This window comes from Aeromicrobium sp. REDSEA-S38_B2 (assembly GCF_001628525.1).
GTDB classification, from domain to species: Bacteria; Actinomycetota; Actinomycetes; order Propionibacteriales; family Nocardioidaceae; genus Aeromicrobium; species Aeromicrobium erythreum.
This window is the reverse complement of sequence record NZ_LUNH01000023.1, coordinates 1-110919: the sequence shown is the minus strand read 5'-3', so window position 1 is coordinate 110919 and position 110919 is coordinate 1. Positions and strand designations below refer to the sequence as shown.

At 72.2% G+C, this 110919-nt stretch carries 123 protein-coding genes and 1 tRNA gene (1 of these 124 only partly in view); 94 read left to right on the top strand and 30 right to left on the bottom strand.

Annotation, left to right across the window (positions count from 1 at the left end; translation table 11 throughout):
* The 3 genes in view from A6Q81_RS06320 to A6Q81_RS06310 are tightly spaced (at most 54 nt apart) and all read right to left on the bottom strand, a layout consistent with a single transcriptional unit that may run on beyond the window.
* Window positions 1–145: the 5' end (the start) of an FkbM family methyltransferase gene (locus tag A6Q81_RS06320; protein ID WP_083516463.1), read on the bottom strand. 647 nt of this gene lie to the left of the window's left edge; the window shows 145 of its 792 coding nt (coding positions 1–145); it begins with the start codon at window positions 143–145; its stop codon lies off the left edge, out of view.
* Between the two features lie 54 nt (window positions 146–199).
* Complete coding sequence (locus A6Q81_RS06315) at window positions 200–1327, bottom strand: sensor histidine kinase (RefSeq protein WP_286689875.1); 1128 nt, start codon at window positions 1325–1327, stop codon at window positions 200–202.
* A complete protein-coding gene (locus A6Q81_RS06310; protein ID WP_286689874.1) occupies window positions 1324–2046 on the bottom strand; it encodes a hypothetical protein in 723 nt (240 codons plus the stop codon). The genes A6Q81_RS06315 and A6Q81_RS06310 overlap by 4 nt, the downstream gene beginning before the upstream one ends.
* 48 nt (window positions 2047–2094) lie before the next feature.
* Between A6Q81_RS06310 and A6Q81_RS06305 the strand changes: the two genes are divergently transcribed.
* The gene (locus A6Q81_RS06305; RefSeq protein WP_067859987.1) at window positions 2095–2859 is read left to right on the top strand and encodes an oxidoreductase; all 765 of its coding nucleotides are present in this window, start codon (window positions 2095–2097) and stop codon (window positions 2857–2859) included.
* 626 nt (window positions 2860–3485) lie between these two features.
* Here the strand turns inward: A6Q81_RS06305 and A6Q81_RS06300 are convergent.
* Entirely contained in the window at window positions 3486–4451 is a 966-nt protein-coding gene (locus tag A6Q81_RS06300; RefSeq protein WP_067859985.1) for an NAD-dependent epimerase/dehydratase family protein, read from the bottom strand.
* Between the two features lie 271 nt (window positions 4452–4722).
* On the opposite strand from A6Q81_RS06300, the gene A6Q81_RS06295 reads away from it, so the two are divergent.
* The 4 genes from A6Q81_RS06295 to A6Q81_RS06280 are packed head-to-tail and all read left to right on the top strand — an operon-like array spanning window position 4723 to window position 8225.
* Window positions 4723–6171, top strand: a complete 1449-nt coding sequence (locus tag A6Q81_RS06295; protein ID WP_067859982.1) for a tyrosine-protein kinase domain-containing protein — start codon at window positions 4723–4725, stop codon at window positions 6169–6171.
* A gap of 19 nt (window positions 6172–6190) precedes the next feature.
* A complete protein-coding gene (locus A6Q81_RS06290) occupies window positions 6191–7558 on the top strand; it encodes an O-antigen ligase family protein (RefSeq protein ID WP_067859979.1) in 1368 nt (455 codons plus the stop codon).
* Complete coding sequence (locus A6Q81_RS06285; RefSeq protein ID WP_286689873.1) at window positions 7555–7902, top strand: hypothetical protein; 348 nt, start codon at window positions 7555–7557, stop codon at window positions 7900–7902. The genes A6Q81_RS06290 and A6Q81_RS06285 overlap by 4 nt, the downstream gene beginning before the upstream one ends.
* A complete protein-coding gene (locus tag A6Q81_RS06280) occupies window positions 7866–8225 on the top strand; it encodes an FkbM family methyltransferase (RefSeq protein ID WP_286689872.1) in 360 nt (119 codons plus the stop codon). Before A6Q81_RS06285 ends, A6Q81_RS06280 begins: the two co-directional genes overlap by 37 nt.
* Window positions 8226–8509: 284 nt before the next feature.
* On the opposite strand, the gene A6Q81_RS06275 is transcribed toward A6Q81_RS06280, so the two are convergent.
* Window positions 8510–9334, bottom strand: a complete 825-nt coding sequence (locus tag A6Q81_RS06275; RefSeq protein ID WP_286689871.1) for an HAD family hydrolase — start codon at window positions 9332–9334, stop codon at window positions 8510–8512.
* Between the two features lie 134 nt (window positions 9335–9468).
* On the opposite strand from A6Q81_RS06275, the gene ssd reads away from it, so the two are divergent.
* The 8 genes from ssd (at window position 9469) to A6Q81_RS06235 (ending at window position 14701) form a co-directional block, all read left to right on the top strand.
* On the top strand, window positions 9469–10515 hold the full coding sequence (ssd, locus tag A6Q81_RS06270; RefSeq protein WP_286689870.1) for a septum site-determining protein Ssd: 1047 nt from the start codon (window positions 9469–9471) through the stop codon (window positions 10513–10515).
* Window positions 10512–11672: a TadA family conjugal transfer-associated ATPase gene (locus A6Q81_RS06265; RefSeq protein ID WP_286689869.1), complete on the top strand. Its 1161-nt coding sequence runs from the start codon at window positions 10512–10514 to the stop codon at window positions 11670–11672. Before ssd ends, A6Q81_RS06265 begins: the two co-directional genes overlap by 4 nt.
* Window positions 11669–12526, top strand: coding sequence for a type II secretion system F family protein (locus tag A6Q81_RS06260; protein ID WP_286689868.1), 858 nt, complete (start codon window positions 11669–11671; stop codon window positions 12524–12526). The genes A6Q81_RS06265 and A6Q81_RS06260 overlap by 4 nt, the downstream gene beginning before the upstream one ends.
* Window positions 12523–13236, top strand: coding sequence for a type II secretion system F family protein (locus tag A6Q81_RS06255; RefSeq protein WP_286689867.1), 714 nt, complete (start codon window positions 12523–12525; stop codon window positions 13234–13236). The genes A6Q81_RS06260 and A6Q81_RS06255 overlap by 4 nt, the downstream gene beginning before the upstream one ends.
* A 137-nt stretch (window positions 13237–13373) precedes the next feature.
* Window positions 13374–13649 (top strand): DUF4244 domain-containing protein, encoded by a 276-nt coding sequence (locus tag A6Q81_RS06250; RefSeq protein WP_286689866.1) that lies wholly within the window; start codon window positions 13374–13376, stop codon window positions 13647–13649.
* 73 nt (window positions 13650–13722) lie between these two features.
* Window positions 13723–13989: a DUF4244 domain-containing protein gene (locus A6Q81_RS06245; protein WP_067859961.1), complete on the top strand. Its 267-nt coding sequence runs from the start codon at window positions 13723–13725 to the stop codon at window positions 13987–13989.
* Window positions 13986–14345, top strand: coding sequence for a TadE family type IV pilus minor pilin (locus tag A6Q81_RS06240; protein WP_286689865.1), 360 nt, complete (start codon window positions 13986–13988; stop codon window positions 14343–14345). Before A6Q81_RS06245 ends, A6Q81_RS06240 begins: the two co-directional genes overlap by 4 nt.
* Complete coding sequence (locus A6Q81_RS06235; RefSeq protein ID WP_067859956.1) at window positions 14342–14701, top strand: Rv3654c family TadE-like protein; 360 nt, start codon at window positions 14342–14344, stop codon at window positions 14699–14701. The genes A6Q81_RS06240 and A6Q81_RS06235 overlap by 4 nt, the downstream gene beginning before the upstream one ends.
* 8 nt (window positions 14702–14709) lie before the next feature.
* Here the strand turns inward: A6Q81_RS06235 and A6Q81_RS06230 are convergent, their stop codons facing one another.
* Window positions 14710–17013 carry a DEAD/DEAH box helicase gene (locus A6Q81_RS06230; RefSeq protein WP_067859953.1) on the bottom strand — a complete coding sequence of 768 codons (2304 nt, stop codon included), beginning with the start codon at window positions 17011–17013 and terminating at the stop codon, window positions 14710–14712.
* Between the two features lie 97 nt (window positions 17014–17110).
* Between A6Q81_RS06230 and A6Q81_RS06225 the strand changes: the two genes are divergently transcribed.
* The 6 genes from A6Q81_RS06225 (at window position 17111) to A6Q81_RS06200 (ending at window position 25824) form a co-directional block, all read left to right on the top strand.
* The gene (locus A6Q81_RS06225; RefSeq protein WP_286689864.1) at window positions 17111–17467 is read left to right on the top strand and encodes an STAS domain-containing protein; all 357 of its coding nucleotides are present in this window, start codon (window positions 17111–17113) and stop codon (window positions 17465–17467) included.
* A gap of 34 nt (window positions 17468–17501) precedes the next feature.
* A complete protein-coding gene (locus A6Q81_RS06220) occupies window positions 17502–18968 on the top strand; it encodes a DUF7059 domain-containing protein (RefSeq protein ID WP_286689863.1) in 1467 nt (488 codons plus the stop codon).
* A gap of 133 nt (window positions 18969–19101) precedes the next feature.
* A complete protein-coding gene (gene topA, locus A6Q81_RS06215; RefSeq protein WP_286689862.1) occupies window positions 19102–21852 on the top strand; it encodes a type I DNA topoisomerase in 2751 nt (916 codons plus the stop codon).
* Window positions 21853–22493: 641 nt separating this feature from the next.
* Window positions 22494–23132, top strand: coding sequence for a dTMP kinase (gene tmk / locus A6Q81_RS06210; RefSeq protein ID WP_286689861.1), 639 nt, complete (start codon window positions 22494–22496; stop codon window positions 23130–23132).
* Window positions 23129–24277, top strand: coding sequence for a DNA polymerase III subunit delta' (locus A6Q81_RS06205; protein ID WP_286689860.1), 1149 nt, complete (start codon window positions 23129–23131; stop codon window positions 24275–24277). The genes tmk and A6Q81_RS06205 overlap by 4 nt, the downstream gene beginning before the upstream one ends.
* Entirely contained in the window at window positions 24274–25824 is a 1551-nt protein-coding gene (locus tag A6Q81_RS06200; protein WP_067859937.1) for an alpha/beta hydrolase, read from the top strand. The genes A6Q81_RS06205 and A6Q81_RS06200 overlap by 4 nt, the downstream gene beginning before the upstream one ends.
* 56 nt (window positions 25825–25880) lie before the next feature.
* On the opposite strand, the gene A6Q81_RS06195 is transcribed toward A6Q81_RS06200, so the two are convergent.
* Entirely contained in the window at window positions 25881–26177 is a 297-nt protein-coding gene (locus tag A6Q81_RS06195) for a chorismate mutase (RefSeq protein ID WP_083516457.1), read from the bottom strand.
* Window positions 26178–26266: 89 nt separating this feature from the next.
* Here A6Q81_RS06195 and A6Q81_RS06190 point away from each other — a divergent pair.
* Window positions 26267–26342: transfer RNA gene (locus A6Q81_RS06190), tRNA-Thr, on the top strand.
* Window positions 26343–26428: 86 nt separating this feature from the next.
* Here the strand turns inward: A6Q81_RS06190 and A6Q81_RS06185 are convergent.
* Window positions 26429–27823: an LCP family protein gene (locus A6Q81_RS06185; RefSeq protein ID WP_158509213.1), complete on the bottom strand. Its 1395-nt coding sequence runs from the start codon at window positions 27821–27823 to the stop codon at window positions 26429–26431.
* A gap of 3 nt (window positions 27824–27826) precedes the next feature.
* Window positions 27827–28009, bottom strand: a complete 183-nt coding sequence (gene tatA, locus A6Q81_RS06180) for a twin-arginine translocase TatA/TatE family subunit (RefSeq protein ID WP_286689859.1) — start codon at window positions 28007–28009, stop codon at window positions 27827–27829.
* A 168-nt stretch (window positions 28010–28177) separates the two neighbouring features.
* Here tatA and A6Q81_RS06175 point away from each other — a divergent pair, with 168 nt between their 5' ends.
* Genes A6Q81_RS06175 through A6Q81_RS06165 form a run of 3 tightly spaced genes read left to right on the top strand, consistent with a single transcriptional unit; the run spans window position 28178 to window position 30585 of the window.
* A complete protein-coding gene (locus A6Q81_RS06175) occupies window positions 28178–28810 on the top strand; it encodes a TetR/AcrR family transcriptional regulator (RefSeq protein ID WP_067859931.1) in 633 nt (210 codons plus the stop codon).
* Window positions 28811–28856: 46 nt separating this feature from the next.
* A complete protein-coding gene (locus A6Q81_RS06170) occupies window positions 28857–30176 on the top strand; it encodes a glycosyltransferase (RefSeq protein WP_286689858.1) in 1320 nt (439 codons plus the stop codon).
* A 1-nt stretch (window position 30177) separates the two neighbouring features.
* Window positions 30178–30585, top strand: a complete 408-nt coding sequence (locus A6Q81_RS06165; protein ID WP_286689857.1) for an ester cyclase — start codon at window positions 30178–30180, stop codon at window positions 30583–30585.
* 53 nt (window positions 30586–30638) lie between these two features.
* Here the strand turns inward: A6Q81_RS06165 and A6Q81_RS06160 are convergent, their stop codons facing one another.
* The gene (locus A6Q81_RS06160) at window positions 30639–31589 is read right to left on the bottom strand and encodes a hypothetical protein (RefSeq protein WP_286689856.1); all 951 of its coding nucleotides are present in this window, start codon (window positions 31587–31589) and stop codon (window positions 30639–30641) included.
* Between the two features lie 55 nt (window positions 31590–31644).
* Between A6Q81_RS06160 and A6Q81_RS06155 the strand changes: the two genes are divergently transcribed.
* Window positions 31645–32817, top strand: coding sequence for a DUF5005 domain-containing protein (locus tag A6Q81_RS06155; RefSeq protein ID WP_286689855.1), 1173 nt, complete (start codon window positions 31645–31647; stop codon window positions 32815–32817).
* 11 nt (window positions 32818–32828) lie between these two features.
* Here A6Q81_RS06155 and A6Q81_RS06150 read toward each other — a convergent pair whose 3' ends face one another.
* Together A6Q81_RS06150 and A6Q81_RS06145 are read right to left on the bottom strand one after the other, a co-directional pair.
* Window positions 32829–34316, bottom strand: coding sequence for an MFS transporter (locus A6Q81_RS06150; RefSeq protein WP_286689854.1), 1488 nt, complete (start codon window positions 34314–34316; stop codon window positions 32829–32831).
* Window positions 34317–34395: 79 nt separating this feature from the next.
* Window positions 34396–34962 (bottom strand): TetR/AcrR family transcriptional regulator, encoded by a 567-nt coding sequence (locus tag A6Q81_RS06145; protein WP_067859913.1) that lies wholly within the window; start codon window positions 34960–34962, stop codon window positions 34396–34398.
* A gap of 175 nt (window positions 34963–35137) precedes the next feature.
* Here A6Q81_RS06145 and A6Q81_RS06140 point away from each other — a divergent pair, with 175 nt between their 5' ends.
* Window positions 35138–35740: a flavodoxin family protein gene (locus A6Q81_RS06140; RefSeq protein WP_067859910.1), complete on the top strand. Its 603-nt coding sequence runs from the start codon at window positions 35138–35140 to the stop codon at window positions 35738–35740.
* A gap of 13 nt (window positions 35741–35753) precedes the next feature.
* On the opposite strand, the gene A6Q81_RS06135 is transcribed toward A6Q81_RS06140, so the two are convergent.
* The 3 genes from A6Q81_RS06135 to A6Q81_RS06125 are packed head-to-tail and all read right to left on the bottom strand — an operon-like array spanning window position 35754 to window position 37218.
* Window positions 35754–36137: an SRPBCC family protein gene (locus tag A6Q81_RS06135; protein WP_286689853.1), complete on the bottom strand. Its 384-nt coding sequence runs from the start codon at window positions 36135–36137 to the stop codon at window positions 35754–35756.
* Window positions 36134–36652 (bottom strand): hypothetical protein, encoded by a 519-nt coding sequence (locus tag A6Q81_RS06130; protein WP_286689852.1) that lies wholly within the window; start codon window positions 36650–36652, stop codon window positions 36134–36136. The genes A6Q81_RS06135 and A6Q81_RS06130 overlap by 4 nt, the downstream gene beginning before the upstream one ends.
* Window positions 36649–37218 (bottom strand): RNA polymerase sigma factor, encoded by a 570-nt coding sequence (locus A6Q81_RS06125; RefSeq protein ID WP_286689851.1) that lies wholly within the window; start codon window positions 37216–37218, stop codon window positions 36649–36651. The genes A6Q81_RS06130 and A6Q81_RS06125 overlap by 4 nt, the downstream gene beginning before the upstream one ends.
* Window positions 37219–37368: 150 nt before the next feature.
* Between A6Q81_RS06125 and A6Q81_RS06120 the strand changes: the two genes are divergently transcribed.
* Genes A6Q81_RS06120 through A6Q81_RS06090 form a run of 7 tightly spaced genes read left to right on the top strand, consistent with a single transcriptional unit; the run spans window position 37369 to window position 40252 of the window.
* A complete protein-coding gene (locus A6Q81_RS06120; protein ID WP_067859900.1) occupies window positions 37369–37809 on the top strand; it encodes an Asp23/Gls24 family envelope stress response protein in 441 nt (146 codons plus the stop codon).
* On the top strand, window positions 37806–38129 hold the full coding sequence (locus A6Q81_RS06115; RefSeq protein WP_067859897.1) for an Asp23/Gls24 family envelope stress response protein: 324 nt from the start codon (window positions 37806–37808) through the stop codon (window positions 38127–38129). Before A6Q81_RS06120 ends, A6Q81_RS06115 begins: the two co-directional genes overlap by 4 nt.
* Entirely contained in the window at window positions 38126–38446 is a 321-nt protein-coding gene (locus A6Q81_RS06110) for a hypothetical protein (protein WP_286689850.1), read from the top strand. The genes A6Q81_RS06115 and A6Q81_RS06110 overlap by 4 nt, the downstream gene beginning before the upstream one ends.
* A gap of 41 nt (window positions 38447–38487) precedes the next feature.
* A complete protein-coding gene (locus A6Q81_RS06105) occupies window positions 38488–38667 on the top strand; it encodes a DUF2273 domain-containing protein (RefSeq protein WP_067859894.1) in 180 nt (59 codons plus the stop codon).
* Window positions 38660–39058 carry an Asp23/Gls24 family envelope stress response protein gene (locus A6Q81_RS06100; protein WP_286689849.1) on the top strand — a complete coding sequence of 133 codons (399 nt, stop codon included), beginning with the start codon at window positions 38660–38662 and terminating at the stop codon, window positions 39056–39058. The genes A6Q81_RS06105 and A6Q81_RS06100 overlap by 8 nt, the downstream gene beginning before the upstream one ends.
* 28 nt (window positions 39059–39086) lie before the next feature.
* The gene (locus A6Q81_RS06095; protein WP_286689848.1) at window positions 39087–39665 is read left to right on the top strand and encodes a DUF6286 domain-containing protein; all 579 of its coding nucleotides are present in this window, start codon (window positions 39087–39089) and stop codon (window positions 39663–39665) included.
* Between the two features lie 5 nt (window positions 39666–39670).
* On the top strand, window positions 39671–40252 hold the full coding sequence (locus A6Q81_RS06090; protein ID WP_286689847.1) for a hypothetical protein: 582 nt from the start codon (window positions 39671–39673) through the stop codon (window positions 40250–40252).
* A gap of 81 nt (window positions 40253–40333) precedes the next feature.
* On the opposite strand, the gene A6Q81_RS06085 is transcribed toward A6Q81_RS06090, so the two are convergent.
* The 3 genes from A6Q81_RS06085 to hppD are packed head-to-tail and all read right to left on the bottom strand — an operon-like array spanning window position 40334 to window position 43991.
* Window positions 40334–41503, bottom strand: coding sequence for a fumarylacetoacetate hydrolase family protein (locus A6Q81_RS06085; RefSeq protein WP_286689846.1), 1170 nt, complete (start codon window positions 41501–41503; stop codon window positions 40334–40336).
* The gene (locus A6Q81_RS06080; protein ID WP_286689845.1) at window positions 41500–42720 is read right to left on the bottom strand and encodes a homogentisate 1,2-dioxygenase; all 1221 of its coding nucleotides are present in this window, start codon (window positions 42718–42720) and stop codon (window positions 41500–41502) included. Before A6Q81_RS06080 ends, A6Q81_RS06085 begins: the two co-directional genes overlap by 4 nt.
* Window positions 42720–43991 (bottom strand): 4-hydroxyphenylpyruvate dioxygenase, encoded by a 1272-nt coding sequence (gene hppD, locus A6Q81_RS06075; RefSeq protein WP_286689844.1) that lies wholly within the window; start codon window positions 43989–43991, stop codon window positions 42720–42722. Before hppD ends, A6Q81_RS06080 begins: the two co-directional genes overlap by 1 nt.
* 118 nt (window positions 43992–44109) lie before the next feature.
* Here hppD and A6Q81_RS06070 point away from each other — a divergent pair, with 118 nt between their 5' ends.
* The gene (locus A6Q81_RS06070) at window positions 44110–44595 is read left to right on the top strand and encodes an Lrp/AsnC family transcriptional regulator (RefSeq protein WP_236749745.1); all 486 of its coding nucleotides are present in this window, start codon (window positions 44110–44112) and stop codon (window positions 44593–44595) included.
* Between the two features lie 100 nt (window positions 44596–44695).
* Here A6Q81_RS06070 and A6Q81_RS06065 read toward each other — a convergent pair whose 3' ends face one another.
* Window positions 44696–45865: a pyridoxal phosphate-dependent aminotransferase gene (locus A6Q81_RS06065; protein ID WP_067859863.1), complete on the bottom strand. Its 1170-nt coding sequence runs from the start codon at window positions 45863–45865 to the stop codon at window positions 44696–44698.
* A gap of 92 nt (window positions 45866–45957) precedes the next feature.
* Here A6Q81_RS06065 and A6Q81_RS06060 point away from each other — a divergent pair, with 92 nt between their 5' ends.
* The 12 genes from A6Q81_RS06060 to tuf all read left to right on the top strand — a co-directional run bounded on the left by A6Q81_RS06060 (window position 45958) and on the right by tuf (window position 58834).
* A complete protein-coding gene (locus A6Q81_RS06060; RefSeq protein ID WP_286689843.1) occupies window positions 45958–47427 on the top strand; it encodes a DUF1800 domain-containing protein in 1470 nt (489 codons plus the stop codon).
* Window positions 47424–48677, top strand: coding sequence for a DUF1501 domain-containing protein (locus tag A6Q81_RS06055; RefSeq protein WP_286689842.1), 1254 nt, complete (start codon window positions 47424–47426; stop codon window positions 48675–48677). The genes A6Q81_RS06060 and A6Q81_RS06055 overlap by 4 nt, the downstream gene beginning before the upstream one ends.
* A 176-nt stretch (window positions 48678–48853) precedes the next feature.
* Window positions 48854–49558, top strand: coding sequence for a class E sortase (locus tag A6Q81_RS06050; protein WP_067859855.1), 705 nt, complete (start codon window positions 48854–48856; stop codon window positions 49556–49558).
* Window positions 49559–49572: 14 nt separating this feature from the next.
* The gene (gene pyrE, locus A6Q81_RS06045; RefSeq protein ID WP_286689841.1) at window positions 49573–50214 is read left to right on the top strand and encodes an orotate phosphoribosyltransferase; all 642 of its coding nucleotides are present in this window, start codon (window positions 49573–49575) and stop codon (window positions 50212–50214) included.
* Window positions 50211–50840 carry a TrmH family RNA methyltransferase gene (locus A6Q81_RS06040; protein ID WP_286689840.1) on the top strand — a complete coding sequence of 210 codons (630 nt, stop codon included), beginning with the start codon at window positions 50211–50213 and terminating at the stop codon, window positions 50838–50840. The genes pyrE and A6Q81_RS06040 overlap by 4 nt, the downstream gene beginning before the upstream one ends.
* Complete coding sequence (locus A6Q81_RS06035) at window positions 50837–51349, top strand: GNAT family N-acetyltransferase (RefSeq protein WP_286689839.1); 513 nt, start codon at window positions 50837–50839, stop codon at window positions 51347–51349. Before A6Q81_RS06040 ends, A6Q81_RS06035 begins: the two co-directional genes overlap by 4 nt.
* Window positions 51350–51358: 9 nt before the next feature.
* Window positions 51359–52735: an FAD-dependent oxidoreductase gene (locus tag A6Q81_RS06030; RefSeq protein WP_286689838.1), complete on the top strand. Its 1377-nt coding sequence runs from the start codon at window positions 51359–51361 to the stop codon at window positions 52733–52735.
* 41 nt (window positions 52736–52776) lie between these two features.
* On the top strand, window positions 52777–53745 hold the full coding sequence (fbaA, locus tag A6Q81_RS06025; RefSeq protein ID WP_286689837.1) for a class II fructose-bisphosphate aldolase: 969 nt from the start codon (window positions 52777–52779) through the stop codon (window positions 53743–53745).
* 786 nt (window positions 53746–54531) lie between these two features.
* Window positions 54532–54906, top strand: a complete 375-nt coding sequence (gene rpsL, locus A6Q81_RS06020) for a 30S ribosomal protein S12 (protein ID WP_067859838.1) — start codon at window positions 54532–54534, stop codon at window positions 54904–54906.
* A complete protein-coding gene (gene rpsG, locus A6Q81_RS06015; RefSeq protein ID WP_067859836.1) occupies window positions 54906–55376 on the top strand; it encodes a 30S ribosomal protein S7 in 471 nt (156 codons plus the stop codon). The genes rpsL and rpsG overlap by 1 nt, the downstream gene beginning before the upstream one ends.
* 44 nt (window positions 55377–55420) lie before the next feature.
* A complete protein-coding gene (gene fusA / locus A6Q81_RS06010) occupies window positions 55421–57532 on the top strand; it encodes an elongation factor G (RefSeq protein WP_067859834.1) in 2112 nt (703 codons plus the stop codon).
* Between the two features lie 108 nt (window positions 57533–57640).
* Entirely contained in the window at window positions 57641–58834 is a 1194-nt protein-coding gene (tuf, locus tag A6Q81_RS06005; protein WP_067859832.1) for an elongation factor Tu, read from the top strand.
* Window positions 58835–58952: 118 nt separating this feature from the next.
* On the opposite strand, the gene A6Q81_RS06000 is transcribed toward tuf, so the two are convergent.
* Window positions 58953–59450, bottom strand: coding sequence for a MarR family winged helix-turn-helix transcriptional regulator (locus tag A6Q81_RS06000; RefSeq protein ID WP_067859830.1), 498 nt, complete (start codon window positions 59448–59450; stop codon window positions 58953–58955).
* Window positions 59451–59534: 84 nt separating this feature from the next.
* On the opposite strand from A6Q81_RS06000, the gene A6Q81_RS05995 reads away from it, so the two are divergent.
* The 29 genes from A6Q81_RS05995 (at window position 59535) to map (ending at window position 80048) form a co-directional block, all read left to right on the top strand.
* Entirely contained in the window at window positions 59535–60518 is a 984-nt protein-coding gene (locus A6Q81_RS05995) for a pseudouridine-5'-phosphate glycosidase (protein WP_286689836.1), read from the top strand.
* On the top strand, window positions 60515–61225 hold the full coding sequence (locus A6Q81_RS05990; protein ID WP_286689835.1) for an HAD family hydrolase: 711 nt from the start codon (window positions 60515–60517) through the stop codon (window positions 61223–61225). The genes A6Q81_RS05995 and A6Q81_RS05990 overlap by 4 nt, the downstream gene beginning before the upstream one ends.
* A 1-nt stretch (window position 61226) precedes the next feature.
* Window positions 61227–61976 carry a uracil phosphoribosyltransferase gene (upp, locus tag A6Q81_RS05985; protein ID WP_067859826.1) on the top strand — a complete coding sequence of 250 codons (750 nt, stop codon included), beginning with the start codon at window positions 61227–61229 and terminating at the stop codon, window positions 61974–61976.
* Window positions 61973–62899 carry an EamA family transporter gene (locus A6Q81_RS05980; RefSeq protein WP_286689834.1) on the top strand — a complete coding sequence of 309 codons (927 nt, stop codon included), beginning with the start codon at window positions 61973–61975 and terminating at the stop codon, window positions 62897–62899. The genes upp and A6Q81_RS05980 overlap by 4 nt, the downstream gene beginning before the upstream one ends.
* Before the next feature lie 49 nt (window positions 62900–62948).
* Window positions 62949–66839 carry a non-ribosomal peptide synthetase gene (locus A6Q81_RS05975; protein ID WP_286689833.1) on the top strand — a complete coding sequence of 1297 codons (3891 nt, stop codon included), beginning with the start codon at window positions 62949–62951 and terminating at the stop codon, window positions 66837–66839.
* Between the two features lie 500 nt (window positions 66840–67339).
* Window positions 67340–67648 (top strand): 30S ribosomal protein S10, encoded by a 309-nt coding sequence (gene rpsJ / locus A6Q81_RS05970; protein WP_067859819.1) that lies wholly within the window; start codon window positions 67340–67342, stop codon window positions 67646–67648.
* A gap of 17 nt (window positions 67649–67665) precedes the next feature.
* Window positions 67666–68346 carry a 50S ribosomal protein L3 gene (rplC, locus tag A6Q81_RS05965; protein WP_067859816.1) on the top strand — a complete coding sequence of 227 codons (681 nt, stop codon included), beginning with the start codon at window positions 67666–67668 and terminating at the stop codon, window positions 68344–68346.
* A gap of 3 nt (window positions 68347–68349) precedes the next feature.
* Window positions 68350–69321, top strand: a complete 972-nt coding sequence (gene rplD / locus A6Q81_RS05960; protein ID WP_067859813.1) for a 50S ribosomal protein L4, sunset domain variant — start codon at window positions 68350–68352, stop codon at window positions 69319–69321.
* Window positions 69322–69325: 4 nt separating this feature from the next.
* Window positions 69326–69628 carry a 50S ribosomal protein L23 gene (gene rplW / locus A6Q81_RS05955; protein ID WP_067859810.1) on the top strand — a complete coding sequence of 101 codons (303 nt, stop codon included), beginning with the start codon at window positions 69326–69328 and terminating at the stop codon, window positions 69626–69628.
* A 13-nt stretch (window positions 69629–69641) separates the two neighbouring features.
* Window positions 69642–70334: a 50S ribosomal protein L2 gene (gene rplB, locus A6Q81_RS05950; protein WP_286689832.1), complete on the top strand. Its 693-nt coding sequence runs from the start codon at window positions 69642–69644 to the stop codon at window positions 70332–70334.
* A 33-nt stretch (window positions 70335–70367) separates the two neighbouring features.
* On the top strand, window positions 70368–70649 hold the full coding sequence (rpsS, locus tag A6Q81_RS05945) for a 30S ribosomal protein S19 (RefSeq protein WP_067859804.1): 282 nt from the start codon (window positions 70368–70370) through the stop codon (window positions 70647–70649).
* Window positions 70646–71083, top strand: a complete 438-nt coding sequence (rplV, locus tag A6Q81_RS05940) for a 50S ribosomal protein L22 (RefSeq protein ID WP_083516451.1) — start codon at window positions 70646–70648, stop codon at window positions 71081–71083. The genes rpsS and rplV overlap by 4 nt, the downstream gene beginning before the upstream one ends.
* A gap of 2 nt (window positions 71084–71085) precedes the next feature.
* Window positions 71086–71904, top strand: coding sequence for a 30S ribosomal protein S3 (gene rpsC, locus A6Q81_RS05935; RefSeq protein ID WP_067859801.1), 819 nt, complete (start codon window positions 71086–71088; stop codon window positions 71902–71904).
* Window positions 71904–72326 (top strand): 50S ribosomal protein L16, encoded by a 423-nt coding sequence (rplP, locus tag A6Q81_RS05930; RefSeq protein WP_067859795.1) that lies wholly within the window; start codon window positions 71904–71906, stop codon window positions 72324–72326. Before rpsC ends, rplP begins: the two co-directional genes overlap by 1 nt.
* A gap of 2 nt (window positions 72327–72328) precedes the next feature.
* Entirely contained in the window at window positions 72329–72553 is a 225-nt protein-coding gene (rpmC, locus tag A6Q81_RS05925) for a 50S ribosomal protein L29 (RefSeq protein WP_067859792.1), read from the top strand.
* Window positions 72550–72846, top strand: a complete 297-nt coding sequence (gene rpsQ, locus A6Q81_RS05920) for a 30S ribosomal protein S17 (protein WP_286689831.1) — start codon at window positions 72550–72552, stop codon at window positions 72844–72846. The genes rpmC and rpsQ overlap by 4 nt, the downstream gene beginning before the upstream one ends.
* A 7-nt stretch (window positions 72847–72853) precedes the next feature.
* Complete coding sequence (gene rplN / locus A6Q81_RS05915) at window positions 72854–73222, top strand: 50S ribosomal protein L14 (RefSeq protein ID WP_056209423.1); 369 nt, start codon at window positions 72854–72856, stop codon at window positions 73220–73222.
* Window positions 73223–73224: 2 nt separating this feature from the next.
* A complete protein-coding gene (rplX, locus tag A6Q81_RS05910; protein ID WP_286689830.1) occupies window positions 73225–73596 on the top strand; it encodes a 50S ribosomal protein L24 in 372 nt (123 codons plus the stop codon).
* A 2-nt stretch (window positions 73597–73598) separates the two neighbouring features.
* The gene (rplE, locus tag A6Q81_RS05905; protein WP_286689829.1) at window positions 73599–74159 is read left to right on the top strand and encodes a 50S ribosomal protein L5; all 561 of its coding nucleotides are present in this window, start codon (window positions 73599–73601) and stop codon (window positions 74157–74159) included.
* A gap of 1 nt (window position 74160) precedes the next feature.
* The gene (locus A6Q81_RS05900; RefSeq protein WP_067859778.1) at window positions 74161–74346 is read left to right on the top strand and encodes a type Z 30S ribosomal protein S14; all 186 of its coding nucleotides are present in this window, start codon (window positions 74161–74163) and stop codon (window positions 74344–74346) included.
* A gap of 126 nt (window positions 74347–74472) precedes the next feature.
* On the top strand, window positions 74473–74880 hold the full coding sequence (gene rpsH, locus A6Q81_RS05895; protein WP_067859776.1) for a 30S ribosomal protein S8: 408 nt from the start codon (window positions 74473–74475) through the stop codon (window positions 74878–74880).
* Between the two features lie 15 nt (window positions 74881–74895).
* On the top strand, window positions 74896–75438 hold the full coding sequence (rplF, locus tag A6Q81_RS05890) for a 50S ribosomal protein L6 (RefSeq protein WP_067859773.1): 543 nt from the start codon (window positions 74896–74898) through the stop codon (window positions 75436–75438).
* Complete coding sequence (gene rplR, locus A6Q81_RS05885; RefSeq protein WP_067859771.1) at window positions 75438–75821, top strand: 50S ribosomal protein L18; 384 nt, start codon at window positions 75438–75440, stop codon at window positions 75819–75821. Before rplF ends, rplR begins: the two co-directional genes overlap by 1 nt.
* Window positions 75822–75861: 40 nt before the next feature.
* A complete protein-coding gene (gene rpsE, locus A6Q81_RS05880; RefSeq protein WP_067859769.1) occupies window positions 75862–76485 on the top strand; it encodes a 30S ribosomal protein S5 in 624 nt (207 codons plus the stop codon).
* The gene (rpmD, locus tag A6Q81_RS05875; RefSeq protein ID WP_067859767.1) at window positions 76485–76667 is read left to right on the top strand and encodes a 50S ribosomal protein L30; all 183 of its coding nucleotides are present in this window, start codon (window positions 76485–76487) and stop codon (window positions 76665–76667) included. Before rpsE ends, rpmD begins: the two co-directional genes overlap by 1 nt.
* Window position 76668: 1 nt before the next feature.
* The gene (rplO, locus tag A6Q81_RS05870) at window positions 76669–77109 is read left to right on the top strand and encodes a 50S ribosomal protein L15 (protein ID WP_067859765.1); all 441 of its coding nucleotides are present in this window, start codon (window positions 76669–76671) and stop codon (window positions 77107–77109) included.
* 212 nt (window positions 77110–77321) lie between these two features.
* Complete coding sequence (gene secY, locus A6Q81_RS05865) at window positions 77322–78626, top strand: preprotein translocase subunit SecY (RefSeq protein ID WP_067859763.1); 1305 nt, start codon at window positions 77322–77324, stop codon at window positions 78624–78626.
* Window positions 78623–79189 (top strand): adenylate kinase, encoded by a 567-nt coding sequence (locus A6Q81_RS05860; RefSeq protein ID WP_286689828.1) that lies wholly within the window; start codon window positions 78623–78625, stop codon window positions 79187–79189. The genes secY and A6Q81_RS05860 overlap by 4 nt, the downstream gene beginning before the upstream one ends.
* 19 nt (window positions 79190–79208) lie before the next feature.
* Entirely contained in the window at window positions 79209–80048 is an 840-nt protein-coding gene (gene map / locus A6Q81_RS05855) for a type I methionyl aminopeptidase (RefSeq protein ID WP_286689827.1), read from the top strand.
* 10 nt (window positions 80049–80058) lie between these two features.
* On the opposite strand, the gene A6Q81_RS05850 is transcribed toward map, so the two are convergent.
* Entirely contained in the window at window positions 80059–81963 is a 1905-nt protein-coding gene (locus A6Q81_RS05850) for a CHAP domain-containing protein (protein WP_286689826.1), read from the bottom strand.
* Between the two features lie 203 nt (window positions 81964–82166).
* Here A6Q81_RS05850 and A6Q81_RS05845 point away from each other — a divergent pair, with 203 nt between their 5' ends.
* Window positions 82167–82814 (top strand): biliverdin-producing heme oxygenase, encoded by a 648-nt coding sequence (locus A6Q81_RS05845; protein WP_286689825.1) that lies wholly within the window; start codon window positions 82167–82169, stop codon window positions 82812–82814.
* 36 nt (window positions 82815–82850) lie between these two features.
* Here the strand turns inward: A6Q81_RS05845 and ddaH are convergent, their stop codons facing one another.
* Window positions 82851–83738, bottom strand: a complete 888-nt coding sequence (ddaH, locus tag A6Q81_RS05840; protein ID WP_286689824.1) for a dimethylargininase — start codon at window positions 83736–83738, stop codon at window positions 82851–82853.
* A gap of 153 nt (window positions 83739–83891) precedes the next feature.
* Here ddaH and A6Q81_RS05835 point away from each other — a divergent pair, with 153 nt between their 5' ends.
* The 9 genes from A6Q81_RS05835 (at window position 83892) to A6Q81_RS05795 (ending at window position 90650) form a co-directional block, all read left to right on the top strand.
* A complete protein-coding gene (locus A6Q81_RS05835; protein ID WP_067859753.1) occupies window positions 83892–84332 on the top strand; it encodes an Lrp/AsnC family transcriptional regulator in 441 nt (146 codons plus the stop codon).
* A gap of 277 nt (window positions 84333–84609) precedes the next feature.
* Entirely contained in the window at window positions 84610–84831 is a 222-nt protein-coding gene (gene infA, locus A6Q81_RS05830) for a translation initiation factor IF-1 (protein WP_007078610.1), read from the top strand.
* 82 nt (window positions 84832–84913) lie between these two features.
* Window positions 84914–85027 (top strand): 50S ribosomal protein L36, encoded by a 114-nt coding sequence (gene rpmJ / locus A6Q81_RS05825; protein WP_008361054.1) that lies wholly within the window; start codon window positions 84914–84916, stop codon window positions 85025–85027.
* 189 nt (window positions 85028–85216) lie between these two features.
* Window positions 85217–85585, top strand: coding sequence for a 30S ribosomal protein S13 (rpsM, locus tag A6Q81_RS05820; protein ID WP_067859750.1), 369 nt, complete (start codon window positions 85217–85219; stop codon window positions 85583–85585).
* Window positions 85586–85590: 5 nt separating this feature from the next.
* The gene (rpsK, locus tag A6Q81_RS05815; RefSeq protein WP_067859747.1) at window positions 85591–85989 is read left to right on the top strand and encodes a 30S ribosomal protein S11; all 399 of its coding nucleotides are present in this window, start codon (window positions 85591–85593) and stop codon (window positions 85987–85989) included.
* Window positions 85990–86018: 29 nt separating this feature from the next.
* On the top strand, window positions 86019–86627 hold the full coding sequence (gene rpsD, locus A6Q81_RS05810; RefSeq protein WP_253022618.1) for a 30S ribosomal protein S4: 609 nt from the start codon (window positions 86019–86021) through the stop codon (window positions 86625–86627).
* Between the two features lie 58 nt (window positions 86628–86685).
* Window positions 86686–87696 carry a DNA-directed RNA polymerase subunit alpha gene (locus A6Q81_RS05805; protein WP_067859737.1) on the top strand — a complete coding sequence of 337 codons (1011 nt, stop codon included), beginning with the start codon at window positions 86686–86688 and terminating at the stop codon, window positions 87694–87696.
* 43 nt (window positions 87697–87739) lie between these two features.
* Window positions 87740–88333 carry a 50S ribosomal protein L17 gene (gene rplQ, locus A6Q81_RS05800; protein WP_286689823.1) on the top strand — a complete coding sequence of 198 codons (594 nt, stop codon included), beginning with the start codon at window positions 87740–87742 and terminating at the stop codon, window positions 88331–88333.
* 172 nt (window positions 88334–88505) lie between these two features.
* Window positions 88506–90650 carry a S8 family serine peptidase gene (locus tag A6Q81_RS05795; RefSeq protein ID WP_286689822.1) on the top strand — a complete coding sequence of 715 codons (2145 nt, stop codon included), beginning with the start codon at window positions 88506–88508 and terminating at the stop codon, window positions 90648–90650.
* A 9-nt stretch (window positions 90651–90659) separates the two neighbouring features.
* Here the strand turns inward: A6Q81_RS05795 and A6Q81_RS05790 are convergent, their stop codons facing one another.
* Genes A6Q81_RS05790 through truA form a run of 3 tightly spaced genes read right to left on the bottom strand, consistent with a single transcriptional unit; the run spans window position 90660 to window position 92949 of the window.
* A complete protein-coding gene (locus A6Q81_RS05790) occupies window positions 90660–91268 on the bottom strand; it encodes a class I SAM-dependent methyltransferase (protein WP_144433790.1) in 609 nt (202 codons plus the stop codon).
* 25 nt (window positions 91269–91293) lie between these two features.
* Entirely contained in the window at window positions 91294–92118 is an 825-nt protein-coding gene (locus A6Q81_RS05785) for an endo alpha-1,4 polygalactosaminidase (RefSeq protein WP_286689821.1), read from the bottom strand.
* 9 nt (window positions 92119–92127) lie between these two features.
* Window positions 92128–92949, bottom strand: a complete 822-nt coding sequence (gene truA / locus A6Q81_RS05780) for a tRNA pseudouridine(38-40) synthase TruA (protein WP_286689820.1) — start codon at window positions 92947–92949, stop codon at window positions 92128–92130.
* Window positions 92950–92979: 30 nt separating this feature from the next.
* Here truA and A6Q81_RS05775 point away from each other — a divergent pair, with 30 nt between their 5' ends.
* Window positions 92980–94263, top strand: coding sequence for a purple acid phosphatase family protein (locus A6Q81_RS05775; RefSeq protein ID WP_286689819.1), 1284 nt, complete (start codon window positions 92980–92982; stop codon window positions 94261–94263).
* Between the two features lie 7 nt (window positions 94264–94270).
* On the opposite strand, the gene A6Q81_RS05770 is transcribed toward A6Q81_RS05775, so the two are convergent.
* From A6Q81_RS05770 to A6Q81_RS05760, 3 genes are all read right to left on the bottom strand, one after another.
* A complete protein-coding gene (locus A6Q81_RS05770; RefSeq protein WP_286689818.1) occupies window positions 94271–95848 on the bottom strand; it encodes a pilus assembly protein TadG-related protein in 1578 nt (525 codons plus the stop codon).
* Window positions 95845–96342, bottom strand: coding sequence for a TadE/TadG family type IV pilus assembly protein (locus A6Q81_RS05765; protein ID WP_067859715.1), 498 nt, complete (start codon window positions 96340–96342; stop codon window positions 95845–95847). Before A6Q81_RS05765 ends, A6Q81_RS05770 begins: the two co-directional genes overlap by 4 nt.
* A gap of 170 nt (window positions 96343–96512) precedes the next feature.
* On the bottom strand, window positions 96513–97748 hold the full coding sequence (locus tag A6Q81_RS05760; RefSeq protein ID WP_286689817.1) for a citrate synthase: 1236 nt from the start codon (window positions 97746–97748) through the stop codon (window positions 96513–96515).
* Between the two features lie 319 nt (window positions 97749–98067).
* Between A6Q81_RS05760 and rplM the strand changes: the two genes are divergently transcribed.
* The 3 genes from rplM to glmM are packed head-to-tail and all read left to right on the top strand — an operon-like array spanning window position 98068 to window position 100375.
* Window positions 98068–98511 carry a 50S ribosomal protein L13 gene (rplM, locus tag A6Q81_RS05755; protein ID WP_067859709.1) on the top strand — a complete coding sequence of 148 codons (444 nt, stop codon included), beginning with the start codon at window positions 98068–98070 and terminating at the stop codon, window positions 98509–98511.
* Window positions 98508–99026 (top strand): 30S ribosomal protein S9, encoded by a 519-nt coding sequence (rpsI, locus tag A6Q81_RS05750; protein WP_067859705.1) that lies wholly within the window; start codon window positions 98508–98510, stop codon window positions 99024–99026. Before rplM ends, rpsI begins: the two co-directional genes overlap by 4 nt.
* Before the next feature lie 5 nt (window positions 99027–99031).
* The gene (gene glmM / locus A6Q81_RS05745) at window positions 99032–100375 is read left to right on the top strand and encodes a phosphoglucosamine mutase (protein ID WP_286689816.1); all 1344 of its coding nucleotides are present in this window, start codon (window positions 99032–99034) and stop codon (window positions 100373–100375) included.
* Window positions 100376–100381: 6 nt separating this feature from the next.
* Here glmM and A6Q81_RS05740 read toward each other — a convergent pair whose 3' ends face one another.
* Window positions 100382–102232 carry a carboxypeptidase-like regulatory domain-containing protein gene (locus tag A6Q81_RS05740; protein WP_286689815.1) on the bottom strand — a complete coding sequence of 617 codons (1851 nt, stop codon included), beginning with the start codon at window positions 102230–102232 and terminating at the stop codon, window positions 100382–100384.
* Here A6Q81_RS05740 and A6Q81_RS05735 point away from each other — a divergent pair.
* Window positions 102221–103306 (top strand): GNAT family N-acetyltransferase, encoded by a 1086-nt coding sequence (locus A6Q81_RS05735; protein ID WP_286689814.1) that lies wholly within the window; start codon window positions 102221–102223, stop codon window positions 103304–103306. The genes A6Q81_RS05740 and A6Q81_RS05735 overlap by 12 nt on opposite strands.
* A 665-nt stretch (window positions 103307–103971) precedes the next feature.
* Here the strand turns inward: A6Q81_RS05735 and coaA are convergent.
* On the bottom strand, window positions 103972–104913 hold the full coding sequence (gene coaA, locus A6Q81_RS05730; RefSeq protein ID WP_067859692.1) for a type I pantothenate kinase: 942 nt from the start codon (window positions 104911–104913) through the stop codon (window positions 103972–103974).
* 55 nt (window positions 104914–104968) lie between these two features.
* Here coaA and glmS point away from each other — a divergent pair, with 55 nt between their 5' ends.
* From glmS to A6Q81_RS05705, 5 genes are all read left to right on the top strand, one after another.
* Window positions 104969–106819, top strand: a complete 1851-nt coding sequence (gene glmS / locus A6Q81_RS05725; protein WP_286689813.1) for a glutamine--fructose-6-phosphate transaminase (isomerizing) — start codon at window positions 104969–104971, stop codon at window positions 106817–106819.
* Between the two features lie 124 nt (window positions 106820–106943).
* Window positions 106944–108362 (top strand): NAD(P)H-hydrate epimerase, encoded by a 1419-nt coding sequence (locus A6Q81_RS05720; RefSeq protein WP_286689812.1) that lies wholly within the window; start codon window positions 106944–106946, stop codon window positions 108360–108362.
* Complete coding sequence (gene alr / locus A6Q81_RS05715; RefSeq protein WP_286689811.1) at window positions 108356–109471, top strand: alanine racemase; 1116 nt, start codon at window positions 108356–108358, stop codon at window positions 109469–109471. Before A6Q81_RS05720 ends, alr begins: the two co-directional genes overlap by 7 nt.
* Before the next feature lie 32 nt (window positions 109472–109503).
* Entirely contained in the window at window positions 109504–110532 is a 1029-nt protein-coding gene (locus A6Q81_RS05710; RefSeq protein WP_286689810.1) for an alpha/beta fold hydrolase, read from the top strand.
* On the top strand, window positions 110532–110919 hold a 388-nt coding region (locus tag A6Q81_RS05705; RefSeq protein WP_286689809.1), incomplete at its 3' end, for a GNAT family N-acetyltransferase. The genes A6Q81_RS05710 and A6Q81_RS05705, both read left to right, overlap by 1 nt.

The window sequence follows — 110919 nt, the reverse complement described above, 5'->3', positions numbered from 1 at the left end:
GCGTGTGGATCGTGAGGCCCGAGCGGGTCCGGAACGTCACCTCGCCGCCCCGGGCCATCGCCAGCAGCAGCTGGGGCCCGTTGCGGAAGTGCGTGAACGACTGACGCACCCGCCTGACCGCGTACCCCGCACCGCGCACTGCCATGTTGCTCCTCCCACGTGGACCTTCGCCCCCATCAACCGTCGTGGACGCCGAAGGTCACGGGGGTGCGAACTTGGGGATCCGCAACGTGACCTTCGTGCCCAGCCCCGGGGCGGTCTCGACCACGATGCCCCGGTCGTTGCCGTAGACCGTGCGCAGCCGCTCGTCGACGTTCGCCAGGCCCACGGACGCCGACGACGTGTCGCCCGACAGCACGGCCCGGACCGTCTCGGGGTCGCTGCCCACGCCGTCGTCCTCGATGGAGATGACGCAGTCGGCGCCCTCGTCGAGGGCCACGAGGGTGACGGTGCCGGCCCCCTGCTGCCCCTCCAGGCCGTGCCGCACGGCGTTCTCGACCAGCGGCTGGACGGCCAGGAACGGGAGCCGGACGTTGAGCACCTCCGGCGCCACCCGGGTGACCACGCGCAGACGGTCGCCGAAGCGTGCCTTCTCGAGCACCAGGTAGCGCTCGATCGAGCGCAGCTCCTCGGCCAGGGTCGTGAAGTCGCCGTGCTGGCGGAAGGAGTAGCGCGTGAAGTCGGCGAACTCGAGCAGGAGCTCGCGCGCCCGCTCGGGGTCGGTGCGCACGAACGACGCGATCGCACCGAGGGAGTTGTAGACGAAGTGCGGCGAGATCTGCGCGCGCAGCGCCCGCAGCTCGGCCGCCATGAGCGCGGTGCGGGACTTGTCGAGCTCGGCCAGCTCGAGCTGGCCCGACATCCACGCGGCGACCTCGGCGGTCGCCCGCAGCAGCCCGGCCGACGGCTGCTCGGCCACCACGACGAGTGCGCCGATGACCCGTTCGTCGACCACGAGGGGAGCGGCGACGGCCGGCCCGGCGGCCTGGGTGCGGCCGGTGCGCAACGTCGCCGCGACGACGTCGGCCAGACCCGGGTCGGTCGGGTCGTCGGGTCCGTCCCAGGCAAGGTGCGTGGTGGTGTCGGTCAGACCCACCGTCGGCGTGCCGAGCAGGGCGCGCACGTGGGGCAGGGTCTCGAGGGCGCTGGAGCGGTCGAGCCCCTGCCGCAGGGCCGGTGCCGCCAGGGCGGTGCGGTGCAGCGCCTCGTAGGTGGCGCGCTCCTCGGGCGACCCGAGCGGGGTGCCGCGCAGGCGGCGCCGACGCAGCACGGCGTGGCCGAGCCCGCCCAGCAGGACGCCGAGCAGGGCCGCGAGGAGGGGGCTCACCGCAGCTCGAGCAGCAGCGTGTCCGGCGGCTGGGGTCCCTGCGAGCGCGGCTCCTTGCGCACGCGGGCCCGCGTGCCGCGCAGCAGGTGACGCAGCCGCAGGCTGCCGCTCTGCGCGGTGTTCTGGTCGAACAGCTCCCGCACGCGCGACAGCGTCGCGTCCTCGACGGGCTGGCGTCCGGTCTCGCGGGCGTACTGCAGCAGCGCGGGGAGGTCGAGCTCCTCCCACGTGGCGTGCTCGGTCGTCTCGAGGGGGTGGAAGAGCCCGGAGGCCTCGACCGTGCCGGTGGCCGGGGCGGGCGGCGCCGGCCGACGTCCCGCCACCTCGCGCAGGCGCCGGACCCACGGCAGCGTCTCGTCGTGGTCGCGCGCGAGGCTCGAGAGCCCCCCGCCGGCGCGCAGCACGCGGGCCTGCTCGGCCAGCACGGTCTGGTCGTCGTGCAGCTGTGGCGTGACCACCGCGTCGAACGCGTCGGCCACGAACGGCAGGCGGGGACCGACGGTGCGCACGTAGAGCACGTCGGGCGAGCGGACGGTGCGCACGTCCTCGCCCGCGACCACGACCTCGTGCCCCTGCTCGGCGAGCCGGAAGGCGAGCGAGGAGTCCTCGAGCAGCAGCACGCACGCGAGGCGGTCGCCCACCAGCCACTTGACGAGGCGGTCGTGCGCCTCGTCGGTGCCGGGGGCGGACCGTGCCGCCTGGTCGAACAGCTCGCTCACACCCGCAGGCTACCGGTCCGCGGACGTCCGCTCGGTACGCTTCGGGGCGTGTCAGAGCCCGTCGACCCGTTCCTGCCCGCGGCGTCCCTCGAGGGGGTGCCCTCGGCGTTCGCGGCGACGCGCGACGGCATCGACGCCCTGCTGCGCGACCGTGGCCTGCGGCGCACGACGCCGGAGGACACGGCCCGCTCGCTCCTGCTCGGTGCGGTCGCCACGGCGCGGCTGGAGGGCAGCGAGCTGCCGCCGGTCACCGACGACGGCGAGGACCCCGCGGTGGAGCTGCTCGCCGGCGGGGGAGGCGACGTCGTGGCGCGCTCGGCGGTGCGGCTGAACGTCGAGCTGCTGGGTCTTGTTCCGGTCTGGGGCCGGTCGCCGCTGCAGGCGCTCGCCCGCCTGCACGCGCTGGCCGCGTCGGGCAGCGTGCCGGACGACGAGCTCGGCCGCCCCGCCGACGCCGGCGGCGCGGCGCGGCTGGCGGAGCTGGCGCGGCTCGCTGCCCGCCCCACGGAGGCCCCGGGGCTCGTCGTCGCCGCCCTCGTGCACGCCGAGGTGGCCACGTCGGGCGCGTTCGCCGCGCACGGCGGCATGGTCGCCCGCGCGGCCGAGCGTCTCGTGCTCGTCGTGAAGGGCGTCGACCCCGCCTCCGTCGTCGTCCCCGAGGCCGGCCACGCCGCCGAGCCCGCCGGCTACGCCGCCGCCCTCACCGCTTACGCCCGCGGCGACGCCACCGGCATCCAGCAGTGGCTCCAGTACGCCTCCCAGGCCCAGGCGCGCGGCGCCGAGGCGTCCCCGGTCGCGCAGGGTCGGCGCTGAGGCTCTGCCTGCTGCTGTCCTTGTCCTGGGGCTGCGTCGGCGCGGCTTCTTGGTGACCTGCGGCTGCGCCGGCGCGGCTTCTTGGTGTCCTGCGGCTGCGTCGGCGCGGCTCTCTGCACGGGTGGGGCTGCGCTGGCGCGGCTTCGACTCGTCCTGCGCTCCGCAAGGGCCTCGACCGGGCGGCTGGGTGGCGCACTGGTCCGGGATCTCGGGCTGCGGGTTGGTGTTGAGGGTCGAGCGGTGCCCACCCCACCCTCAAGGGCACCCACGATTCGCCATTCACGCGCCCGGGATCGAACGCTTCTGCGTTGGCGACGGGATCCCGTAGGAAACGCAGCAGCCTTGGAGTCCTACGCACGAACGCAGATCCTTGCGTCCGACGCGAGCCACAGCCCGAGACCCCAGACCAGCGCGCCCGCCAGCCGCCCGGTCGAGGCCCTTCGGAGACCACACCCACACTGAGCCGCGCGGACGCAGCCCCACCCGAGCGCGAAGCCGCGCCGACGCAGCCCCACCCGAGCAGCAAGCCGCGCCGACGCAGCCCCACCCGAACGAGAACCGCGCCAGCGCAGCCGCAGGTCGACGAGGACCCCCGCCAGCGCACCCGCAGGTCGACGAGAAGCCCGTCAGACCCGCGGAGCCAGCTGGTCGTAGATCCAGGCGTACGTCTTCTCCAGGCCGTCGCGCAGGGAGATCGACGGCTCCCAGCCGTACAGCTCGTGGAACATCGTGTTGTCGCTGTTGCGACCGCGGACGCCCTGCGGGGCGCTCAGGTCGTGCTGCTTCTGCACGGTGATGCCGGCGATGTCCTCGAGGATGCCGATCATCTGGTTGATGGTGACGAGCTCGGAGGAGCCCAGGTTGACCGGCTCCACGTTGTCGCCCTTCAGGATCTCCTGGGTGCCGCGGACGCAGTCGTCGATGTACATGAAGCTGCGGCTCTGCTCGCCGTCGCCCCACACGTCGATCGTGTGCTCGCCGGTGAGCTTGGCCCACGCGATCTTGCGCGACAGTGCCGCGGGGGCCTTCTCGCGGCCGCCCTCGAACGTGCCCTCGGGGCCGTAGACGTTGTGGTAGCGGGCGACGCGGGTGTGCAGGCCGAAGTCCTCGCGGAAGTGGCGCGCCATGCGCTCGCTGAACAGCTTCTCCCAGCCGTAGCCGTCCTCCGGGTCCGCCGGGTAGGCGTCGGACTCCTTGAGGGCGGTGACGTCGGGGTCGGTCTGCTTGGTGCCGTTGTAGACGCAGGCCGAGCTGCTGTAGAAGAACTGCTCCGTGCCGGCGTCGCGCGCGGCGACGAGCATGTTGGTGCTGGTCAGCACCGACAGCATGCACTCGGCCTTGTTGTTCTCGATGAAGCCCATGCCGCCCATGTCGGCGGCGAGGTTGTAGATCGCCTGCGTGCCCACGGCCATCTTGTGCGCGTCGCCCATGTCGGAGCAGTCGGCGACGACGTTCTCGGCGTCGGCGTGGACCTGGTACCACTCCTCGACCGGCTTCTTGTCGACCGCGCGGACCTGCAGGCCCTGTGCCAGCAGGTCGGCGGCGAGATGTCCGCCGATGAAGCCGCCCGCACCCGTCACCAGAACCGTCATGCCTCGTCCGCCCTCCGTGGGAAGTCGCCCGCGACGTCGGCCGCGGCGTGTGTCCGTACGCCTGTACAACGACCGGGCGCGAGGACGTTACGGGTGGGTGCGTGACGAACGCCGCAGACACGTACCCCGACCTGTACGTCACCCGGGCCGCCACCTGTGCCGTGACCCGGACGCCGCCGCGTCGTTGGAACGCGAGAAGGGCCGAGGGAGAGATGGTCGCTGGCCTAGACTTCGCATCGACCCGCCGAGGGCGGGAGCAGGAGGGAGAGCCGTGGACCTGCGGCAGTTCGTCGGCGCCCTGCGCGCGCGCTGGATCTTCAGCACCGTCACGTTCGTGGTGGGGGCGATCATCACGGTCGCCGTGGTGCTGCTGTCCTCGCCGCAGTACGGCTCGTCCGTGAAGGTCTTCATCTCGACGCCGTCGGGCGGCTCGGCGGAGTACGCGGCCTCGTTCATCGTCACCCAGCGCGTCGCGTCGTACGCCGAGCTCGCGACCGACCCGTCGCTGCTGCAGCGCGTCGTCGACGACCTGAACCTCGACGAGTCGGTCGAGGACCTCGAGAAGCACGTGTCGGCGACGGTCATCACCAACACCCAGACCATCGACCTGCAGGTCACGGCCGACACGCCCGAGGGTGCGCAGCGCATCGCCGGTGCCACGGCCGACCAGCTCGTCGACCTCGTCGAGCAGCTGGAGCGTCCGTCGATCCGCGACGAGGCGCCCGCCATCGCCGCCCGCATCGCCGCCGAGCCGAGCATCAGCGACGTCCCCGTGTCGCCGAACATCCCGCTCAACATCGGCATCGGCCTGCTCGTGAGCCTGTTCCTGGCGATCGTTGGGGCCCTGCTGCGCGACCTCTTCGACCGCACGGTCAAGTCGCGGCAGGACGTCGAGCGGATCAGCGAGCAGGCCGTCCTCGCGACGCTGCCCTTCGACCCGCTCGTCAAGCGCACGCCGCTCATGACGGAGACCGGCGGCAGCCTGGCCGAGGCGTTCCGCGTGCTGCGCACGAACCTGCAGTTCTCCGACATCGACGGCGAGAGCCACGCGATCCTCGTCTCCAGCGCGCTGCCGAACGAGGGCAAGACGCTGGTCGCCACGAACCTGGCGCTGTCGATGGCGCAGTCGGGCCGCTCGGTGCTGCTCATCGACGCCGACATGCGCAACCCCAACGTCGCCGAGCTGCTGGGGCTCGAGAACTCCGTCGGCGTCGTCACGGTCCTCGTCGGCCGCACGTCGCTGGAGGAGGCGACGCAGCCGCACGTCAGCGGCATCAGCTTCATGGGCACCGGCCCCGCCCCGCCGAACCCGGCGGAGGTGCTCGACACGCAGGCCATGCGCGACCTCCTCACGCGGGTCCGTGAGCAGTACGACGCGGTCATCATCGACGCGCCGCCGATGCTGCCGGTCGCCGACGCCTCGATCCTGCTGCCCGAGGTCGACGGTGTGCTGCTGCTGGTCCGCCACGGCTCCACGACCCGCGAGCAGCTGCGCCTCGCCGTCGGCCGCATCCAGACGATCGGTGGTCGTCTCTTCGGCACGGTCCTGAACCGCACCCCGCGCCGTTCGGGCGACGCGGACGGCTACGGCTACGGGTACGGCCACGGCTACGGGTACGGCTACTCCCCGCAGGCGGAGCCCGAGCCGGAGCCGCGCGCCGCCGTGGTCGAGGAGAAGCTCCGCGGCCTCACGACGCGCGGACGACGCGTCCGGCGGTGAGCAGGGTGGGCACCCAGGCATGAGCGGCGTGACGCGGCAGCGGTCGAACGGGACGCTGCGCCCCGAGTGGGTGGAGCAGGTCCGCTCGGCGGTGCCCGCCATCGTCACGGGCCTCGCCGTCGTGCTGCTCGTGCCGCGGGCGGCGTCGTCCGTGGTGGTCGGCGTCGTGCTCCTGCTCGTCCTCACCGGCGTGGCGGTGCTCGCCGTCGTGGGCTTCGAGGGCGCCGCCATCGGCTTCCTGGTGCTCGGCACGGCGCTGTCGCCGCTCGACAACCTGCGCCCCGTCGCGGCCCTGGCGTTCGCGTCGACGTCCGACATCATCCTGCTGCTCGGCGTGTTCGCGCTCGTGCCGGTGCTCATCGGTCGGCGGCTGGTCATCGACCCGCTCTTCCTCGGGGCCGGGGCGGCCTTCGTCGTGGTGAGCCTGTTCACGTCGGCCCTGGCGGCCGACCCGGGGACCAGCCTGAACAACCTGCTGCGCCTGGTGGTCGGGGCGCTGCTGCTCCCCATCTTCTACATGGCATGGCGGCCGCCGCGCGCCGTGGTCGTCTCGCTCGCGCTGGCCTACGTCGCCGGGAACGTCGCGAACGTCGTGGCCGCCTACACGGTCGGCGGCGTCGGCGACGGTGGTCGTCGCATCGGGTACTCGACGCACCCGAACGTCATGGGCCTGTGCGCGATGCTCGCGATCGCCCTGCTGCCGTTCCTGCTGGCCGCTGTGCCACGCGGATGGCGACCGGCGGTCGTGGCCGCGACGGCGGTCTGCGCATGGGGCGTGTGGATCAGCGGGAGCCGTGCGGCACTCGTGGCGGCGGGAGCGGTGCTCGTGCTCTGGGTGCTGGTCAGCCGCTCGGTCACCGTCGCGCTGACCCTCTTCGGGCTGGGCCTGGTGCCGCTGTACTACGTCGGCGTGAACATCTCGAACCTGGCCGCCAGCGACAACGCCCTGGGGCGTCTGCTCGGCGGCGGGTCCTCGCAGGGCTCCAACGCCGAGCGCGAGGTGATCGCCCGCGAGGCGTGGGAGGTCTTCCTCAGCCACCCGATCCTCGGCAACGGCCTGTCCGACGTGCTCAAGGCGCACAACATCTACCTGCAGGTCGCGGCCGCCGTCGGCATCGTCGGCTTCGCGTTCTTCGTGGTCATGCTGGGCTCGACGGTGGTCCGCTCGCTCAGCCTCGACCGCGTCGGCGGGCTCCTCGTCCTGCCCTGCCTGGGCTACCTGATGATCGGCTTCATGACGACGATCCTCTGGGACCGCTACGTCTGGGCGGTCCTCGCCCTCCCGTTCCTCGCGTCGGCGGCGTTCGCCGTCGACCGGGCCAGCGCCGACGCGGACGTCGCGTCGGACGACCCCCTCCCCATCCCGACATCACCGGAGGCCCCATGACCGTCCTCGACCGCGCCACCTGGGTGGCCCGCCGCACCCGTCAGACGGTCTCGGTGTTCGACAACGGCTGGACGGTGCTGCGCCACATGGCGACCGGCGCCGACGAGCTGGCCTTCGAGGTCGACGGCCTGACCATCCACTGCCCCAACGCCCCCGGCGCCCGGGTGCCCGTCTACGAGGTGTTCGCCGAGGACGAGTACTCGCTCGACTGGTTCGCGCAGGGTCTGCCCGACGACGTGCACGTGGTCGACATCGGCGCGCACATCGGCTGCTTCTCCACGTTCCGCGCATCTGCTTCGTCAACAAGATGGACAAGATCGGCGCCGACTTCTTCAACTGCGTGAAGATGATCAAGGACCGCACCGGGGCGACCCCGGTTCCGATCGCTCTGCCGATCGGCGCCGAGGACAACCTCGAGGGCATCGTCGACCTGATCAAGATGGACGCCGAGGGCGCCGAGTACGGCATCGTGCTCGAGTCCGACCCGGCGCTCTGGTCCGGGGTGCGGCGCGTCGTCATGGAGTACCACCACTCCGACGACCACGACTTCGGCGAGCTGCGGACCTTCCTCGAGGCCGCCGGGCTCTCCCTCGTGCGTCACGAGACCGGCGGACCGGGATTCGGACTCGCGTGGTTCTCGCGCGACCCGCTGCCCGCCGCCGGCTGAGCCGACGTCCGCGCTGACTCAGGAGGACGGCGCCACCGGGGTAGGTGGCGCCGTCCAGGGGGTCCAGCATCGCATCAGCTACCAGGCGTGCAGTTCCGTATCGTCGGCCCGGGTCCGCCGGCGGTGACGGGTGTCCCGGAGGCTCGACAACCCAGTGGGACGGGTGATCGCCGCGTGGGTACTGGGTGCTGGGCCGTCTGTGGAGTTGTCCTGCTGCGTCCTTTTCTACGCCTGCCGACGGGACGACGGAACCCCTACGCGGACGTAACCTCACGTGCCCGGTTTCACGAGCGCACGAGCGGCCACCGGCCGGGCGCGCGGCGGGTGCGCAGCCCTCGCTGCACCAGCAGCGCGGTGCCCACGGCGGCGCCGGCCCCGACCAGGGCCCAGAACGCGCGGCCCGTCGTGCTGTGCAGTCCCAGGCGGCTGCGCAGCGCGACCGGACGGTCGAACACCAGCACCGGCCACTCGCGCTCGACGGCGATCCGGCGCAGCGCCTTGTCGGGGTTGACGGCGAACGGGTGGCCGACGGCCTCGAGCATCGGCACGTCGGTCTCGGAGTCGGAGTAGGCGAAGCAGGCGTCGAGGTCGTAGCCGCGCTCCTCGGCGAGCCGGCGCATGGCCGTCGCCTTGTGCGGGCCGTAGGCGTAGAAGTCGACCTCGCCGGTGTAGCGACCGTCGCGCTCGACCAACCGGGTGGCGATGACGTCGTGCACGCCCAGCAGCTCGCCGACCGGACCGACGACCTCCGAGCCCGACGCGGAGACGATGACGACGTCGCGCCCGGCCCGCTGGTGGTGCTGGACGAGGTCGACGGCCTCGGCGTACACGATGGGGTCGATGACGTCGCGGAGCGTGCGGCGCACGGCGTCGCGCACGACCTCCACGTCCCACCCGGCGATGAGCGACGTCATCTGCTGGCGCATCTTCTCCAGCTGGTCGTGGTCGGCGCCGTTGAGACCGAACATGAAGTTCGCGTAGGCGCTGCGGAGCACGGCGCGCCGGGTCAGCAGCCCGCCCTCGAAGAACGGCTTGCTGAAGGCCAGGGCGCTGGACCGGGCGATGATCGTCTTGTCCAGGTCGAAGAACGCGGCCGAACGGGGGCTCACCCGGCCAGGATAGGCCCGCTCGCGCAAGCGTCGTCCACAGGTGCGCACGCCGGTGCGTCGTGCGGCGTCCGTCCGTCCACAGGCAGGGCGGGGCAGGCTTCCGCCGGCCGGCGCCCGCTGGTTGCGTGGACGTCATGGACACCGCGCCCCTGCTCGTGGCCACGGCCGACCCCGACGCGCTGGACGACGCGCTGCGCTGGTGCGCGGCCGTGGGCGTCACCCCCGAGGTCGCGTCGGACGCCGTGGCGGCGCGGAGGTCCTGGTCGGCGGCCCGGGCGGTGCTCGTGGCCGCCGACCTCGCCGGCCCGCTCGCCGGCACGGCGCCCCCGCGTCGTGACGGCGTGCTGCTGGTGGATCCGGGGACGGCCGAGGGGTCGGTGTGGCGCCACGCGGTGGCGCTCGGCGCGGAGGCCGTCCTCGACGCGCGCGACGAGCCGGTCGTGCTCGACCGGCTCGGTGCGCTGCTCGACGGCGACGGCGAGGCAGCCAGCCTCGCCGTCGTCGGAGCGGTGGGCGGAGCGGGTGCGTCGACGCTGGCCACCGCAGTCGCGCTCGAGGCGGCACGTCGTGGTCATCGGCCGGTGCTGGTCGACGCCGACACCAGGGGAGCCGGCGTCGACCTCGTCCTCGGCGCCGAACGGGTCGAGGGCGTGCGCTGGTCCGCCCTGGGTGGCGCCGACGGGCACGTCGGCGCCACCCGCCTCTCTCGGCTGCTGCCCGAGCACCGCGGGGTTGCGGTGCTGGCCTGCCCGCGCGACGGTGCCGCGGTGCCCGCCGACGTCGCGCCCGACGTGCTCGCCGCCGCGGCCCGTGCCTACGACGTCGTCGTCGCTGACGTGCCCCGACACCTCGACGGGCTCGGCACCGCGGCGCTGCAGCGTTGCGAGGGCGCGGTGCTGGTGGTGCCCGAGGACGTGCGCTGCGTGGCTGCCGGTCGCATCGCGCTGACCCGGGTCCGGGCGCACGTGCCGCGGGTCCTGCTCGTGACCGTCCGCCGGCCCGGCGGGCTCGGCTCCGGCCCGGTGGCGGAGGCGCTGCGGCTCCCGGTGGTCGCGCGGCTCGGCCACGACCGGCGGCTGCGCGGCGACGTCGACCACGGGCGAGGCCCGGGCCGTTCCCGGACCCTGCGTCGCGCGTCGGGCCAGGTGCTCGACTTGCTCGGGCTGGGAACGGTGGCATGACCGACGTCGACGCCGCTCTCGTCGCACGGGTGCGCGCGCGGCTGGCCGTCGAGGTCCGCGAACCCACGCCGCAGGCCGTGGCGGAGGCGCTGGGCCTCGAGGCGGGGCTGCGGGGCAGCACCACCGTGCTCGGTGTCGTCGACGCCTTGCAGCGCGAGCGTCGCGGGGCCGGTGAGCTCCAGCCGCTGCTCGACGACCCGCAGGTCACCGACGTCGTCGTCAACGGGCCGCACGCGGTGCACGTCGAGCGCGGCCACGGTCTCGAGCGCGTCGACCTCGACTTCGCCGACGACGTCGCGGTCCAGCGGCTGGCCCGACGTCTCGCGACCCAGGCCGGCCGGCGGCTCGACGACGCCAGTCCCTGGGTCGACGCCCGGCTGCCCGACGGCACCCGGCTGCACGCCGTGCTCGCTCCTCTGGTGCGGCCGGGGACGAGCATCAGCCTGCGCGTCCCGGCCCGCCGCTCCTTCACGCTCGAGGCGCTCGTGGCTGCGGGCGGGGTGCATCCCGAGGCGGCGGAGGTCCTGCGCCGCCTCGTCGCGGCACGGGCGGCCTTCGTCGTCAGCGGCGGCACCGGGACCGGCAAGACGACGCTGCTGTCGACGCTCCTCGGCCTGGTCCCGCGGCAGGAGCGGCTCGTGCTCGTCGAGGACGCGGCCGAGCTGGTGCCGGAGCACCCGCACGTCGTGGCGCTCGAGGCGCGTCCGGCCAACGTCGAGGGTGCGGGTCGCGTGACGTTGCGCGACCTCGTGCGCCAGGCGCTGCGGATGCGGCCGGACCGCCTGGTGGTGGGCGAGGTGCGCGGCGGTGAGGTCGTCGACCTGCTGGCCGCGCTGAACACCGGCCACGAGGGCGGCTGCGGTACGCTGCACGCCAACTCCGCGGCCGACGTGCCGGCCCGGTTCGAGGCCTTGGGTGTCGCCGGCGGGCTGGCCCGCGACGCGGTGCACAGCCAGCTGGCGGCCGGGGTGCAGGCCGTCGTGCACCTGAGGCGAGGGCGCGACGGCGTGCGTCGGGTCCACGAGGTCGGCGTCCTCCTCGCGGACGGTGCGTCCGGGCGGGTGGGCTGCGTGCGCGCGGCCGGCCTCGTCGACGGACGCTGGGTCGCGGGCCCCGCGCACGAGCGCTGGGTCGGCCTCGTCGAGGGCGGGGCGTGACCCTGACGACCGGCCTGCCGTTGCTGAGCGCCGGGTGCGCCGCCGGAGCGGTGCTGCTCTGGTGGCCGCCCGCGCGATGGCTGCTGGCCGCACGCCTCGGACCGGATGCGGTCGTCGACGGCGACACGGTGCGCCGGCTCGCCGCGGGGGCCGGGCGTCGGCTGCGCTCGGGCTGGGGCGGCTGGCTCCCCGTCGTGCTCGCCGGCGCGGTGGCGCCCTGGGTCGCGACGTCGCCCGTGCCCGCCGTCCTCCTCGCGACCGCGGCCGGCTGCGCCCTCGCCGGGTGGCGGCTCGTCGCGCAGGCCCGCGGACGTCGCGTCGCGGCCGAGCTGGGCACGCGCGTGGCGGCGACGCTCGAGCTGCTCGCCGCCGAGCTCCGCGCCGGCGTCCTGCCCGTCGAGGCCTTGCGGAACGCCGGCGACGACCTGCCCGAGCTCCGGCGCGTCGCCGACGCTGCACGGCGCGGTGGCGACGTGGCGGCCGCGCTCGACATCGTCGCGCGGCGTCCCGGGGCTGACGACCTCGTGCAGGTCGCGGCGGCCTGGCGCGTGGCGGAGCGGTCCGGTGCGCCCGTCGCCGACGTCCTCGACCGCGTGGTCGACGCGGTGCGCTCCGAGCGCGACCTCGGCCGCGAGGTGCGGGCCGAGGTCGCCTCGTCGCGGGCGACCGCCCGTCTGCTCGCGGTGCTCCCCGTGCTCGGACTGGGGCTGGGGTCGGGGCTCGGCGGCGACCCGGTGCACGTGCTCACGGCGACCTTGCCCGGCGCGACCTGTCTTGCCGCCGGCTGCGCCCTGGCGCTTCTCGGGCTCGCCTGGGTCGAGCGGATCGTCGCCACCGCCGAGGCCCGGACGTGAACCTTGCCGCGTGCCTGTGCGCCGCAGCGGCCGTGTGGCTGGCGCTGCCCGCACCTGCGCTGGACCGGCACCGCGCGCTGATCGGTGCTCCGCCGTCGCGACGACGACCGTCGCCTCGGCTGGCGGTCACGGTCCTCGTGCCCGTGGCCAGCCTCCTCGTGCTCGGTCCCGCGCCGGGCGCGGTCGTCGCGCTCGTGGCGACCCCGGTCGCGCGCGCCGCGGTCGCCACCCGGGTGTCCGCAGCCGAGCGTCGTCGTCGCGAGCTGGCGGCGTTGCAGCTGCCCGCTGCGCTCGACCTCCTCGTGGCGGTGCTGGCGTCGGGCCGGCCGGTCGTGGTCGCGCTCGACGTGGTGGCCGGTGCCGTCCCCCCGCCGTTGCAGCAGGAGCTCCAGGAGGTGGTGGGTCGGCTGCGCTCCGGCGCCGACGCCTCCGCCGTGTGGGACGTGCTGCTCGGCCACGCCACGCTCGGCGTGCTGGCCCGGGCGTTCCGTCGCGCCGAGCAGTCGGGCGCTCCCGTGGCTGCCGTCCTGGCTGCCACGGCGGCCGACGTGCGTCGTGACGCGGCGGCGAGGTCGCGCGAGCGGGCCCGCGCGGTGGCAGTCCGGACCGCCGCCCCGCTCGGCCTCTGCTTCCTGCCCGCGTTCCTCCTGGTCGGCATCGTGCCCTCGCTGCTGGGCGTGGCGTCGGGTCTCGACCTCCTCGCGGGCTGAGGCCCCGCCGCCGTCCACAAGCAGCCCTGCTGCCCGGTCGGGCGAGTCCCTGCGTCCACATCGCGCGGGCAGGTGGGCGTCCGGCCCGCCGCCGACGCCATCTCCTCGGTGTCAGCCCGTTCCACGAAAGGACAACCATGCACCTCTCCACCTCCCGTCCCGCCTCGTCTCGTCGCTCCTCCTCCCGGACGGACCCCTCCACGACCCGCCCGCGGGGCGCCTCGCTCGTCGCCCGCGCGTCCCGCCGCGGCCGGCGGCAGGACGGCATGACCACGGCGGAGTACGCCGTCGGCACGCTCGGGGCCTGCACCGTCGGCGGCGTGCTCGTGAAGATCGGCCAGTCGGAGTGGTTCGGCGACCTGGTCAAGGACGTCATCGACAACATCCCGAACGTCCTGCCGAACCTGTTCTGACCACGAGCTGGCTCGCGGGCGGACGCTCGGTCCCGCCCGCGAGCCGGCCTCCGACCCGACCGAGGAGGTCACCGTGCCGCGCCCGTCCCGTCCTGACGTCCCCACCGCCGCTCCGCCGGCCTGCCGGCGGCGTGTCCGTCCCCCTGACGACCACGGCGCCACGACCGCGGAGTACGCCGTCGGCACGCTCGGTGCCGTCACGTGCGCCGTCGTGCTCCTGCGGCTCGGCACCGACAGCTGGTTCCTCGACCACGTCGCCGCGCTGCTGCGCCAGGCGCTGGAGCCCCGCTCGCTCCTGGAGCTCCTGTGGCACGGCCACCCGTTCGCGCCCCTGCGATGAGACGACGCGGCGAGCGGGGTCTGGCCACCGCCGAGCTGGCCGTCCTCGCACCGTTCGCGCTCGTGCTGGTCGTGCTGCTCCTCTGGGTCGCGTCGCTCGGCCTGACGCAGGTGCGGCTCGTCGACGCGGCGCGGGAGGGGGCTCGCCTGGTCGCCCGCGGCGAGCCAGAGGCCGACGCGGTCGAGGCCGTGCGGCGACTGGCACCGGCCGGATCCACGGTCGACGTCGCCGAGGGCGCCGACGGGACCGTCGCGGTCACGGTGCGGGTGCGTGCGCGGGCGCCACTCGGCTTCGCGTCCACCGTGGGCTCCGTCGGGCTCGACGCGAGTGCGGTGGCGGCCGTGGAGGCACCGTGAGCAGGCCACCGGACGAGCGCGGCTCGGTCACGGTGCACGCCCTCTGGGTGGGCGCCGCCCTCGTGACCGTCGTCGCCCTCGGGCTCCAGGTGACCGCGCTCGTCGCCCTGCGCCACCGCGTGTCGGCCGCGGCCGACCTGGCTGCCCTGGCCGGCAGCCGCGCGGCCACGGAGGGTGGCGACCCGTGCACCGCCGCTCGGCAGGTCGCGCGCCGCAACGACGCCGCGCTCGAGCGGTGCCGTGCCGACCTCGACGTCGTCACGGTCACGGCCACCGCGGCCACCAGGCCGTGGTGGGGCGGCACCTGGAGGGCTCGCGTGCAGGCGCGTGCCGCGCCGGCCTGGTACGAGCGGTGAGTGGCGGCTCAGGCGTCGGGCGCGCCGTCGAGCAGTGCGTCGAGCAGCCGCACCGCGCCGGCCTTGTCGAGCGGCTCGTTGAAGTTCCCGCACTTCGGCGAGACCACGCACGAGGGGCACCCGTCGCGGCACTCGCAGTCGTCGATCGTGGCGCGGGTGACCCGCAGCCACCGCTCGACCACCTCGTAGCCGCGCTCGGCGAAGCCGGCCCCGCCCGGGTGCCCGTCGTGCACGAAGATCGTCAGCGTCCCCGTGTCGGCGTGGACGGCGGTGGAGAGCCCGCCGAGGTCCCAGCGGTCGCACGTGGCGAGCAGCGGCAGCAGGCCGATCGCGGCGTGCTCCGCCGCGTGCGCCGCTCCGGGCACGTCGGTGCGCTCCAGCACCCGCTCCACCACGTCCGGCGGGAGGGTCCACCAGGTCGCGACGGTGCGCAGCGTGCGCGACGGCAGGTCGAGCGGCTCTTCGCCGACGAGACTTCCGTCGTGGCGTCGACGCGAGAACGAGACCACCTGGCTCGTCACGTCGACCTCGCCGAGATGGACGGTCGTGGCACCCCAGCGTCGTGTCCGCCGCGTCGAGACGATCGAGACCTCCGTGGTCGAGCGCGCCGACGTGGACCAGCCGGGGTCCTCGGCGTGCACCACCGCCACGCCCTCCTCCACGTCGTACTCGTCGACCACGTGCACCTGACCTTGGTGCACGTACACCGCGCCCTCGTGCACCTCGCCGTCGGCGGACCCGGCATCGACGGTGCCCACCAGCCGGCCGGTCGGACCGTCGACGATCTGCACGGGCGCGCCACCGCTGCCGCGCAGGTCGGCGAGCGCGGCAGCGCGGTCGCGGCGGGTCCAGAACCAGCCCGCGGTCCTGCGACGCAGCCAGCCCGCCGCCTCCAGCGCGTCGACCCCCTCGCGGGCGCGCGGCCCGAACAGCGCCAGGTCGGCCTCGGTCAGCGGAAGCTCCTGCGCCGCGGCGGCCAGGTGCGGACCCAGCACGTACGGGTTGTCCGGGTCGAAGACGGTCGCCTCGACCGGCGCGCCGAGCCAGGCGTCGGGGTGGTGCACGAGGAAGGTGTCGATCGGCTCGTCGCGAGCCACGAGCACGCCGAGCGACGGCTGCCCGTCGCGACCGGCTCGTCCCACCTGCTGCCAGAACGCCGCCCGCGTGCCGGGGAAGCCCACGCTGACGACGGCGTCGAGCCCGCTGACGTCGACGCCCAGCTCGAGCGCGTTGGTGGCGGCCAGGCCGAGCAGGTCGCCCGAGCGGAGCCGGTCCTCCAGGGCCCGCCGTTCCTCGGGCAGGTACCCGCCGCGGTAGGTGGCCACCCGGGCGGGCAGCTCGGGGGCGACCTCGCCGAGGCGCTCCTGCGCGCCTCGGGCGATGGACTCTGCCCCTCGCCTGGACCGCGAGAAGACGAGGGTGCGGGTGCGGTCCAGCACCAGGTCGGTGAGCACGTCGGCCGCCTCGCGGCCCGCGGACCGCCGGCTCGGCGGCTGCGACGGGTGCGCGGCGCCGACCAGGGGCGGCTCCCAGAGCGCGATCGTGCGCGGGCCGTGCGGCGAGGCGTCGTCGGTCACGGCCACCACGTCGAGCCCGGTGAGCCGCCGCGCCGACGCCTCCGGCTCGCTCACCGTGGCCGACGAGAGCACCACGACGGGCTGCGACCCGTGGTGCGCGCACACGCGCAGCAGCCGGCGCAGCACGTGCGCGACGTGCGCACCGAACACGCCCCGGTAGTGGTGGCACTCGTCCACGACGACGATCCGCAGTCCTGCGAACAGCCGTGCCCAGCGCTCGTGGCCGGGCAGGAGCGTGTGGTGCACCGTGTCCGGGTTGGTGAGCACGAGCTGCGCGTGGTCGCGCGCCCACGACCTCTCGTCGAGCGAGCTGTCGCCGTCGACGGTGGTCGCCCGGACGAGCGGTGCGCCGTCCTCGTCGCGGGGCAGACGGCGCAGCTGGTCGGCGGCGAGCGCCTTCGTGGGCGCCAGGTAGAGCGCGGTGGGGGCGCGGTGCCCACGGATCGCGTCGCCCGCCCGACCCCGGACGAGCGCGTCGAGCGCAGGGACCTGGTAGGTCAGCGACTTCCCCGAGGCCGTGCCCGTGGACACGACGACGTGTCGACCCGCGTGCACGTGCGCGAGCGCCTCGGCCTGGTGCGCCCAGAGGTGGGTGACGCCCTGCGCCGCGAAGGCCGTGCGCACGCGCGGGTCCACCCACTCCGGCCAGGGCTCCACGACGGCGTCGCGGGCGGGGACCTCGTGCAGGTGCAGGATCCGGTCGGCGTAGCGCGTCAGCACTCGGTCCGGTTCCACGGTGCCATCATCCCAGGGCCCCCGTCGGGGGCGCGGACGACGGGGCGTCGAGGCGTCCGGCGTGGTTGACTTGGCGTACCTCCGAGGAAGGATGTTGATGGAGCTCCTGCTGACCACCCGCACCGACGAGCCCTTCGAGATCATCGAGGTCGGCGGCGAGATCGACGTGTACACCGCCCCGCGGCTGCGGGAGGCGATCGTGGAGGCGATCGACGCCGGTCACCTGCGCCTCGTCGTCGACGTGCAGCGCGTCGACTTCCTCGACTCGACCGGTCTGGGCGTCCTCGTCGGCGCCCTCAAGAAGGTCCGGGCGGGCGGGGGCTCGCTCGACATCGTCTGCACGCACCCGCGGCTGCTCAAGATCTTGGAGATCACGGGCCTCGACAAGGTCTTCGGCCTGCACGACTCCGTCGAGGCGGCGCGCGCCGCGCACGACACCGCCGGCCTCGCCTGACGCCGGCCCGACGTCGGCGTGACACGCTGACGCCATGGAACGACTACGCGCCCGCCTGACCGACGTCGGCTTCACCGTCGAGCGGGTGCAGGCCCTGCTGGGGCCCGAGGCCCAGGGCGCGCTGCTGCGCAACGAGACGACCCCGGCGGAGCGCGCGACCCGCGACGGCTCGCCCCTCTCGACCCTGGTGCGGCTCTTCTCCCTGCAGCGACCCGAGCCCGCGGCGGCGGTCGAGGCCGCGCTGCCGGGGCAGGTGGACGACCTCGTGGGCCGGGGTGTGCTCGCCCGGGACGGTGACGCGGTGCGAGCCGTGGTCGACGTCCGCCCGTACGGCGACGAGACGCACGACTGGTGGGTGGTCTGCGACCTGACGCCCGGGCTCGACACGCGCCCGATCGAGGTCGGGCCCGAGCACGTCCTCGGCATCAGCGAGGCGTCCTCCTCGCTCGCCCAGCTCACCGTCCCCTCCTCACGCCTCCTGCCCGGCGGCGAGTCGACGCGCGCGCTCGACCTCGGGACGGGGTGCGGCGTGCAGGCCCTGCACCTCGCGCAGGGGCACGACCGCGTCGTCGCGACCGACGTCAACCCCCGTGCCCTCTGGGCGGCACGGCTCACGGCGGAGCTCAACGGCGTCGACGTCGACGTGCGCGACGGCTCCTTCTGGGACCCGGTCGCGGGCGAGCGCTTCGACACCATCGCCACGAACCCGCCGTTCGTCGTCTCCCCGCCCACCGGCGACCGGCTCGTCTACCGCGAGGGGTCCCTCGAGACCGACGGCGTCGTCCGCACCGTCGTGGCCGGCGCGGCCGACCACCTCGTGCCCGGCGGGTGGTGCCAGGTGCTCGGCAGCTGGGTGCACACCGACGAGCCGTGGCAGGACCGCCTGGGCGGGTGGGTCGGCGCCACCGGGCTCGACGCGTGGGTGGTCCAGCGCGAGGTCGTCGACCTGTCGGCGTACGTCGAGATGTGGCTCGCCGACGCGGGAGTCCGGCACCGGCCCGACTACACGGCCCGCTACGACGCCTGGCTCGACTGGTTCGACGACCAGGGCGTCCAGGCCATGGCGTTCGGCTGGATCAGCCTGCGTGCGGCGCACCGCGACGTGCCCGTGCTGCGGCTGGAGGAGTGGCGCCACGAGGTCGTGCCGCCCGTCGGCGCGGCGGTCCTGTCCTGGGGCGAGCGCGTCGACGCCCTGGCCGCGGCCGACGACGTGCTCGACGTCCGCTGGCGCCAGGCGCCCACGCTGACGCAGGAGACGTTCGGCCGGGCCGGCGAGGAGGACCCGGAGGCCATCGTGCTGCGCCTGGGGGAGGGTCTGCGCCGGGCCGCCCAGGTCGACACCGTCCAGGCGGGGCTGGTCGGTGCGCTCGACGGCGACCTGACGGCCGGGGAGGTGCTCGACGCGCTCGCGCAGCTCCTCGAGCGCGATCCCGAGGTCCTGCGCGAGCAGTACCGTCCGGTCGTCCACGAGCTCGTCGCCGACGGCCTGCTCGTTCCCTGACCGCCTCGCGCGGGCCCTGTGGCGCGCGCCACCTGCGGCCCCGGGGCACGATGTTCCTTGACAAGGCGCGTTAGCGTATGCCGCGTCCGGCCCGCTGTCCGTGCGCCCGGACCGTCCACGAGGGAGTAACACCGTGACCACGCTCGTCATCGTCGAGTCGCCGAACAAGGTGCGCAGCATCCAGTCGTACCTGGGTGACGGCTACGTCGTCGACTCCAGCGTGGGCCACATCCGCGACCTCCCGAAGGGTGCCGACCAGGTGCCCGCCAAGTACAAGGGCCTGCCCTGGGCGCGCCTCGGCGTCGACATCGAGAACGGCTTCGACCCCGTCTACGTCGTCGCCGCCGAGAAGAAGCCGCAGATCACCAAGCTCAAGAAGCTCCTCAAGGAGGCCGACGAGCTCGTGCTCGCGACCGATGAGGACCGCGAGGGCGAGGCCATCGCCTGGCACCTCTTCGACGAGCTGAAGCCGAAGGTCCCGGTCAAGCGGATCGTCTTCAACGAGATCACCAAGGAAGCGATCACGCGGGCCGTCGAGAACCCGCGCGACATCGACATGGACCTCGTCGACGCGCAGGAGACCCGCCGCATCCTCGACCGTCTGTACGGCTACGAGGTCAGCCCCGTGCTGTGGAAGAAGGTCATGTCCGGCCTGTCCGCGGGTCGCGTGCAGTCGGTCGCGACCCGCCTCGTGGTCGAGCGCGAGCGGGAGCGCATGGCGTTCCGCTCCGCCTCCTACTGGGACCTCGACGCCACCTTCGACGCCGGCGAGCAGCACGAGGACGCGCGCTTGTTCCCGGCCCGTCTGGTGACGGTCGGCGGCAAGCGCGTGGCGAACGGTTCGGCCTTCGCCGACGACGGCACCCTCAAGAACGCCGACGTCGCGCACCTCGACGAGGCACGCGTGACCGCCCTCGCGGCGGGTCTGCGCGACGAGACGTTCACGGTCGCCGGTGTCGACGCGAAGCCCTACACCCGCAAGCCGTACGCCCCGTTCCGCACCACGACCATGCAGCAGGAGGCGTCGCGCAAGTTCGGCTTCGGCGCCGCCCGCACGATGCAGGTCGCGCAGCGGCTGTACGAGGGCGGGCACATCACCTACATGCGCACCGACTCGATCACGCTGTCGCAGACCGCGCTCAACGCCTCGCGCGCCCAGGTCAAGGAGCTGTACGGCGCGGAGTACCTGCCCGACAAGCCCCGCACCTACGCCGGCAAGGTGAAGAACGCCCAGGAGGCGCACGAGGCGATCCGGCCCGCGGGGGAGCGGTTCAAGACCCCGCAGGCCACGGGGCTGCGCGGTGACGAGCTCCGGCTGTACGAGCTGATCTGGAAGCGCACGCTCGCGTCGCAGATGAAGGACGCCCGCGGCGAGCAGGTCTCGATCCGCCTGACCGCGACCGCCTCCGACGCTGCGGGCGCCGACGCGGGAGCGCCGGTCGAGCTGACCGCGTCGGGCCGCACCATCACGTTCCACGGCTTCCTGAAGGCGTACGTGGAGTCCCGCGAGGACAACGGCCAGGGCGACGACCAGCAGACGAAGCTCCCGGCGCTCGCCCAGGGTGACACGGTGACCGCGCACGAGCTGACGCCCGCCGGCCACGAGACGAAGCCGCCCGCCCGCTACACCGAGGCCTCGCTCATCAAGGAGCTGGAGGACCGGGAGATCGGTCGCCCGTCGACGTACGCGTCGATCATCGGCACCATCCAGAACCGTGGGTACGTGTTCAAGAAGGGCACCGCGCTCGTCCCGGCATGGATCGCGTTCAGCGTCGTCCGGCTGATGGAGCAGCACTTCCCCCGCCTCGTCGACTACTCCTTCACGGCCGAGCTCGAGGACGTCCTCGACCAGGTGTCGCACGGACGCGAGGAGCGTCAGCGCGTGCTCGAGGGGTTCTGGGCCGGCAGCGGCGAGAAGGACACCGGACTCAAGCGGCTCATCGAGAACCTCCCCGACATCGACGCCCGCGGTCTGGCCACGTTCGAGCTCGGCGACGGCGTCGCGGTGCGCGTCGGGCGCTACGGGCCGTACGTCGAGGGCCCGCCGATGGTCCCCGGCAAGGACGGTGTCGACGTGCCCACGCGCGGCAACGTGCCCGAGGACCTGCCACCGGACGAGCTGACGCTCGAGAAGGCCAAGGAGCTGCTGGCGAACCCGGCCGGTGCCGAGAAGATGCTCGGCACCCACCCGGAGACGGGGCTCGACCTCGTCGTGAAGAACGGTCGCTTCGGTCCCTACGTGCAGGAGCTGCTGCCCGAGGACGCCCCGAAGGGCGAGAAGCCGCGCACCGCGAGCCTGTTCCGCACGATGAGCATGGACGCGATCGGCATCGACGACGCCGTCCGGCTCCTCACCCTCCCGCGCGTCGTCGGCACCGACGTCGACGGCACCGAGATCACCGCGCAGAACGGTCGCTACGGGCCGTACCTCAAGAAGGGCACCGACTCGCGCTCGCTCGAGTCGGAGGACCAGCTGTTCACGCTCACCGAGGAGCAGGCGCGCGCCATCTACGCGCAGCCGAAGACCTACGGCCGCCGCGGCACCGCCAAGCCCCCGCTGAAGGAGCTCGGCGTCGACCCGGTCAGCGAGAGGCCGATCGTCGCGAAGGACGGCCGGTTCGGCGTCTACGTGACCGACGGCGAGACCAACGCCTCGCTGCGCAAGGACGACGACCTCGAGACCCTCACCGAGGAGCGCGCCCAGGAGCTCCTCGCTGAGCGCCGCGCCCGCGGTCCGGTCAAGAAGACGGCGAAGAAGAGCGCCAAGAAGGCCACGACCAAGAAGACCGCTGCGAAGAAGACGACGGCCAAGAAGACGACGACGGCGAAGAAGACGACGACGGCCAAGGCGGCGACGAAGTCGTCGGCAGCGAAGAAGAGCTGAATCCTCTCGGCTTCCTGGTCGTGACCTTGCTGGTGCGCTGCCGTAGGGAGTCTGTGCTTGCCGGTGCGCTGCCTCGGCTCGCGGTGGGGGTGGTCTCCGAAAGGGCCTCGACCGGGCGGTTGGCGGCGGCGCTGGTCTGGGGTCTCGGGCTGTGGGTTGGTGCTGAGGGTGGGCTCAAGATTCTGCGTTGGTGCACTGGCGGCCAACGCTTCTGCGTTTGCGACGGGATCCCGTCGTGAACGCAGAATCCTTCCGCCGCTCAGCCCTCCATCGGTGGATCGGCAACCGCAGGAGCGCTCCTGCGGTTGCTGATCCACCGATAGGCCGCGCGAACGCAGAACCTTGGCCCGAGAACGCTGAAACGACGAATCGTGCGTCACCCACAGGCCGAAGCCAGACCCCGAGACCCAGACCACCCTCAGGCCCGCTGCCGGTCGAGGCCCTTTCGGAGACCAGACACAGCGCCGGCCGAGGCAGCGCACCAGCAAGGTCAGACTCCCCGCGGCAGCGCAGCGGCAAGAAGAAGCCCCTGCGCCTGCGCAGCGGCAACCACACGACGACCGCAGCCAGCGCAGCAGCAAGGTCACGACGACCGCAACCAGCACCCCACCCCGTCGTACCCGCCCCCTAGGATCGGCCCCATGCAGCCGCGCTACACCGACTCGGGCGTCTTCGTCGCGCTGGAGGGCGGTGAGGGGGGCGGGAAGTCGACGCAGGCGCGGCTCCTCGCCGACTGGCTCGGCGCCGCCGGTCACGAGGTGCTGCTCACGCGCGAGCCGGGTGGCACGGAGGTGGGGGCGCGGTTGCGGGGCATCGTGCTCGATCCCGCCACGGGGCACCTGTCGCCGCGCACGGAGGCGCTGGTCTACGCCGCCGACAAGGCCGAGCACGTCGACGCCGTCGTGCTCCCGGCGCTGGCGCGGGGCGAGGTGGTCGTCACCGACCGCTACGTCGACTCGACGCTGGCGTACCAGGGTGCCGGACGTGCCCTCGACGCCGCCGAGCTGGAGCACGTGGCGCGGTGGGCGACGGCCGGCCTTCGTCCGCACCTGACCGTCGTGCTCGACCTCGACCCCGTCGTCGGGCTCGCGCGGGCGGGGGAGCCCGACCGCATCGAGGCCGAGCCGCTCGATTTCCACCAGCGGGTCCGCAGCCACTTCCTGGAGCTGGCCGCCGCCGACCCAGCCCACTACCTCGTCGTCGACGCCGACCAGTCGCCCGACGTCGTCCACGCCGCCGTGCGCGCCGCGGTCGAGCCGTGGCTGGTGCAGGCGCGGTGACCAGCGTCTGGGACGAGCTGGTCGGGCAGTCCCCGGTCGTCGACACGCTGTCGGCCGCGGTCCGCTCGGCCGGTGGCGACGGTCGCTCGATGACCCACGCCTGGCTGTTCACGGGCCCGCCCGGATCAGGACGCTCGAACGCGGCGAAGGCGTTCGCTGCGGCGCTGCAGTGCGAGCGCGGCGGCTGCGGCGAGTGCCGCTCCTGCACCACGGCGGCGGCGGGCAGCCACCCCGACATCACGCTCATCCGTACCGACGGTCTCTCGATCGGCACCGACGTCGCCCGCGAGTACGTCCGCAAGTCCGCGCTCAGCCCGGCCCTCGGGCGCTGGCAGGTGCTGGTCGTCGAGGACGCCGACCGGCTCACCGAGCAGGCCGCCAACGCCCTCCTCAAGGCGGTGGAGGAGCCGTCGCCGTTCACCGTGTGGATGCTCTGCGCGCCCGCCACGGAGGACGTGATCGTCACGATCCGCTCGCGCTGCCGGCCGGTGCTGCTGCGCACGCCGCCGGTCGACGCCATCGCCCGCCTGCTCGTCGAGCGCGACGGGGTCGAGCCGCAGCTGGCGCACGAGGTGGCGGCCGCCTCCCAGGGCCACATCGGCCGGGCTCGCGGCCTCGCGCGCGACCCCCAGGCGCGGGAGCGGCGCCGGGAGATCCTGTCGCTGCCGACGTCGCTGCGCTCCCTCGGCGACTGCCTGGTGGCGGCGCAGCGCATCAACGACGAGGCCACCGCCCGTGCCGCCGCGATCGCCGACGTCGCCGACGAGCGCGAGAGCGCCGACCTCAAGCAGTCGTGGGGCGTGGAGGACCGCGGCCGTCGCCCCGCCGGCTACGCCGGGGCGGTCTCCTCGCTCGAGAAGGACCAGAAGCGACGTCGTACCCGGCTGGCGCGCGACTCCATCGACGGGGTGCTGCTCGACCTGCTGTCGTTCTGCCGCGACGTCGTCGCCGTGCAGACCGCCCCCGGCGCACCGCTCGTGAACGCCGACGTCGCCGACGCGGTGCGCGAGGCGGCCCGTCTGTGGACGCCCGAGTCGACGCTGAGCCGGATCGGTGCGATCGTCGAGGCGCGCGAGGCGCTCACCGCGAACGCAGCACCGCTGCTCACCCTCGAACGCATGATGATGGGATTCCGGAGCCGATGAAACGACCGCTGATCGTCCTGATCGCCCTCGCCGCGGTGGCTGCGGTCGTCGCGGGCGTCCTGCTCGTGGTCCGCGACGGCGACGGCGCGTCCGACGACTCGCCCGCCGCCCAGGCGATCCAGCCCACCGGCGAGCAGGCTCCCGACGGCCTGCAGCGCTTCTACGACCAGAAGCTGACCTGGAAGGGCTGCGGCGGTGACTCCGAGTGCGCCACGATCACCGTCCCCATCGACTACGACGAGCCCGACGGCGCGACCACGACGCTCAAGGCCGCGCGCTACCTCAGCACCGGCGACGGCACGCGCGTGCTGTTCGTCAACCCCGGCGGACCCGGCGGGTCGGCGATCGACTTCGCCGCGAGCCTGGCGGGCAGCATGGCGCCGACGGTGCGCGACGCCTTCACGATCGTCGGCATCGACCCCCGCGGCGTCGGCGAGAGCTCGCCCCTGGAGTGCCTGCCCGACGCCCAGTTCGACGCCTACGCGGCCAGCGACCCCGACCCGAGCACGTCGGCCGAGGTGCGCGAGCTGCGCGCCGGCGTCCGCAAGCTGGGCGAGGCGTGCGCCAAGAACTCCGGCGAGCTCGCCGGACACGTCTCCACCGAGGAGGCCGCCCGCGACATGGACGTCGCGCGCGCCGCGATGGGGCAGCAGAAGCTCGACTGGTTCGGCGCGTCGTACGGGACGCAGCTCGGCGCCACCTACGCGACGCTGTTCCCGCAGAAGGTCGGCGCCATGGTGCTCGACGGCGCCGTCGACCCCGCCCAGGACGTGTTCGGGTCCGCCTTCGGGCAGGCCACCGGGTTCCAGCGCGCGCTCGACGCCTATCTCGACGCGTGCGCGAAGCTCGAGTCGTGCCCGCTCGGCCAGGACCCCAACGCCGCCAACCGGGCGCTGGCCACCTTCATGTCCCGGCTGGAGGACCAGCCGCTGCCCACTGGGACCGACCGCGAGCTGACGAAGGGCCGGGCGTTCTACGGCGTGGCCGTCACCCTCTACGACAAGGCGGCGTGGCCCGTCCTGTCGCAGGCGCTCACGGCAGCGCTGCGGGGCGACGGGTCGCTGCTGCTGCGCCTCAACGACCTCTACTTCTCCCGGCAGAGCGACGGCAGCTACGACGGCAACATCGGGTGGGCCAACATCGCGGTCAACTGCCTCGACAACCGCGAGCGGCCGAGCGTCGCCGAGGTGGAGGCCGAGCTGCCCCGCTTCGAGAAGGTCTCGCCGGTCTTCGGTGCCGCTCTCGGCTGGGGCACCCTCGGCTGCACCGACTGGCCCGAGCCCGCCGAGCGCCCGCAGGTGGAGATCGACGCCGAGGGCTCGTCGCCGATCGTCGTCATCGGCACCACCCGCGACCCTGCGACGCCGTACGAGAACGCCAAGGCGCTGGCCGACCAGCTGGGCGACCGCGAGGGCGTGCTGCTCACCCGTGAGGGCGACGGCCACACGGCCTACAGCTCCGGCAACCGCTGCATCGTCAAGGCTGTCGACGCCTACCTCGTCGACGGCACCGTCCCGCGCGACGGCACGACCTGCCCCGACGAGTAGTCCGGCCGCAGTCCGGCCTCGCACCGCTCGGCGGTGCCGCGGCGACGGGGGCGGGCTCAGGCCGAGCGGATGGCCTCGTGGTGGCGGATGACCTCGTCGATGATGAAGGTCAGGAACTTCTCGGCGAACGCGGGGTCGAGGTCGGACTCGACGGCGAGCGAGCGGAGCCGCTCGATCTGGCGTGCCTCGCGGTCGGGATCGGAGGCAGGCAGGTCGTGCGTGGCCTTCAGCCGGCCCACCCGCTGGGTGCACTTGAACCGCTCCGCCAGCAGGTGCACGAGGGCGGCGTCGATGTTGTCGATGCTGGAGCGCATGTCGTCCAGCTCGGCCCGCACGTCCTCTGTCCCGGTCACGGGGTCGAGTGTAGGGGGGCCCGTGTGTCCCGCTGGAGGGGCAGGGGTAGGCTGTACGAGGTTCTGCGGGCGATCCTCGCGGGACCTTCGCCGCCTTAGCTCAGTCGGTAGAGCGTTTCACTCGTAATGAAAAGGTCGTCGGTTCGATTCCGACAGGCGGCTCCACCAGGCCCGGTCACGCAGCAGCGGACCGGGCCTTCGTCGTGCTCGCAGCTGTCGCACTCGATGGGCATGTCCACCCGGCTTCTCGCTCAGCTGCAGAGGTCCTCGTCGGCGTGTCGCGAGGTGGTCTCGACGGCGGGGGTGTCGCGGACCTGCAGGCCCGTGGCGTCGGAGGCGCCCAGGACGAGGCGCACTCCCGCGACGTCGGGGTCGACCTGCGGCTCCACGTCGAGCCCGAAGGAGCGGGCGACGGCGGCTGCGGTGCGCTTCGCGCGGTCCGAGCCGTCGACGACGAGGATCGTCCGCTCGGCCGGCTCCTGCGCGTCGCCCACGGCGACGACGGTGTGACCGAGCGACTCGAGCTGGCCGGCGGCCGACGCGGCGAGGCCAGGGACCCGCGCCCCGTTGAGCACCTCGATCGGTGCGTGCTTCGGCGAGGGAGCCGGTCGGTCCGACGCGAGGCGCACCGGCTCGTCGGCGTCGATGGCGGAGAAGACGGTGCGGGCGTCGTCGGTGGCGACCACGCGGTTGGGGTCCTGTGGGGCAGCCGCCGTGGGCATCGCCATGAAGGTGATGCGAGCAGGGTCCACCGATCGCACCCGCTGTGCGAGGCGGCCGAGGGCTCTGGTGCTGGCGAGGTCGTCGTCGACGGTCATCGACTGCGTGGCTGCGTCGAGGAACCTCACGAGCCGGTCGGGGCGGGTCAGCACCTCGGCCGAGCGCACCTCGTGGATGATCGCCGACATCACCACCTGCTGGTGGCCGATGCGGCTGAGGTCGCTGCCGTCGCCGATCGCGTGACGGGTGCGGGCCAGCGCCAGCGCGTCGGTGCCGTCGACGCGCTGCTTCCCGGCCGGCAGGTCGAGGTGCGCGTCGTCGTCGCGCAGCGCCTCGGGCAGGCACACGTCGACTCCACCGAGCGCGTCGACCATGTCGGCGAAGCCGTCGAAGTCGAGCTCGACGAAGTGGTGCACGTGCACGTCGCTGAGTGCCTCGACGGCACGCACGCTGCAGGCGGGACCGTGCTGCAGCGCCGCGTTGATCATGCCTGGACCCCCGGCGTGCGACGTCCCGTCGGCGTCGTCGCACGAGGGCAGGTCGAGGAGCGTGTCGCGCGGGATCTGCACGGCGTCGATGCGGCTGTTGTCGGCGGCGACGTGAGCCAGCACGAGGGCGTCGCTGCGTCGGCTGCCGTCGCCGTTGCCGTGCTTCGAGGTCCGGAGGTCGCGCGAGTCCGAGCCGATGAACAGGACGTTGAGGGCACCGGTGTCGGTGTCGTCCTCGACGAGGTGGTCGCCCACGGTCGCCGTGCTGAGGTTCGCGGACAGACGCCACTGCAGCACGCCGAGCGCCACGCCGGCCACCAGCGCGAGGCTGACGACACCGACGAGCACGACGCGCACGGTGCGGCGTCGCCGCTGGAGCATGCGTCGTCGGGCCCGCGTGGGAGGGGCGGTCGCGGTGGGGGTGCGCTCCTGCTCCACGAGCTACTCCGCCGTCCGGGCCGGTTCCTCCTCCGAGCTCGGGGGTTCCTCGCGCATCTCCTGCCTGAAGATGCGCAGCGCCTGGCCCGAGCCGCGGGCCAGCTCGGGGAGCTTGCGGCCGCCGAACAGGAGCACGGCGACCCCCACCACCATCAACAGCTCCGTCGCACCGATCTGCCTCAGCATGCTTCTCCCTCGTGTTGCCCGTTGCTCGCCGTCTGGTTGCGCGCCGCGACGACCCGTCGACGCTAACAACTCTCGCCTGAGAGACGCCTGAACCGCGTCACGGCCCTTCGGGCTCGAGGCGGGCTCGACCCCAGGTGGTGCGGTTCGTGCTCCGATACGGTTCGCTGCATGCCGCGTGCGTACCGCTCCCCGACCCGCGACGCCGTCGCCGCGGCCACGCGCCGCAGGATCGTCGAGGCGGCGGGGACGCTCTTCGTGCGCGACGGCTACGCGGCGACGTCGATGCAGGCGATCGCGGCCGAGGCGGGCACGTCGGTGCAGACCGTGCACGCGCACGGCCCCAAGCACGCACTGCTCGTCGCGGCGCACGAGCTGACGCTGGCCGGTGACGAAGGTCGACATCCGCTCGCCGAGCGTCCGGAGCTGGTCGACATCATGGCCGAGCCCGACACGGGCGTGGCGATCGAGCGGTACGTCGACTTCCTCGTCGAGGCGAACCTGCGGTCCGCGGCGCTCCTGCACGCCATGGTGTCCGCCGCGGACGTCGACGCGAGAGTCCGCTCGGCGGTGCAGGACCTGGAGGAGCGCCGGCACCGCGACATGACCATCGCCGCCGGGTGGTTCGTCGCGCGCGGACGGCTCCGCGCCGACCAGGCGTCCGAGGCGGCCGACCTGCTCGGGCTGGTCGTCGGCCCCGAGCCGTGGATCCACCTCGTCCGCGAGAGAGGGTGGACGCCGACGCGCTACGGCGTGTGGCTGCGCCGGCAGCTGGACGAGCTGGGGGCGGCGCTCGACGGGTGACCCATATTGGGGTTAGTCTCACTCTAGTCAATTGAGGGAGACGCCCATGAGCCGCAGCGCGGTGCTGTGCAGCATGCCGGCGACCGGACACGTCGGACCGCTGTCCGTGGTGGCCGGCGAGCTCGTCCGCCGCGGATGGCGGGTGAGGATGCTCACGGGAGCCGGCTACGAGGCTCCCGTGCGCGCGAGCGGAGCGGAGTTCGTGGCGCTGCCGGCCGAGGCCGACACGCTCGACTCCATCGGGGCGGGGGAGCGCACCCGTGGCCTCGCCACCATCAACCACGGCGTGGAACAGGCCTTCGTCGCCCCAGCTGCGCCGGCCGGACAGGCACTCGAGCAGATGCTCGCCGACGAGCCCGCCGACGTCGTCCTCCACGACATGACCTTCCTGGGTGTGCAGACGCTCTTCTCGCGCCCCCGTGACCAGCGTCCCGCGACCGTGCTGTGCGGGATCGGTCCGGCCGGGTTCAGCAGCGTCGACACCGCGCCCTACGGACTCGGACTCGTGCCGTGGCGACGGACGGTGCCGAACCGGCTCCGCAACCGCCTGCTGTACCGCACGTCGCGCGTGGTGCTCCGGCCCGTCCACCGCAGCCTCGACCGCTTCCTCGCCGACGTCGGCGCGCCGGGGCTCGACGGCGCCTTCTTCATGGACGTGCTCGACCGCAGCGACCTGCTCGCCCAGTTCACCGTCCCCGAGTTCGAGTACGCGCGCTCCGACGCGCCGGCAGGCCTGCGCTTCTACGGCCCGATGGTCCCGCCGGCAGCCGAGGTCGCCGACGTCGCGACACCCGCTTGGTTCGACGACCTCGACCCGCACCTCCCGCTCGTGCACGTGACCCAAGGGACGGTCGCCAACACCGACTTCACCGAGGTCGTCGGGCCGACCGTCGAGGCCCTGGCGGACCGTGACGTGCAGGTCGCCGTGACGACCGGCGGTCGCCCGACGTCCGCGCTGGACGACCTCGGCCCGCTGCCCGCGAACGTCTTCGTCGCCAGCTACCTGCCCTACGACGAGCTGCTGGCCCGCACCGACGTGCTCGTCACGAACGGTGGCTACGGCGGGCTGCACCACGCGATGCGCCACGGTGTCCCGATCGTCATCGCCGGGGACTCCGAGGACAAGGTCGAGACGTCGACCCGCGTGCAGCACGCCGGGGTCGGCATCAACCTGCGGACCGGCCGCCCGACCCCGGCCGCCGTGGGGCGTGCCGTGCGGGCGGTGCTCGACGACGGTGCGTACGCCCGCCGAGCGCACGAGGTCGGCGTCGCGATCGCCCGGTCCAGCGGGGTGGTCGGGCTGGTCGACGACGTGGAGGCGCTGGTCCAGGAGTCCTCCTACCCGCCCCTCACGAAGGAGTCATGAGATGTCGAGCCACGAGGTCGTCCGGCGTCACGTCGACGCGTTCAACGCCCGCGACGAGGCCGCCGAGCCCTGGTCCGAGGACGCGGAGATCATCGCCCCCGGTGCGTCGGCCTCGGGTCGGGAGGCCGTGCTCGCCTTCCTGCGGGTCTTCCACGACGGCTTCCCGGACGGGCGCCTCGAGCTGGTCTCCGTGCTCGGGAGCGGGTCACGCGTCGCGGCGGAGGGCCGCTTCGTCGGCACGCACACCGGCACCCTGCGCGGTGCGGGCGGCAGCCTCGCGCCGACCGGGCGCGAGGTGTCGTTCCGGTGGGCCGCCGTCTACGAGGTCGACGGCAGCCGACTGCGGTCGGAGCACCTGTACTTCGACCAGGTCGAGCTGCTGTCGCAGGTCGGCGCACTCGGCGACTGAGCTCCCGCGCCCCGCCCGCTCACGCCGCCGGGCGCCGGGACGAACTGGTGCGCTCAGCCAGCCGAGCGCTCGCGCCGGGCGAGCGTCGACGTGGCGCCACCCACGGCACACCAGACGGCGAGCACCGCCCACGGGCGCCAGAGCGCGCCAGCCGTGCCGCCGGTGAGCTGCTGCAGGATCTCGATGCCGGCCGCGTGCGGCAGCAGCGTCGTGACCTCGCGCCACACGACCGGCTGCATCCAGGTGCCCGTGCCGGCGAGGTCGGGGAGCGCCGTGAGGACGAGGAGGGTGACGGCGAGCCCCCAGCCCCACGCGTCCATCAGGTGCTCGAGCGCCTGCGACACGAGCGCGCCGGTCAGCACCAGCAGGGAGAGCGCCGGCCACCACAGGAGCACCGGTCCCGTCGCGAGCAGTGCGCCGACCAGGCCGCCGACGCCGCCGACCAGCACCGCCACTGCCCCGATCACGCGCAGACGTCGCAGGGCGCCCGGCCACGTCCGCGGCAGCCGGCCGGAGCGGACCGTGAGCACCCCCGACGTGAGGATGCCCGCGCCGACGGCCAGCACCGGGAGCCAGGTGACGGCGGCGCGTCCGCCCGCCGACAGCGACGGCCCGACCAGCTCGACCTCCACGCCCCGACCCAGCCGCGCCGACGTGACCCGGACGGCTGCCTCGACCGCCGCCCGCTGGTCCGGCGAGGCCCGCCGTGGCAGGAGCAGGACGTCGTCGGAGCGAGCGAGGTCGACCACCGCAGAGCCCACCAGCGTGCCGTCGTCGACGAGCCCACGGGCTGCTGCGGCCGACGGCGGTCGCACGACCGTGAACGGGCTGTCGGGATCGGCGGCAGCGCGGTCGGCGAGCGTCTGGCCGACCACGGCCGGCGCGACCACGCCGAGCGGCGCCTCGTGCAGGTCGTCGCCCGCGACCCAGGCGAAGACCGCGACCACGCCGGCCAGCTGCACGGCGACGGCGACCACCAGCGGCACCCAGACGCGACCCCTCACGCGCCGACTGTAGGTCACGCCAGGGCCCGCCCCGTCGCCGTGACATCGTGGTGCCGTGGGAGTGCAGCGCGTGCCGTGGCGGATCCGGGTGGCGGCCGTCACCGGGCCGGCGCTCCTGCTCATGCTGTCCCTCGTCGCCTTCTCGGGCCGGGCCGACCCGCCGTCGGCGCCGACGGTGCCCGAGGCGAGCGAGACCCGCTGCCTGCCGATCGAGCCTGTCCGCTCGGTACCCGACCTCAACCGGCTCGTCACGCAGGTCCGTGGCTCGGGGGCGTTCCAGGGCGCCGACGTCGGCGCCGACGTGACCCTGCAGGACGGGCGGCGGCTCTGGCTCTTCGGCGACACCCTCCGGTCGGCCGACTTCGACGGCCAGCGCTTCGTGCGCAACTCGATGCTCGTGTTCGAGCCAGGTTGCGCACAGGTGGTGCTGCCCGCCGACCACGGCGCGCTCATCCCCGACCGGGCCGACGGCGTCGGCTACTGGCCGATGTCGGTCGCCAAGATCGAGCGACCGGGCTACGACCTGGTGGGTGTGTCGGCGCAGCGCGTCAAGGGCGCCGACGCTCCCGACGGCCCGCTCGCGTTCGACAACCTGGGGCCCGCGGTCGCGCTGTTCGTCGTGGAGCGCGGGCGGACGCCCCAGCTGCTCGGGGTGCGCGACGTCGGCCCGGACGACGACGACCCCCGTCGTCCGACGTGGGGCGCCGCGACGGCCGTGTCCGACGGCTGGGTCTACCTCTACGGGACGGCGCGTCCCGGTCGCGGCCTGGTGTTCGGGTTCAGCCTGCACGTGGCGCGGGTGCGGCCCGACGACGTGTTGCGCCCCGACCGCTACCGCTACTGGAACGGTCGGGCATGGACCCGCGACGCCTCCGAGCTGGCCACCCTGGTCCCGGCCGAGGGCGGGGTCTCGCAGACGCTCAGCGTCTTCGAGCGAGGCGGACGCTGGTACGCGGTGAGCAAGCGCGACGAGTTCCTCGGCAAGGACCTCGTCGTGTGGTCGGCGTCGCGACCGACCGGGCCGTTCACCCCGAGCGCCCCGGTCGCCCAGATCCCCAGCGAGCCCGACGGTCGCCTGCGGTACATGCCGCTGGCCCACCCCGACCTGCTGCCCGAGCGAGGGTCGGTCGTCGTCTCCTACAGCCAGAACGACACCGACCTCGCGGAGGTCGCGCGCGACCCGTTCGTCTACCGCCCGCGGTTCCTGCGGATCCCGCTGCCGCGCTGACGTCCGCCCCGCTAGTGCTCGAGCGCGTCGAGGTCGAGGTCGGCGGGGAGCAGCCGGTGCACGAGCCACGCTGCCGCGAGCATGACGAGCCCGGCGGCGAGGCCGACCCAGCCGAACGCCTCGGCGTAGGAGGCCTGGGCGGCTGCGGCGACCGGCGTGTCGAGCGCGAGGGCGAGCGACTCGCGGGTCGCGTCGGTGGCGTCGCCGGGCAGCCCGCTGCGGTAGAGCGCGGCGACGAGGCCGCCGAGCACGCTGATGCTGATGACCGCGCCGAACTCGTAGCAGATCTCCTCGACGGCGGACGCCGAGCCGACCTGGTCGCGTGGTGCGCTGCCGATGATGAGGGCCGAGGCTAGCGCGAGCGCACCCGTCCCCACGCCGACCACGAGCAGTGCCGGGCCGACCACGACGTAGGAGAGCGGTTGCGGCGCCGCGAAGATGAGGAGCGGTCCTGCGCCGAGCAGGACCATGCCCAGCACCACCGCCCGTCGGGCGCCGATGCGGGCGGCGATCCGCGGGGCGAGCGGGGAGGCGACCAGGCCGCCGACGGCGAGCGGCAGCAGCGCGACGCCCGCCAGGAGCGGACCGTGGCCCTCCACGAGCTGGAGCCACTGCGAGCCGACGAAGAGCAGCGCCATCATGGCGATGCTGCTCGCCAGCGCGGCGACCACCCCGCCGCGGAAGATGCGACTGCGGAACAGCGAGACCGCGAGCATGGGGGCGTCCTGGCGCAGGCTGCGTCGCACGAAGAGGGCCAGCATCGTCATGCCCGCGACGACGCAGACCAGGGTGACTCCACTGAACCCGTCCTTGCCGAGCTCCTTGACGCCGTAGACCATCGTGACCATGCCGGCGACCGTGAGGACCACGCCGAACGGGTCGATGCGGCCGGGTCGCGCCGAGCGGCTCTCCGGCAGCAGCCACATGCCGAACGCGACGCCGAGGACCATGACGGGCACGTTCACGAGGAAGGCCGCGTGCCAGCTCCACGCCTGGAGCAGCGCGCCTCCGACGACCGGGCCGACGGCCGCTCCCAGGGAGGCCATCGCGGCCCAGATGCCGAGCGCGTAGGCGCGTTCGCGCGGGTCGGTGAAGAGCGTGCGGATGAGCGACAGGGTCGACGGCATGATCATGGCGCCGCCCAGGCCGAGGGCCACACGCAGCGCGATGACGGCCGATGCGTCGTCGACCCAGAGCGCGGCCGTGGAGGCGACGGCGAAGATCGTGAAGCCGGTGAGCAGCATGCGCTTGCGACCGACGCGGTCGGCAAGGGCGGTGACGGGCACGAGCAGGCCGGCCAGGACGAGGGCGTACGCGTCGACGATCCACAGCTGCTGCAGAGCGCTGGCGTCGGTCTCGGCGGCCAGGTCCGGCAGCGCGACGTTGAGGATCGTCATGTCCATGACCACCACGAGGAGGCTGGCGGCGAGCACGGCCAGACCGGCCCAGCGGCGCGGGTGGTCGACGGCGGGGGTCGTGGGGGAGGGAGAGGTGGTCACGGTGTCACCGAGGCTTTCCCGAAGCCGGAGGCTTCGTGGTGGCGGAGTGCGGAGGCTTCGTGGTGGGGAGTGCGGAGCCTCAGTCGTGCTGACGGGCAGAGGCTCCGTCGAGGAAGAAGGAGGAGACGAGGGCGCCAAGGCCGCGTCGCGGCACGTCGCCGACCCGGATGGCCTCGCGGGCGGCGACGAGAAGGCCGTAGCCGGCGGTCGACAGCCAGGCGGCGCTGACGTCGTCGCGCAGCACGCCCGCCCGTTGTCCGGCGGCGAAGAGCACGACCTCGCGCCGGTGGAGGGCCTCGGCGCGGGCGGCGAGTCCCGGCTCGACGGTCAGGAAGTGGTCGGTGAGGGCGAAGCCGAAGTCGTCGGAGTCGTCGGTGAAGCGCTCGAGCAGCTGCTCGACGGTGCTCCGGATGAGGCCGCCGTCGCCGCCGGCGGCCACGTCCTCGACCGCTGCCTCGTCGAGACGCTGCTCCCAGCGGTCGAGGGAGCGAGTGCCGATCTCGAGGAGCAGCTCGTCGCGTCCGGCGAAGTAGCGGTGCAGCGTCGCGCGGCCGATGTGGGCGGCTCGGGCGATGTCGGCCATCGACGACGTGGGGTCGGCGTTGAGCTGCCGTTGGGCGACAGCCAGGATCTCGTCGGGTGTCATCGCACTCCCCGGGTCGTCGTGAGACAGGAGTGTCTCACATGAGACCACAATGTCTCACCCCGCGGGGGCGGCCGGGTGCGAGGGTCGGCCGTCCCGTGACGGTTCGTCCCGCACGGGGCGGGTACGTCGGGAGGGAGCCGGCGTGACGTCGGCTCCCTCGACCGATGGAGTCCCCGTGCCCCTCACCGCCCTCGCACTGAACTGCACCCTCAAGCCCGGCGACGCGCCGTCGAGCAGCGCCCTGATGGCGCAGCAGTACCTCGACGCCCTCGCCGAGCACGACGTCGTCGGCACCGCCGTGCGGGTCGTCGACCTCGACGTCAAGCCCGGTGTCGAGACCGACATGGGCGACGGCGACGAGTGGCCGGCGATCCGTCGGCAGCTGCTCGACGCCGACGTGATCGTCGTGGTCACACCGACGTGGGTGGGGCAGATGTCGAGCGTCGCGAACCGCGTGCTGGAGCGGCTCGACGCCGAGCTGTCCGAGACGCGCGACGACGGGAACCCGATCCTCTACGGGAAGGTCGCGCTCGTGGGGGTCGTCGGCAACGAGGACGGCGCGCACAAGATCACGGCCGACCTGTACCAGGCGCTCGACGACTGCGGCCTGACGATCCCCGCGCAGGGCGGCACGTACTGGAACGGCGAGGCCATGCACACGGTCGACTACAACGACCTCGACGAGACCCCCGAGGCCACGCTCAGCACGCTGCGCACGGCGGCCGCGAATGCCGTGCACCTCGCCCGGCTGCTCTCCCGCGAGCCGTACCCCGCCTGACCTTCTGCCGCGGTCAGCGGCGCGCGGTGGCCAGCCGGTCGATCCGCACGAGCGCCGCGGCCAGCACGGGCAGGTATGCCGGCGCCCACAGCGGGGCACCCATCGACAGCCGGCAGCCGTCGACCTCCGGACGCACGGCGTGCGTCGTCGCGGGCACACCGGCGACCGACCAGGCCCAGGCGCGCCCCGGCTCGAACGACGTGATCGCGAAGGGGAGCGAGAGACCGACGGCCGTGCGGACGTGGCCGGTGCTGCCGAGGCCGAGCGGCGCCTCGTCGTCGAGGCTCGCGTGCTGCACCGACGGGCCCCAGCGAGGCCACGCGTCGAGGTCGACGAGCAGCGACCACACGATGTCGGGCTCGGCGTCGATGTGGCGGTGCACGGTCAGCTGTCTCACGCGTCGCCCACCTCATCCTCGTCGAGCGGCTCCGCCAGGTGCGGGTCCCCGTGGGTGACGTCGCTGACGTGCACGTGCTGGGTGACGTCGTCGGCGCCCGGTGCCGGCCCCGTCCCGAGCGTCTGGGTCAGGACGCGCCGGGTCACGGCGTGCGTCGCCTCGGTGGACTCCGGCACCGACGTCCCGTAGCGCGCCACGAGCTCCACGTACACGGCGTGCAGGCGGCCGCGGTCGCGGACGTCGAGCCGGATGCGTCGCACGGCCGCGTCGGCGACCTCGCCGCCGAGCGCCGAGCGCAGCAGCGCCACGAGCGCGACCGAGGAGACCTGCAGCAGCGGGTCGGCGGTCTCGATCGTGCTCGCCCGACGGGGGGCGGCAAGGGCCCGGGCGAGGACGCGGCCGGCCGCCTGCGCGACGTGCGGGCTCGCCGGCTGGTCGCGGAGCTGGTCGGTCGCCACGTCGAGGGCACGCTCGCCGCTCGAGCGGTCGAGGTCGGGCACGTCGGGGTTCGTCATCGCCACTGCTCCATCCGGATCGCGAGACTTCGTCGGGCGCGGTGCAGCTGTCCGCGGACCACGGTCGGAGTCGTGTCGAGCACCTGGGCGATCTCCGCGTAGGAGAAGCCCTCCAGCTCACGGAGGGTCCATGCCGCGCGCTGGGTCCACGGTAGCTCCCCCAGGGCCAGGTCCAGCGTGCGCCAGAGGTCGCCGAGCTCGGCCTCCTGCTCGGGGTCGAGGCGACGCGCGGCGCCGAGCCGGTCGGCGTCGTCGCGGCCGAGGGGCTCGAGGATGCGGTCGTCGACCGCCAGGGGGCGGGTGCGGCGACGGCGTCGGTAGACCTCGCGCTGCACGATCGTGAACAGCCACGTCTGCACCTTCGAGCGGCCCTCGAAGTCGGGCAGAGCGCGCCACGCGGTGATCCACGCGTCCTGCACGGCGTCCTCCGCCGACCTCTCGTCGCCGTCGAGCAGACGCGCCGCCCGGTCGCCAAGGCCGGCGCGGCGGGCGAGCGCGTTGTCGGACGGACGGGCGCTCCCGTCGTCGGTGCCCGGCACCCGCTCGTCGTCCGTCCCCCTGGTCATCGCTCCGACCGTCCCACCGCGTGGGGAGGGGCGCACCTCGAACGGACTCACACCGTGACGTCGGTCACATCACCGTGACGTTCGGCGTGCGGGGTGACTCTCACGGTTGTTCGATCGATCCACCCCACCACACAGAACAGGACTGATGACGTGAGCGAGAAGGCCGTCGCCAAGACCACCACCTCCAGCGACCTGGACAGCACGCAGGGTCGTACCTCCATCGCCGACACCGTCGTGTCGAAGATCGCCGGCATCGCGACGCGCGAGGTCTCCGGCGTGTACGCGCTGGGTGGCAACACCGCCCGCGCCGTCGGCGCCATCCGTGAGCGCATCCCGGGCTCCTCCACCAACCACTCGCAGGGCATCTCCGTCGAGGTGGGCGAGAAGGAGGCCGCCATCGACATCCAGCTCGTCGCGGAGTACGGCGTCTCCATCGCCGACCTCGCCAACGGCATCCGCACCAACGTGATCAACGCGGTGGAGCGCATGGTCGGCCTCAACGTCGTCGAGGTCAACATCGAGGTGCAGGACATCCACATCGAGTCCGACGAGGGCGCCGACGACACCGCCGGCGAGCCGCGCGTCCAGTGACCACCCCCGCCGACACGCCCGAGCCCGCCGACACCGGAGCGACGGTGGCCGAGCAGGTGGCGTCCGCGACCCTGGGCGTGCCCGGGGTCGCGGGGCTGCACGCCGGCTCGTTCGGCGAGGTGGCGACCTACCTGCCCGGTCGTCGCGTCACCGGGGTCCGGCTGCGCGACGGCGACACCGAGGTGCACGTCGTCGCGACGATGGGCACCCGGCTGCGCGACCTGGCCGACGCCGTTCGCTCGGTCGTGTCGCCGCTCGTCGACACACCCGTGCGCGTGGTCGTCGAGGACGTCGTCCCGGACGGCACGACCGCGTCGTGAGCGGCAGCACCGGGGCGCGACCGACCGGACACCGCTTCGCGGGTCCGGCCGACGCCGCACTGCGCGAGCAGTGGCGTCGCGACCGTCGCGCCCTGGTGCGTCGCCACCATCCCGACGCCGGAGGTGACGCCGAGCAGCTGCAGGTCCGGCTGGCGGCGCTCGACCGGCGCTACGCGTTCCTCGAGCGGTCGGGCCCCCGAAGCTCTGGCCCCGAGCCGTCCGACCCGAGGCCCCTGCCTCGAGTGCTCCACACCCTCCGGGCGGCCCTGCGCCGCCCGACGCGGCGGCCGCGTCGCCGCCGCTACATCGACCTCTGACCCCTCGCACGACCCCCATCCCGGCACCAAGGAGACACCCCATGACCACCTCCACCGTCGGCCTCATCGCCGGCCTCCTGCTCGCCATCGCCATCGCGACCGGCGGCTTCCTCGGCTTCCTGCTCGCCCTCGTCCTGGGCGGCGCGGGCTACCTCGTCGGCGGCCACGTCGACGGGGAGGTCGACCTCTCCGGCCTGCTCGGACGGCGCGACCGTGGCTGACACGGCCACCCTCGCCCCCGTCGCGCAGGAGCGGGCACCGCTGCCCGCCCCCGAGGACCGCGGCCGCACGACCATCGCCGACGGCGTCGTGAGCCGGGTCGCGTCGATCGCGGCCTCGGAGATCGAGGCCGTCGTCGACACCCGCAAGGGCTGGACCAAGCTCGTCCGCAAGGGCCTGCCGCACGCCGAGGCCACGGTCGCCGGCGAGACGTCGTCGATCACGGTCGAGGTCGCGGCGACCTGGCCGACGCCGCTCGCGCCGCTCGTCGAGCGGGTCCGCGCGCACGTCACCGAGCGCGTCGACACCCTCGTCGGCGTCACCGTGAGCCGTGTCGACGTCACGGTCGCCGACGTCGTGCACCTCGACGCCCCCACCCGCCGCGTCGTCTGACCTCTCCCACTCGACCGAAGGACCCCGCATGACCTCCGAGACCCCCTCCCCGACGGGTACCCGCCCGCTCGCGGCGGCGAAGTCGCCCGCCGGCACGGGCGCGTCGCCCCTCGTCGCCCAGCTGATCGCCCTCGCGCTCGTCGGCCTGGCCGTCGTCGCGGTCCAGCACCTGCTCGTGCAGCTCGGCTCGGTGTCGGGCAGCTCGTGGCTGCTGACGGTCGTCGACGCGGCCGACGGGATCGACGGTCGCACCTCCGCGGTGCTGGCCGCCGCGGTCGTCGCACTGGTCGTGGCCGTGCTGCTGCTGCCGGTGGCGCTCAAGCCCCGACCGCGCCGCACCCTGGCGCTGCGCGCCAGCAGCGGCGTGCACCTGCGTCGCCAGGACCTCGTGCGGGTCGTCCGCGCCGCGATCGACGGCACCGACGGCGTCACCGACGCCGACGTCTCGGTCCGGCGTCGGCGCGTGAAGGTGGTGGCTCGTTCCGTCGCCACCAGCGACCGCGAGAGCGAGCTCGAGGGTGCCGTCCGTGCCCGCGCGGAGCGCGTCTGCTCCGCCGTCGACCCCACCCCGCGGGTCGACGTCACCATCCGACCCGAGAAGGGCTGAGCACCATGGTCAGTCGCACCACGCTCCTCATCGACCGTCTCGCCACCCTCGTGCTCGTCGCGCTGCTGGCCGCCGCTGGGCTCGCCGGCCTGTGGTGGTGGTCCGGACGCGAGGTCTCCGGCAGCACGCTCCCCGCGACCAGCAGCACCACGCGCGTCGCCGACGCGCTCGAGAACCCCGCCGTGGCGTGGGGGGCGGCGGCCGTCGCGGTCGTCGTCGCGCTCGTGGCGCTGCGCTGGATCCTCGCCCACCTGACCCGCCCCACCGTCTCGCGACTCCGGCTGGAGGGCAGCGGCGACGACGGACGCAGCGAGGCGCTGGCCGGCAAGGTGCTCTCCGCCGCCGCCGACGCGTTCGCCGCGACGGAGGGCGTGCGCTCCGCACGCGGGTCCGTCGTCCGCGACCGCGGCGAGCTCGTGGCCCGGATCGACGCCACCATCGAGCCGGAGGCCGACCTGACGCACGTGGCGCAGCGCGCCGACGAGGTGTCGGCGCAGCTGCACGACGTGCTCGGTCGCGACGACCTGCGCGCCGCCGTCCGGCTCCGGGTCGCCGCCCGCGGACGAGCCCTCTCCCGCGTGCACTGACGCCCCGGCTCGATCTCGATCTCGCAGCCCAGATGGCCGACCGTGCGCCGGATCAGCGCGCGGCGGCACCGGCCGTTGGTGTCAGGAGCCGGCGACGACGCGTCCGCGCACCTCGCCGAGCGGCACCCGCCGGCCGGCCGGTCCGGGTGCCGTCGCGCTGACGGTCACCTCGTCGCCGTCGTGCAGGAACGCGCGGGTCGAGCCGTCGCCCAGCACGATCGGCTCGGCGCCGTTCGCGGTGAGCTCGATGAGCGCGCCGCTCTCCCCGCGTGCCGGGCCGCTCACGGTGCCCGACGCGAACAGGTCGCCCGGGCGCACCGCCGCACCGTTGACGCACGAGTGCGCGAGCATCTGCGCCGGGGTCCAGTACATCGCGCGGTACGGCGGCCGCGACACGACCTCGTCGCCGATCCGCACCTCGAGCGCGAGGTCGAGCGCACCTGCCGGCGCCGACGTGTCGTCGAGGTAGGGCAGCAACGGGACGTCGCGCGGTGGCGGCGCCGTCCGGGCGTGCCGCAGCGCCTCCATCGGGACGACCCAGGCCGAGACCGACGTCGCGAACGACTTGCCGAGGAACGGCCCGAGCGGCACGTACTCCCACGCCTGCAGGTCGCGCGCCGACCAGTCGTTCACCAGCACCACGCCGAACAGCCGGTCCTCGGCCTCGGCCAGCGTGAGCGGGCCACGGGTGGCCGGCCCGCCGACGACGAACCCGACCTCGGCCTCGAGGTCGAGCCGTGTCGAGGGACCGAACGTCACCGCGCCGTCGGGCTCGCGACGTTGGCCGCCCGGCCGGCGGACGTCGGTGCCCGAGACGACGACGCTGCCCGCACGTCCGTGGTAGCCGATCGGCAGGTGCTTCCAGGCCGCCGGCAGCGGGTCGGTGCCGGGGCGGAACAGCCGGCCGACGGCGGCGGCGTGGTGCTCGGAGGCGTAGAAGTCGACGTAGTCGCGCACCGTCCACGGCAGGTACAGCGTCACGTCGTCCGCTGGCACGAGCGGAAGGTCGTCGGTCTGTGTGCCCACCAGGTCGGCGACCGCCCGACGCACCTGGTCGCGGCGGTCGGGGCCGTGCGCCAGCAGCGCGTCGAGCGTCCCGTCGGCCACCTCGTCGGCGAGCCACGGGAGCGCCGCGCCGGCGTCGAGCACCGAGCGTCCCACGCCGACCCCGACCCGGCGCGGGCCGTCGTCGACGCTGAACGAGCACCAGGGCAGCGTCGTCGTGCCCCAGTCCGGTGCCGCCGACGTCATCGCGACCAGGAGCGGTGGTAGACGCCGTCGTCGACCGCGCGCCCGCCCTCGCCCAGCTCGAGCGGGCGGAACGTGTCGACCATGACGGCCAGCTCGTCGAAGGACTCCGCGCCGAGGCTCGCCTCGATCGCCGCAGGGACCGGACCGTGGGAGTGCCCACCCGGGTGCACGCTGACCGAGCCCTTGCCGATGCCGGAGCCCTTGCGTGCCTCGTAGTCGCCGTCGACGTAGAACATGATCTCGTCGCTGTCGACGTTCGCGTGGTAGTACGGCACGGGGATCGCGAGCGGGTGGTAGTCGACCTTGCGGGGCACGAAGTTGCAGACCACGAAGCTGTTCCCCTCGAAGACCTGGTGCACCGGCGGAGGCTGGTGGATGCGGCCCGTGATCGGCTCGAAGTCGTGCACGCTGAGCGCGTAGGGGTACAGGCACCCGTCCCAGCCGACGACGTCGAACGGGTGCTCCGGTACCACGTGCACGGTGCCCGCGAGGCCTCCGGGCCCGCTGCCGCGGTGCTTCACGAGCACCTCGACCTCCGTCTCCTGGCGGACCTCGGGCTCGCCCGGGCCGCGCAGGTCGCGCTCGCAGTAGGGCGCGTGCTCCAGCAGCTGGCCGTAGCGCGACAGGTAGCGCTTCGGTGGCGCGACGTGGCCGTTCGCCTCGATGCAGTAGAGACGGGTCGTGGTCCCCACGACGTAGCGGTGGGTCGTCGCCCGCGGGACCACGAGGTAGTCACCGGGGCCGTAGGGGAGGTGGCCGAAGACGGTCTCCAGCACGCCCGTGCCGGCCTCGACGAACACGATCTCGTCGCCCGTCGCGTTGCGGTACAGCGGCGACGTCGCACCCGCCACCACGTAGGAGATCCGCACGTCCCCGTTGGCCAGCACCAGGCGTCGGTGCTCGACCGGGTTCGATTCCTTCGCCGCCCACGGTCCGGCACCCCCGCCGGCGGCGCCGGCCGGGTCGTCGGTGAAGAGGTCGTGCAGACGCAGGTGCCGGGGGAGCAGCGGCTCGTTGGGCGTCGTCGCCTGGTCGGGCAGCTCCCACCGGCGCGCCTCGAGCACCGCCGACGGCACGCCCACGTGGTAGAGCAGCGAGGAGTCGGAGCTGAAGCCCTCCTCGCCCATCAGCTCCTCGCGGTAGAGCCGGCCGTCGGGGTCGCGGTGCTGGGTGTGCCGCTTCGGCGGCACCGACCCGGCACGCCGGTAGTGGGCCATCAGAAGTTCCCGCGCTTGGCCTGCTCGCGCTCGATCGCCTCGAACAGCGCCTGGAAGTTGCCCTTGCCGAAGCCGAGCGAGCCGTGCCGCTCGATCAGCTCGAAGAACACGGTCGGCCGGTCGCCCACGGGCTTGGTGAAGATCTGCAGGAGGTAGCCGTCCTCGTCGCGGTCGACCAGGATGCCGCGACGCTGCAGCTCCTCGATCGGCACCCGCACCTCACCGATGCGGGCCCGCAGCTCCGGGTCGGTGTAGTAGCTGTCGGGCGTCGCCAGGAACTCCACGCCACGCTCGCGCAGCGCGTCGACGGCGGCCAGGATGTCGGCCGTGGCGAGCGCGAGGTGCTGCGCGCCGGGCCCGCGGTAGAACTCGAGGTACTCGTCGATCTGCGACCTCTTCTTCGCGATCGCCGGCTCGTTGAGCGGGAACTTCACCCGGTGGTTGCCGCTCGCCACGACCTTGCTCATCAGCGCCGAGTAGTCGGTGGCGATGTCGTCGCCGATGAACTCGGCCATGTTCGTGAAGCCCATGACGCGGTGGTAGAAGTCGACCCACTCGTCCATGTGACCCAGCTCGACGTTGCCGACGACGTGGTCGAGCGCCTGGAACACGGAGCTGTCCTGCCGCCCACGGCCCGGCACCCCCGCCGTGCCCTCCTGCCGCCCACGGCCCGAGGCGCTGGTACGGCGCTCCACGAAGCCGGGGAGGTACGGGCCGGAGTACCGGCTGCGGTCGACGAGCGTGTGCCGCGTGTCGCCGTAGGTGGCGATCGCTGCGCGCCGGACGATGCCGTGCTCGTCGGACACGTCGTGCGGCTCCTCGAGCACCGTGGCGCCCTGCGACCGCGCGTGCTCGACGCAACGGTCGACGTCGGGGACCTCGAGGGCGATGTCGACGACGCCGTCGCCGTGCACGCGGTGGTGGTCGGCGATCGCCGAGTCGGGGTCGACCGCACCGCACAGCACGAACCGGACGGCGCCGCCCTGCAGCACGTAGGCGTGGTGGTCGCGGTTGCCGGTCTCGGGGCCGGAGTAGGCGACGACCTCCATGCCGTAGACGTTCTCGTAGTAGCCGGCGGCCTGCGTGGCGTTGCCGACGGCCCACACGACGGCGTCCCAGCCGGTGACGGGGAACGGGTCGTGCGAGGCGTCGTACTCGACCAGGCCCACGAGCTGGCGGAGCTGGTCGAGGTCGAGCTCGGCGAGCCGCTCGCTGCCGGTCAGGGCGGTCGTCTGGTCGGTCGTCGGGGCGTGCGTCGGCGTCGTCGTCATGTGCCCCAGGTCACCTGCTGGGCCGCGTCTTGGCAACCTGCCCGTCTCGTCCTGGTCAGGTCGGCCACCTCTGCCGAGTAGGGTGGCAGTGAACTAGTCGATCTGCCCAGGAGTCGCCGTGGATGCTCTCGACCTCGCCCTCGTCGAAGCGCTGCGTGATCACCCGCGCGCCGGTGACCTCGAGCTGTCGCGGGTCGTCGGCGTCGCCCGTGCGACGGTGCAGTCACGGCTGGCGAAGATGGAGGCGTCGGGCGTCATCACGGGCTACGGCCCCGACGTCGACCTCGCCGCCGCCGGCCACACCGTCCTCGCCTTCGCGACGCTGGAGATCGCGCAGGGCCGCCTCGACGACGTGCGCGCCGAGCTCGAGTCGCTGCCGAACGTGCTCGAGGCCTACGTCACGAGCGGCACCGCCGACGTGGTCTGCAAGATCGCCGCGTCGTCGCACGCCGACCTGCAGGACGTGCTCCTCCACATGAGCACCTCGGGCTCGATCGTCCGCTCCACGAGCATCGTCGTGCTCAGCGAGCTCGTCGCCCCCCGCGTCCTCCCCGTCCTCGCCCGCGACGTCCAGACCGGCGGCCGCGCCCCCCGCTACCGCTGACCGCCCGGCGCGGTTTACCACGGTCCCGTGGTAGACCCCGTCCCCCCGAGGCAAGCTTCCCGAGGGAGGACGACGTTTACCACGGGACCGTGGTAAACCGTCAGGCGCGCAGCGACCCGAGCCGACGCACGGCCTCGTCGATCACGTCGGCACGCTTGCAGAACGCCCACCGCACGTAGGGGCGGCCGGGGTTGTCCTCGAGCGGGGTGTCGGGGTCGTGGAAGACCTGGTGGGGGACGGCAACGACACCGGCGAGCTCGGGCAGCCGCAGGCAGAAGTCGAGGCCGTCCTCGAAGCCGAGCGGGCGGATGTCGGTGGACGCGAAGTACGTGCCGTCGGGCACGACGACGCCCAGCCCGACGTCGGCCAACCCCGCGCAGAGCCGGTCGCGACGTTCGCGCATCCCCGCGCGGAAGTCCGCGAAGTAGTCGTCGTCGAGCCGCAGGGCCGCGGCGACGGCAGGCTGCAGCGGCGAGCCCGACGTGAAGGTCAGGAACTGCTTGGCGCCGAGCACCGACGCGACGAGGGCCGCCGGTCCGCTCGCCCACCCGACCTTCCAGCCCGTGAAGGAGAACGTCTTGCCGCCGCTGGAGATCGTGAGCGTCCGCTCCCACATGCCCGGCAGCGTCGCGATCGGCACGTGCGGGACGTCGAAGGTCAGGTGCTCGTACACCTCGTCGCTGATGACGACGAGGTCGTGCTCGCGGGCCACCTGCGCGACGGCCGCGAGCTCGTCGGCGGTCAGCACGGTGCCGGTCGGGTTGTGCGGCGTGTTCAGCAGGATCGCCGTCGTCCGCGGCGTCACCGCGGCGCGCAGCTCGTCGAGCGGGAGCCGGAAGTCGGGGGCGCGCAGCGTCACGGGTCGACGCACCGCGCCGGCCATCTGGAGCACCGCCACGTAGGAGTCGTAGTACGGCTCGAGGACGATGACCTCGTCGCCCGGCTCGACGATGCCCAGCACCGCGGCCGCGATCGCCTCGGTGGCGCCCGTCGTCACGACGACCTCGGTGTCGGGATCGACGTCGAGGCCGTACCAGCGGCGCTGGTGCTCGGCCACCGCCTCGCGCAGGACGGGCACGCCGACCCCCGGCGCGTACTGGTTCGCGCCGCCGCGCAGTGCCTCGACCGCCGCCTCGCGCACGACGTCGGGCCCGTCGGAGTCGGGGAAGCCCTGACCCAGGTTCACGGCGCCCGTCGCAGCGGCGAGCGCGCTCATCCGCGCGAAGATCGTGGTGCCCAGGCCGTCGATCCGGCTGCTCTGCGTCCTCATCCCTCGCGACCCTACGCGTCCGCGGGACGGCGAGCCCGGCACCACTTGACGCGTTTCCCTGACGGCCTGGGACTTTGGTCCCATGATGGTGGGTGGGTCGAGGGAGCGGCCCGCGGACCGGGGGGAGCGGCGACGCCGAGGGCGGCGGCGACGCGGGAGAGCGTCAGGGATGCCACTCCTTCGGCGTCGACGAGCAGCTCACCGCCGCCGTACGCGCGGCCGGGGGCGCCGAGCGGTGGTTCGCGACGCAGCTGACCCCGACGTCGGTCGCCGACCCGTCCGCCACCGTGCACACCTGGTGGCCGCGGCTCGGGCACACGCCCGCGAGGGCATGGGCGGAGGTCAAGTCCGGACGGTCGGGCGCCTGGCAGTACGGCTTCGACCTCGCGCAGTACTCGATGGTGCAGAAGATCCTCACGCGCCGTCAGCTGCAGGAGGTGCTGCACGACGTGTGGTCGAACCTGCTGTACGTGCCGGTCGGCCACGACCGCAGCTTCCCGTGGCGCTTCCACTACGACCAGACCCTGCGCGGCCTCGCCCTGACGAGCTACCGGCAGCTGCTGCGCGCGGCGGTCGTGCACCCGGCCATGTCGGGCTGGCTCAACAACGACCTCAACACCAAGCGGGGCATCAACGAGAACCTCGGCCGCGAGCTCCTCGAGCTGTACACGGTCGGGCGCGCGTCGGGCTACACCGAGGACGACGTCAAGGACTCCGCCCGTCTGCTCACGGGTCACAAGGTCAAGGTGTTCGACACCTTCGCGGCCTCGTACGCGCCCGAGGACCACTGGACGGGTCGCGTGCGCGTGCTCGGCTTCACCCACGCGAACGCCGCCGCCGACGGTCGACCGGCGCTGGCGGCCTACCTCGACCACCTGGCGCTGCACCCCGCCACCGCCGAGCGGGTGGCACGCCGGCTGTGCGTGCGGCTCGTCGGCGACGACCCGTCGCCGTCGCTCGTGCGCAGCGTGACGGCCGCCTACCGCTCCTCGCGCAGCGACGTCCGCGCGACGCTCAAGGCGCTGCGGACCCACCCGGAGTTCCTCGCGGCCCGGCGCCGCACGCTGCGGGCGCCGGTCGAGGACGTCGTGGCGTCGGTGCGGGCGCTCGGCATCCGGCCGGTGCGCTTCCGGGGCACGGACGCGTTCCCCGCCAACCTCGTGTGGGCCGCGGGCCGCCTCGGCCAGGAGCCCTACGGGTGGCCGCGCCCCGACGGCTACCCGGAGGGGTCCACGACGTGGGCGTCGCCGTCGCGCATGCTCGGCGCCTGGAACCAGCACTACAGCCTGGCGGGGCGCTGGAACTCCGCCGACGGGCAGGCGTTCCCCGCTCCCGCGTCGGTGCTCCCGACCGCCTTCCCGCGCACGCTCGCCGAGATCGTCGACCACCAGTCGCTGCTGCTGGTGGGCCGGCCCGCCGACGCCACCACCCAGGCCGCGGTCGCGACCATGCTCAACCGCGCATCGGGGTCGGTCTACAAGACCGTGGCCGACGTGTCGGGCTGGCACCTCACGCTCATCCGCGGCACCGTGCTCAACACCCCGGAGGGGATGCTGCGATGACCGGCACCGACGACTGCGGGTGCGCCGACTACGGCCTCACCCGACGCTCGCTGCTCGCCTCCGGCGCGGCCCTCGGGCTCGGCGGGGTCGTCACGTCGATGGTCGGCGACGTCCTGACGTCGGCCGTCTACGGCGCCACGGGCGGGAACGTCCTCGTCGTGCTGTCGCTGCGCGGCGGGGCGGACGGCCTGTCGATGGTGGTGCCGCACGCGGAGGCGGCCTACCACGCCGCCCGCCCGACCACGGCGCTCAAGGCCACCGAGCTGCTGCACGCCGACGCCACGTTCGGCCTGCACCCGAAGTTCGCGCCGGTGTCGCGCTGGTGGCAGGCCGGCAGCCTCGCCGCGGTGCACGCCGTCGGGCTGCCCGCTCCCAACCGCAGCCACTTCGAGGCCATGGAGGAGCTCGAGGACGCCGACCCCGGCAGCAGCGCACGCGTCGGCTGGATCAACCGCATGATCACCGGGCTCGGCGCGCAGCCCGACGTGCTCGACGCGATGCAGCTCGGCAGCACGACCATGCCGACGTCGCTGCTCGGTCCCGCGCCGGCCGTCGCCACCGAGACGGTCGACGACCTCGGCCTGCCGTTCGCCGACGACGCTCGGCTCAGTGGCGCGCTGGGCAGCTTCCTGCAGACGACCTACGGCCGCCGTGGCGGCGTCGTCGGCTCCGCCGGCCTCGACGCGTACGCGCTGTCCCGACGCACCCGCAGCATCGCCGACGCCGCCCGCAGACCGCCCGCCAACGGTGCGCGCTACGCCTCCGGCGACACGGGCCGCGCCATGGCGCACGCCGCCGGCCTCGTCACGTCGGGCCTCGGCGTGCGCGCCATCGCCATCGACGCCGGCGGGTGGGACCACCACATCGGCCTGCGCTGGAACGTGGCCTCCCGCATCGAGGAGCTCGCCACGAACCTCGCCGCGTTCTTCACCGACCTCGGTCCGGCGGCCGACCGCGTCACGCTCGTGACGATGAGCGAGTTCGGACGTCGGCTGCGCGAGAACGGCGCCAACGGCGTCGACCACGGGTACGGCAGCTGCGTCCTGCTCATGGGCGCGGGCGTCAAGGGCGGTCGGGTGCACGCCCGGTGGCCGGGTCTCGGCACGGAGCAGCAGGTCGACGGCGACCTCGCCGTCACCACCGACTACCGCGACGTCGTGGCCGAGGTGCTGCGCTCGCGCTTCCCGGAGGTCGACGTCTCCGGCGTGTTCCCGGGGCTCGTGCAGCGTCCGCTCGGCGTCATGGCCTGAGCATGAAGCTGCCCCGCCGTTCTCGGGGGGTGAAACGGCGGGGCAGCGACTTCACTATAGGCACGCGTCCGGAGCGTCTCCACCGGAACGGCCAGAAATCTCCGGACGCAGGCTGAGATGTGGGTCACATCGACGATCGGGCGGGAGCTCAGGACGGGGATGACACAATCTCCGACATGAGCTCCGCGGCCGCGTCCCACTCCGCCCCTGGCGGTGGACGTCGGGGTCCGCGGCGCCGGTTCTCGGTCGTCGGGGCGATCGGCCTCGTCCTCGTGCTCGCCGGGCTGAGCGTGCTCGGCTACGTCGCCTGGCAGTACTGGGGCACCAACATCGTCTCCAAGCAGCAGCAGGCCCAGGTGCGCGAGGCGATCTCCGAGGACTGGAAGAACGGCACCGACGGCAAGAACATCGGTCTGCTGCGCGTGCCCCGCTTCGGCAAGGACTACGAGGTCCCCATCGTCAAGGGCTTCGACCCCGGCTCGCTCGCCAAGGGCGTCGGCTTCTACCCCAAGGGCGACCTGCCGGGCGAGCTCGGCAACTTCGCGATCGCCGGCCACCGGGTCACGCACGGCGAGCCGTTCCGCGACTTCCTCAAGCTGCGCAAGGGCGACAAGGTGTACGTCGAGACGCGCACGGCCGTCTTCACCTACGTCCTGCGCAACGCGGGCGACTCGATCACGGTCGACTTCACCGAGGGCTGGCCGCTGCAGCAGGTGCCCGACCCTGCGTTGCGCGGCGAGCCGCCCACCAAGAGCGTCCTCACCATGCTCACCTGCTCGGAGCTGTTCCACACCGACAACCGCAACGTCGTGGTCGGCGACCTCGTCCGCATCGTCGACAAGTCGGACCCGGAGCGAAAGATCCCACTCCCCAGCGCCTAGGAGCCCCTGCCCCGATGCACGACTACCAGCGCGCGTTCGTCGAGTTCGCGATCGGTCACGACGTCCTGCGCTTCGGCTCGTTCACGCTGAAGTCCGGCCGCACGTCGCCCTACTTCTTCAACGCGGGCGGCTTCGACACCGGCGCCCGGCTCGCCGGTCTCGGCCGCTTCTACGCCGCGGCGATCACCGAGCGCGCCCCCGCCTTCGACGTCCTGCTCGGCCCTGCGTACAAGGGCATCCCGATCGCGGCGGCCACCGCCGTGCAGCTCGCCGAGGCGCACGACCGCGACGTCCCCTGGAGCTTCAACCGCAAGGAGGCGAAGGACCATGGCGAGGGCGGTGTCGTGGTCGGCGCCCCGCTGCGCGGCCGGGTGCTGCTCGTCGACGACGTCATCACCTCGGGCAAGGCGATCCGCGAGGTCGTGCCGATCGTGGAGGACGCCGGCGCCGAGCTGGCCGGCATCGTCGTCGCCGTCGACCGTCAGGAGCGCGGCACGGGCGAGCTGTCGGCGGTCGACGAGGTGCGCCGCGACCTCGGCGTCCCGGTCGAGGCGATCGTGACCTTCGACCACGTCATCGAGTACCTCGAGGAGTCCGGCCGGCACGCCGAGCACCTGCAGGCGGCCCGGGCGTACCGCGACCAGTACGGCGCGTGAGCGAGCAGCACGAGCGCACCGACGAGGTCGGCGTCGGCCCCTGGGTCGGCCCCGTCCCCGACGACCCCCGCCTCGACCCCGCACTGCTCGCCGACGGCGACCGCCGCAACGTCGTCGACCGCTACCGCTACTGGACGGTCGATGCGATCGTCGCCGACCTCGACACCCGACGTCACCCGCTGCACGTGGCCGTCGAGAACTGGCAGCACGACTTCAACATCGGCTCCGTCGTGCGCACCGCGAACGCGTTCAACGTCGCGGCCGTCCACGTCGTCGGCCGGCGTCGGTGGAACCGCCGGGGCGCGATGGTCACCGACCGCTACCTCCACGTCGAGCACCACGCCGACGCCGCCGCCCTCGCCGCCTGGGCGGCGACGCGTGGTCTGCCGCTGCTCGGCGTCGACAACCTGCCCGGTGCGGTGCCGCTCGAGACGACCTCGCTGCCGCGCGCCTGCGTCCTGCTCTTCGGCCAGGAGGGCCCCGGGCTGAGCGACGCTGCCCGCGAGGCCTGCGCCACCACCCTCTCCATCGCCCAGTTCGGCTCGACCCGCTCCATCAACGCCGGAGCGGCCGCCGCCATCGCCATGCACGCCTGGATCCGACAGCACGCCGAGGAGTCGCCGTGACCGCCCCCACCGTCCCGTCCGTCCGTCTCGACGCCGTCGACCCCGACGACCCGCGCGCCCACGCCGCGCTCACGTCGTACCTGGGCGAGGTCGACGCCACCCTCGCGGACGGCTACGCGCCGGGGCCCGACGACCTCGACCCCTACCGCGCGCCGACGGGCGTCTTCCTGCTCGCCACGGCCGGAGGCGGGGCGCTCGACGGCGAGGTGCTCGGCTGCGGGGCGCTGCGCGACCTCGGCGATGGGTCGGCCGAGGTGAAGCGCATGTGGGTCGACGCGCGGGCGCGCGGCACCGGCCTGGGTCGTCGCCTGCTGGCCGCCCTCGAGGAGCATGCCCGCGGCCTCGGCTACCAGCGGGTGCGGCTCGACACCAACGACCAGCTCGTCGCCGCGCTCGCGCTGTACCGCTCCGCCGGGTACGCGGAGGTCGAGCGCTACAACGACAACCCGCACGCCCGCCACTGGTTCGAGAAGGCGTTCGAGACTGCGGACCCCGACGAGCGACCTTAGGCTCGAGCCATGAGTCGCGTCGTCGTCGTCGGGGGTGACGCGGCCGGGATGACCAGCGCGTCGGCCGTCCACCGCCTCCTCCCCGACGTGGAGGTCGTGGTCCTCGAGCGCGGCCACCACACCTCCTACTCCGCGTGCGGCGTGCCGTACTGGGTCGCCGGCGAGATCGACGGCCCGGACGGCCTCGTGGCCCGCTCGCCCGAGGAGCACCGCGAGCGGGGCATCGACGTGCGCCTCGGCAGCGAGGTGCTCGCCGTCGCCGTCGACGCCCACGAGGTGCGCTACCGCGACCTGGCGGGGGAGCACACGCTCGGCTACGACCGGCTCGTCGTCGCCACGGGGGCCGGTTCGATACGGCCGGACCTGCCCGGCGTCCACGCGCCCGGCGTCATGAGCGTCAAGGACCTCGTCGACGGCCAGCAGGTCATCGACCGCATCCACGCCGGCGCCCGACGCGCCGTCGTCGTCGGCAGCGGCTACATCGGCATCGAGATGGCCGAGGCCTGCCTGGCACGCGGACTCGACGTGACGGTCGTCGAGCGCGAGTCGACGCCGCTGCCCATCGTCGAGGACGAGATCGGCGAGGTCATCGCCGACGCCATGCGCGAGAAGGGTGCGCACATGGTCACCGAGGCCGCGGTCACCGGCTTCGACGTCGGCGACGACGGTGCCGTGACCGCCGTCCGCACCGACGAGGACACGTTCCCGGCCGACCTGGTGGTGGCGGCCTTCGGCGTCGTGCCCCGCAGCGAGCTGCTCGCCGACGTCGCCGACCTCGGCGTGAAGGACGGCATCGTCACCGACGACCAGCAGCGGGTGCTCGCGCCCGACGGCTCGCTCGTCGCCGACGTGTGGTCGGCGGGCGACTGCGTCGTCACCCACGACCGGCTCACGTCGACCCGGATCCACCTGCCGCTCGGCACGCACGCGAACAAGCAGGGCATGGTCGCGGGCGAGTCGGTCGCGGCGTCGCTCGGCGCCGCGTGGTCGGGGCGGGTCTTCCCGGGCGTCGTGCAGACCGCGATCACGAAGTTCTGCGACCTCGAGATCGCCCGCGCCGGCCTCGGTCGCGCGCAGGCCGACGACGCCGGGCTCGACACGGTGAGTGCCGACGTCGAGACGACGACCGTCGCCGGCTACTACCCCGGCGCGGAGCCGATGACCCTCTGGGGCCTCGCCGAGCGCGGCACCCGTCGGCTGCTCGGCGTGCAGCTCGTCGGTCGCGGGGGAGCGGTGCGCATCGACACCGCCGCCATGGCCCTGTGGTCGGGGATGACCGTCGACGAGCTGGTGATGACCGACCTGTCGTACGCGCCGCCGTTCTCGTCGGTGTGGAGCCAGGTGCAGGTCCTCGCCCGTGCGCTCGTGAAGCAGCTCGACCAGTAGGCTGGGCGCACCGCCGTCCGGCCGCCCTGCAAGGAGACTCCATGCCCGTCGCCACCCCCGAGACCTACGCCGCGATGCTCGACAAGGCCAAGAGCGAGTCGTTCGCCTTCCCGGCCATCAACGTGTCGTCGTCGCAGACGCTCAACGCCGCCCTCGCCGGCTTCGCCGAGGCCGAGTCCGACGGCATCATCCAGGTCTCCACCGGCGGCGCCGACTACTTCTCGGGCCCCACCGTCAAGAACATGGTGTCCGGCTCGCTCGGGTTCGCCGCGTTCGCGCACGAGGTCGCCAAGAAGTACCCGATCAACGTCGCCCTGCACACCGACCACTGCCCGAAGGACAAGCTCGACGGCTTCGTCCGCTTCCAGTCGCACATGTGGGACGGCTCGGCCGTGCCGCTCGAGGAGAACCTCGTCATCGCGCAGGAGCTGCTCGCGAAGGCCGCCGCCGCGCACATCATCCTCGAGGTCGAGATCGGCGTCGTCGGCGGCGAGGAGGACGGCGTCGAGGGCGGCATGGGCGAGCACCTCTACACGACCCCCGAGGACGCACTGGCCACGGTCGAGGCGCTCGGTCTGGGCGAGAAGGGCCGCTACCTGACCGCGCTCACGTTCGGCAACGTGCACGGCGTGTACAAGCCGGGCAACGTCAAGCTGCGCCCCGAGGTGCTGAAGGCCGCGCAGGAGGCCGTCGCCGCCAAGTACGGCAAGGAGGACGCGTTCGACTTCGTCTTCCACGGCGGCTCCGGCTCCCTGCCCGAGGAGATCTCCGCCGCCGTCGACTACGGCGTCGTCAAGATGAACGTCGACACCGACACCCAGTACGCGTTCACGCGCCCCGTCGTCGACCACATGCTCCGCAACTACGACGGCGTGCTCAAGGTCGACGGCGAGGTCGGCAACAAGAAGGCCTACGACCCCCGCGCCTGGGGCAAGGCCGCCGAGGCCGGCATGTCCGCCCGCGTCGTCGAGGCCTGCCAGAACCTCCGCTCCGCCGGCACCACCCTCTGACGCAGCGCGCCCGCCGCAGCCCCGACCTCGCCGAGGTCGGGGCTGCGGTGCGTCGGGGGTCGGTGGTGCTGGTGCGTTGCCTGCGGGGTCGTGACCTTGCTGGTGCGCTGCCTGCGGGGGTCTCGTCGTGCTGCTGCGCTGCCTGCGGGGGTCTCGTCGTGGTGGTGCGCTGCCTCGGCTTGCGCTGGGGTTTGCTACGGGATCCCGTCGTGAACGCAGAAGTGTTCGTCCTTCGTCGCACGAAGGAAGAATCGTGGGTGCCCTTGGGGGTGGGGTGGGCAGCGCTTCTCCCTTCTCGTGGCACGGTCCACGAGAAGGGAGAAGCGTTGCCACGTCTGATCCCGTCGGCGGTGGATCTACCACCTGTAGAGCGCTGACAAGGTGGCAGATCCACCGATGGCCCGCGCAAACGCAGAATCTTGCGTCCAACGCGGGCCACAGCCCGAGAACCCGACCCTCCGTCGCACCCAGCCGTCCGGTCGAGGCCCTTTCGCAGCGCAGGTCCACGAGAAGCCGCGCCGACGCAGCCCCACTCGAGCGAGAAGCCGCGCCAGCGCAGCCGCAGGTCGAGCGAGGAGCCCCCCGACGCACCCCCAGCCCGAGCCCACCAGCACGACAACCGCGACCGCGCACCCCGGAATTTGCCCGGGCTGGTGCCGGGAGGTACTGTTGAGTGCTGTGCCTGGATTGTCCAGGACGCTGCGCGCATCCCGCCACCTCGCACCAGTTCCGGCGGCGAGTGCAGCACGACTCAGAGTCCTTCTCGCCTGAAGAAAGAAGTTCGTAGTGCCCACGATCAACCAGTTGGTCCGCAAGGGTCGCCAGAGCAAGGTGACCAAGACCAGCACGCCGGCCCTCAAGGGCTCGCCGCAGCGCCGCGGTGTGTGCACCCGCGTGTACACCACCACGCCGAAGAAGCCGAACTCCGCGCTGCGCAAGGTTGCTCGCGTGCGCCTGTCCTCGGGCACCGAGGTCACGGCCTACATCCCCGGTGAGGGTCACAACCTCCAGGAGCACTCGATCGTGCTCGTGCGTGGTGGTCGTGTGAAGGACCTCCCGGGTGTGCGCTACAAGATCGTCCGCGGCTCCCTCGACACCCAGGGTGTCAAGGGTCGCAAGCAGGCTCGCAGCCGTTACGGCGCGAAGAAGGAGAAGAGCTGATGCCTCGCAAGGGCCCCGCGCCGAAGCGGATTCCCGAGACCGACCCGGTCTACAACAACCAGCTCGTCACGCAGCTGATCAACAAGATCCTCGTGGACGGCAAGAAGCAGACCGCGCAGCGCATCGTCTACACGGCGCTCGAGGGCACCCGCGACAAGTCCGGCACCGACCCGGTCGTCACGCTCAAGCGTGCGCTCGACAACGTCAAGCCGGCCCTGGAGGTCAAGTCCCGTCGTGTCGGCGGTGCGACCTACCAGGTCCCGATCGAGGTGCGCCCCGCGCGTCAGACCACTCTCGCGCTGCGCTGGCTGGTCAAGTACGCCGGCGAGCGTCGCGAGAAGACCATGGCCGAGCGCCTCATGAACGAGCTCCTCGACGCCAGCAACGGCCTCGGCGGCAGCGTCAAGAAGCGCGAGGACACGCACAAGATGGCCGAGGCCAACCGCGCCTTCGCCCACTACCGCTGGTGACCCCAGCAGCATCCATCTTCGACGTAAGGAACTGGTAGCTCACCGTGGCAACCGACATCACGACGGACCTCACCCGCGTCCGCAACATCGGCATCATGGCGCACATCGATGCCGGCAAGACCACCACCACCGAGCGGATCCTCTTCTACACGGGGATCACGTACAAGATCGGTGAGGTCCACGACGGTGGCGCCACCATGGACTGGATGGAGCAGGAGCAGGAGCGCGGCATCACGATCACGTCCGCCGCCACCACCTGCTGGTGGAAGGACCACCAGATCAACATCATCGACACCCCCGGGCACGTCGACTTCACGGTCGAGGTCGAGCGCTCGCTGCGCGTCCTCGACGGTGCCGTCGCCGTCTTCGACGGTGTCGCCGGTGTCGAGCCCCAGTCCGAGACCGTGTGGCGTCAGGCCGACAAGTACGGCGTGCCGCGCATGTGCTTCGTCAACAAGCTCGACCGCACGGGCGCCTCGTTCGACTTCTGCGTCAAGACCATCCGCGAGCGCCTCGGCGCCACGCCGCTGGTGCTGCAGATCCCGATCGGCGCCGAGAGCGACTTCCTCGGTGTCGTCGACCTCGTCGGCATGCGCGCGCTCACCTGGCGCGGCGAGACCACGATCGGTGAGGACTACACCGTCGAGGACATCCCCGCCGACCTGGCCGACGCCGCCGCCGAGGGTCGCGAGGCCCTGCTGGAGACGCTGTCCGACGTCGACGACGAGATCGCCGAGAAGTACCTCGAGGGCGAGGACATCTCCGTCGAGGAGCTGAAGGCGGCCATCCGTCGCGCGACGCTCGCGGCGCAGCTCAACCCGGTCCTGTGCGGCACGGCGTTCAAGAACAAGGGCGTCCAGCCCTTGCTCGACGCCGTCGTCGACTTCCTGCCGTCGCCGATCGACGTCGGTGACGTCAAGGGTCACGACGCGAAGGACGAGTCGGTCGAGGCCACCCGTCCGCCGTCGGAGGACGCGCCGTTCGCCGGTCTGGCGTTCAAGATCGCGACCGACCCGCACCTGGGCAAGCTGACCTTCGTGCGCGTCTACTCCGGTCGTCTGGAGGCGGGCACCCAGGTGCTCAACGTCACCAAGGGCCGCAAGGAGCGGATCGGCAAGGTCTACCAGATGCACGCCAACAAGCGTGAGGAAATCGCGTCGGTCGGCGCCGGCCAGATCGTGGCCGTCATGGGCCTCAAGGACACCACCACGGGCGAGACCCTGGCGGACTCGGCGAGCCCGATCGTCCTCGAGTCGATGACGTTCCCCGACCCGGTCATCCAGGTCGCCATCGAGCCGAAGACGAAGAGCGACCAGGAGAAGCTCGGCGTCGCGATCCAGAAGCTCGCCGAGGAGGACCCGACGTTCCAGGTCCACACCGACGAGGAGACCGGTCAGACGATCATCGCCGGCATGGGCGAGCTGCACCTCGACATCCTGGTCGACCGCATGAAGCGCGAGTTCAAGGTCGAGGCCAACGTCGGCAAGCCGCAGGTCGCGTACCGCGAGACCATCAAGCGCGCCGTCACCGGTCACAGCTACACGCACAAGAAGCAGACCGGTGGTTCGGGGCAGTTCGCCAAGGTCGTCATCGGCGTGGCCCCCAACGGCCCCGACGCCGGTGGCGAGGGCGGCTACGAGTTCGTCAACGAGGTCACCGGTGGCCGCGTGCCGAAGGAGTACATCCCCTCGGTCGACGCCGGTGGACAGGCGGCCATGGAGTTCGGCGTCCTCGCCGGCTACCCGATGGTCGACGTCAAGTTCACCCTCGAGGACGGCGCCTACCACGACGTCGACTCCAGCGAGCTGGCGTTCAAGCTGGCCGGCAACATGGCCTTCAAGGAGGCCGCGCGCAAGGCTGACCCGGCCCTGCTCGAGCCGATGTTCGCCGTCGAGGTCACGACGCCCGAGGACTACATGGGCGACGTGATCGGCGACCTCAACTCCCGCCGTGGACAGGTCCAGGCGATGGAGGAGGGCTACGGCGGAGCCAAGGTCATCAAGGCCCTGGTCCCGCTCTCGGAGATGTTCGGCTACGTGGGTGACCTGAGGTCCAAGACCTCCGGCCGTGCCTCGTACTCGATGCAGTTCGACTCCTACGCCGAGGTCCCCAAGGCCGTCGCGGAGGAGATCATCAAGAAGGCCCGCGGCGAGTAACCAACGGCGTCATCGGTAAGGTGGCCTAGGTCTCCCAGCGGGACCCGACGGCTTTCAGACCCAGCACCACATCAGACAGCGCAACACTCAACCCAGGAGGAGCCCACAGTGGCTAAGGCGAAGTTCGAGCGGACCAAGCCGCACATGAACATCGGCACCATCGGTCACATCGACCACGGTAAGACGACGCTGACCGCGGCGATCACCAAGGTGCTGCACGACAAGTACCCCGACCTGAACGAGGCCTCGGCCTTCGACCAGATCGACAAGGCTCCTGAGGAGCGTCAGCGCGGCATCACGATCTCGATCGCGCACGTGGAGTACCAGACGGAGAACCGTCACTACGCCCACGTCGACTGCCCCGGCCACGCCGACTACGTGAAGAACATGATCACGGGTGCGGCGCAGATGGACGGCGCGATCCTCGTGGTCGCCGCCACCGACGGCCCCATGCCGCAGACGCGTGAGCACGTCCTCCTGGCCCGCCAGGTCGGCGTCCCGGCCATGGTCGTCGCGCTCAACAAGTGCGACATGGTCGACGACGAGGAGATCCTGGAGCTCGTCGAGCTCGAGGTCCGTGAGCTGCTGTCGGACCAGGAGTTCGACGGCGACAACGTGCCCGTCGTCAAGGTCGCGGCCCACCCCGCGCTGCAGGGTGACGCCAAGTGGGGCGAGTCGATCCTCGAGCTCATGAACGCGGTCGACGAGTACATCCCGCTGCCCCCGCGTGAGACGGACAAGCCGTTCCTCATGCCGGTCGAGGACGTCTTCACGATCACCGGTCGTGGCACCGTCATCACCGGTCGTATCGAGCGCGGCATCATCAAGGTCAACGAGACCGTCGACATCGTCGGCATCCGTGAGACCAAGCAGACCACGACGGTCACCGGCATCGAGATGTTCCGCAAGCTCCTCGACGAGGGCCAGGCGGGCGAGAACGTCGGCCTCCTGCTTCGTGGTACGAAGCGCGAGGACGTCGAGCGCGGCATGGTCATCATCGCCCCCGGCTCGACCACCCCGCACACGGAGTTCGAGGGCCAGGTCTACATCCTGTCCAAGGAGGAGGGTGGCCGTCACACGCCGTTCTTCAACAACTACCGTCCGCAGTTCTACTTCCGGACCACGGACGTCACCGGCGTCGTCACGCTGCCCGAGGGCACCGAGATGGTCATGCCCGGCGACAACACCGAGATGAGCGTCCAGCTCATCCAGCCGATCGCCATGGAGGAGGGCCTGCGCTTCGCCATCCGCGAGGGCGGCCGTACCGTCGGCGCCGGCCGTGTCACCAAGATCAACAAGTGATCTGACGACACACCAGCACTGCTGAGCGAAGCCCCTCGGACCTTCGGGTCCGGGGGGCTTCGTCGTGCTGGCGCGGCAGTACGGCCCGCCCGTCCCCGGCGGGTCCGAGCCGCGGACGTCAGGTCAGGGAGTCGCCGTGGCCGATCAGCAAGGTGCGCAGCAGCGAGGCCAGCTGTCGTCGCTGGTCGACGTCCAGGGGGGCGAGGAGCGAGTCCTCGTTCTCGACGTGCGCGGGGAGCGCGGCGTCGACGAGGTCCCGACCGGCCGGGGTGAGCTGGACGTTGACGCTGCGTCGATTGGTCGGTTCGGTCGATCGCTGGATCAGACCCCGATCCTCGAGCCGGTTGAGTCGGTGCGAGACCGCGCCGGAGGTCACCATCGTGTGCGACGTGAGGCGACCGACCGGCAGTCGGTGGGGCGCCCCCGACCGGAGCAGGGTGGCCAGGACGTCGAACTCCCCGGGCTGGAGGTCGAACGTCGCCAGCCGCTTGGCGATGCGCCGGTCCAGGAGGGCTGCAGCACGACTCACCCTGCCGACCACCTGCATGGGGCTGACGTCGATCTCCGGCCGCTCGAGGCCCCACTGCTCCACCACGTCGTCCACGAGATCTCCCACGTCACGAGACTAACACTTGCTGTTCACTTCAATAGTTGAGCATTGAAAGGATGAGCGCTAAGGTATCCGGCGGGGGTGAGAGCCATGACCCGATCCACGCTCACGACACCACGCGCTGCACTGGCGATCCGGCGATCCGACGACCTGAAGGTCCCGATCCGTCTCGGAGAGGAGGTACGCGCGGCGCTGGACGACGGACGGCCGGTCGTCGCGCTCGAGACGAATGTGACCGCCAACGGCCTCCCGGCGCCTCGACGGGTCGCCGCAGGTCTGGAGTGCGAGCGTCGCGTCCGCGCTTCAGGAGCCGTGCCGGCGAGCCTGGCCGTCCTCGACGGAACGGTCGTGGTCGGGCTGGTCCAGCACGAGCACGAACGGCTCGCGGAGGGGGCGCGCAAGATCGGGAGCCGTGAGCTCGCCGCCACCGTGGCGAGCAGGGGGTCAGGCGCCACGACGATCTCCGCGGCCATGGCCGTAGCGGAGCTGACGGGCATCGACGTCGTTGCCTCCGCGGGACTCGGCGGAGTGCACCGGGACTACGGCGACACCATGGACGTGTCCGCCGACCTGCACCAGCTCGCGCGGTCGCGTGTCGTGGTCGTCTCGGCCGGGGTGAAGTCGGTGCTCGACATCGCGCGAACCCTGGAGTTCCTCGAGACCAGGGGCGTGCCCGTCATCGGGTACCGCTGCGACGACTTTCCTGCGTTCCTCTGCCGGTCCAGCGGCCTGCCCAACCCCCAGCGCATCGACGATCCGCAGGTGCTGGCCGACGCGATCCGTCTGCACCGGACGCTGCCGGGTACGGGCTCGGTCCTCGTGACCCATCCCATCGCGGTGGACGACGCGCTCGACGAGCAGGAGGTCGGTGCGGCCATCGAACGCGCGCTCGTTCGGGCCGCCGCCGAGGGCGTCCGGGGCGCGGCAGTGACGAACTTCCTCACCCGGGAGGTCGCCGCCGCGACCGTTGGTCGGTCCTCCGTCGCGAACGAGGCCGTCGTGCTGCAGGTCGCCGCCGTCGGCGCCGAGGTGGCCGCGGCACTCGCCGTGACCCCGCCGCGGCAGGCGCGATGACCACGCCGGCGCGCGCCTCGCTGACCGCGTCGGGCCACGTGGAGTGCGTGCTCTTCGACCTCGACGGCACGCTGCTCGACACGCCGCGAGCCATCGCCAGCGAGCTGGCGGCGGCCGTGGGCGACGCCACGGGGACTGCACTTTCTGAAGAGGCAGCGCGCCGCCTCATCGGCCTGCCGCTCGACGTGATGGTCGCTCGGCTCGCTCCCGGCGCGACGCTGCCGGAGCGTGCCGAGGCGGTCGCGGAGTACCGGCGCCGGTTCCGTGAGCGGATCGTGCCCGCGGCCGCGAGCCTGCTCTACCCGGGCGTCCTCGACGGCGTCGCGCAGTTGAAGGACGCCGGCCTGTCGCTGGCCGTCGTGACGAGCAAGTACCACGACAGCGCCGTCGCGATCCTCGACGCCGCCGGGATCTGCGATGCCTTCTCCGTCGTGGTCGGTGCGGACGACGTGCAGCACCCGAAGCCGCATGCTGAGCACGCCCTCCAGGCTCTCCGTGCCCTCGGCCGTGATGCCGACGTCAGTGTCGTGGTGGGCGACACCGCACACGACGTCCAGATGGCTCGGGCTGCGGGAATGCACTGCGTGGGCCTCGACCACGGAGTCGACCCGGCCGAGACCTTGTGGGCGGCGGGAGCTCACGACGTGCTGTCGCACCTCGACGCGCTGACCCTTCTCCTGCTCGACCACGCCCCGACGAGGACCTGACATGACCGTGGACCACCTGATCGCCCAGTCGACCCCCCACCCGCCCGCGGCTCTCGCCGGGACCCTCGTCGGATCGGCGGCCGTGCCCGACGCCGTCGCGGCGCTCCCGCTGCGACTTACCTGCTTGTCGCGGACTGCCGGCCTGGTGCACCTGCACGCGTCGGCCCGCGACCACACGGCCGAGCAGTCCGGGTTCGTGCGAGCCGCTCGCCGCATCATCCGGCTCGTGCTGGAGGAGGCCCTCGCGGTCCGACGGCACGAGCCGCACCTGGTGCGCACCCCGCTCGGGGCGACCTTCGCCGGCGCCACTCCCCGTGCGCCTCAGCTCACGGCGGTCTCGGTACCGCGTGCCGGCGACGCGATGGAGCACGAGCTGCGGGAGATCGTCCCGGACACCAGATTCGGCAAGATCCTGATCCAGCGCGATCCGGTGACCACGCAGCCGCAGCTGTTCTACGCGAAGCTTCCGCGACTGACCCGCGGACACGACGTCATCCTGCTGGACCCAATGATGGCCACGTCCGGCACGGTGCAGCTCGCGCTCAGCACCCTCCTGGATGCCGGTGTACTGCTCGAGGACGTGATCCTCGCCAACGTCCTCACCTGCCCGTCGGCGCTAGAGCGACTGGCACAGGCAGCCCCCGGTCTGCGCGTCGTCACCAGCTTCGTGGACGAACGGCTCACCGACCAGGCATTCATGCACCCCGGCATCGGCGACTTCGGTGACCGCTTCTACGGCACGACCGCATGAGTGGGTTGGAGGTGCGTCCCGCGCCGTCGCCGCCGGCGCAGGCATCGCTCGTCGGCTTGACGCTGCTGGCGGCGATCGCGCCGCTCGTGTGGGGCACCACCTACGTCGTCACGACGGAGATGCTGCCGCCCGATCGTCCACTGACGGCAGGCTTCCTCCGCGCCGCGGTCGCGGGTCTGCTGTTGCTCGCGATCGCACCGGGCGTGCCACCTGTCGGTTGGCGACTGCGCACCGTGGTGCTGGGGGTGCTCAACATCGGAGCCTTCTTCCCGCTGCTGTTCATCAGCGCGTATCGACTCCCTGGTGGACTGGCCGCCGTCGTCGGATCGCTGCAGCCTCTCATCATCGCCGCGCTCACCGCGACGCTCGGTTGGCGACAGCCGCCCCGGCGGCAGGTGGCGCTCGCCGTGGTCGCGGCCGCCGGCGTGGCGCTCATGACCGTCACCTCGCGCACGACCGTCGACGCCTGGGGACTCACGGCAGCGATCGCCGGCACGGCGAGCATGGCGGTCGGGATCCTGCTCTCGAGCCGCTGGCGCCTCCCTGCCGGGTACCGCCCGCTCACGTGCACGGCATGGCAGCTCGTCGTCGGGGGCGTGGTGATCGCGCCCCTCGTGCCGTTCACCGACAGCGGCGCCCTCGTGCTCGACGGGGCGGCGGTCCTGGGCTACCTGTGGCTCGCTCTCGTCGGTGGTGCCATCGGGTACGGCGTCTGGCTGCACGGCGCGCGGCAGCTGCCGCCGGCAAGCACCGCGCTGCTGGGGATGCTCAGCCCGCTGATGGCCGCAGTGCTCGGCTGGGTCGTGCTCGGTCAGTCCCTCGGTCCCCTGCAGTGCCTGGGCTTCGCGCTGGCCCTCGGCGGGGCTGCGTCGGGCCAGCTCGTCGGTCTGCGTGCGGCGCGCCGCGACCGCGGAGCCCACTGAGCCCGCCCCCTCCGACACCGTCGTCCACCCGAACCGCAGGAGCACCAGCATGACGAGTCCCCTCACAGCCGCGATCGCGGCGGGACCCCGGCACGGCCACCCTTCCCGTCCTCCGACCGTCGTCGCGATGCTCGCCGGCGTGGTGCGCGATCGACCCGACGCGCCTGCCGTCGTCGACGACGAGGGGGTCCTGACCTTCGAGGGCCTCTGGCGCGACGCCGGCATCCTCGCGCGCCGTCTCCTGGACGCCGGCGTCGGTCGCGGCGACTGCGTCGGTCTGCTCCTGGAGCCGGGTCGCTCCCTGGTCGTGAGCGTCTGGGCCGTGCTGCGCGCCGGTGCGGCGTACGTCCCCCTCGCGGTCGACTACCCGACGCCTCGCCTCCAGCTGATGGCGCGCGACTCAGGGTTGCGCCTCGTGCTGACGGCTCCGGGTCTGCGGGCGCGTGCGGAGTCGATCCTCCCGGCGTGCGTCGGGATCCTCATCGTCGAGGACAGGAGCAGCGCCGACGTCCTGACGATCGAGACCGCCGACGGGACCGGGGTCGAGATCGGGCCTGACGATCGTGCCTACGTCATCTACACCTCGGGAACCACCGGTCGACCCAAGGGCGTCTCGATCCGGCATCGTGGGCTGGTCGCGCAGCTAGGGTGGCTTGGCAGCGACCACGACCTGGGGCCGGGGGCGCGCATCCTGTTCAAGACGCCGACGAGCTTCGACGCCGCACAGTGGGAGCTTCTCGCTGGAGCGACCGGCGCGACGGTCGTGGTCGCACCGCAGGGCGCCCACCGTGACGTCGGCGAGCTGTGCACCCTCGTGCACCGGCACCAGGTCACGCACTTGCAGTGCGTCCCCACGGTCTGGTCGGCCATGGTCGCCATCCCGCGCTTCGCCACGTGCACCTCCTTGACCGCCCTGTTCAGCGGGGGAGAAGGCCTCACCGCGTCGCTCGCGCGTGAGCTCGTGCAGCTTCACCCGTCGGCCCGACTCGTGAACCTCTACGGTCCGACGGAGACGACGATCAACGTCACCGCGCACGTCGTCACGCCCGACGACCTCGACGCTGGGGGGATCGTGTCGATCGGTCGACCGGTTCCAGGGTCGTGGACGGTGGTCCTGGGCGACGACGACACCCCGTGCGCGACCGGTGAGCTGGGTGAGCTGTGCATCGGAGGGGTGCAGCTCGCTGCCGGCTACGTCGGTCTCGACGAGCTGACCGAGGAACGCTTCCCGTCCGTCGTCCTCGAAGGTGCACTCCGGCGCGTCTACCGGACGGGTGACCTGGTGCGTCGGGACGCGGCGGGACTTCTCGAGTTCCACGGCCGGTCCGACGACCAGGTCAAGGTCAACGGGCATCGCATCGAGACCCTCGAGGTCAAGACCGCCATCGAGGCGCACCACTGGGTGGCCGACGCCGAGGTGCTCCCGTGGGTCGATCCGCGCACCGGCGCGAGCACCCTCGCGGCGTTCGTGGTCCTCGACAGCGACGAGGCGCCCTTGATGGACCAGGGTGCGACCGGACAGCACCACCTGTCCAAGGACGACCACACGCAGGTTCACGCCCAGCTCGCCGATCCCGGCGTCCGTCACGACCTGCACGCGGCGTCCGGCACTGTGCTACCAGGGCAGGACGGGCGACCCGAGCAGCGGGAGCTGGCCTTCCGGCGCACGTCGTACCGGACGTTCGAGGGCGGGACGGTGACGTCGGACCACGTGCTCCGGCTGCTGCAGGGCGAGCGGCTGTCGCTGACCGGACCGCGCGCGCTCGCCGACCTCGCCGACCTCGCCGACCTGCTGCGCTGGTTCGGGGCCTTCGACAGCGAGGACCGACTGCTCCCGAAGTACGCCTACGCCTCGCCCGGTGCGCTGTACGCCACCCAGGTGTACGTCGAGGTGTCGGGGGTGCACGGTCTCGACGACGGCGTGCACTACTACCACCCGCGACGTCACGCGCTGCATCGAGTCGGCGATGGCGCGCCACCGTCGAACATCCATCAAGGCCGCCCGGCCGCGCGAGTGCGCCTGCACCTTCGAGGAGTGCGGGACGCCATCCGCTCGGTCTACGCCGTCAACGTCGACGAGGTGCTGGCCTTCGAGGTCGGTCACCTCCTCGGACTGCTCGACGACGTCGCCGCAGCACACGGCCGTGCGGTCCTCATCGTGGACGACGCCGTGCCGCCGGAGGTCGGGGTCGAGGGCGATGTCTGCTGGACCACCGTCGACCTCGTGGCCCCCACCCTCCCCGTCGCGGAGCGTCCCGACCCTGGGGTCGGACCGGAGGGGGTCGAGGTTCTCGTCCAGGTGCACGGGCAGGTGGTCGGACTGCGGCCCGGCCTGTACCGCGTCCGGCTGGACGGTGAGGCTTCGGAGTCGCGGCGTGGGGCGTCGCTCGAGCCGATCGGGGACGAGCTCGTCGAGCGTCGTCACGTCGTCGCCATCAACCAGCGCAGCTACGCTGCCTCGGCGTTCGCCGTCGCGCTGCGGTGCCCGCGCGCAGCGGGCCTCTCCGGCCTGCGTGCGCTCGGCCGGGCGCTGCACCGGTTGCAGGACAACTCCGTCGGCATCGGCCTGCTCTCCTCGGGATACTCCTCGTTGTCGGGTCGAGAGCTTCCCGCGGCGGCACGTCTCACGGCACTGGTTCCGGAGGACGGCGACAAGCTGTCCTACATCGCGCTCGCCGGTCGGGTCAGCGAGGACCAGCAGCGTGCCGAGGACATGCGTGAGGACGTCGTGCACATGAGCGGCCCACAGGAGATCCTGCGCGACGACCTCGCTGCGGCGCTGCCGCGATACATGGTGCCGAGCAGGGTGATGGTGGTGCCCAGCATGCCGATCGGTGCGACCGGCAAGGTCGACCGGGCGGCACTGCTCGCGGCGCTGGAGGACGAGACGACGGTCCCGCGCGGCGAGGACAGGCCGCCGGTCGGCCCGATCGAACAGCGGATCGCCGACTGCTGGACGCAGGTCCTGGGGCAGGACGTCCTCGATGTCGAGCTGGACTTCTTCGCGGCCGGCGGGAACAGCCTCGCCGCGGTGCGCCTCGTGCACCTGGTCAACGACCGCCTGGGCGCTGCGCTGCCGGTACACGTGCTCTTCACGCACGGCACGGTGCGTCAGCTCGCGGCGCGGGTGGCGAAGGCCGAGGGCGACCCGGCTCCCGCGAGTGCGAGCCGGCTCGTCCGGCTCGTCGACGGCGTTGGTCCGGCGATCGTGCTGTGGCCAGGCCTCGGCGGCTACCCCGCGAGCCTCGCACCGCTGGCCCGGCTCGTCGCGCGTGGCCGCCCGGTGGTCGCCGTCCAGACGCGGGGCCTCAACGAGGGCGAACGTCCGGTGGACGACGTCGACGAGCTCGTGAGGTCGGACCTGGCGGAGATCGAGCCACTGCTCTCGGCAGGTGCGCCGACGTTCATCGGTTACTCCTTCGGGGCGCGGGTCGCCACCGACGTCGCGTGCAGCCTGGCGCAGCGTGGCATCGACGTCGAGCTGGTGCTGCTCGCGCCCGGGTCGCCGCTGGTGCCCGACGCGCCCGACCCCGCTGGCGAGGCCGACTTCGCCGATCCCTACTTCCGGACCATCCTCTGGTCCGTGTTCCTCGGTCGGCTGCCGGCGCCTGTCCTCGTCGCTGCGACGCGTGATCGGTCAGGCTTCGAGCGGCTCCTGCGCGAGCAGCGTCCCGAGCTCGACCGGGGTCTCGCCGCTCGCATCGTCGACGTGGTGTTGGCCACCTTCGGCCTGCGCGCTGCCGAGGCGGGACACCTGCGCGCGGTGGTCGAGAGAGCCCGCGTGATCGACGCCGAAGGTGACGGGTGGTCCTTCCTCGACCGGCTGGACCTGGATCTTGTGCCGCAGCGTGTCAGGATCCCGGTCGACCACTACGAGGTGCTCCGTGGACCGGGGGTGCAGGTGGTGGCCGACCTGCTGGGCGAGCCCGCGCTCGCATGACGTCGGCGGGCGACGACGGCGACCGGACCGGCGCGCGATCTCGTGTGTGAGCGGGTGCCGGGACGTGCACGCACTGGACACGGCTGAGGCGAGCCGCCTGGTCGCGCTTCCCCGGGCAGGTCCGCGACGGCGAGCGGCGCCGCACCGGGGCGACGCGGACGACTGTGGGAGGGCGATTTGTGCTGGGGCGGGGGAGTCTGTCAGACTAGTGCGGTTGCTCCGGCCGGATCGCTGGGGCGCGCCCGCCCGGAACTCACGCCGGGATCGACGAGCGCGCTGCACGGTGTCCGGCCTGACTGCTGGAAGCGACGTGACGCGGACTCCCTGGAGGCCGCGGCCCGCGACCGGAAGTCCAACCACCCAACTCCAGAAGGTTCGCGCACGCTCGTGGTCACCACCGCGACACGCCCGACCTCGGGGGGCGGAGGGGAGCGATCCCCTCCAGGGAGAACAAGCCCCAGGGGCACACCAAGCTGACGAAGAGTAAGGACGACCAGAGCATGGCGGGACAGAAGATCCGTATCCGGCTCAAGGCCTATGACCACGAGGTGATCGACACCTCGGCGCGCAAGATCGTCGACACGGTCACGCGCACCGGAGCCTCCGTGGCCGGCCCCGTGCCCCTGCCGACCGAGAAGAACGTGTTCTGCGTGATCCGGTCGCCGCACAAGTACAAGGACAGCCGCGAGCACTTCGAGATGCGTACGCACAAGCGGCTCATCGACATCATCGACCCGACGCCGAAGACCGTCGACTCGCTCATGCGTCTCGACCTGCCGGCCGGTGTCGACATCGAGATCAAGCTCTGAGGGAGGACGAGAACACCATGAGCACCTCCTCCACCGTCAACGCGCGCGGCCTCCTCGGCCGCAAGCTCGGCATGACGCAGGTCTGGGACGACGAGGGCAAGATCGTCCCCGTCACCGTCCTCGCCGCCGAGACGAACGTGGTCACGCAGATCCGCACCGCCGAGACCGACGGCTACACCGCCGTCCAGATCGGCTTCGGCGAGATCGACGGCCGCAAGATCACCAAGCCGCAGGCCGGCCACTTCGCGAAGGCCGGCGTCACGCCGCGCCGTCACGTCGTCGAGATCCGCACCGAGGCGATCGGTGACTACACGCTCGGCCAGGAGATCTCCCCGGAGATCTTCGCCGCCGGCGACGAGGTCGACGTGACCGCCACCAGCAAGGGCAAGGGCTTCGCCGGCGTCATGAAGCGTCACGGGTTCGCCGGTGTGTCCGCCTCGCACGGCGCGCACCGCAACCACCGCAAGCCCGGCTCGATCGGTGCGTGCGCCACGCCCGGGCGCGTCTTCAAGGGTCTGCGCATGGCCGGCCACATGGGCGCCGAGACCGTCACCACCCAGAACCTGACCGTCCACGCCGTGGATGTCGCCAAGGGCGTCATCCTCGTCAAGGGTGCGGTCCCCGGCCCGAAGGGTGGACTCGTCGTGGTCCGCTCCGCGGTCAAGTCCGCCTCCAGCACCGGCGTGAAGGGAGCCTGATCCATGGCTGTCAAGACCATCGATGCCGCGCTGCCCGTCGACATCTTCGGCGTGCAGACGAACATCCCCCTGATCCACCAGGTCGTCACCGCGCAGCTCGCCGCCGCCCGTCAGGGCACGCACGACGTCAAGTCGCGCGGTGAGGTGTCCGGCGGTGGCAAGAAGCCGTGGCGCCAGAAGGGCACGGGTCGCGCCCGCGCCGGCTCGATCCGCGCGCCGCACTTCACCGGCGGTGGCATCGTGCACGGGCCCACGCCGCGCAGCTACGACCAGCGCACGCCCAAGAAGATGAAGGCCGCCGCCCTGCGCGGCGCCCTCTCCGACCGGGCCCGCTCGGGTCGCCTGCACGTCGTCGAGTCGCTGGTCACGGGCGAGGCGCCCTCCACCAAGGCCGCCGTCGCCGCGATCGCCGAGCTGACCACGCGTCGCCGGGTGCTCGTCGTCGTGCGCCGTGAGGACGCCCTCACGGCCCTCAGCCTGCGCAACGTCACCGACCTCGTCGTGCTGACCTTCGACCAGCTGAACACCTACGACGTCGTGCTCAGCGACGACGTGATCTTCACGCAGGACGCCTTCGAGGCGTTCGTCGCGGCGCGCTCCACCGAGGGCGCCGAGACGATCGCGCTCAGCGCGGCCGTCGTCGAGGCCGACGCCAAGCCCGCCGCGAAGCCGGCGAAGAAGGCGTCCGCGAAGAAGGCTCCGGCCGCCCAGGAGGCTCCGGCGCAGGCCGAGGCCGCCCCGGCGACCGAGGAGTCCGGCGCGGAGGGCGCGACCAAGACGCAGCCCTACGGCCCCGGCTCCAAGGCCCCGCTCAAGAGCGGCAACGCGCCCAAGGGTCACGAGATCAAGGGCAACGTCGACTCGATGAAGTTCCACACGCCGGACAGCCCCTGGTACGACCAGACGGTCGCCGAGGTCTGGTTCGACACCGAGGAGACCGCGCAGGCCGCCGGTTTCGAGAAGGCTGGTGAGTGACCGCATGAGCACCCTGCACAAGGACCACCGCGACGTCCTGATCGCGCCCGTCGTCTCCGAGAAGACGTACGCGCTCATCGACGACAACAAGTACACGTTCCTGGTTCACCCGGACGCGAACAAGACGGAGATCAAGATCGCCGTCGAGAACGTGTTCGGCGTCAAGGTGACGGCCGTGAACACGCTGAACCGCAAGGGCAAGACGCGCCGCACCCGCAACGGGCTCGGCAAGCGCAAGGACACCAAGCGGGCCATCGTGAGCGTCGCCGCTGGCCAGAGCATCGACATCTTCTCGAGCCCGAGCTGAGGACTGATCAGACATGGCTATCCGTAAGTACAAGCCGACCACGCCGGGCCGTCGGGGCTCCAGCGTCGCCGACTTCGCCGAGCGCTACGACAAGGACGGCGTGCCGGCCAAGGTCGCTCACATCGAGTACGACCCCAACCGCACCGCGCGCATCGCGCTCCTGCACTACGCCGACGGCGAGAAGCGCTACATCATCGCGCCCGACGGCATCCGCCAGGGCCAGGCCATCGAGGCCGGCCCGACCGCGGACATCAAGGTCGGCAACAACCTGCCGCTGCGCAACATCCCCGTCGGCACGCAGATCCACGCCGTGGAGCTGCGTCCGGGTGGTGGCGCCAAGATGGGCCGCTCCGCCGGTGTGCGCGTGCAGCTCGTCGCCAAGGAGGGTTCGCGCGCCCAGCTGCGTCTGCCCTCCGGCGAGATGCGCTACGTCGACGTCCGCTGCCGCGCCACCATCGGCGAGGTCGGCAACGCCGAGCAGTCCAACATCAACTGGGGCAAGGCCGGCCGCAACCGCTGGAAGGGCAAGCGCCCGACCGTCCGTGGTGTGGCCATGAACCCGATCGACCACCCGCACGGTGGCGGTGAGGGCAAGACCTCGGGTGGTCGCCACCCGGTCTCGCCCTGGGGCAAGCCCGAGGGCCGTACGCGCAAGCGCAAGGCCAGTGACCAGATGATCGTCCGCCGCCGCAAGTCCGGCCGCTGAGCCTCGACGAGCTCAGGAATCCAGGAGTAGAGAATGCCCCGTAGTTTGAAGAAGGGTCCCTTCGTCGACGGCCACCTCGAGAAGAAGGTGGACGCTCAGAACGATGCCGGAACCCACACCGTGATCAAGACCTGGTCGCGTCGCTCGATGATCCTGCCGTCCTTCATCGGACACACGATCGCCGTGCACGACGGCCGCAAGCACGTCCCCGTGTTCATCACCGACGCGATGGTCGGGCACAAGCTGGGCGAGTTCGCCCCCACCCGCACCTTCCGCGGTCACGAGAAGGACGACCGAAAGGCCAAGAGGCGATGAGTGCAGCTACCCGAGAGAACGTGAGCGAGCGTCGTGCGCGCCTGCTGGGCGACGCCGCGGGCGCGTTCGCCGTGGCCCGCTTCGTGCGGGTCACCCCGCAGAAGGCTCGCCGTGTCGGCGACCTGGTCCGCGGCATGGACACGCAGGAGGCGCTCGCCATCCTGCAGTTCGCCCCGCAGGCCGTCGCCTCCAACTTCTACAAGCTGGTCGAGTCCGCCGTCGCGAACGCGGTGACCACCGAGGGCCTGGACGCGTCCGACCTCGTGATCTCCACGCTCCTGGTCGAGGAGGGCCCGACGATGAAGCGGTGGCGTCCGCGCGCGAAGGGTTCGGCCAGCCGCATCCTCAAGCGCACCAGCCACCTCACCGTCGTCGTGCAGCCGTCCGCCGACGTGCCGCAGTCGCGCAAGAACACCAAGAAGGGCGGTCGCTGACCATGGGCCAGAAGATCAACCCGCACGGCTTCCGCCTGGGCATCTCCACCGACCACAAGAGCCGCTGGTACGCCGACAAGCTGTACAGCAGCTACGTCGGCGAGGACGTCAAGATCCGCAAGCTCCTCACCAAGGGCATGGACCGCGCCGGCATCAGCCGCGTGGAGATCGAGCGCACGCGTGACCGCGTCCGCGTCGACATCCACACCGCGCGTCCGGGCATCGTCATCGGTCGCCGTGGCGCCGAGGCCGACCGCATCCGTGGCGAGCTGGAGAAGCTCACCGGCAAGCAGGTGCAGCTCAACATCCTCGAGGTCAAGCAGCCCGAGCTCGACGCCCAGCTCGTCGCGCAGGGCGTGGCCGAGCAGCTGAGCGGTCGCGTGCAGTTCCGTCGTGCGATGCGCAAGGCGATGCAGACGACCATGCGCTCCGGCGCCAAGGGCATCCGCATCCAGTGCTCGGGCCGTCTCGGCGGCGCCGAGATGAGCCGCTCGGAGTTCTACCGCGAGGGCCGCGTGCCCCTGCACACGCTCCGCGCCGACGTCGACTACGGCTTCTACGAGGCCAAGACCACCTTCGGTCGCATCGGCGTCAAGGTGTGGATCTACAAGGGTGAGGTCGCGGGCACGCGCGCCGAGCGCGAGGCCGAGGCCGCGCGTCGCGCCGCCGCTCCCGGCAGCCGTCGCCCCCAGCGCGGGCGCCGTCCCGCTCGTGACGACCAGGCCGGCCAGGGTGCTCCCCAGGCCGAGCAGGCCGCTCCCGCCGCCGAGGCTCCTGCCACGGCCGGCGCCGGCGCTGCCACCGAAGGAGGGCAGTCCTGATGTTGATGCCTCGTAGGGTCAAGTACCGCAAGCAGCACCACCCCAAGCGCCGCGGCATGGCGAAGGGCGGCACGGAGCTGGCGTTCGGCGACTTCGGCATCCAGGCGGTCGAGGGTCACTACGTGACCAACCGTCAGATCGAGTCCGCTCGTATCGCCATGACGCGTCACATCAAGCGTGGCGGCAAGGTGTGGATCAACATCTACCCCGACCGCCCGCTGACCAAGAAGCCGGCCGAGACCCGCATGGGCTCCGGCAAGGGCTCGCCCGAGTGGTGGGTCGCGAACGTCAAGCCCGGACGCGTCATGTTCGAGCTCTCGGGTGTCTCCGAGGACGTTGCGCGCGAGGCGATGCGTCGCGCCATCCACAAGCTGCCCATGAAGGCGCGCTTCATCACCCGCGACACCGAGGGAGGGTTCTGAGCATGGCTGCGAAGACCACTGCCGCAGAGCTGCGCGGCCTCGATGCCGAGGCTCTGGAGACCAAGCTGCGCGAGGCCAAGGAAGAGCTGTTCAACCTGCGCTTCCAGAACGCCACGGGACAGCTCGACAACACGGCTCGTCTGAAGACGGTCCGCCGCGAGATCGCCCGCATCTACACGGTGCTGACCGAGCGCGAGCTGGGCATCATCGAGGCGGTCGAGGCATGAGCACGAGCGATAAGGACACCGTGACCACGAACACCGAGACCACCCGCAACTACCGCAAGGTGCGCGAGGGCCTCGTCACGAGCGACAAGATGGACAAGACCGTCGTCGTCATCGTCGAGGACCGCGTGAAGCACCCGCTGTACGGCAAGGTGCTGCGACGCAACGTGAAGCTCAAGGCGCACGACGAGGCCAACGCGGCCGGCGTCGGCGACCGTGTGCTCATCCAGGAGACCCGCCCGCTGTCGGCCACCAAGCGCTGGCGCGTCGTGGAGATCCTCGAGAAGGCGAAGTGAGAGACAGATGATTCAGCAGGAGTCGCGACTCAAGGTCGCCGACAACACCGGTGCGAAGGAGATCCTCTGCATCCGCGTGCTCGGCGGCTCGGGTCGACGCTACGCCGGTATCGGCGACACCATCGTCGCCACCGTCAAGGACGCCATCCCCGGCGGCAACGTCAAGAAGGGCGACGTCGTCAAGGCCGTGGTCGTGCGCACCGTCAAGGAGCGCCGCCGTCCGGACGGCTCGTACATCAAGTTCGACGAGAACGCCGCCGTCATCCTCAAGGCCGACGGCGACCCGCGTGGAACGCGCATCTTCGGCCCCGTGGGCCGCGAGCTGCGCGACAAGAAGTTCATGCGGATCATCTCGCTCGCCCCGGAGGTGCTCTGAACATGGCGCGCAACAAGCGAACGCTGTCGATCCGCAAGGGTGACCAGGTCAAGGTCATCGCGGGTGCCGACAAGGGCGTCGAGGGCAAGGTCATCGAGGTGCTCGCCGAGCGCGAGCGCGTCATCGTCGAGGGCGTGAACCGCATCAAGCGCCACACCCGCGCCGGTGCCGACGGCACCCAGGGCGGCATCATCACGCGTGAGGCCCCCATCCACGTCTCGAACGTGATGCTCGTCGTCGACGTCGACGGCGACAAGACCACGACGCGCGTCTCGCACCGCCGCGACGACGTCACCAAGAACCGTCCCGACGGTTCCAGCTACGAGGCGCAGCGCTCCGTGCGCGTGTCCTCCAAGACCGGAAAGGAGATCTGAGCATGGCTGAGACGACCACCGCTCCGCGGCTGAAGGCCAAGTACCGCGAGGAGATCCTCCCGGCGCTGCGCGAGGAGTTCAACCACGCGAACGTCATGCAGGTGCCCGGACTGACGAAGATCGTCGTCAACATGGGTGTCGGCGAGGCTGCCCGCGACGGCAAGCTCATCGAGGGCGCCATCCGCGACCTCACGGCGATCACCGGCCAGAAGCCGCAGGTCACCAAGGCTCGCAAGTCCATCGCGCAGTTCAAGCTGCGCGAGGGCATGCCGATCGGTGCGCACGTCACGCTGCGCGGCGACCGCATGTGGGAGTTCCTCGACCGCCTGCTCACGCTGGCGCTGCCCCGTATCCGCGACTTTCGCGGCCTCAACGGCAAGCAGTTCGACGGTCGCGGCAACTACACGTTCGGTCTGACCGAGCAGGTCATGTTCCACGAGATCGACCAGGACAAGATCGACCGGTCGCGGGGCATGGACATCACCATCGTCACCACCGCCACCAACGACGACGAGGGTCGCGCGCTGCTGAAGCAGCTGGGCTTCCCCTTCAAGGAGAACTGACATGGCGAAGACCGGCCTCAAGATCAAGGCGGCCCGCAAGCCGAAGTTCGCGGTCCGTGGCTACACGCGCTGCCAGCGCTGCGGCCGTCCGAAGTCCGTGTACCGCAAGTTCGGCCTGTGCCGGATCTGCCTGCGCGAGATGGCCCACCGCGGCGAGCTGCCCGGAGTGACCAAGTCCTCCTGGTGAACTCGTCGGCCTCGTGCCGCTGACCACCACCCCTTCCACCACGACCGTCGCAGGTCCTCCCTCACCCGTCCGGGAACCCGGGCCCGGGGACGGGATGCGAAACCACGGCAGGAACGGAAACATCACATGACCATGACCGACCCGATCGCGGACCTGCTCACGCGGATCCGCAACGGCAACCAGGCGTACCACGACGACGTGTCGGCGCCCTACTCCAAGCTGAAGGAGGGCGTGCTCGCCCTGCTGAAGCAGGAGGGGTACATCACCGACTACAAGGTCGTCGAGCCCGCCGAGGGCGAGGTGGGCAAGTCCCTCCACGTGACCCTCAAGTACGGCCCCCAGCGCGAGCGCTCGATCGCCGGCATCCGCCGCATCAGCAAGCCGGGCCTGCGGGTGTACGCCAAGTCCACGAACCTCCCGAAGGTGCTCGGTGGACTGGGCGTCGCCATCATCTCGACCAGCCAGGGCCTGCTGACCGATCGTCAGGCCACGACCAAGGGTGTAGGCGGAGAAGTCCTCGCCTACGTCTGGTGAGGGAGGAGCACACACATGTCGCGCATCGGCAAGCTTCCCGTCGCCGTCCCGAACGGCGTCGAGGTCACCATCGAGGGTCAGGACGTCCGCGTCAAGGGCCCCAAGGGCGAGCTCTCGCACCGCGTCGCCGAGCCCATCACGGTCAACCGTGGTGAGGACGGCAGCCTCGAGGTCCAGCGTCCCGACGACGAGCGTCGCAGCAAGGCCCTGCACGGCCTGAGCCGCACGCTCATCAGCAACATGGTCGTCGGCGTCACCGACGGCTACGAGAAGAAGCTCGAGATCGTGGGCGTCGGCTACCGCGTCCTGTCCAAGGGCCCGACGGAGCTCGAGTTCGCGCTCGGCTTCAGCCACCCCGTGATCGTCAAGGCCCCCGAGGGCATCACGTTCAACGTGGAGGCCCCCACCAAGTTCTCGGTCATCGGCATCGACAAGCAGTCGGTCGGCGAGGTCGCCGCGAACATCCGCAAGATCCGCAAGCCCGAGCCCTACAAGGGCAAGGGTGTCCGTTACGCCGGCGAGCGCGTGCTGCGCAAGGCTGGAAAGGCTGGTAAGTGATGGCCGTCTCCATCAAGCAGGTCAAGGGTCGCTCGGCCCGCGCCACGTCGCGCGCGCGTCGCCAGATCCGTGGCCGCAAGAAGCTGCACGGCTCGCCCGAGCGTCCTCGTCTCGTCGTGACCCGCTCCAGCAAGCACATCGTGGCCCAGGTCGTCAACGACCTCGAGGGACACACGCTGGCCTCGGCCTCGACCCTCGAGGCCGACCTGCGCGCCTTCGACGGCGACAAGACCGCCAAGGCGAAGAAGGTCGGCGAGCTCGTCGCCGACCGTGCGAAGGCTGCCGGCATCGAGGCCGTCGTCTTCGACCGCGCGGGCAACCGCTACGCGGGTCGCGTGGCCGCCCTGGCCGACGGCGCGCGCGAGGGTGGGCTGGAGTTCTGATGTCCACCAAGACGAACAACTACGACATGGGGAGTGCCGCATGAGCGCCCAGCAGAGTGGTAACCGCCGCGGAGGCGGAGACCGTCGCGGTGGTCGAGGCGACCGCGGCGGCGACAAGTCCAACTACATCGAGAAGGTCGTCACGATCAACCGTGTCGCCAAGGTCGTGAAGGGTGGTCGTCGCTTCAGCTTCACCGCCCTCGTGATCGTCGGCGACGGTGACGGCCAGGTCGGTGTCGGCTACGGCAAGGCCAAGGAGGTCCCCACGGCGATCTCCAAGGGTGTCGAGGAGGCGAAGAAGAACTTCTTCCGCGTCCCGCGCATCCAGGGCACCATCCCGCACCCGGTGCAGGGCGAGAAGGCGGCCGGTGTCGTCTTCCTGCGTCCTGCGTCGCCCGGTACCGGCGTCATCGCCGGTGGCCCGGTGCGTGCAGTGCTCGAGGCCGCCGGTGTCCACGACGTCCTGAGCAAGTCGCTCGGCTCGTCGAACTCCATCAACATCGTCCACGCGACGGTGGAGGCCCTCAAGGGCCTGGAGTCGCCCGACGCGGTCGCGCAGCGTCGTGGCCTCGCGGTCGAGGACGTCGCCCCGTCGGCCCTGCTCAAGGCTCAGGCCGAGGGCATCAAGGAGGCGCAGAACGCGCCCGCCGAGGTCGGTGTCTGATGGCGCGCCTCGAGATCACCCAGGTTCGTTCGGCGATCGGTCGCCCGCAGAACCAGCACCACACGCTGCGGTCGCTGGGTCTGAAGCGCATCGGCGACGTCGTCGTCAAGGAGGACCGCCCCGAGATCCGCGGCATGGCGAACACCATCCCGCACCTCGTGGCCGTCAAGGAGGTTGACTGACATGGCGCTGAAGCTTCACCACCTGCGCCCCGCCCCCGGTGCCAAGACCGCCAAGACCCGCGTGGGTCGCGGTGAGGGCTCCAAGGGCAAGACCGCCGGTCGCGGCACCAAGGGCACCAAGGCCCGCTACCAGGTGTCCGCCGGCTTCGAGGGTGGACAGATCCCGCTCCACATGCGTCTGCCGAAGCTGAAGGGGTTCAAGAACCCCTTCCGCGAGGAGTACCAGGTCGTCAACGTCGAGCGCATCGGCACCCTCTTCCCCGAGGGTGGCGCCATCGACGTCGACGCGCTGGTCGCGAAGGGCGCGGTTCGCAAGGGCCAGCTGGTCAAGGTGCTCGGCGAGGGTGACCTCTCCGTGGCCGTCCAGGTGACCGCCCACAAGTTCTCCGGCTCGGCCCGCAGCAAGATCGAGGCCGCCGGCGGCAGCGCGACCGAGCTCTGAATGACGCTCTGACGAGACGACGGCGAGGTTCGTGGCCCTAGCGGCCACCGGACCTCGCCGTCGTTCGTCGTCCGGCCCTCGCAGGCCGCGGCCCGTCCCGGGCGCCCGCCCCACGCGTGGGGTGCAACGACCGGGCAACGGCCGATCTGCGAGAACTGACTGTTAGAGTCGCCGAGGTCCCGCCAGGGGCCCACGATCGAGGAGGACACCCGGTGCTCAGCGCCTTCGTCAACGCGTTCAAGACGCCTGACCTTCGACGCAAGCTGCTGTTCGTGCTCGCCGTGATCGTGCTGTTCCGGTTCGGCTCGACCCTGCCGGCCCCCGGCATCAACGTGAGCAACGTGCAGCGCTGCGTCGACCTTGCCTCGCAGGGCGAGAACAGCAGCCTCTTCGCGCTCATCAACGTCTTCTCCGGCGGCGCGCTCCTGCAGCTGACCGTGTTCGCGCTGGGCATCATGCCCTACATCACCGCGAGCATCATCCTGCAGCTGCTCGTCGTCGTCATCCCGCGGCTGGAGGCCCTCAAGAAGGAGGGCCAGTCCGGCCAGGCGAAGATCACGCAGTACACCCGCTACCTGACGCTCGGCCTCGCCGTCCTGCAGGCCACGGGCATCGTGGCGCTCGCGCGCAGCGGCCAGCTGTTCGGTGGCGTCGACTGCGGCCAGCTGCTCTACCGACCCGACAGCATCCCGGCCTTCCTGCTGATCGTCCTCACCATGGTCGCGGGCACCGCCGTCATCATGTGGCTCGGCGAGCTCGTGACCGACCGCGGCGTCGGCAACGGCATGTCGATCCTGATCTTCACGCAGGTCGTCGCGACGTTCCCCGGCGCCATGTGGCTGATCAAGGAGCAGAAGGGCTGGGCGACGTTCTCCGTCGTGGTGCTCGTCGGTCTCGTGATCGTCGCGGCCGTCATCCTCATCGAGCAGGCGCAGCGCCGGATCCCGGTCCAGTACGCCAAGCGCATGGTCGGGCGCCGGATGTTCGGCGGCTCCTCGACCTACATCCCGCTGAAGGTGAACCAGGCCGGCATCATCCCGGTCATCTTCGCCTCGAGCCTGCTGTACCTGCCGGCGCTGTACGCGCAGTTCCGACCCGACGGACCGGGCGCGGTGTTCATCACCGACCACTTCGTGCGTGGTGACCACCCGTACTACATGATCACCTACTTCGCGCTGATCGTGTTCTTCGCCTACTTCTACGTGGCGATCACCTTCAACCCGGAGGAGGTCGCCGACAACATGCGCAAGTACGGCGGCTTCATCCCCGGCATCCGTGCCGGCCGTCCGACGCAGGACTACCTGGCGTACGTCCTGAGCCGCATCACGGCGCCGGGCGCGGTGTACCTGGGCTTCATCGCCCTGATCCCGATGGTGGCCGTGGCGCTGCTCGGCGCCAGCCAGAACTTCCCGTTCGGCGGCACCTCGATCCTCATCATCGTGGGCGTCGGCCTCGACACGGTGAAGCAGATCGAGAGCCAGCTCCAGCAGCGCAACTACGAAGGGTTCCTGCGGTGACTCGTCTCCTCATCATGGGTCCGCCCGGTGCCGGCAAGGGCACCCAGGCGGCGACGCTGGCGCAGCGGATCCAGGGCGCGCACGTCTCGACCGGCGACATCTTCCGGGCGAACGTGCAGCAGCAGACCGAGCTCGGCCGGACCGCGCAGCGCTACATGGACGCGGGGGAGTACGTGCCCGACGAGGTCACGAACGCCATGGTGCAGGACCGCCTCGCCCAGGACGACGCACGCGAGTCCTTCATCCTCGACGGGTACCCGCGCACGCTCGAGCAGGTCTCGACCCTCGACCGGATCCTCGCCGACCTCGGCTCCGGGCTCGACCACGTGCTCGTGCTGACGGTCGACCACGAGGAGCTGATCGCCCGGCTGCTGAAGCGGGCCGAGACCAGCGGGCGCGCCGACGACACCGAGGACGTCATCCGGCACCGCCAGGAGGTCTACATCGCAGAGACGGCGCCCTTGCTGCCGGTGTACCGCGAGCGTGGCCTGCTGCGTGAGGTCGACGGCATGGGCACGGTCGACGAGGTCGAGGCGCGCATCGACGCCGCACTCGGCCTCTGACCCGAGTCCGGGGGAGACCGTGTTCGGTCGCGGCATCGAGATCAAGACGCCCGAGCAGGTGGCGCTCATGCGCCGCGCCGGACTCGTCGTCGCGCACGCGCTCGAGGCGGTCCGCGAGACCGTCGCACCCGGGGTGCCGACGGCCGAGCTCGACGTCGTCGCGCACGACACCATCCGCGCACACGGCGCGACGTCGAACTTCCTCCACTACGGCGCCGAGCCCGGCGTGCCGGGCTTCCCCGGCGTCATCTGTGCGTCGGTCAACGACGAGGTCGTGCACGGCATCCCCGGGTCGCGGGTCCTGCGCGAGGGCGACGTGGTCTCGATCGACTGCGGCGCGATCGTCGACGGATGGCACGGCGACTCCGCCGTGACCGTCACCGTCGGCGAGGTCGCCCCCGAGGTGCAGCAGCTCGTCGACAACACCGAGCGGGCGCTCTGGGCCGGCATCGCCGCGGGCGGCGTGGGCCGACGCGTCGGCGACGTGAGCCACGCGATCGAGCGCAGCGTGCGCTCGGCCGGTGACTACGGCATCGCCGACGGCTACACGGGGCACGGCATCGGCACGGCCATGCACCAGGCGCCCGACGTGCCGAACGTCGGGCGAGCCGGCAAGGGTCCGCGCATCGTGCCCGGTCTCGTCCTGGCCGTCGAGCCGATGGTCACGCTCGGCTCGGCCGACACCCGCACCCTCGACGACCACTGGACGGTCGTGTCCGACGACGGGTCCTGGGCCGCCCACTGGGAGCACACGGTCACCTGGACCGCCGACGGCGCATGGGTGCTGACGGCGCTCGACGGCGGGCGTGCGCGGCTCGCCGAGCTCGGTGTGCCCTACGCGGGCGACGACGCGTCGTAGCCGTCGCGGTTCAGCGACGCGGGGCGGCGACGACCGGCGCGGTCGTGCGGGTCGAGGCGATCGTGCGGGCGACGTAGCCGCTGCGGCTGCCCGTGACCGTCACGTGGATGCGCTTGCCGCGGTCGGCGGCCACCGGGCGGTAGGCACTCCCGGTCGCGCCGGCGATGAGTCGGCCGTTGGCGTACCAGCGGTAGCTGAAGGTGGCCACGGGGGACCACGCCGGGGTGCTCGCTCGCAGCACCGCACCCACCTGGGCCGCCCCGGAGAGCACCGGCCGGTGCACCGTCCTGAACGCCACCGGTGCCGCCTGGACGGGCGGGGTGGTCCGGCTCGACGACAGCGTGCGGGTGACGTAGCCGTCGCGCGTGCCCGTGACCGCCACGCGGATGCGCTTGCCGCGGTCCGCGGACGTCAGGCGGTAGCTGGTGCCGGTGGCGCCGGGGATCGGGCGGCCGTCGGCGAACCACTGGTAGGTGAAGGTGGCGACCGGCGACCAGGCGTCGGTCCGGACCTGCAGCGTGGTGCCCACCTGGGCCGCACCGGACAGCACCGGGCGCGCCGTCGTCGTGAACTGCCCGGGCGCGACGGCGTCGGTGGGCTGGGACGCGACCTGCGTGGTCGTGTAGGCGGTGCGCGAGCCGGTGACGACGACGTGCAGACGGTGCCCTCGATCGTCCGGGGTCACGGTGTAGCGCGCCGTCGTGGCGCCGGCGATCGGGGTGTCGTCGGAGAACCACTGGTAGGCGAGCGTGGCCGTCGGCGACCACGCCGCCGTGCTCGCGGTGAGGACCGACCCGACCGCGGACGTGCCCGCGACGACCGGTGCCGGCGCGAGGTCGAAGACGCCCGGGGCGACCGGGTCGGTCACGGAGGCGGACTCCAGCACCTGCGTGTTGTAGCCCGGACGCGAGCCCGTGGCGACCACGCCGATGCGCTGCCCGAGCAGGCCGGCGTCGAGCGGCAGGGTGCTGCTCGTGGCCCCGGGGATGATCTCGTCGTCGGCGTACCACTGGTAATCGAGCGTGGCAGCAGGCTTCCAGGCGGGAGCGGACGCGACCAGCTGGGCGCCCACGCGCTCCGTGCCCGTCAGCGTCGGTCGTGCGGTCGTGCCGAAGTCGCCTGCCGCGATCGGCTTGGACGTGCGCGCCGACGTGGAGGCCGTCGCCGGGTACCCGGCGCGCCGCCCGGTGACGACGACGTGGACCTTGCGGCCGCGCTCGGCCGCGGTCAGCCGGTAGGTCGACGCGGTGGCCCCGCGGATCGGCGTGCCGTCGGCGACCCACTGGTAGGTCAGGGTGGCCGTCGGCGACCAGGAGCCGGCTCGCGCCGTCAGCAGGCTGCCGACCTTCTCGGCGCCGGCGAACGTGGGTCTCGGGGCCGAGGTGAAGCGGGGGGTGACGTCGGGATCGGCGAAGTGGATGAAGCCGTCCGGCCAGCCGGACCCGGACTTCGTGATCCGCCGGTGGTCGAAGTCGCGACCCCAGTTCGACTCCGAGACGATGATCTCGGTGGGGGAGGCGACCCGCTCGACGTACGCGACGTGGTTGCCGGTGCGGCCCCACCAGGCGACGGAGCCGACCGCGGGCGTCGCGTCGGTGATGGAGGCCATCGTCGTGCCCCAGTCGCGGGCGTTGCCGACGCCGGAGGCCGGACGCCGGTTCGGCATGCCGTTGGTGGTGACGAGGCGGTACGCGACGTAGTTCGTGCAGTTCGTGCCGCCGTACATGTTCCAGTAGCTCGTGCGCTGGTTCTGCTCGTAGCCGTGGTGGTCGTACCCGGCGCGCAGGCAGTTCGCGTAGCCCGAGCACAGCAGGGTCGAGGCGGCCTGCGCGGTGGGCGCAGCGGCCAGCGTCCCGGCCACCAGGACGGCGGCGAGGGAAGATAGCAGCGCTGAGAGCACCCGGGAACGCGACACGCCGAGCAGCGTACGGGATTTCGGGGGCGCGTGGGACCTGTGTGACGGAAGTGGTCGCTGTCAGGACCTCGCGGACGGTCGCGCAGGCGGTGAGAGGGCGCTCGCCCACGCCGGGGACCCCCATGGACTGCTTAGGGTTGCCTAGCCTATGCTTCGAGCACGGGTCGGCCGACCCGTACGGTCGGGGTGGACGAGAGGCAGACATGACGATCATCGAGCCGGACACCTCCTCGTTGTCGCGCCTGCTGCGCGACGGCTCCCGACGTGAGCACGAGTCCGCGGAGGGCTCGGCCTTCATGAGCGAGCTGCTCGCCGGCCGCGTGTCGCCCCGCGGGTACGCGGACTACCTGGCACGCCTGCAGCGGGTGTACGCGGCGCTCGAGGCCGCCGGGCGGGCGCTCGCCGGGCACCCGGTGGTCGACGCCGTGCTCGACCCCGCCCTGGAGCGGTCGTCGGCGATCCTCGACGACGTCGCGCACTGGGGGACCGGCCACGCGGCGACGCCGGCGACCGACGCCTACGTCGCGCGGATCGAGACCACCCGTGACCACCCTGCGCGGTTCGTGGCGCACCACTACACGCGGTACCTGGGCGACCTCTCGGGCGGGCGTGCGATCGGCCGGGTGCTGGCTCGGACCTTCGACCTCGACCACGACGGTCTCGCCTTCTACGCGTTCGTCGACGTGCCGAAGCCGAAGCCGTACAAGGACGCGTACCGCCAGCGCCTCGACGCTCTCGACCTCACTGCGCAGGAGCGGCTCGACGTCCTCGCCGAGGTGCGCCTCGTCTTCGGGCTCAACGAGGCGCTGTTCGCCGAGCTGTCCGCGGACCTCGACACCTACCGCCTCTGACGGGCCGCCTGGCGCGAGGCGTCCCGCGTCCTGGGCTCAGGAGTGGTGCTCCTGCGTGCAGCACTTGACGCTGCCGCCGGCCTTCAGCAGCTCGCTCACGTCGACGGGGACCGGCACGTAGCCGCGCTCCTCGAGCTGGCGAGCGAGGGTGCGCGCCTGCACGGGGACGACGACGTGGCGTCCGTCGCTCACCGCGTTGAGCCCGAGCACGAGGGCGTCCTCCTCGGTGCACTCGACCGCGTCCGGGAACAGCTCGCGCAGCGTGCGACGGCTGTGCTCGGAGAACGCCGACGGCAGGTAGGCGATGTCGGCCGGGGCGTCGCCGTTGCCGTCGTCGAGCACGGCCAGGGCGGTGTCGAGGTGGTAGAAGCGAGGGTCGACGAGCTGCAGGCTGACGACCGGACGGTCGAGCACGCGGGCCGCCTCGACGTGCGCGTGCAGGCTCGTCCGGAAGCCCGTGCCCGCCAGGATCATCGAGCCGAGCACGAGGAAGTCGCCCTCGCCCTCGTTGGTCTGCGTGGGGTCGGCGACGGCGACGCCCTGCCCCCGGAGCCAGGCGGCGTGCTCGACGGCCTCGGCGGCCCGCTCGGGGTGACGGAACCGAGCGCCGTACGCGCGCCCACCGACGACCGTCGCGCCGTTGGCGGCGAACACCATGTCGGGCAGGCCGGGCACCCCGTCGAGCACGTGCACCCGGTGGCCCAGCGCGCTGTACGTCTGGCGCAGCACCTCCCACTGGACGAGCGCGCGCCGGCGGTCGACGGCGACCCCCGGCCGCATCCACGCGTTGATCGCGTAGGTGACGTCGAAGTGGGTCGGTGCGCACATGAGGTACGTGCGGGTCCGGGCGGTCCGGGTGACCTGGCGGGCAGGTGAGGGACTCACCGGGACGTGGGTGGCGGGACGGGTCTCGAGCACGGTCACGGTGACCTCCTGGATCAGTGGCGTCACCCCTGCGACGCAACGAATCCATCGTAGTTCGCCGCTCTGGTGATCTGAGAGTTCGAAACTGCGCGTCCTTGCGCAGGAACCTGACGTTCTGGGGCCAGGAGCGGCGATTTGTTGCACCATGGGTCCATGGACGACGTCGACCGCCGGATCATCGACCACCTCGTGCGCGACGGCCGGGCCGGCTACGCCCGGATCGCCGCCGACGTCGGCCTGTCGGCCCCGGCGGTCAAGCGTCGGGTCGACCGGCTGGTCGCCGACGGTGTCGTGAAGGGCTTCACCGCGGTCGTCGACCCCGACCTCATGGGCTGGGCCGTCGAGGCCTACGTGGAGGTCCACTGTCGCGGCACGATCACGCCCGAGGCCCTCGGGTCCGCGTTCGCGAGGATCCCCGAGATCCACGCGGCCGCCACCGTGTCGGGCCAGGCCGACGCGATCCTGCGGATCGTCGCGCGCGACGTGCGCGACCTGGAGCGGGCGCTCGAGCGGGTGCGCACCGAGGTCGACAACGTCGACCACACCGACACCGCGATCGTGCTGTCGCGCCTCATCGACCGCTACACGGGCTGACCACCACTCACGTCGGCAGCCGCACCCCGAGCACGCCGACGTTGTTCTCCAGCCTCATCGGCCCATCCTCACGCGCGTCGGCGGTGCGGTGCCAGCGCCCGCCGACCCTCGATTTGAAACGAGTGCCCCGACCGACGTAGACTTCCCTGTCGGCCTATGTCGGGCGCATCGACCCCTGCCCTCGTGGTTCACCCCTCGTCGGAAGCGGCTCCTCGGAGTCGCGGGTCCTCGCGCGTGCCCGGGCCGTCCCTGACGATCAACCGAGAAGCTGAGGTCCATGGCGAAAAAAGAAGGCGTCATCGAGATGGAGGGTGCTGTCGTCGAGGCACTCCCGAACGCGATGTTCCGGGTCGAGCTGGCCAACGGCCACAAGGTCCTGGCGCACATCAGCGGCAAGATGCGCCAGCACTACATCCGCATCCTCCCCGAGGACCGGGTCGTGGTGGAGCTGTCGCCGTACGACCTCAGCCGTGGACGGATCGTCTACCGCTACAAGTGATCGACACGTCGGGAACGACACCGTCGAGCACGCCACAACTGCACACCGAACACGTTCAGACTGAAGAAGAGAGAGCTTCTCGATGAAGGTCAACCCGAGCGTGAAGAAGATCTGTGACAAGTGCAAGGTGATCCGTCGCCACGGCCGCGTCATGGTGATCTGCGAGAACCCCCGGCACAAGCAGCGCCAGGGCTGATCGCACTTCTTCACCGCGACCCACTGAACATCTGACGGCTCCCGACGCCCCCTGGAGACAGGACCGGCGACGGGTCACCCCCGGCGCAGAGGCCGGGGCCCGGCTCAGGACCCCCAAGGAACGGGTCCTGGAGGCAGCTGGGGCGCCTCAGGTGACGACACCTCTGCCGTACCGGAAGGAACTGCCACCATGGCACGCCTCGTCGGAGTCGATCTCCCGCGCGACAAGCGCATCGAGATCGCACTCACCTACATCTTCGGCGTCGGGCGCACCCGCGCCACCGACACCCTCGCCGCCACCGGCATCAGCCCCGACCTGCGGGTCCACGAGCTGACCGACGACCACCTCGTCGCGCTGCGTGACCACATCGAGGCCAACTACCAGGTCGAGGGCGACCTGCGCCGTGAGGTCACGGCCGACATCCGTCGCAAGATGGAGATCGGTTCGTACCAGGGCCGTCGCCACCGTGCGCACCTGCCCGTCCGCGGCCAGCGCACGAAGACCAACGCGCGCACCCGCAAGGGTCCGAAGCGCACCGTCGCCGGAAAGAAGAAGTGATCTAGATGCCTCCGAAGAACACCGGCGCCAAGAAGGTGCGCCGCAAGGAGAAGAAGAACGTCGTCCAGGGCCAGGCCCACATCAAGAGCACGTTCAACAACACGCACGTGACGATCACGGACCCCTCGGGCGCCGTGATCGCGTGGGCCTCCGGCGGGACCGTCGGCTTCAAGGGCTCGCGCAAGTCCACGCCCTTCGCGGCGGGCATGGCGGCCGAGGCCGCCGGTCGCCAGGCGATGGAGCACGGGATGAAGAAGGTCGACGTCTTCGTGAAGGGCCCGGGCTCGGGTCGCGAGACGGCGATCCGGTCGCTGAGCGGCGTCGGCATCGAGGTCGGCACCATCTCCGACGTCACCCCCAGCCCGCACAACGGCTGCCGCCCGCCCAAGCACCGTCGTCTGTGACGGACGCGAAGAACTCAGGAGTCTGAATCATGGCCCGTTACACCGGACCTCTCACCAAGAAGTCGCGCCGCCTCGGCGTCGACCTCGTCGGTGGCGACGCCGCGTTCGAGCGTCGTCCGTACCCCCCGGGCATGCACGGTCGTGCCCGCATCAAGGAGTCGGAGTACCGCACCCAGCTGCAGGAGAAGCAGAAGGCGCGCTACACCTACGGCGTCCTCGAGAAGCAGTTCCGCAAGTACTACGAGACCGCTCACCGCAAGCCGGGCAAGACGGGTGACAACCTGCTCATCCTGCTCGAGAGCCGTCTCGACAACGTGGTCTACCGTGCCGGCCTCGCCCGCACGCGCCGCCACGCGCGTCAGCTCGTGACGCACGGTCACTTCGTCGTCAACGGCGTGAAGACGAACATCCCGTCCTTCCAGATCAGCAAGCACGACATCATCGATGTCAAGCAGAAGAGCCTGGAGACGACGCCGTTCATCGTCGCGCGCGAGACCCACGACCGGGACACCGTTCCCGGCTGGATCGACGTCGACGCCGACCGCGGCCGCATCCTGGTGCACCAGCGCCCGGTCCGCGAGCAGATCACCGTCCCCATCCAGGAGCAGCTGATCGTGGAGTACTACTCCAAGATCTGATCGACCTGTTCCACCGAGCCGGCTCTTCAAATAGCGGGAGAGCCGGAAAGGAAGTTCCATGCTCATCGCACAGCGCCCCGTCCTGACCGAAGAGGTCGTCGCCGACAACCGTTCGCGGTTCGTCATCGAGCCCCTCGAGCCCGGCTTCGGGTACACCCTCGGCAACTCGCTGCGCCGCACGCTCCTCAGCTCCATCCCGGGCGCGTCGGTCACGTCGATCAAGATCGACGGCATCCAGCACGAGTTCTCGACCGTCCCCGGCGTGACCGAGGACGTCACCGAGATCATCCTCAACCTGAAGAACCTCGTCGTCTCCTCCGAGCACGACGAGCCGTTCGTCATGTACCTGCGCGCGCAGGGCCCCGGCGTCGCCACGGCCGGCGACATCGAGGCCCCCGCGGGCGTCGAGGTCTACAACAAGGACCTGCACATCGCCACGCTGAACGAGAAGGGCAGCCTGGAGATCGAGCTCGTCGTCGAGCGCGGCCGCGGCTACGTCTCGGCGGTGCAGAACAAGACCGGCGACGAGGAGATCGGGCGCATGCCGGTCGACTCGATCTACAGCCCGGTCCTCAAGGTCACGTACAAGGTCGAGGCCACCCGAGTCGAGCAGCGCACCGACTTCGACAAGCTGATCATCGACGTCGAGACGAAGTCCTCGATCCTGCCGCGCGACGCGATCGCGTCGGCCGGTTCGACCCTCGTCGAGCTCTTCGGCCTGGCCCGTGAGCTCAACGTCGAGGCCGAGGGCATCGACATCGGCCCGTCGCCGGTCGACGAGCAGCTCGCCGCCGACCTCGCCCTGCCGATCGAGGAGCTCAACTTCACGGTCCGCTCGTACAACTGCCTCAAGCGCGAGGGCATCCACTCCGTGGGTGAGCTCATCACGCGCTCGGAGCAGGACCTGCTCGACATCCGCAACTTCGGCTCGAAGTCGATCGACGAGGTCAAGGCCAAGCTGGCCGAGATGGGCCTGGCCCTCAAGGACAGCCCGGCCGGTTTCGACCCGTCGGCCGTCCTCGACTCCTACGACGACGACGCCAGCTTCGCCGAGGACGAGCAGTACTGAGCTGCTCGCTCATCGACCGTATTACTGACCTGGAGACAGACACATGCCCACGCCCACCAAGGGAGCCCGCCTCGGCGGCAGCCCGTCGCACCAGCGCCTGATCCTGGCGAACCTCGCGACGGCGCTGTTCGAGCACGGCCGCATCACCACCACCGAGGCCAAGGCCCGCCGTCTGCGGCCCTACGCCGAGCAGCTCATCACGAAGGCCAAGACCGACACGGTGGCGAACCGCCGCCAGGTCGTCAAGGTCGTGCGTGACAAGAGCGTCCTGCACACGCTGTTCACCGAGATCGGTCCCGCCATGGCGAGCCGTCCCGGCGGATACACGCGCATCACGAAGATCGGTCCGCGCAAGGGTGACAACGCCCCCATGGCCGTCATCGAGATCGTCGAGGAGAAGTCCTTCACGGCGCAGGCGACCGCTCCGGCGACGAGCAGCGCTGCTCCGGTCGAGGAGCCGACGGCCGAGGAGACGCCCGCGGTGAACGCGGCCGACGACTCCGCCGAGGTCGAAACCGACGTCGTCGCGGGTGCGCCCGCCACGGAGGCCGAGACCGAGCCGGCTACCGAGACCGAGGTCGAGGCAGCTGCCGAGGCCGTCGAGGGTGCGACCGACGAGGACACCACGAAGGCCTGACCCCAGGTCCCGTCACGAGGGCCCCCACCGCACCTGCGGTGGGGGCCCTCGTGCGTACGTACGGGGAACGGGACGAGATTCCCGATACTGGTCGGGTGAGCGCTCGGCTGCCGATAGGGTCGGGCCGGGCGTGTCACTCGGGGGCGCTCGTCGTCTGCACCGAGGAGTCGTCGTGGTCAGGTCCGGAGTCGTCATGCTCGCCACCGGAGCGGTGCTCGCAGCACTGCTCCCCGCCACGGCGGTGGCCGCCTCGACCACGCCGACCAGCCCGGCGCCGGTGGCCGCAGCCGCGCTGGCCGAGGCGCAGGCGCCGTCGGCCGAGCCCGAGGCCGTGGGCATCATCGTGCAGAGCACGGCGTCGCAGGAGAAGGTCGAGGCTGCGGTCGCCGACGCGCTCCCGTCCGACGTCGAGGTGCGCGACACGGTCGACGGCGCCGCAGGCCTGTCGCTCGTGGAGCTCGACGGAGCGCTCGAGGGTGACACGGCCAGCGCGGTCGCCGACGCGATCGAGCAGCGCGGCGACGTCGCGTTCGCGACACCGAACTACCGGGTGCAGGCCTTCTCCACACCGCCCGTCTCGACCGACGACCCGTACTTCGTCGACCAGCACAACCTCTGGGACCGCTCCCGGTCCAGGGGTGGCTACAGCGTGCGCGCTCCGTCGTTCTGGCAGACCACGCGCGGCAGCAGCGACACCGTCGTCGCCGTGCTCGACACCGGCATCGTGGCGAACCATGCCGACCTCGCGGGGCAGCTGGTCCCCGGCTACGACCTGGTGACCGACGAGTACGTCTGCCCGACGGGAGCGCAGACGTGCCACACGCGCGGGACCTTCACCAACGCCGACGACGGCGACGCGCTCGACCCCGACCCGTCCGACCCGGGTGACTGGATGGACGCGTCCTGGGCGAGGAAGTGCGGCGCGCCGAAGGGCACGAGCTACGCCAGCTCGTGGCACGGCACCCACGTGGCCGGGATCGTCGCGGCCAGGGCGGACAACGGACGCGGCACCGCCGGCGTCGCGCCTGGCGTCCGGGTGCAGCCCGTGCGCGTCCTCGGCCACTGCGGGGGCGACACCTGGGGCATCATGCACGGCATCTACTGGGCGGCCGGGGCCGACCTCGGCACGGTGGAGGACAAGGAGTTCGCGGGCACGCCCGTGAACCCGACGCCGGCGAAGGTGCTGAACATGTCGCTCGGCAGCACGATGCGCACGGACGCGCAGCGGCGGCAGGCCTGCAAGGCCTATGCGAAGCCGCTGGCGTTCGCGCGGTCGCGGGGCGCCACCGTGGTCGCGGCGGCGGGCAACGACAGCTTCACCAAGAACGTCAGCGCCAACCTCTCGGTCCCGGCGGCGTGCCCCGGCGTGGTCTCGGTCGGCGCGACCAGCCGCACCGGGCACCGGTCGTACTACTCCCAGGCCGGCTCCACCGTCGACCTCTCGGCACCTGGTGGCGACACGATCATGGACGCGCAGAGCGACGAGAGCGACGGACGAGGCCACGGCGGCATCTGGTCCAGCCTGATCACCGCCACGACCCGCCCGAACACCGGCTACGTCGCCCGTCAGTACGAGGGCACCAGCATGGCGGCTCCCCACGTCGCCGCGGCTGCGGCGCTGCTGTACTCCCAGGGCGCGACGTCGCCCGCCAAGGTCGAGGAGACGCTCGAGCGGTCCGTCAGCCCCTTCCCGGCCCGCGACAAGCGGTACGCGTCGGTCGTGGTCAGCGACGGGCGGAAGAACTACCGGCTGTTCGACCTGAACTGCACGACGTCGCGCTGCGGCACCGGGATGCTGAACCTCGAGCGGTTCGCGCCCCGGACCGGTGGCACCGCCACCGTCGGGCGGACGGTCTCCTTCGAGGGCTGGCAGACCAGCCGCAGCGACGTCGCCTACGAGTGGTTCATGGGCGATCCCACGCAGGTCCTGGGCCGGGGCCGGACCTTCACCGTGCCGACCTCGGCGCTGGGCCGTTCGCTGGCCGTCAGGGTCACGGTGCCCGGCCAGGGCGACACGATCGTCGGCACGCCCACCGTGGGCAAGTCGACCAGCACCACCTCCACGGCGCTCGGGACGTCGGTCTCGCGGACCAAGCGCGCGACGTTGAAGGTGCGGGTCTCCGGTCCCGTGGGCGCGACGGGCACCGTGCAGGTCTACGACGGCCGCCGCCGCGTGACCACCGTGACCCTCTCGCGCGGCCGGGCGACGGTGCTGCTGCCGCGGCTCTCGAAGGGCCGGCACACCATCAAGGCCGTCTACGCGGGCAGCTCGCTGCTCAAGGGCTCGTCGCGCGCCCGGACGATCACCTCGAAGTAGGTCGGGTCCTCAGCCCCGGCGCACGGTCAGCACGCGGAACCCCTTGCTGCTGGCCGTGCGCTCGGTCGGCCAGCCCTGGCCGACCAGCCAGCGCTGCAGGCTGTCGGCACCCAGGTTCCTGCCCACGACCAGCCGGGCGTGGCCGTCGTCGGCGAGCCGGTCGAGCCAGTGCAGCAGCAGCGCGTGCAGGGCGTCCTTGCCGATGCGGATCGGCGGGTTCGACCAGATCGCGTCGAACCTCAGGTCGCCGGGCACGTCGTCCGGTGCGGCGACGTGGACGCGCGCCCCGTCGTCCGCCGCCAGCGCGTCGGCGTTGAGCCGGGTGAGCTCGCGGGCCCGCTCGTTCACGTCGACCGCCCACACCCGCGCCGAAGGCGACGCCGCCGCGACGGCGCACGCGATCGGGCCCCAGCCGGACCCGAGGTCGAGGACCGTGCCCGTCGGCGGGTCGGCGGACTCCAGCAGGATCCGCGTGGCGTGGTCGAGGTGGTCGCCGGAGAACACGCCCGTGCTCGTGGTGCAGGTGAGCCGATGCCCCCAGGCCTCGACCGCGACGGTGCGGCGCTGGTCGGGTCCGTCGGGACGGTCGTCGAAGTAGTGGCCGCTCACGCGCACCATCCTCCCAGCGGCCCCGGGGATCGGCTCAGCAGTGTCGCGAGACGTGCCCACGGGCACCACGCGGCAGCACGTCGCGGTCGCGCAGCTGGATGGGGTGCTCGCCCGCGCGCTCGCTGCAGGCACGGGCGTAGGCCCGGCGGCCGTTGTCGGTGTACTCGACCTCCACGACGGCCGAGCCGTACACGTCGGTGTAGGCGGCGCACTCGCGGTACACCTCGCACTCCTCGGCCACGGCGAAGTCGAAGCCGAGCGCCCGGCCGTCCAGGTCGGGGGTGTTCTTCTGGGCGATCGCCAGCCCGGCGTCGTGCGCGGCGCGCACGAGGGCACGTGCCGTCGCCTCCGTCTGGCGGCGCGTCAGCAGCCCCTTCGATCGCGTCCACGCGTCGAGGTTGTCGGGCTCGACCGCCGCGTAGCCATCGCGGGCACACGCCCGGAACCAGCGCGCGACCACCGCGACGATGGCCGCCCGACGTGCCGCGGTGCGCTGGTCCAGCAGCACCTCGTCGGGCCAGCCGGGATCGCGCACCAGACGTCCGCCCTTCCGCAGCAGCAGAGTGGGGTGGTGCTTCGTCCACCAGCCGAGGTCGCCCGGCTGCGTCTGGAAGGCGTTGACGTAGCAGACCGAGTACCGGTCGGGGTCGGCCGGAGCCGTCCGGTCGCGGACGACCACGGTGACGTCGTCGGCCGGTCGGTAGGCACCGCCCAGCTGGTAGTCGGCGACGGCGTCGGCCGGGAACGGCCGCACCTCGGGCGGCGGCGCCTGGTCGGCGGCCGCGGAGCACGCCGACGCGACCAGGACGGCCGCGACGAGCAGGAGACAGAGCCGCAGGGCGCGCGCAGGGGACGTCACCGTCCCAGGCTACGGCGTGGGTGTGCCGGGCCCCTCGTCACGACGTCGTCGGGCCTCGCCGACCCTCGTGGCGAGCCCGGCGTCGTCGGGGTACACGACCTCCTCCAGCACCAGCCCGTGCGCCGGCATCACCTTGACGCGCGGGTCGCGGGCACCGGCCAGCAGGACCTCCCGCGCCCACGACGCGGGGTGCCGTCCCTCGCCGACCGCGACGAGCGCGCCCATGAGCGCCCGCACCATGGAGTGGCAGAAGGCGTCGGCCCGCACCGTGGTCACGAGCAGCCCGTCGTCGGGGGAGCGGACCGTGCTCAGCTCGAGCAGGGTGCGGATGGTCGTCGCGCCCTCGCGTCGCCGGCAGAACGCCGCGAAGTCGTGCTCGCCCACGAGCAGAGCACCTGCTGCGGACATCGCCCCCACGTCGAGCGCCCGCGGCCAGGCGACCACCATGCCGCGGTGCAGCGGGTCGGCACGGGCCGGGTCGTCCTGGATCCGGTACGCGTAGCGTCGCTCCAGCGCGCCGAAGCGTGCGTCGAACCCCTCGGGCGCGCGGCGGACCCGGTGGACGACGACGTCGTCGGGCAGCAGCCGGCGCAGCCGCCGGGCCAGCACCTCGGGGTCGACGTCGACGTCGAGGTCGACGTGCGCCACCTGGCCGCGGGCGTGCACGCCCGCGTCGGTGCGGCCGGCGCAGGTCAGGCCGGGCCGCTCCTCCAGGCGCAGCACGGTGGCGACGGCCTGCTCGACGGTCTCCTGCACGCTGCGCAGCCCGGGCTGCGTCGCCCAGCCCCGGAAGCCGGCCCCGTCGTAGGAGAGGTCGAGTCGCAGGCGCACCCCGACAACGGTAGTCCCTACGCTGGTCCCGTGAAGCGCGGACTCGTGGCCTCCACCTGTGCAGCCCTCGTCCTCGCGGGATGCTCCCCGGGCACCCCGCAGGAGACCGCACCCCCGGAGAGGGGCACGGGGACGACGCCGACGTTCGTCGTCCTCAACCCGACCCCCGACCCCGCGACGTCGCAGACCGTCACCTGGCGCTCGCGCGAGGCGTTCGACGACCAACGGGTGGTCGCCCGTCCCGTCGGGGGCGGCCCCGAGGTCCGCGCCGCCGCGACCCGCAAGGCGGCGACGAGCGTGCGCGACAGCGGGTCGGCGCTGCCGGCCTACACGGCCACCCTCCGGGGGCTGCGGCCCGGCACGCGCTACCGCTACCGCGTCGAGAACGCCGGGGGCACGGCCGGTCCGTACACGTTCCGCACGCCCCGCGACGACGACGCCCCGTGGACGTTCCTCGCCCTCGGCGACACCCAGGTCGACAACGCCGACGTCCCCGCGCGGATCGTGCGCGAGGCCGTTGACGAGCACCCGGAGGCCAACCTCGTCCTGCACGCCGGCGACGTCGTCAACGAGCCGTGGCGCCACGGTGAGTGGGTCGACCTGATGAAGGCCCTCGCCCCCGTGCGCACCAGCCGCAACCTCGCGGTCTCGATCGGCAACCACGAGCGGTGCATCCTCGTGCGCGGCTGCCGCTCGGGCGGCGCCGAGGGCTTCCGCACCTACTTCACCGACCCGTCGAACGACGTCGAGGGCCAGCAGCCGACCTGGTACAGCTTCGACCAGCAGGGCGTGCGCTTCGTGGTGCTCGACTCCTTCGGCACGGACCTCGAGGCCCAGGCCCGCTTCCTTGACGAGCGGCTCGCCGACAACCCGAACCGGTGGAGCGTCGTGCTCATGCACGCGGGGCCGTTCGCGTCGCGGGTCTACCGCACGAACACCGAGGTGTACTCGACGATCCTGCCGGTGGTCGAGAAGCACGACGTCGACCTCTTCCTCAACGGGCACGACCACGTCTACACCAGCGGCTACCACGGCGACCCGGACGGCACCGTCTTCGCGGTCTCGGACTCCGGGCCGAAGTACTACCAGATCTCGGGCGAGGACTGGACGCGCCGAGGAGCCACGCGCACGCGCTGGGCCAAGCAGGTGAGCACCTACCAGGTCGTCGACGTCGGGCCCGACGCGCTGCACTACCGCGCGGTCGTCGCCGCCCACGGGTACGCGCCCCAGCCGCGGCTGCGACCCGGGACGGTGCTCGACGACGTCACCGTCCGCAAGGACGCCAAGGGGACGAAGACCGTCACCCGCCGCTGAGCCGTGCTCAGCCGGCCAGCCGGGTGGCCGAGCACGACGGCGTGCCCAGCATCCGGACCTCCATGATCCCGAGCTGGATGCCGAGCATCTTCAGCAGGGGCTGGACGAGCAGGTCCAGCGTGCCGGTGAGCTTGTTGATGCCGTCGAGCACGGAGTTCGTGGTGCTGTCGACGCTGCTCAGGATGATCCGCTCGCCGCCGCCGTAGATCTGGGTGAGGTCCGGGGCCGGAGGATAGGGAAACTGCTGCGTGGTGGACTTCGCGCCCACGGTCCCGGTGATCCGCACGACGCCCGCGAGGGGGATGCCCAGCAGCGACAGCGGGGTGACCGTGGCGCTGCCCGTGCCGCCCGGCCCGCTGAGCGTCGCGAGCGAGGTGTCGCCGCGCACGGTCGTGGAGGCCTGCACGCCGCTGGACGCGCACGTGACGTTGGTCAGCGTGGCGGTTCCCTTGCCGACCTGCACGCCCAGCGAGACGTTGCCGATGCCCGCGATCCCGAGGATGCTCACCCCGGTCCTGACGTCGAGCCGGACCTGGGCGGTGCGTGCCTGCGCCCCGACCCCGCCGCAGGCGATGACCGGCGGCTCGATGATCGTCAGCTGCGTGTTGGCGGTGACCAGGTCGAGCGGCACGCCGAGGTCGGTGCCGATCGCGACCGCGTTCTTGCCGTTCGCGACCGCGGCGGAGACGGCGGCGGTGCCGATGAGGTCGAGGGCGTTCAGCTGGGCGTCCAGGCCGGACTCCCCACCGGTGCCCACCGACAGGAAGCGCCCGAGATTGACGTTCAGTGCGCCCACCTGGCCGCTGAGGGTGTTCAGCAGGGTCGCCTGTGCCGTGCTGCCCTGGCGCTGCAGGACGGTCGCGGTCGCGACCATCAGCTGGCGCAGCGTCACGGTCGCGGTCGCGAGCTGCTGCGTCGTGCCGATGCCCAGCTCGGCGGCCACGTCGCCCAGCCGGACGGAGAGGGTCTTGAGGTCGACGAGACCGGAGTAGCCGACGAGACCCAGGTTCACCCGCAGGATGCGGTCGAGCAGTGGACTCAGGGCGCTCTGCGAGGAGTTGAGCACGAGCGACTTGGTGCCCGCGGAGAAGCAGACGGCGGGCTGGGCGCGGGCGCCGACCGCGCTGCGTGCCGCCCCTCCCGAGCTGCGACCGATCACGGGGGCGAAGGCGAAGTCGACCGTGGTGCGGGACTCGACCTTCACCGCGTCGCAGACGCCGTTCGCCGCACCCGCCACGAACGTCTTCGTCGTCGAGTCGAGGTGGCCCGGCGTCACCACGAGCGGTGACGTCCGGCCGATGCGCCGGTTCTGACGGGCGAGGCTCGCGTTCGCCGCGGTGGTCAGCGCCGTGGCGTCGCAGGTGGGCAGCTTGCGGGCGGCGTCGAGCGCGACGACGTCGGCGACCGACTGCATGTCGCGGACCGCGACCCGCTGGAGGCCGAGGTCGGCTGCGAACGCCGTGAAGCCCAGCAGGATCGTCATCGTGAGGATGGTTAGCGGCAGGATCGAGCCGCGCTCGTCGCGCCGCCGTCGAGGCCGGCGGTCGTCGGCCCGCAGCGCGAGACGCGCCCACCGGCCGCTCACGAGTTGATCTCCGCCGTCGTCTCGTAGGAGACCTTGGACGGCAGGACCACCCCGAGCCCGGGGAACGACGGCAGCAGGGGGTGGTCGCGGTAGAGGTGGGAGATCGCGACCTTCGCGCACTTCGACGTCGAGCCGGTGCAGGTCATCGACGGCGTGATCACGCACGTGCCGACGACCTCGCTGCCGCGGGTGAGCGTGCCGGCGGACGTGCACGTGACGCCGTAGGAGCCGAGCGAGCGGTTGACGGCCGCGCGGGCGTCGGACAGCGACGTCGTCGACCCGCTCGGCGCCACCGCGAGGACCCGCGCCCCCTCGGCCGCGGCCTGGCTGATCCCCTGGCGGTAGCTCAGCATCCAGCCGTAGCTGATGATGCCGAACAGCAGCGCCACGAAGATGGGCAGCACGAGCGCGAACTCGACGGCTGCCGCACCGTCCTCGCGGCGGCGCTGGTGCGTGGTGCGTCCCTGGACGCGTCGGTGTCGTCGTCCGACCATCACGATGCTCCCTCAGTCGTGACCGTCGGTTCTGCCGTGTGCAGAGCCGGCGTGAAAGCTCCCTCCCCTCCGGCGCTCCCACACCGGAAAGGTCTTTCGTCCCGCAACATAGCGCGAAAACGGCCCCCTGTCCGTGGAACCAGGACAGAGGGCCGTCGAGCGGTGCGGGGTCAGGCCCAGCGCTGCTCCGCGGGCACGAAGTCGAGCGTGCGCGCTCCCGTGTAGATCTGCTTCGGGCGAGCGATCTTCTGCTCCTTGTCGTCGACCAGCTCGATCCACTGCGCCAGCCAGCCGGCCGTGCGGGGGATGGCGAACAGCACCGTGAACATCTCCGGCGGGAACTGCAGCGCCTCGTAGATGAGGCCGGAGTAGAAGTCGACGTTCGGGTACAGCTTGCGCTGCACGAAGTACTCGTCCTCCAAGGCGATCCGCTCCAGCTCCTGTGCGATCTCCAGCAGCGGGTTGACGCCGGTGACCTCGAAGACGTCGTCGACGGCCTTCTTGATGATCTTCGCGCGCGGGTCGTAGTTCTTGTAGACCCGGTGGCCGAAGCCCATCAGGCGCTCCTCGCCCTTCTTCACGCCCTCGATGAAGCTCGGGATGTTGTCCTTGCTGCCGATCCGCTTCAGCATGCGCAGGACGGCCTCGTTGGCGCCGCCGTGCAGCGGGCCGTAGAGGGCCGCGATGCCCGCGCTGACCGCCGAGTACGGGTCGACGTCGCTCGAGCCGACCGAGCGGACCGCGTTCGTCGAGCAGTTCTGCTCGTGGTCGGCGTGCAGGATGAACAGCACCTCGAGCGCCTTCGACAGGCGCGGGTCGGGGTCGTACTTCTGCTCGCTCATCTTGAACAGCATCGACAGGAAGTTCTCCGTGTAGGAGAGGTCGTTGTCGGGGTAGACGTACGGCTTGCCCTGGGCGTGACGGAACGCCCACGCACCGAGCGTCGGCATCTTGGCGATGAGGCGCACGACCTGGTCGTGACGCACCTCCTCGTCGGTGATCGCCCGCGCCTCGGGGTAGAAGGTCGACAGCGCGCCGACGCTCGACAGCAGCATGCCCATGGGGTGCGCGTCGTAGCGGAAGCCCTGCATGAGGCTCTTGAGGTTCTCGTGCACGAACCCGTGGATGAGCAGGTAGGCCACCTCGAGGAACGTCGAGGACTCGGCCAGCTGCTCGATCGGGTACCCGCGGTACTCGAGGATGCCCTTGTCGCCGTCGATGTAGGTGATCGAGCTGCGCGTGGACGCGGTGTTGGTGAAGCCGGGGTCGTACACGGCGATGCCGGGCTCGTCCTCGGTCTTGCCGATCTTGCCGAGGTCGGAGGCGCGGACGGTGCCGTCCGTGATCTCGAGCTCGTACTCCTCGCCCGTGCGGTTGTCGCGGACGGTCAGGGTCTGGTCGGTCACGATGGGTCTCCTGTGACGTGCTGTACGGGTCGTTGATGTGGTCCCGGACTCACTTCCAACCTAGTGCGGCCCCCCTCGGTGCGCGAGGCTGGGTCTCGGGGACCGGACCCGCGACCGGGGCTCGCGTCGTGCCCGGCACCCCGTTTTGACCCGGCTGGGGCGGGCCGGTTACTCTTGGACGTCGTTGTGCCCTGCGTGCGCGATCGCCCTCCGGCGGTCCGGCGCCGACGCGGGAAACCACGTCCCTTCCGCCGCCACCTCGCGGCACGGGACCGCGCAACGACACCGACGCCAAGAACGACAACGAGAAGGTCACGCCGTGCCCACGTACAGCCCGAAGCCTGCTGACATCAGCCGTCAGTGGCACGTCATCGATGCCCAGGACGTCGTCCTCGGGCGTCTCGCCGTCTCGGCCGCGCACCTGCTGCGCGGCAAGCACAAGGCGACGTTCGCCCCGCACGTCGACGGTGGTGACTTCGTCGTCATCATCAACGCCGAGAAGGTCGCGCTGACGGGCAACAAGCGCTCCGACAAGGACGTCTACCGCCACAGCGGCTACCCGGGCGGCCTGAAGACGATCGCCTACGGCGACCTCCTCGACAAGGACGCCCGCAAGGCCGTCGAGAAGTCCGTGGCCGGCATGCTGCCGAAGAACCGCCTCGGACGTCAGATCATCAAGAAGCTGAAGGTCTACGCCGGCCCGGAGCACCCGCACGCCGCGCAGCAGCCCCAGCCGTACGAGATCAAGCAGATCTCCCAGTGAGCACCCGAGCAGAAGAGACGAGCACCGTGGCCGACACCACCGAGACCGACGTCCCCACCAGCACCGACGGCGTCTACACGACCGAGACCTCGCCCTCCTCGGAGATCGCGACCAGCAACTCGGTCATCGCCCCCGGCGCGGCCACCGGCCGTCGCAAGGAGGCCGTCGCCCGCGTGCGCATCGTGCCCGGCACGGGCGTGTGGACCGTCAACGGCAAGCCGCTCGAGGAGTTCCTCCCGAACAAGCTGCACCAGCAGATCGCCAAGGAGGCCCTGGCGGCCACCGGCCTCGAGGGCAGCTTCGACGTCGTCGCCCGGGTCACCGGCGGCGGCATGACCGGCCAGGCCGGTGCGCTGCGCCTCGGCGTCGCCCGTGCCCTGAACGGCGTCGACGAGGAGGTCAACCGTCCGATCCTCAAGAAGGCCGGACTGCTGACCCGCGACGCCCGCATCAAGGAGCGCAAGAAGGCCGGCCTCAAGAAGGCCCGTAAGGCTCCTCAGTACAGCAAGCGCTGACTCCGTTGGGCCGGATCTTCGGCACCGACGGCGTACGCGGCCTCGCCAACCGCGACCTCACGGCCGAGCTCGCGCTCGACCTGTCGGTCGCTGCTGCCCACGTGCTGGGCGAGGCCGGTGCGTTCGCCGACAGCCGGCCCACGGCCGTCGTCGCCCGCGACCCGCGTGCCTCGGGGGAGTTCCTCGAGGCCGCGATCGTCGCCGGCCTGGCGTCGGCCGGGGTCGACGTCCACCTGCTCGGCGTCGTCCCGACGCCCGGTGCGGCGTACCTGACGGCCGAGCTCGACGCCGACATGGGCGTCATGATCTCCGCCAGCCACAACGCGATGCCCGACAACGGCATCAAGTTCCTCGCCCGTGGCGGCCACAAGCTCGACGACGCCGTCGAGGTGGCCATCGAGCAGCGGCTGCGTGAGCCGTGGGACCGGCCGACCGGCATCGGCGTCGGTCGCGTCGGCGACAGCCACGTGGGCGTCGACGCCTACGTCAAGCACCTCGTCGGCACCGTGCCGCAGCCGCTCACCGGCCTGAAGGTCGTGCTCGACTGCGCGAACGGCGCGGCGTACCACGTGGGGCCGGCGGCGTTCCGACGTCTCGGCGCGGAGGTCGTCGCGATCCACGACGAGCCAGACGGCCTGAACATCAACGAGGCGTGCGGCTCGACCCACCTCGACGACCTGCAGGCCGCCGTCGTGCGCCACGGCGCGGACGCAGGGTTCGCGTTCGACGGCGACGCAGACCGGTGCCTCGCGGTCGACGCGTCGGGCCAGGTGGTCGACGGCGACCAGATCCTCGCCGTGCTCGCCCTCGCCCGGCTCGAGCGTGGCCTGCTGCACGCCGACACGGTCGTCGCGACCGTCATGAGCAACCTCGGGTTCGTGCAGGCCATGGAGGCCGCCGGGATCACGGTGCTGCAGACCGCGGTGGGCGACCGCTACGTGCTCGAGGCCATGCGGGCCGGAGGCTTCACGCTCGGCGGCGAGCAGTCGGGGCACGTGATCATGGCCGACCACGCCACCACCGGCGACGGGGTGCTGACCGCCCTGCACCTCGCGGCCCGGATGAGCGAGACCGGCCGTACGCTCGCCGACCTCGCCGGCGTCATGCGACGGCTCCCGCAGGTGCTCGTGAACGTCCCCGACGTCGACAAGAGCCGGGTCGACGCCGACCCCGTGCTGCAGGGCGAGCTGGTGGCCGCGAACGGTGGCCTCGAGGGCCGCGGCCGCATCCTGCTCCGCCCGTCCGGCACCGAGCCGCTCGTCCGCGTCATGGTCGAGGCGCCGACGCTCGAGGAGGCCACGTCGGTGGCCGAGCACCTCGCCGGCGTCGTGCGTCGCACGCTGGGCTGAGGACGCCTACCGCGCGACCGTACGGGTCCGGCCCGACCACGCGGCGGACGTCAGGTAGTCGCCGCGAGGATCCCGCACGCTGACGCGGACGCGCAGGGCTGCGCCGACGTCGGTGGACGTCACGCGGTAGCTCGTGCGCGTGGCGCCCTTGATGGCTCGCGTCCCGCGGTACCACTGCACCGACGTCCGCAGCCCTCGCCCGGGTGCCCACGTTCCGGTGCTGGCCGTGAGCACCTTCCCACGCCGGGCCGTGCCCGAGACGCGCGGAGCCGTGGTGGCGACGAGTCGCCGGTCGAGGGTGATGCTCCGAAGGGTCACGGTGCCGCCGTCCGGGACGGTGAACGGGCGAGCGGCCTGCTCGCTCAGCGCACCGCCGTTCCAGCGGGTGCCGACGTAGCGCGTCCGACCTTGGTCGTCCCGCAGACGTGCCGCAGCGCGCACCCGGTACCGGCCGGGCTCGACGCGGATCGAGCCGGAGGCGTCGGTGCTGGTGACGACGCGCCCGTCGAGGTCGAGGACCTCTACCAGCAGGCCGTCGTGGTCCTCAAGGTCCTCCAGTCCGTCGCGTTGCTGCACCGGGACGTCGACGCTCCCGTAGGACCGCAGCAGCTGCACCGGCACCGTGGTGCTGCCGCCGTCGACCACCGTCACCCTGGGCGCTGTCGTGCGGGAGGTGGCGCCGTCCTGGAGGGCCGGCACGTGGTCGGTGCTGCCGTAGGCGAACGAGAGCACGTAGCGCCCCGGCTCGATCGTGGCGAAGGCGTACGTGCCGTCGCGACGGCTCGTGGTGCGGTATGCCGGGGCCGCGGCGCGCGAGGCATCCTCGCGGTACGCCCAGACCTGGACCGGCTTCGCCGGGGCGCCGTCGACGTCGACCAGCGTCCCGTGGAGGCGGCCGACCGGGGCCGGGGGTCCTGGGAGGAGCCTCACGTCGAGACCGCTGGTTCGCGAACCCTCGGTGGTCGAGACCGGCGTCGCGTTGGCGAGGTCGGACCCGCCCCCGTACCACTGCGTCAGGTAGGTCCCGGCGCGGTCGACGAACTCGATGCGGACGTCGTCGAACGCCGACAGCCGCGCGGTGCGATAGGTCCCGTCGGGTCCGGTCAGCCAGAAGCGGTCGGTCGTCCGCCACCGGTCACCGACCCGGAAGTAGGGGCGCACACCGACGTTGCGCAGCGGACGGCCTGCCTCGTCGGTCACGGTCCCGGCCAGGTATCCCGACACGTCCACGACGTGGTCGCCGAGGGCCAGGGTCTCGTCCGCCGTCACCGTCAGCACGGTGGCCGAGGCCGCATCGGTGCCGCCGATCCACCGCTCGTCGGGGCCGTCGAAGGAGCCCAGCAGGGCGACCCGGTACCGGCCGGGTCGGACCCGGACGGAGAAGTCGTGGTCCTCGTCGTTCTGCCAGGTGTCGAGCACGAGGTCCTCCGTGCCGTTCTCGGGCCGGAGGCGCACCTTGACCGGGATGCCGACGCCGTACTGGTCGCGCACCGAGCCGCTCACCAGCCCGGTGCGCTCGGTGAGCCTCAGCTCCAGCTCGCCGTCGCCCGAGCGGAACCACCGAGAGGTGGACCGGTAGCGACCGGTGGGGTCCGAGGCGGTCACGAGGTACTCGACGTCGTCGGGGAGGTCGAGCGAGAACGCGCCGCGCTCGTCGGTCGTGGTCGTGGCGACCGCGGGCGACAGCCTGTCGTCATGGGCGGTCACCGTGAGCCCCTGCAGCCCCCGACCGGAGGAGTCGTCGGTGACGCGGCCGGTGACGACGACGGCCGCACCCGTCGCGGCCCCCGCCGGAGGCGCGACGAGCGCCGTCGCCAGGACGGACAGGACGACGGTGAGCAGGACGTGACGACGCATGGATCCCCCGGATCAGCCGGGCGGGATGCCCGGGACGTCGACGAGTGTAGGGACGCGACGACCCGGTGTCCGCGTCTTCGCCAGGATCGCCTCTACGGTGGGGACATGCGTCCCGTCGTCGTCGACCTGGCTCGTGATCCGGACGGCTACGCCGCCTTCCACGACGCCTACGCGCGCGCCCACACGGAGCGCTTCGACGAGCCGTGGGGGTTCGCCGAGAAGCGCACCAACCTGACCAGCGACGCGTACGCCGAGCACGTCGTCGTGGCGGGTGAGGTCGACGGGGAGGTCGTCGGGGGAGCGTGGGTGTCGTTCCCGCAGCAGGACAACCGGACGCTCGCCTACCTGCACGTCTTCGTCGTGCCGGAGGAGCGTCGTCGAGGGCACGGGAGCCTGCTGCTGCGCGAGGTCGAGCGGCTCGCGCAAGAGCGCGGTCGGGCGAACGCGTTCGCGGAGGCCTCGTGGCCGGTGGAGCAGTCCGAGGGGCCGGGGTCGGCGTTCGCGCTGTCGCACGGGTACGCCGTCGACCTGCTCGACGCGATCCGCGCTCTCCCGCTGCCCGCCGAGGTCGCCCCGCCGGTGTGGCGCGACGGGTACACGTCGGTGGCCTGGCGTCGCTGCCCCGACGAGTGGCTCGACCAGTACGCGGTCCTGCGGGCGCTGATCCTCGCGGAGGCGCCGTCAGGGGAGGTAGGGCTGGAGCCCGAGTACTTCGACGCCGAGCGGGTGCGTCACGAGGAGGCCCGCTGGGCCGAGCAGGGCCGGGTCGGGCAGACGGTCGCCGCCGTCGCGCCCGACGGCACCCTCGCCGGCCACACCCAGCTCGTGGTGCCCGACCACGGCGACACCGCCTACCAGTGGGACACGCTCGTCCTCCCCGCCCACCGTGGCCACGGCCTCGGGCTCGCGATGAAGACCGCCGCCCTCGACGAGGCCGCCGACCTCCTCTCCGGCCGCGCCCGCGTGACCACCTGGAACGCCGCCTCGAACACGCCGATGATCGCGGTCAACGAGGCCCTTGGCTACCGGCAGGTGGCGTGGGCGGCGGAGCTGGTCAAGCCGTTGGGTCGCTGAGGGTTTCGACCTGCGGCTGTGCTGCTCGTCCTGCGGCTGCGCTGCTGCGGCTTGTTGTTCGGGTGGGGGTGCGCTGGCGCAGCTCCTCGTTCGGGTGGGGCTGCGTTGGTGCGGCTTCGACTCGTCCTGCGCTCCGAAAGGGCCTCGACCGGGCGGCTGGCGACCGCGCTGGTCTGGGGTCTCGGGCTGCGGCTTGGTGCTGGGGGTGGACGCAAGAATCTGCGTTTGCGCCCCCTCAGCGGTGGATCTGCCACAGAAACGCCGGCGGGGTCGGACGTGCGTTGTATCCCGAACGCTTCTGCGTTCGCGACGGGATCCCGTAGGAAACGCAGAAGTGTTCGCCCTCCAATGCACGAACGCAGAATCTCGCGTCCCCCGCGAGCCACAGCCCGAGAACCCGGGCCACCGCGCCCGCCAGCTGCCCGGTCGAGGCCTTTCGGAGACCACCCCCAGCGAGAGCCGAGGCAGCGCACCAGCAAGCCCAGACCACCTGCGCCAGCGCACCAGCAAGACCGGACCCCCCGAGGCAGCGCACCAGCAAGACGAGACCCCCCCCGGGGGCAGCGCACCAGCAAGCCCAGACCCTCCCGCGGCAGCGCACCAGCAAGACCAGACCCCCGCGGCAGCGCACCCGCAGGACGACGCCCAGCAGGACCCCCGCGACGTCACATCTTGCGGAACCGCACCCACTTGACGGAGTGGTCGCTGCCCTTGCGGAGCACGAGGTCGGCGCGGCCGCGGGTGGACTGGATGTTCTCGCGCAGGTTGGGCCAGTTGATGGTGTCCCACAGCTCCTCGGCGCGGGCGACGGCCTCGTCGTCGGTGAGGCTGCTGTAGCGGTGGAAGTAGGAGGCCGGGTCGGCGAAGGCGGTGCGGCGCAGGGCGAGGAACCGGTCGACGTACCAGCGGCGGATGTCCTTGCTCGACGCGTCGACGTAGATCGAGAAGTCGAAGTAGTCGCTGACCGACAGGCCGGGGGAGCCGTCGCCACGGTCCTTCGCCGGCGCGAGCACGTTGAGGCCCTCGACGATGACGATGTCGGGCCGTTCCACGACCACCGTCTCCTCGGTGCGGTCGTAGGTCAGGTGGGAGTAGACGGGGGCGGTCACCTGCTCGACGCCCGACTTCACGTCGATGACGAACCGCAGCAGCGCCTTGCGGTCATAGGACTCCGGGAAGCCCTTGCGCTGCAGGATGCCGCGACGCTCCAGCTCGGCGTTCGGCCACAGGAACCCGTCGGTGGTCACCAGCTTCACGTGCGGGTGCTCGGGCGACGTCGACAGCAGCTCGCGGAGGAGGCGGGCGGTGGTCGACTTGCCGACGGCGACCGACCCGGCGACGCCGATGACGAACGGCGTGCGCTGCGGCTGCGGCTCGCGCAGGAACGACTCGGTGGCCTCCCAGAGGCGGGTCGCGGCGCGCACGCGCAGGCTGATGAGCTCGGTCAGCGGCAGGTACACCTGCCGCACCTCGTCGATGTCGAGCTCCTCGCCGAGGCCCTTGAGACGTTGGACGTCGTCCTCGGTGAGGGGCTGGGGGACGTCGTCGGCGAGGTCGGCCCACGCCGACCGCTCGATCTCGACGTACGGCGAGAGCTCACGGGCCATGACGCCATCCTGCCGGTACCGGGGCCCACGGGCGCTCCTGGGTACCCTGGAGCGCATGTGCGGAATCGTGGGATACGTCGGGCACCGCAACGCCCTCGACGTCGTCATGGGCGGGTTGCGACGGCTCGAGTACCGCGGGTACGACTCCGGCGGTGTCGCCCTGCCCGACCCCACGACCGGACGGATCGCCTGGGCGAAGAAGGCCGGAAAGCTGGCCAACCTCGACGGCGTCCTGGCCGAGACGACGATGCCGGAGACGACCACCGGCATCGGCCACACCCGCTGGGCGACGCACGGTGCGCCGAACGACCGGAACGCCCACCCGCACCTGAGCGAGGACGGCCGCCTGGCGGTCGTGCACAACGGCATCATCGAGAACTTCGCGGTGCTGCGGGCCGAGCTCGAGGCTGCCGGGCACGAGCTGCAGTCCGAGACCGACACCGAGGTGGTCGTGCACCTGCTCTCCGACGAGCTGCAGCGCACCCCCGCCCTCGACGACGCCGTCCGCGCCGTCTGCCAGCGGCTAGAGGGCGCGTTCACCCTCGTCTTCACCGACGCGCAGCAGCCCGAGGTCGTGGTCGGCGCCCGACGCAACTCCCCGCTCGTGGTGGGTCGCGGCGACGGCGAGAACTTCCTCGGCTCCGACGTGTCGGCCTTCATCGAGTTCACGCGCGAGGCCGTCGAGCTCGGCCAGGACCAGGTCGTCGCCATCACGCGCGACTCCATGACGGTCACCGACTTCGACGGCGCGCCCGCCGAGACCACCAGCTACCACGTCGACTGGGACGTGTCCGCCGCCGAGAAGGGCGGCTACGACTGGTTCATGCTCAAGGAGATCGACGAGCAGCCGCAGGCCGTCGCCGAGACGCTGCTGGGACGCTACGGCCGGTCAGGCCGCCTGCAGCTCGACGAGATGCGCCTCAGCGACGACGAGCTGCGCGACGTCGACAAGATCATCATCATCGCCTGCGGCACCGCGTCGTACGCCGGTCTGGTCGCGAAGTACGCGATCGAGCACTGGACGCGCATCCCGTGCGAGGTCGAGCTGGCGTCGGAGTTCCGCTACCGCGACCCGATCATCGACCGGTCGACGCTCGTGGTGGCGATCAGCCAGTCGGGCGAGACGATGGACACGCTCATGGCGATCCGCTACGCCCGGCAGCAGCGGGCTCGGGTGCTGAGCATCTGCAACACCAACGGCTCGACCATCCCGCGCGAGTCCGACGCGGTCATCTACACGCACGCCGGCCCCGAGGTGGCGGTCGCGTCGACCAAGGGCTTCCTGTCGCAGATCGTCGCCTGCTACCTGCTCGGTCTGTACCTGGCGCAGGTGCGGGGCGTGAAGTACGGCGACGAGATCGACGCCATCATGGCCGCGCTCGAGAAGCTGCCGGCCGGCATCCAGCGGATGCTCGACGAGGGCGAGCAGGTCCGCAAGCTCGCGGCCGAGCTCGTCGACACCCGTTCCGTGCTGTTCCTCGGCCGCCACGTCGGCTACCCCGTGGCGCTCGAGGGTGCGCTGAAGCTCAAGGAGCTCGCGTACCTGCACGCCGAGGGGTTCGCGGCCGGTGAGCTGAAGCACGGTCCGATCGCGCTCATCGAGGACGGCATCCCCGTGTTCGTCGTCGTGCCGCCGAAGGCCCGCGACCAGCTGCAGGAGAAGATCGTCAGCAACATCCAGGAGATCCGCGCGCGCGGTGCCCTCACCATCGTGCTCGCCGAGGACGGCGACGACGACGTCGTGCCGTACGCCGACCACCTGATCCGGCTGCCGAAGGTGCCGACGCTGCTGCAGCCGCTCGTCGCCACGGTGCCGCTGCAGATCTTCGCGTGCGAGCTGGCCGGTCTGCTCGGCCACGACGTCGACCAGCCGCGGAACCTCGCCAAGTCCGTCACGGTCGAGTAGACCGCCGTGTCCGGCATCAGGGGCGCCGCGCACCTGCGCTCGGTCGGCGCGGCGCGGGTCAGCGTGTCGTGCTGGCACGGCCCGCCGGTGGCGACGGCGTCCGTCGTGGCGGAGGCTTGAGCCCGTGCTGAACGCCCACACCGTCGCCCAGGTCCGTGCTGCCGAGGAGCGACTGGCCGCCGAGATCGGCTGGGACGCGCTGATGCAGCGAGCTGCCCGCGGTCTCGCCGACGCCCTCGCCGACGTGCCGGCCGGTGCGACGGTCCTCGTCCTCGTCGGCCCCGGCAACAACGGAGGCGACGCGCTCTTCGCCGCCACGCACCTGCTCGCCCGTGGCGTCCGCGTCGACCTCGCGCTGCTCGACCCCGACGCCGTCCACGCCGAGGGACTGGCCGCGGCCGAGGCGGCCGGGGCCCGGCGCGTGTCGTCGCCGGGCGACCAGCGGTGGTGCCTCGACGCGCTGTTCGGCATCGGCGCACGTCCCGGCCTCGAGGGACGTGCGGGGGAGTGGGCCGACTGGACCCACGACACCGACGCCCACGTGGTCGCGGTCGACGTCCCGTCGGGCGTGGCCGTCGACACGGGCGCCACCTCCGGCCGGCACGTCCGCGCCGACCGCACCGTCACGTTCGGCACCCTCAAGGTCTGCTCGATCGTGGGGCCCGCCGCCGACGCCGGCGGCGGAGAGCCGCCGACGCTCGTCGACATCGGCCTCGGCCCGCACCTCGACGCGCCGACCGTGACGTCGCTCGAGGCCACCGACGTCGAGCTCCTCCGCCGGCACGTGCCCGGCGCCGCGTCGCACAAGTACGCGCGTGGCGTGGTCGGGGTCGACGCCGGCTCCGACGCCTACGCCGGCGCCGCGCACCTGTGCGTCGCGGGCGCGCAGTCGGGACTTGCCGGCATGGTGCGCTTCGTCGGCAGCGACACCCTCGCGGCGCGGGTGGTCGACCGCGCACCGGAGGTCGTGCACGGCCGCGGACGGGTGCAGGCCTGGGTCGTCGGACCCGGGGCGGGCGACGACGTGGCCGACCAGCTGGCCGCCTGCCTCGACGACGACGTGCCGCTCGTCGTCGACGCCGGCGCGCTCGCGCACCTGCCGCGTCCCGCCGGCGTGCCCGCGCTCCTGACGCCGCACGCCGGTGAGCTCGCCCGGCTGCTCGACGTCGAGCGCGAGACCGTGGAGGCCGACCCGCTGGAGCACGCGCGGCAGGCCGCCGTGCACTGGGACGCGACCGTGCTGCTCAAGGGAGCCCGCACGGTCGTCGTGGCTCCTGACGGACGCGCGGCCGTCAACCTGTCCGGCACCCCGTGGCTCGGCACGGCGGGCTCGGGCGACGTCCTCGCCGGCTTCGCGGCGTCGCTGCTCGCCGGCGGGCTCGACCCGTTCGACGCCGGGCGGCACGCCGCCCTCCTGCACGGCGCCGCCGGCGTCCGCGCGAACCCGGGCGGACCGTTCGTGGCGTCCGACGTCGCCGCCGCCCTCCCGCGAACCCTGGCCGCGTTCCTCGCCGGCTCGCTGGAGCAGGTGCGCGCGTGGTGAGCCCGCAGGCCGAGGCCGTCGTCGACCTCGAGGCGTACCGGCACAACGTGGCCACCCTCGCGGCGCACGCGCCCGGCGCCGCGCTGATGTCCGTCGTCAAGGCCGACGCCTACGGCCACGGTCTGCGACCGGTCGCGCGGGCCGCGCGCGACGCGGGAGCGTCGTGGCTCGGCGTCGTCACCGTCGAGGAGGCCCTCGCGCTGCGCGAGGCCGGCGACACCGGGCCCGTCCTGTGCTGGCTCGCAGCACCCGGCGCCGCCTACGGCGCCGCGGTCGAGCACGACGTCGAGCTCACGGCGTCGTCGGTCGAGCAGCTCGACGAGATCCTCCACGACGCACCGACGGGTCGACGACCCCGCGTGCAGCTCAAGGTCGACACCGGGCTCTCGCGCAACGGCGCCCGCGGTCCGGCGTGGGACGAGCTCGTCGCCGCGGCCTCCCGCGCGCAGGCCGCGGGGAAGGTCGAGGTCACCGGCGTGTGGTCGCACCTGGCGTGCGCCGACGAGCCCGGCCATCCCGCCAACGACCAGCAGGAGACCGTGTTCCGGGCCGCGCTCGACGTCGTCGGCGAGGCCGGGCTTGAGCCGCAGTGGCGCCACCTCGCCAACTCCGCCGCCCTGCTGACCCGCCCCAGCGCGCACTTCGACCTCGTCCGTCCGGGCATCGCCACGTACGGCATCGACCCCGACCCCGCGGTCGCCGGCATCGTCGACCTGCGTCCGGTCATGACGCTGCGCGCGCGGCTCGCACAGGTCAAGCGGGTCCCCGCCGGCACCGCCGTGTCCTACGGCCACACGTGGACCACCGACCGCGAGACCACCCTCGGCCTCGTGCCGCTGGGATACGGCGACGGTGTCCTGCGCTCCGCGTCGGGTCGCGCCGAGGCCGCCCACGACGGCGAGCGCGTGCCGGTCGTCGGCCGCATCTGCATGGACCAGCTGGTCGTCGACCTGGGGGACCGCCCGGCGCGGCGCGGCGACGTCGTCACCCTGTTCGGCGCCGCCCCCGGTGCCCCCACCGCCCAGGACTGGGCGAGCGCCGCCGGTACGATCGCCTACGAGGTCGTCACCCGACTCGGCGACCGCGTCGTGCGTACCCACCGAGGCTGAGGGCCGTCCGAGCCCCGCCACCGAGGACAGTGATGAGCCCCGCCCCCTCCCGTCTGGCAGCACTCGCCGCGACCGCCGGAGCCTTCGTGGCTGCCGGCGTGACCGCCAAGGTCGTCGACACCCGACGTCGCGAGCACCGGCGCGAGCAGCGCGGCGAGGAGGTGCCGTTCGGCAGCGTGCACAGCCCCGCCCGCACCGTCGTCGCCTCCGACGGCGTGCCCCTCAACGTCGAGGTCGACGAGGCCGACGCGGCGCACGCGGGCAGCGCGGCGCCCACCGTCGTGTTCGTCCACGGGTGGGTGTGCACCCTCGACACCTGGCACTACCAGCGCCTCGCGCTGCGCGGCCTCGTGCGGATGGTGTTCTACGACCAGCGCTCCCACGGCGGCTCCGGCCGCTCGACGCGCCAGGGGTCGAGCTTCAGCCAGCTCGCCGACGACCTGCGGACCGTCCTCGACGAGGTCGTGCCCGAGGGCCCCGTCGTGCTCGTCGGGCACTCGATGGGCGGCATCACGGTGCAGCAGCTCGCGGCGGAGTCGCCCGAGCTGTTCGGCGACAGGGTCGTGGGTGCCGTGCTGCTCTCGACCAGCGACAACCGGCTCGTGCGGCAGAGCCCGGCGCTGCGCCGCGTCCTGCCGTTCCTGCGGGCCGGCGCGCCCCTGCTCGACTGGGGCCGGACCTTCAACAGCTACAGCGTCATCCGTCGCTGGGCGGTCGGGCCCGACGCGCCCCGCAAGTACGCCGACATGTCCGACGAGATGATCCTGCGCGCCCAGACGCACGTGCTGCTCGACTTCTACCCCGCGTTCGTGGACCTCGACGTCCGCAGCGGCGCCGAAGGGCTGGGGCGGGTGCCCGTCGTCGTCGCCTGCGGCGACCACGACCTGCTCACGCCCATCAAGCACGCCCGACGCCTCGCGCGCACCATCGAGGACGCGCGTCTGGTGACGCTCGGCGGTGCCGGGCACATGGTGCCGTTCGAAGAGAACGTGGCCGTCACCCGGATCATCGAGGACCTGCTCGACCGGATCGGGCACCCCGTGCGCGAGGGCGACCGGTGATGCGGGCGCTCGACGTCCTCGACGCCGGCCCCGAGCACGCCGAGGCGATCGTCGACATCATCCACCGCTCGTTCAGCGTCCGACCCGACCTCGACCCGCCCTCGACCGCCCTCGACGAGACCGTCGAGTCGGTGTCGGAGGTGCTCGCCACGGCCGGTGGGCTGCTCGTGGAACGTCGCGGCGTGCCCATGGGCGCGCTGCTGTTCGACGAGTCGCGGCCGGGCAAGCTCGGCCTGCGTCGCGTGTCGGTCGACCCGGAGATCCAGGCCCGCGGCGTCGCGTCGGCCATGGTCGGCGTCGCGGAGGACACGGCCGAGGAGCGCGGCAAGGACGGCATCTGGCTGCACGTGCGCGAGGAGCTGCCCGACACGGTGCGGTTCTGGACCC

Coding starts and splice junctions, on each gene's coding strand:
- A6Q81_RS06300 (WP_067859985.1), bottom strand. CDS start 4,451: ATGACGGTTCTGGTGACGGGTGCGGGCGGCTTCATCGGCGGACATCTC.
- A6Q81_RS06290 (WP_067859979.1), top strand. CDS start 6,191: ATGAGCGGCGTGACGCGGCAGCGGTCGAACGGGACGCTGCGCCCCGAG.
- A6Q81_RS06285 (WP_286689873.1), top strand. CDS start 7,555: ATGACCGTCCTCGACCGCGCCACCTGGGTGGCCCGCCGCACCCGTCAG.
- A6Q81_RS06280 (WP_286689872.1), top strand. CDS start 7,866: ATGGACAAGATCGGCGCCGACTTCTTCAACTGCGTGAAGATGATCAAG.
- ssd (WP_286689870.1), top strand. CDS start 9,469: ATGGACACCGCGCCCCTGCTCGTGGCCACGGCCGACCCCGACGCGCTG.
- A6Q81_RS06265 (WP_286689869.1), top strand. CDS start 10,512: ATGACCGACGTCGACGCCGCTCTCGTCGCACGGGTGCGCGCGCGGCTG.
- A6Q81_RS06250 (WP_286689866.1), top strand. CDS start 13,374: ATGCACCTCTCCACCTCCCGTCCCGCCTCGTCTCGTCGCTCCTCCTCC.
- A6Q81_RS06240 (WP_286689865.1), top strand. CDS start 13,986: ATGAGACGACGCGGCGAGCGGGGTCTGGCCACCGCCGAGCTGGCCGTC.
- A6Q81_RS06225 (WP_286689864.1), top strand. CDS start 17,111: ATGGAGCTCCTGCTGACCACCCGCACCGACGAGCCCTTCGAGATCATC.
- A6Q81_RS06220 (WP_286689863.1), top strand. CDS start 17,502: ATGGAACGACTACGCGCCCGCCTGACCGACGTCGGCTTCACCGTCGAG.
- tmk (WP_286689861.1), top strand. CDS start 22,494: ATGCAGCCGCGCTACACCGACTCGGGCGTCTTCGTCGCGCTGGAGGGC.
- A6Q81_RS06200 (WP_067859937.1), top strand. CDS start 24,274: ATGAAACGACCGCTGATCGTCCTGATCGCCCTCGCCGCGGTGGCTGCG.
- tatA (WP_286689859.1), bottom strand. CDS start 28,009: ATGCTGAGGCAGATCGGTGCGACGGAGCTGTTGATGGTGGTGGGGGTC.
- A6Q81_RS06175 (WP_067859931.1), top strand. CDS start 28,178: ATGCCGCGTGCGTACCGCTCCCCGACCCGCGACGCCGTCGCCGCGGCC.
- A6Q81_RS06170 (WP_286689858.1), top strand. CDS start 28,857: ATGAGCCGCAGCGCGGTGCTGTGCAGCATGCCGGCGACCGGACACGTC.
- A6Q81_RS06165 (WP_286689857.1), top strand. CDS start 30,178: ATGTCGAGCCACGAGGTCGTCCGGCGTCACGTCGACGCGTTCAACGCC.
- A6Q81_RS06145 (WP_067859913.1), bottom strand. CDS start 34,962: ATGACACCCGACGAGATCCTGGCTGTCGCCCAACGGCAGCTCAACGCC.
- A6Q81_RS06130 (WP_286689852.1), bottom strand. CDS start 36,652: ATGACGAACCCCGACGTGCCCGACCTCGACCGCTCGAGCGGCGAGCGT.
- A6Q81_RS06125 (WP_286689851.1), bottom strand. CDS start 37,218: ATGACCAGGGGGACGGACGACGAGCGGGTGCCGGGCACCGACGACGGG.
- A6Q81_RS06105 (WP_067859894.1), top strand. CDS start 38,488: ATGACCACCTCCACCGTCGGCCTCATCGCCGGCCTCCTGCTCGCCATC.
- A6Q81_RS06095 (WP_286689848.1), top strand. CDS start 39,087: ATGACCTCCGAGACCCCCTCCCCGACGGGTACCCGCCCGCTCGCGGCG.
- A6Q81_RS06090 (WP_286689847.1), top strand. CDS start 39,671: ATGGTCAGTCGCACCACGCTCCTCATCGACCGTCTCGCCACCCTCGTG.
- A6Q81_RS06085 (WP_286689846.1), bottom strand. CDS start 41,503: ATGACGTCGGCGGCACCGGACTGGGGCACGACGACGCTGCCCTGGTGC.
- A6Q81_RS06080 (WP_286689845.1), bottom strand. CDS start 42,720: ATGGCCCACTACCGGCGTGCCGGGTCGGTGCCGCCGAAGCGGCACACC.
- hppD (WP_286689844.1), bottom strand. CDS start 43,991: ATGACGACGACGCCGACGCACGCCCCGACGACCGACCAGACGACCGCC.
- A6Q81_RS06065 (WP_067859863.1), bottom strand. CDS start 45,865: ATGAGGACGCAGAGCAGCCGGATCGACGGCCTGGGCACCACGATCTTC.
- A6Q81_RS06055 (WP_286689842.1), top strand. CDS start 47,424: ATGACCGGCACCGACGACTGCGGGTGCGCCGACTACGGCCTCACCCGA.
- A6Q81_RS06050 (WP_067859855.1), top strand. CDS start 48,854: ATGAGCTCCGCGGCCGCGTCCCACTCCGCCCCTGGCGGTGGACGTCGG.
- pyrE (WP_286689841.1), top strand. CDS start 49,573: ATGCACGACTACCAGCGCGCGTTCGTCGAGTTCGCGATCGGTCACGAC.
- A6Q81_RS06030 (WP_286689838.1), top strand. CDS start 51,359: ATGAGTCGCGTCGTCGTCGTCGGGGGTGACGCGGCCGGGATGACCAGC.
- fbaA (WP_286689837.1), top strand. CDS start 52,777: ATGCCCGTCGCCACCCCCGAGACCTACGCCGCGATGCTCGACAAGGCC.
- rpsG (WP_067859836.1), top strand. CDS start 54,906: ATGCCTCGCAAGGGCCCCGCGCCGAAGCGGATTCCCGAGACCGACCCG.
- A6Q81_RS05995 (WP_286689836.1), top strand. CDS start 59,535: ATGACCCGATCCACGCTCACGACACCACGCGCTGCACTGGCGATCCGG.
- A6Q81_RS05990 (WP_286689835.1), top strand. CDS start 60,515: ATGACCACGCCGGCGCGCGCCTCGCTGACCGCGTCGGGCCACGTGGAG.
- upp (WP_067859826.1), top strand. CDS start 61,227: ATGACCGTGGACCACCTGATCGCCCAGTCGACCCCCCACCCGCCCGCG.
- A6Q81_RS05980 (WP_286689834.1), top strand. CDS start 61,973: ATGAGTGGGTTGGAGGTGCGTCCCGCGCCGTCGCCGCCGGCGCAGGCA.
- A6Q81_RS05975 (WP_286689833.1), top strand. CDS start 62,949: ATGACGAGTCCCCTCACAGCCGCGATCGCGGCGGGACCCCGGCACGGC.
- rpsJ (WP_067859819.1), top strand. CDS start 67,340: ATGGCGGGACAGAAGATCCGTATCCGGCTCAAGGCCTATGACCACGAG.
- rplC (WP_067859816.1), top strand. CDS start 67,666: ATGAGCACCTCCTCCACCGTCAACGCGCGCGGCCTCCTCGGCCGCAAG.
- rplD (WP_067859813.1), top strand. CDS start 68,350: ATGGCTGTCAAGACCATCGATGCCGCGCTGCCCGTCGACATCTTCGGC.
- rplW (WP_067859810.1), top strand. CDS start 69,326: ATGAGCACCCTGCACAAGGACCACCGCGACGTCCTGATCGCGCCCGTC.
- rplB (WP_286689832.1), top strand. CDS start 69,642: ATGGCTATCCGTAAGTACAAGCCGACCACGCCGGGCCGTCGGGGCTCC.
- rpsS (WP_067859804.1), top strand. CDS start 70,368: ATGCCCCGTAGTTTGAAGAAGGGTCCCTTCGTCGACGGCCACCTCGAG.
- rplV (WP_083516451.1), top strand. CDS start 70,646: ATGAGTGCAGCTACCCGAGAGAACGTGAGCGAGCGTCGTGCGCGCCTG.
- rpsC (WP_067859801.1), top strand. CDS start 71,086: ATGGGCCAGAAGATCAACCCGCACGGCTTCCGCCTGGGCATCTCCACC.
- rplP (WP_067859795.1), top strand. CDS start 71,904: ATGTTGATGCCTCGTAGGGTCAAGTACCGCAAGCAGCACCACCCCAAG.
- rpmC (WP_067859792.1), top strand. CDS start 72,329: ATGGCTGCGAAGACCACTGCCGCAGAGCTGCGCGGCCTCGATGCCGAG.
- rpsQ (WP_286689831.1), top strand. CDS start 72,550: ATGAGCACGAGCGATAAGGACACCGTGACCACGAACACCGAGACCACC.
- rplN (WP_056209423.1), top strand. CDS start 72,854: ATGATTCAGCAGGAGTCGCGACTCAAGGTCGCCGACAACACCGGTGCG.
- rplX (WP_286689830.1), top strand. CDS start 73,225: ATGGCGCGCAACAAGCGAACGCTGTCGATCCGCAAGGGTGACCAGGTC.
- rplE (WP_286689829.1), top strand. CDS start 73,599: ATGGCTGAGACGACCACCGCTCCGCGGCTGAAGGCCAAGTACCGCGAG.
- A6Q81_RS05900 (WP_067859778.1), top strand. CDS start 74,161: ATGGCGAAGACCGGCCTCAAGATCAAGGCGGCCCGCAAGCCGAAGTTC.
- rpsH (WP_067859776.1), top strand. CDS start 74,473: ATGACCATGACCGACCCGATCGCGGACCTGCTCACGCGGATCCGCAAC.
- rplF (WP_067859773.1), top strand. CDS start 74,896: ATGTCGCGCATCGGCAAGCTTCCCGTCGCCGTCCCGAACGGCGTCGAG.
- rplR (WP_067859771.1), top strand. CDS start 75,438: ATGGCCGTCTCCATCAAGCAGGTCAAGGGTCGCTCGGCCCGCGCCACG.
- rpsE (WP_067859769.1), top strand. CDS start 75,862: ATGAGCGCCCAGCAGAGTGGTAACCGCCGCGGAGGCGGAGACCGTCGC.
- rpmD (WP_067859767.1), top strand. CDS start 76,485: ATGGCGCGCCTCGAGATCACCCAGGTTCGTTCGGCGATCGGTCGCCCG.
- rplO (WP_067859765.1), top strand. CDS start 76,669: ATGGCGCTGAAGCTTCACCACCTGCGCCCCGCCCCCGGTGCCAAGACC.
- A6Q81_RS05845 (WP_286689825.1), top strand. CDS start 82,167: ATGACGATCATCGAGCCGGACACCTCCTCGTTGTCGCGCCTGCTGCGC.
- A6Q81_RS05835 (WP_067859753.1), top strand. CDS start 83,892: ATGGACGACGTCGACCGCCGGATCATCGACCACCTCGTGCGCGACGGC.
- infA (WP_007078610.1), top strand. CDS start 84,610: ATGGCGAAAAAAGAAGGCGTCATCGAGATGGAGGGTGCTGTCGTCGAG.
- rpmJ (WP_008361054.1), top strand. CDS start 84,914: ATGAAGGTCAACCCGAGCGTGAAGAAGATCTGTGACAAGTGCAAGGTG.
- rpsM (WP_067859750.1), top strand. CDS start 85,217: ATGGCACGCCTCGTCGGAGTCGATCTCCCGCGCGACAAGCGCATCGAG.
- rpsK (WP_067859747.1), top strand. CDS start 85,591: ATGCCTCCGAAGAACACCGGCGCCAAGAAGGTGCGCCGCAAGGAGAAG.
- rpsD (WP_253022618.1), top strand. CDS start 86,019: ATGGCCCGTTACACCGGACCTCTCACCAAGAAGTCGCGCCGCCTCGGC.
- A6Q81_RS05805 (WP_067859737.1), top strand. CDS start 86,686: ATGCTCATCGCACAGCGCCCCGTCCTGACCGAAGAGGTCGTCGCCGAC.
- rplQ (WP_286689823.1), top strand. CDS start 87,740: ATGCCCACGCCCACCAAGGGAGCCCGCCTCGGCGGCAGCCCGTCGCAC.
- A6Q81_RS05790 (WP_144433790.1), bottom strand. CDS start 91,268: ATGGTGCGCGTGAGCGGCCACTACTTCGACGACCGTCCCGACGGACCC.
- A6Q81_RS05765 (WP_067859715.1), bottom strand. CDS start 96,342: ATGGTCGGACGACGACACCGACGCGTCCAGGGACGCACCACGCACCAG.
- A6Q81_RS05740 (WP_286689815.1), bottom strand. CDS start 102,232: ATGCGTCGTCACGTCCTGCTCACCGTCGTCCTGTCCGTCCTGGCGACG.
- coaA (WP_067859692.1), bottom strand. CDS start 104,913: ATGGCCCGTGAGCTCTCGCCGTACGTCGAGATCGAGCGGTCGGCGTGG.
- glmS (WP_286689813.1), top strand. CDS start 104,969: ATGTGCGGAATCGTGGGATACGTCGGGCACCGCAACGCCCTCGACGTC.
- A6Q81_RS05710 (WP_286689810.1), top strand. CDS start 109,504: ATGAGCCCCGCCCCCTCCCGTCTGGCAGCACTCGCCGCGACCGCCGGA.